The following is a 115,343-nucleotide window of genomic DNA, read 5'->3' as shown; positions in this document are numbered from 1 at the left end:
TTAGATTCATCATAACTTATTAAATCAAATACTTCCGAAGAATGATTTTTAAATAATGAAGATATCCACTTATAAGACTTTTGTTCCTCTTTTATTTTATCTATACTATTATTGGAATTACTTATTAATAAAATATCCTGACCATTGATAATATCGCTTTTATTATTTCTCTCAATTATCTTCAATGTATATTTTTCTAACTCTCCATCTATTGTATCTTGTGCTTCTTCTATAGTTTTTCCAGCAACACTTATATTATTTACTTCTGAACCAAAATAGAATCGATCCATAAAATATAGAGATATTGCTCCATACATAAATAAAATTGTAATAAAGGTTATTATCAATCCTTTCAAGCCCTTTTTTCTTTTTATACCCTTCATATCCTTTCCCTCCCCATACAATTATAACACAATTGTAAATTTTTACCATAAAATTCTTATAGTTGATTACTTTTTTTGTCTTTGCTATTATAAGATATGGTAATCAACTACATAGACGAGGTATATTTTTATGAATAAAATAAACAAAAATTTTTTAAAGATGGCTTTAGCATTAGTTATTCCTCTATCTCTTCAAAATCTTATTAATGTAGGAGTAACTTCAGCTGATGTTATTATGTTAGGTAACTTAAATGAAACTGCATTATCAGGTGCTTCTCTAGGCGGTCAAATCAATTTTATTATGACACTTATTTTTTTCGGTATAACATCTGGTGCCTCAGTGTTAACTGCACAATATTGGGGGAAAAAGGATACAAATTCAATAGAACAAATCCTAGGAGTTTCTTTAAGATTAGGGCTTATAGTTTCTATAACTTTTACCATTATCACTTTTTGTATTCCAGAAACACTCATGTCACTATTTTCTTCTGATAATGATGTTATTGTAGAAGGTAGTAAATATTTAAGAATTGTTTGTTTTTCATATATCTTTTCAAGTATATCATTAGTATACTTGAATATTATGCGTAGTGTTGAAAAGGTAAAAATATCCACAGCTATATATTCTATTTCATTACTTATCAACATTATATTTAATTATATGTTTATATATGGAAAGTTATTTTTCCCTGCACTTGGAGTACAAGGTGCAGCAATTTCAACTGTAATGGCTAGAGTATTTGAAGTGATAGCTATTATATTCTATTCGCATTTTAGAAATAAGCATATAAAAGTAAGATTTAAATACTTATTTAAGGTAAATCATCTTTTATTCAAAGACTTTATTAAGTATTCAATTCCAGTCACAATAAATGAATTATTATGGGGATTAGGTACTTCGGTAAATGCAGCAATAATTGGACAACTAGGTAGTGCTGCTGCTGCCGCTAATTCAGTTGCACAAGTTACAAGACAATTAGCAACTGTCGTTTCTTTTGGATTTGCCAGTGCTGCTGCCATAATGATAGGTAAAGCTATTGGAGCAAATGATCTAAAAAAAGCTAACGAATATGGTCATTCTTTTGGAATAATAAGTATAATTACAGGTATCGCTGCCTCTATTATTGTTCTTATTGTTAGACCTATTGCTTTACATGGTATGAATCTGTCAGACTTATCAAAGGGATACTTAAGTATTATGATGTTTGTAATGTCTTACTTTGTATTGTGTCAATCATTTAATACAACAATGGTTGTAGGAATTTTTAGAGCTGGTGGAGATACCAAGTTTGGATTGTTTATAGATGCTACATTTATGTGGTGTTTTTCTATTCTGTTAGGAGCTATAGCTGCCTTTTGTTTAAAATGGAGTGTTCCTATAGTATACATAATATTACTTTCTGATGAAGTTGTTAAAATTCCAATAGTGCTTTATAGATTTAAATCTTATAAATGGCTCAATGATGTTACTAGAATTAGTAATTAAAATAGTGAGACAAATTAAAATATAATAGCATTAGTTTCAGTAACCTGATTGTTCCATATTATTTATACTAATCTTTAATTTATCATGGTTATATTATTCTATATCTACCTATAATTCTAACCCTAACAATAATGGTTACTTCCACTAAGCTTATTATATTTTAATTATTCAAACGTTATGGTGATTTCTACTATATCCATATTGTCAGCAAGTATCTTATGGCTTCAGAATTTCTATCAAATGAATTTATCTATTTTTATTTTGAAGAGCTTTCTTTATTTCTTCTTCTGATAAACCAGTAGCTTTTATAACCGTCTCAATAGGCACTCCTAATTCAAACAAATTAATTGCTGATTCTATTTTTCCTTCTCTCACCCCTTTTTTTATTCCTTCTTTTAATCCTTCTTTTAATCCTTCTTTTATCCCTTCTTTTATTCCTTCCGCTCTTCCCTCTGCTTTACCTTCTATTCTACCTTCTTTTATTCCTTCCTCTCTACCTTCTATTTTGCCTTCTGCTTTAGATTTTTCTCTCATATCTTTTAGTATAAAAGCATTATTTGCTACCATAAGTTCCACATCCTCCCTATCAGCTTCCAATATATCTATTGCTACTTCTGCTAATCTATTCTCTACTGTATTTCTTATCCAATGTTTTAATGCCTTGGTTTCAACTTCACTTAATTCACTAAAAAACAGTGCTATAGCCTGGATTCTATTTAGAAATTCTATTGCATCAATCTTCTGATCTAACAGAAATATAGCAGAAGATACATTATTACTATTTATTAATTCTTCTTTATCTAAGTCATTATTTACATCTATAATATCATAAGTAAAATTAATTAATCCATCACCAAATAATTTTTCTTTATATATTATCTTTCTAAACTCTTTTGGAACATCCCATACCTTTTCTCCATTATATAATACTATTGGTATTACAGCTGGTATTTTCATTGTTCTATCATGTTTCTTATGGTTAGCATTCTTGGAATATTCTCTAAGTATCTCTGTCATATAAAATAATAACCTCAGTGGCATAGTATAATCTACTCTTGATTGAAATTCTAAAAGTATATAGAATATCATCTCAGTTCCTTCTATCTCTGCTGTATATACTATATCACATTCTGTTTCCTCATAATCTGATGTTACATAGGACTTATTCACTAGAGTTAATTTATCTGCATCTATATGCTGCGCCCATTCGGTCTTTATTATGTTCTTAAATAAGTCTGCTGCTATTTCTTTCTTAGAATATAAATCCTTGTAGCTCTTGTCATGTAAATGATATATGTCTCTATTATATTCTTTTGTCATGTCTTCCTGCTCCTATAAATTTCTTTTTCATTTGTTTATTATGTCCTTAATTATACAGAATTATTCATTAATATCAATTAAAATAGAATAGCATATTAAAATAGAATGATATTGATTTCACAAAGCAGTTTTATAATTAAAATATAATAGTATTAGTTACAGTAACCGATTATTCCTTATTATTTATACTAATCTGTAATTCTTCATGGTTATATTATTCTATATCTACCTATAATTCTAACCTTAACAATAATGGTTACTTCCACTAATCTTATTATATTTTAATTATTTAAGCATTATGTTGATTTTTACTATATCTATATTGTCATCAAGTATCTTAAGTTATATGTATTTCTAATTAAAAAATTATTGACTTTATTTATTTTTTAATCACTTATCTTTTCAGTTAATTAATATCAAAATTATTAATGATTTAAGTAAATATTGATAATAAAAAATCCAATGTTATTTTTTTAACGTTAATATTATGATTTTCTTAATTAGTATCAATATTATTGCTTTGAATAAATCTTCATAATGAATGTTTATAATTAAAATATAATAGCATTAGTTGCAGTAACCGATTGTTCCATACTAATCTTACTAGCCTTTAATTCTTCATGGTTATATTATTTTATATCTACCTATAATTCTAATCCTAACAATAATGGTTAACTTCCACTAAGCTTATTATATTTTAATTATTTAAGCGTTATGGTTATTTTAGTATATCTGTATTGTCTGAAAGTATCTTAAGGCTTCAGAATTTCTAGCAAAAAAATTATTGAATTAATCTTTTTTTAATCACTTATCTTTTCAGTTAATTAATATCAAAATTATTAATGATTTAAGTAAATATTGATAATAAAAAATCCAATGTTATTTTTTTAACGTTAATATTATGATTTTCTTAATTAGTATCAATATTATTGCTTTGAATAAATCTTCATAATGAATGTTTATAATTAAAATATAATAGCATTAGTTGCAGTAACCGATTGTTCCATACTAATCTTACTAGCCTTTAATTCTTCATGGTTATATTATTTTATATCTACCTATAATTCTAATCCTAACAATAATGGTTAACTTCCACTAAGCTTATTATATTTTAATTATTTAAGCGTTATGGTTATTTTAGTATATCTGTATTGTCTGAAAGTATCTTAAGGCTTCAGAATTTCTAGCAAAAAAATTATTGAATTAATCTTTTTTTGATTACTTATCTTTTCAGTTAATTAATATCAAATTATTGATTTAAGTAAATGTTGATAATGAAAAATCCAATGTTGTTTAATAACGTTAATATTATAATTTTCTTAATTAGTATCAATATTATTGCTTTGAATAAATCTTCATAATGAATTTTAGTATTTCTTATAATAAAAAATAAAGATGCCGTTTAAAATGCTATACTGTCTGAGCTTTAGCGAGTTTATAGCATTTAGGCATCTTTACTTTTTTTATTATCTTAGAAATACTTAATGAAATTATGCCATTTATGAAAACATATAATATTGATACTAATCATTAGAAAACATAATTTTAATTATATCTAAATAACATTGGATTTTATACATATTATCTTATTTACTTAGAACATATAATTTTGATATTAATTATTGTGAAATATAAGTTATCTAACAATTAATATTTCAATAATTTTTTTCAGAAATTCTTAATTATGCTATTTGTGAAAACACATAATATTGATACTAATCATTAAAATAATAAATTATACAATGTTGGACTTAAATTGAATTCTTTTATAATACTCTCTACCTCATCCATACACTTCTTCTTTTTCTCTGCTGATATATTACTCTTAACAGCCCTTATAAGTATATTCTTAGGTGAATGTGCTATATCTATAAATTCTAATAATTGAGTCTTGTACCCTTGAACTTGTAATAAATTAGCTCTTATTGCATCAGTAAATAATGCTGCAACTCTCTCTTGTATAATTCCATATTCATTTACAATAGATAATTCTGAACTTTTAATCTGCTTATTCAATTCATGTTGACAACATGGTATTGAGAATATCATTTTAGCATTCCACTTTATTGCATTATATAATGCATAATCAGTTGCAGTATCACATGCATGTAATGTTATAACCATATCAACTTTATTATTATACTTAAAGCCATTAATGTCTCCTAATTCAAAGGTTAAATTATCATATCCATATCTTTCAGCTATCTTATTACATTTATTAATAACATCTTCTTTTAGATCTAAACCTATCATCTTTACATCTATGTGCTTTATCTCAACAAAATAATAATATAATACAAATGTTAAATATGATTTTCCACATCCGAAATCTAATATTGTTAAGTCTTTATAATTATTTTTCTTTATCTCATCATCAATTATCTCTATGAATCTATTTATTTGTTTATATTTATCATACATCGATTTGACAACTTTACCTTCTTTAGTAAATATCCCTAAGTCTATAAGAGGATCTATTATCATCCCTTCTTTTAAGATATAATTTTTTTCTTTATTATGTGATTTAGATGTATTTATACTATTACTTTCTTTTTTCTTAGATAAATGTGCTTTTCCTTTTTTAGATACCTTTAAATCATAAGTATAGTCATATGACCATGCATTTAATTGTTTATATTTTTCAAAAAAGTTCTCTATAACTCTATCTACAAAAATATCAGCATCTATATTCTCATGAAACACTTGTTTATCTGTATATTTCTCTATCTGATAATATACTCCTTTTGAATTTTCTTTTTGCATAATTATTATTTTGTTGTATTTATTATCTTTTGATATTTTATTACTTATTACTACTTTTTGTATGTTATCAGAACATACCTCATTTATTAGATTATATATTTCATTCATTTTTTATTACACCTTTTTCAAAATATTCTCTTAAAATCTTAAGTACATATACTTCTCTTGTTACCCATGTATTCTCTGTCCCTTTTTTAAGGATATCCTCATTCTTTTCAATAGCATCTTTTAGTTCTATCCATACTGGTCTAAATTCTTGTTCCTCCTCATATGGATCTAGATTTTGCTTTCCTGGTTCATCATATACTTCACAAAAATAATATTCTGATTTCATTTCAAAAATAGTATTGGGGATATATGTATCATCATGTCTTTCTGTAATATGTCCAATTCTCTTTGATGCTCTCTTAACTCTATATCCAGTTTCTTCCGAAACCTCTCTTCTTAAAGCATGAAGTAAATCTTCATTCTTATGAACACCTCCACCTGGAAGCTTATAATCTCCCCTATTATTATTTACCATAAGAATTTTATTATCTTTATATATAATTGCCCTCACAGCTGTTCTATTATTTCTATTTTGATTTTTATCTACATTTTCAATTCCTATAACCTTGTTAAATAACATATTGTTTCTCATTATTCCCTATATCCCCTTCTCAATAAATTAATTTATTTCTTTTCTGCTGATATATTATCTAATATATATGATAATGCCTTTACTTCTACCTGTCCTGGAGCTGATGATTGTTCCCCTGCACCAAAAGTAATACATGAACCAAATGTCTCTCCTGCTATTCTACTTATAACTCCTAAAGCTGACATTGACATAGTTATAATAGGTCTATCTGCATATTCTCTATTCATTTCATCAGTTGCAGTTAACAATGTTAAAACATCAGTAGTATCTCTAGGCATAACAGCTATTTTAGGTATATCGGCCCCTAAGCTCTGCATAGTTCTGAGTCTATCTATAATTTCTGCCTTAGATGGAGTCTTCTGAAAATCATGATTAGACATAATAACATATACATTTTTTTCATGTGCATATTCAACTAATGTTTGAGCTACCTCTTCTCCGAGAAACATTTCTACATCTATGAAATCTATGCTTTGAGTGTCTATTATAACCTTATATAATTCTATGTAGCTATTATTATCAATAGCTTTCTCTCCTCCTTCAGCCTTTGTTCTAAATGTACACAAAAGAATAGTGTCATCTATCTCTTTTCTTATCTTCTCTAATATACTCTTTACCTTGTCATTATCAAATACCTCATCATAATAATCCATTCTCCATTCAATCATATCATAAGGCTTTCCTTTAATTCTTCTTATCTGACTAATTATATCATCATCACAGCTTCCTACTATAGGTACACATATTTTCGGAATTCCACTACCTATATTCACATTATTAACCTTTATTATTTTTTTCATTGCTATCATTTACTCCTATTATTAATCTATAATTTAATACTGCTTCCTCTAAGCCATGCATGCAAAATTGTTTATCTTCTGCTACATATCTATAAAATCCTAATGATTCTACAATACGTATACTAGCTTTGTTTAACGAAACAATATCTGCAAATATAAAGTTAACTCTAGAATCTATCTTGATTCTATCTATAATATTCTTAACTGCTAATTTGCCTAATCCTTTTCCCCAATATTTCTCCTTTATCATATAATATAATCCATATCCCAAGTTCTCTACATCATCTAATATACAACCTATTACCCCTATAACTAAATTATTATATATAATAACATAATTATATCCATCATATGCTAATATATTTTTTATCTTCCTCTCTATGTCCAAATAATTATCTAATTTGTCAGAATTGGTATATTTTATAACATTGTCATTATTAAATAAATCTATAAGATCCTTAGCATATTTTTCTTCTAATTCTCGTAATTCTATCCTGTCTTCTTCCATATCATATGTCACCTTACTTAATCTCAATATTAATTATTAACTTGAAGAGGTTCTATTCCTTTTAATTGTTTTATATTTTTATATTCACTTAACTTATCTTTTCTCATATATATATATGCTCTAGAATAATATTTTCTATACTTCCATATTATGGAGCTATCAATAAATTTAACTGGCACATAAATAGGTATATTTTTATCATCACCAAATATCTTATTAAGCTTAACCTCTCCTATAATTACATCAGGATATCCATTTGATGCAATATATTCAAAATACTCTTGTGTCTCTTTATCAGTTAATGTTGTATGAGATATATATAGAGCATCCTTATCTCCATAATTAAAGTTATAGATAATATTTTTTTCAAAATATCCTACAACATCAGCAAAAGAAACTATATTCATATAATCTTCTTCACTATCAGTTTCATAGTCAATAATTGTATTCCAAGAACTTATTATCTTCTTATCTTCAAGATTATTATCTTTAATAAATTTTGCTATTTCTAATGCCCCACCATAATTATCTCTGATATCATTAATAGATGCTACTACAGAAAATGATATACTAACTATCCATGCACATATTATACTTATAATAAGTAATCTATGAAGTTTAACTTTATCCTTAGAATTTATTTTAAATTTATTTATAAAATCTCCATTATATTCTAAAGGTTTATTATTATCAACTCCTACCCAAAATACATATAAAATCAATAGTGTTATTATCCCAATATGATGTAGAGAAAAATATAACTGTGCCCCTATAATAGCCAACATAATGTATGGAACTAAGAATTCTTTTAACACTTTGTATTTTCTCATAAACATTATTAAAATTCCATCTATCATCAAACACAAAGGCAATGCAGCTATTAACGCTCCCCAATATATATCTGATAACTTTAGTATTATACCATTTAATTGCATATCATAACATAATGCTTCTGCAGGTGCAATAAATAACATATATATTATCCTCTGTGCTAAACTATTCATAGGTTCTCTATTAGTAGCATAAGTATTATCATTTGGTATAATTATTACTATAGCTAATAATGCTACTATGGTAATAACTACAAGGGCTAAACATCTCTTGTCTCTAACAAATTCCTTTATAAACTTAAATATATTTCTCTTATTCCATATATCATATAACCATACCAAACATATTCCTGCTGCCAAAACTAATCCATATGCACTACTAAGTAATAATATTATAAGCGAGCCGATAAAACGAAATGGTTTATCATCTCTATCCTTATAGGTTATAGCACATAATATAAATGCTAACATCATAACACAATAGCATCTAGATATAATCCCATATTGATAGAAGAAAAAATAAGTAAATGGAATTGCTACTCTTATTATTCTCTTAAATGGCGATTTAAATAATATAAGAGCAATACATATAGTTGTAAATACGCTAACTAACAATTTTAATGTTAATTCCATTGGTAATCCAGCTTTGGCAAAAGGCATTATAATTAAATGCCATAATGGTGGATGCCCTTCATCATGCGGTATCTTGGTAAGAATATCCATTAATGATGCACTTTTTGCTATAAGCCATGCTTGATTCTCATCGAACCATGGTTCATGAAATGATATAATTATTATTTTTAAAACAATATAAGCTATTAACACTCCTATCTCTATTTTCTTCCCCTTAGAATTGTTAAACCTTATATATAACTCCTTGATTTTATTCATATTTCCCCCTATAATACAAATTCTATACTAGATTAATTTTACAATATATTTGAACAAAAAAAAAGAGTTGATGCATATCTCTATGCACAACTCTTTTTATAAGAACATATTAATTATTTTAATTTCCAAATATCTTCATTGTATTGAGCGATTGTTCTATCTGATGAGAAGAATCCTGCTTTACTGATGTTGATTAATACTTTCTTGTTCCAAGCATCTCTATCTTCATAATCTTTTAATACAACGTCTCTAGTCTTGATGTAATCTTCAAGATCTAATAATGTCATGAACCAGTCTTTGTTGATTAATTCTTGTTGAAGTCTTGTTAAGTTTTCTTTATCTCCAACCTTAAGCATTTCATCACTTACTAAGAAGTCAACTAACTTCTTGATTTCTGGTTTTTCATAGAACTTCTTAGATACATAATCAGCATTCTTGTAATGTTCTATAACTGTTTCACTTGATTCACCGAAGATGTAGATATTGTCATCTCCAACTAATTGATGTATTTCAACGTTAGCACCATCTTCAGTTCCTAATGTTAATGCACCATTTAACATGAACTTCATGTTACCAGTTCCTGAAGCTTCCTTTGATGCAAGTGATATTTGTTCAGAGATATCACAAGCTGGGATTAACTTAGATGCTTTAGTTACATTGTAGTTTTCTACCATAACAACATTTAAGTACTTGTTAACTTCTGGATCATTGTTAATAATTTCTTGTAAGCATAATATTGCATGAATTATATCTTGAGCAATTATATATGCAGGTGCAGCCTTAGCTCCGAATATTACTGTGATTGGAGTTGTAGGAACCTTTCCTGATTTAATTTCAAGATATTTATTAATGATGTATAATACATTCATTTGTTGTCTCTTATATTCGTGAAGTCTCTTGATTTGGATATCGAATATAGAGTTTTCGTTTATATCTATATTTTGAGTTTCTTTTAAGTATTTCTTTAATGCAATCTTATTATTCTTCTTAATTGCTTCTAATTTGTCTAATACTTTCTTATCATCAACAAACTTACCTAATTCTTCTAACTTACTAGCATCAACCTTGTATTCATCTCCGATTAATTCTGTAATGTAGTTAGCTAATTCATTGTTACAGTGTAATAACCATCTTCTGAAAGTTATACCATTTGTCTTATTGTTGAATTTTTCTGGATATATGTCATAGAATGGCTTTAATTCTTCTTTTTCTAATATTTCTGTATGAAGAGCAGCAACTCCGTTAACACTGAATCCATAGTGGATATCCATATGAGCCATGTGAACTCTGTTTTCTCCATCAATGATAGCTACCTTAGGATCACTATATTTCTTCTTAGCTCTTATATCTAATTCTCTTATTATTGGCATTAATTGAGGTACTGCCTTTTCTAAGTAATCGATTGGCCATTTTTCTAATGCTTCTGCTAAGATTGTATGGTTAGTGTAAGCACAAGTCTTAGTAACTATTTCAATAGCTTCATCCATTCCTATTCCTTTTTCTCCTAATAAACGGATTAATTCAGGAATAACCATTGATGGATGTGTATCGTTGATTTGAACAACAACATGTTCATTTAATTTGTGTAGGTCATATCCATTTTGTTCAGCTTCTAAAAGAATTAATTGAGCTGCATTACTTACCATGAAATATTGTTGATATACTCTTAATAAACGACCAGCTTCATCACTATCATCTGGATATAAGAATAATGTTAAGTTCTTCTTAATATCTTCTTTATCGAAATTAATTCCGTTATCTCCAACTAATGATTCATCAACTGTATCTATATCAAATAAGTGTAATTTATTACATGGTTTATTGTATCCTGTTACATCTATATCATATAATGTAGAAGTTACTTTAAATCCTCCGAATAATACGTCGAATTTTACATCTGTTTTATCTAACCAGCTTTCCTTAGTTAACCAAGGATTCTTAACTGCTTTTTGCTTATGTTCTTCGAATTTTTGTTGGAATAAACCAAAGTGGTAGTTAAGACCAACACCATCACCATTTAATCCTAAAGTTGCTATAGAATCTATGAAACATGCAGCAAGTCTTCCTAGACCACCGTTTCCTAATGAAGGTTCTAATTCTATTTCTTCTATTTCAGTTAAATCTTTACCATTATCAGCTAATACTTTCTTAACTTCATCATATAATCCTAAGTTGATTAAGTTGTTTGATAATAATTTACCAATTAAGAATTCAGCTGAAATATAATATAATTTCTTATCGCCTTTGTTTGTTCCTTTTACCTTCTCAGTTGCTTTAGTAAGTTCTAATAAAGCATAGTATACTTCTTCGTTAGTAGCATCAGCTATTGATTTATTGAACTTTGATTTAAGAATGTCTTTTAATTTGTCTTGTACCATAATTACTTTATCCCACCTTAAATTTTATTTTTTAATCATATTCATTTGATTTTTCTTGTACGTCTTTACAAAATATATCATATCAATTTTCAAGATTAACTTTTGTATATTTACTTTCTAATTTGTATATTTTTTATACTAATTTTAAAAAAACAATATTTTTTTATCTTTTTTCTCTATTTTACCTGACAAAATGTAAATATTTTCAGTTTTTATGTATACTTTTTCATTGTACTTTTTTGATACTTTTTTTTACATTTAGGGTAAAAAATTAAGTTAGCATAAAAATGTTGTGTTGTTTAAAACATTTCGCTAACTTAATTTTTTATATTATTTATTTTCTACTGTCTTTTTCTTTCTTCTATAAAATGATGCTATTGTTATTCCTGTAACTATAAGTACTGCTCCTGCTATTGTTGATATAAATAATGGTTTATTAGTATAGAAACGTACAAATAAATTGGTTGTTACATAGAAATTCTTAACTTCTTGAACTACTTTATTACCTGCTTCATCTGTTGCTTCTACTTTTATGCTTTGGCTTGAATTTTTTGCTGAAACATCAAATGAATAATTATCACCATTAACATTACATTTTACTAATTTATTATTTAGATATACTTTTACATCATTTAAAACCAAATTATCGCTTACAGATAATGTTGCTTCCTTATGATCAACAGGATATGTCTTACCACTTTCTATTCCTATAGGAACTACTACTGGTGCAGTTTTATCAACCCCAAACCATATTTCAGCTCCTTTAGTTTCATCAATATTTTCATTAGTATTTCCTGCATTATCTACCGAAATAAATGTTAATATATATTTTCCATCTTCCTCAAACGCTGAAGACTTAACTGTATAATCAAGTTTACTCCACTGACCATTACCACCAGACTTTTCTACTGTAAAATCTTTTCCTCTAGTTAAATCATTAGTAATTCCATTTTTACTCAACTTAACTTTTACCTTAGATAAATCTATATCATCAGCATTCATTTCAGTTAATTTTATATCTTCATTTGAGTTCATATACTTACCAATCATAGTTTGAAGTCCTGCATCAAACAAATACACAGATCCAAATCTATTTACAGTAAACATTATATTATCATCTGATTCATTTCCTGCCTTATCTATTACTTTTGCATTTAATGTGTAGATATCATCTATTTCTTGTAACTTATCAAAGTCTGCAAATATAAAACTTTGTCCATTTGGTATGTCTGAATATGCACCTTTTACCTCAACATTTCCTTTTAAAGAACCTGTTAATGTTATAGATACATTATTAGCATCAAAATTATTATCTGTATATGTTATTCTTGGCATTACTACATCATTATTAGATGAACCATTTTCTATCCCTGATATTTTTAATTCTGGTTTAGTTTTGTCTATATAAAAACTATCTTGTGGTATATCTTGTGCTGCATTTCCAGCTTTATCCTTATAATCAACATCTAATGTATATAAACCATCTTGTGAATAAGTTATTGTTGCTGTATGTGTATCACCTGATGTAGACCAATTACTTATTGATGGATAAGCTACATTAGCTCCTTGCTCCACTCCATTTCCATTAATAACCACACTATTTGGATTAAAATTATGCTCATTTATTGTTATTGTTGCTACTCTATCTTGGTTATAATAATTACCATTAGCTCCATTATTGTTATTATATGAAACTTGAACTGTTGGATTAGTCTTATCAATAGTAAATCTATCCGCAGCATAATCATTTGATACATTTCCAGCCATATCCTTACATCCTATATCAAATGTATAATCTCCATCCTCAGAATAAGCTAATGTTGCCACATATCTATTATTATCCGGATTTGAATTATCCGCTATAAGATTCCATTGTCCTATACTAGGTACTGAACCATGAGTATTCTCTATTATAGCTTCAACATTTTTACTATCAAAATTTCTCTCTTTTACTGTTATGGTTGCTATTCTGTTTGCATTATAGTAGTTAGTTCCATCTTCTGAATTATAGTTATTATTGTCATAGCTAACTTCTATTGTTGGATTAACTTTATCTATGCTAAAGTTAATCTCTTTAGTTGTTGTATTACCTGCATTATCTATTAATTGTACTTTTACTTTTATATTGTTGCTATTATTAGAAACTCTTATTGTCTTTTGAATTTCATTAACTATATTTTTGTCTGTTTTTTTCTTAACGCAACTTGAAGATTTATCAGATATCACTCCGTTATTAACATTTATTACATCACTTTTATTATTGTTAGCATCATAAGGAGATTCTACTGACCATCTTATTTCTTTTATTCCAGAATAATTATCTTCCACAGAAAAAGTAACATTTATGTCTTTATTGTATAATTCTCTTCCATCTATATCTCTCTTAGATGTACCTTCCTTATTAAAACTTATTTTAGAAGTTTTTTGGTGTCTTGAATTACTTTCTAATATTATTCCTTTTGATTCTCTATATACTTCTGTTTCATTTCCTAAATTATCTGTTGCTACTACACATACTTTCCCTTTAAAATCTGTTGGTATATTAAATGTTGCTTGTTTATTAACTAATTGTATTGTTTTTCTTATTGAAGTAACACCTGCTTGCATATTAGTATAATCAACCAAGTAATAAGTAATAGATTTTAATCCACATGAAAAGTCTCCATCATCTGCATAAACTTTTATTGTTCTATTATTATTTGCATAGAAACCATATTCAAATCCTGAATTATTAAGATAATTATCATTTGATGGTTCAACTTTTATATCCACAATATTAGGTGCAAATACATCTCTATAAAATTTCATTTCTTTTGTAGTTATATTGCCTGCATTATCCTCTAATGTCAATGTAACATTGTATATATTATCTTTTGGATCTTCATATTCCTCTAATGCAAGTTCTATTGCATCCTTCATTATTTTAGTACTTGATTCTTTTACATAATCGTAAGTTTTTTCTTTATCATTTACCTTAATAGTAAGCTTGTTAATTCCTGATTCATCATCTTGTATTTCTATATTATATTTTTCTGTACCCTTAACCCAACTTCTTGAATGACTATCTATACATTCTTCTTGCTTTGCTATAACTTCTATAGTAGGTTCAGTATCCTCTATCATGTAATTATTGCCTAATTTGCCTTTTACATTAGTATCTTTTTCGTAAATATATACCTCTTCACTTTGATTATCTGCATTATCTACTGCATATGCTTTTAGATTATTATAAGTTCCTTTGTCTAATGTAAATGTTGCAGTTGTTACATATGCCTCTATAATACTATTTCTATTTATAACACCTTCATCACCAACCAGATAAACTTCATTAATTCCTGAAGATATATCTCCATCTTCAACTGAAACAACTACATCCATAGAATTCTTAGAAAATGTTCCAAAATTCAAGAATCTAATATAGTTCTTCTCTAAATTTCTATCTGTTGGAATAACTCTAATATCAGATATAACTGGTTTATCTACATCAGTCTTAACTGTTGTCTCTGAATATTTTGATTTATTACCTGCATTATCTATAACCCATATATAATATTGTCCATCAAAGGATTGTACTCTACCATCTTTTTCTGGAACAACCACTTCATATATGCCATCTTGTACTTTCGTTATATTATTATCGAAAGAATATGTTTCTCCTGCAATATCATCAGTACATATTATATCTTTTACTCCTGAATTAACTCCATCTCTACTAGAATTATCAGAAACTTTTATCTTTATTGTTCTAGCATAATTAACCCAATCTCTAGTTGGTATTACCTCTACACTATCTACTGTAGGCAATGTTTCATCATGTTTTATTTCTATTTCACTACATTCTGACTTATTACCTGCATTGTCATAACTCCATACATATATAGTTTTAATATAATCTCTTGTATCGTCAATAATTATATTATATTGATATATATTATCATCTTTAATACAAGTTGCCTTGTTAGCTTCTTCTGAATCATTGTAATAGTCATCTTTATCTTCACTATATTCTACTTTGCTTAACTTTGATCCACCTTGTTCATCTATAAATACACTTAATTCAACTTGTTTATTACTCCATTCACCTACATATCCTTTATCTATATTATTAATTATAGGTTTAGTATTATCTATATCTATAGGAACTATACAAGCTTCTGACTTATTACCTGCATTATCATATGCCCATATATAATACATCTTAGTTTCTGACTTATCACTCTCTACTGATATATTATATACACCATTCTCATCCTCTTTTATTGTGTTTCTATCACTTGAATAATTATCGTTATTATAATCTTCCTCATTATAACCATATCTCAAGAAACTTACACCTGTTTGATTATCAGATTTATTTGTTCCATCAACATCTGAGGCTTTTACAGAGATAACATCTCCTTTTTTATAATACCTTGTTGTGTCTATTGAATTTTTATCAACTTTTGGATTAGTTTTATCTATTATTATTTTTTCAGTAAATTCTTTTGTATTACCACATCTATCTGTTACCTTAATGTAGATATCTAACTTGCCTTCATAAGTCATATTATATTCATATAACAATTCTTCTTCAGATCCTGAATAATTATTACTACCTACATACAACGCTTTATTATCTTTTGCACTAATTACTCTGTATTCTATCTTATTTATTCCTGCAAAAGAATTAGAAAACTTAAATTGCATATTAACATTACTATTATAAACTGCTCTATTATCTAAAATTATTTTTCTACTATCTCCTGATAACGATATTGTACCTATTGTATTGCTCTCAGCACTATGTTCTACAATAATACCACCATAACAATATTCATCACTTATATTTCCTAGTTTATCTATTACTTTTACGTATATACTACCTTTAAAGTCATTTTTAAATTCATCTGTTATTGTAAATGAATTATTGTTATCAGCTTCACTAATTCCTTTAAATACTTCTTTTCCTGTTGAATCTTTTAAGCAATATTCAAACTTCTCTACACCACATCCATTATCATCTGTAGCTATAAATTTAATTGATATATCAGAATTGTATGAATACTTATCTGTATAAGCAACTTCCTTAGTTGCTTCTATTTTATCTCTTGAAGATCCATTAATTATACTAGCTTCAACCATATGTGGTGCATAATCATCATATCTATAAGAATATGTTTTATTCTCTATAGTATTAGTAGCATAGTCTTCTACTTTTGAGAATGTAACATCTACATTGTCATATCCCTTATTGCTTCTATATTTATTTAATTCATCATTTAATAAATTAAAACTTGTTTCTATATCTTGTAATGGTTTATCATTAGTTTTTTCTTCTTCATATAATTTATTTGTATTAAACCACACAGAATATTTCATGCTCTTTATTCCTGATTGTAGTGTTGAATCTATATTGTTATCAGTTGCACTAATATTTATTTTATTAGTTTTGAAATAAATATTATTGTTAATTACTACTGATTTTTCTAATCCAATATTTATATTAGGCTTAGATTTTTCTAGCATATATTTAATAGTATTTTTGTCTTTAGAGTAATCTACAGAATCATAGAACCTTCTTCCAGACTTATCAACAACATCAATCCATAAACTTCCTTGACTTGGAATTGCTGAATTTAACATTAGTATATAACCTCTTGCTGTCTTATCAGCCTTCAATGGAACATTTACATCATTCATATACACATTAACTTCTTCTATTCCTGAAGATATGTTTTCATCAACTACTTGCATAATTAGCTGCGGCATTATATTACTAAATATATAATCATTTTCGTATCTTCCATTGCCTTCAATATTAACTGATTCCAATTTAGGATTAGTTTTATCTATTTGTACTTGTAATGTTTCTCTTGATACATTACCTGCATTATCATATACAAAGAAATAATACACTCCATCTATTCCAAAGAAATCATTATCAACTAATTCAGATGTATTAATTGAATATAAATCATCAATTTTATTTGTTATTTCTTTTTGATCCTTGCCATCTTTATCGGCACTCCAAGTAACTTTTTTTACTCCTGATGCATCATCTGATACATTTAATAATATATCATAATCTGTTTGTTTCCATACCTTGTTATATTTATCTTTATCTTTTATATTGATTTCTGGAGATTTATTATCAATCTTAATTATTTTAGTATATTGTTCTGATTTATTACCAGCTTCATCAACTGCATAAATCTTATATTCATTATTTAATACTTTACCTTCTTCTTTATTAACAGTAAATGTATAATGATTATTCTTTTTATTTATAATATTAGCACTTTGTGTTATTGGATCTATATAATATACACTTAAATCCTCCAGATCTTTTCCAGTAATATCTTTGTTCTCAATATCTAACACAACTTCTACAGAATCATTACTCCAATTATCATTTATAATGTTACCATCTAAATATATATTAGCCGACTTAATTTTAGGTGCTGTATTATCTATTTCTATTGTTTTAGATATTTGTTCACTTTTGTTTCCTAAATTATCATATGCCCAAACATAATAATTAATATCTTGCTCATTCTTATCTAATATACTTATAAAGTATTTATCTGAATCGCTAGATTGTATTGCCTTATATACATTTTCTTGATTAGATGCTAAGGTATCTTTCTTATAAGCTTCAGAATCAAAACTATATCTTACTTCTTTAACTCCTGATTGACATTCAGTTATATATTCACCATCTTTTTTTATTGCATCTCTTACTTTGAATTCAACGTTGCTATTAGTCTTGTAACGCGATTTATTATTTGATTCTATACTAGGTGCTACTTTATCTATTTTTAGTTTTATTGGATATTTATATAAGTATCCACCTTGATAACTTATATATACGTTTATTGTAACCTCACCACATGAGAAATCACTTCCACAATAATCTTTATTTTGTATATTAAACTTTAATTCATTAGTACCACTTGACGCATTCCCAGTATTACCATTTCCTAATTTATTATCTCCCATTAAACATTCCCAGCTTGCATTTATTATAGAAGAAGAACCTTTCTCATTAGTAACAGTAACATCTAGTGGTAATGATCCATTTATTATTGTATCATTATTAATTTCACTACCATCATATTTTATTTTAAACTTTGTAAATGCTTTTTCTTCTCTAATACATTTTACATGTATTGTCTTTTCAGATATATATCCAACATTATCTTCTGCTTTAATGTATATATCTTCTTCTGCATCATCTTCAAAATCTAATTCTATTAATGAATCAGTATAAGTTTTTGTTTCTCCATTTCTTGTTACTTCTACAGATTTTACTCCTGATACGTCATCTGATACATCAATCTGTAATTTAGTATCTTTTCCGATTAATACATATTTATTATCTTCATCCTCTACAAGCATGTTTTCTATAGAAGATTTAATATCTATACTAGGTCCTTCTGAATCCCAAGCCCATTTATAAACCCTAGATGATTTATTTAACGCTTTATCTACTGCCTGTATATTAGCTTCCATAGTTTGTGAATCTTTATAATCTTTTGATTTAAAAACTATCTTACCAGTACTAGCAATATCAGTTGAATTTTCTTCATCATTTATTGTACATGTTGCTGTATATATTCCAGATTGAACATCCGAAACTGTTAACACCACATCTTGATCTTCTTTTAAATATTTTATTGACGAACTATCATTAACATCTATGTTATTATCTATTTGTGGTGGATTAGAATCTTCTTCTAAACTATAAGAAATTACATTACTTACATTACCCACAGTATCATATGCTTGTAATGAATTATTTTTATTATTTTTTAATTGTGCATAATTTAAATCTACCATACAAATGTATTCTGAATTTTTTGTATCCCAATTCATTTCTATACTTTCTTCAGAACTTTGGTCCCATTTATATCTCAATTCCACTTTAGTAGTTTCTAATGCATTCTTCTTAACATGTACTTTTAATTGTACATTTTCTGTTTTATACCAAAATTTATTGCTATTAACTATATCATATGGAATAAATAAACTACTATTTCTATCTACTAATTCAATATTGGTTATAACAGGAGCTATTGGATCAACTTGTATAGGTACTTCTTCCACAATTGTATTATTGGCATTATCTGTAACCCATATATATACTGTTGTATTTAATCCATTTGCTGAACCATCTATTTGGTCTGTTTCTATATTATATTGTTCATTTAAATCAGCTGTTATAACATTAGCATTTGCAATATCATTTGTAGTATTCCATTTTACAGATTGTACTCCTGAAGCTAAAGAATCCTCCGATGTTGGATCATTAACTTTAAATGTAATAACTGGATATTCATTAGTCCAGCCCTTATTTATTATATCTCCAATATTACTATCTGTTATTTTAGGAGATTCAATATCCTTCTTTAAACTTATAGTTCTAATATCTGTATTACCTAATTTATCTTTAACTTCTATATAATATGTCTTCTGTAATTTTTTTAATGATGCATGTCTAAAAGGAACCCAATATAAAGAGTCATATTTCTTGTAATCTTCACCATCTAAGTCAGAATAACCTTGCCCTTTAGCTAATGAATATGCTATCTCTTCTACTTCTTCATCAAACTCCATACCGATTGCCATGTTACTATTGAGCATTGTACTATTAAGCCACATAGTCCAACTGTCATTATCCTCATATACATTAGTTGCATCCTTCCAATTGCCTTGAGGTTTATTATTAAAAGCACTAGTTTTTAATGATTTTATCTTAGGTGCTTCTGTGTCTATATTAACAGTAACCTTCTTGTAATTACTACTCTTCTGACCTAACTTATTATAAGCCCATATATAATAAGTTCCTTCTCCTAATTCAAATGAGAATTCCTCATCATTAACTAATATAATATCACTTGCTTCTTTATCATAGGTAGAATTATTATAATCATCTACAGATGTACTATATCTAATATAATCTAGTCCTACTACATCTGTGAACTTAAGATTATCATTATTTACACTAGCATGTTCTTTTACTGTTACTTCATCTAACAATTGTGTGTTAGTTGCATCTACAGTAAAATCTCCTATAGGTTGTATAGACACCTTACATACTCTAAGCTTACCATGAGAATCTTCAAAATATATCTTATCTATAGATTGACCACCTGATAATATATATTGACTATCTAATTCATACTTAGAATCTGTTTCAGAATATACTCCAATTCTCTTAACATCATTAAGTGGTGTAATAAGAACTCTACCTTCTGGAGCATACCATATAGAATTATCTTCATTGTTAACTACTGCAGTATCATCCATTCCAGTTACTTGAATGTATTGATCCATATCACTTGCTGACACTTCTTCTATCTTCTTACAAGATATAATAACATCTGTGTCTTCTATATTATCTACAGTGCATACATAAGACACATCAGTATCTGATATGTTTATATCTGATGCTTCAGTTTCCTCTTCATCAGTTAAATGTACCGAAGATATAGTATAATCCTTATCCTTAGGTTTAATAATCAACTGATATGTCTTATCTTCAGTTGGTACATTAACCTCTTCTATCGGATTACCTTCTGTATCTACAACCTCACAGTTATCATCGCATTCAATCTTATGTGTATAAGATTCTGTTTCACTTGCCTTAACTCTAAAGTCACCTGGTAATAAATTCAATACTATCACTAATACAATAAGTAATGATAGTATTTTCTTCCCCCTATTATTCATATTATCCCCCATTCTTTTTTAAATATACTCATTAGTATTTATTGAAATTATATTTTTTATAATCTTAAAATCTGAAATGCTATCTTCTTGTAGCAAAGTAGTTTCCTCACTAGAAGAATTTAAAAGAGTAGTTTCTTCACTTGTATCTGAATCATTACTAACAAGCACTACCGTTCCCTCTGATAATACTTCTGTACCTTCTTCTAATTCATCTGTTAACAATTCTGTTCTTTCCTCTAGTTCATCTGTCAATACTTCCGTACCTTCTTCTACTTCTTCTTGTAGTAAATCAGTTTCTTCTATTTCATTACTTGTATCTACATCTAAACTATTATCTATATCAGATAATTCTGATTTTTCTCCTGTAATTGGCTTATCTATAATCTCATCAGTTTTCTCTATATCTTCAGTAATTTCTTCACTTGATCCATTTCGATCTAGGTTATATCTAACCCTACTAGTTCTACTGTAATTTTCTCTTATCTTCTCTATCTGCTTTTGTGCTTTCTTGCCTCGTAAATCATTAATTATTCCTATCACATCAAACTTAATAAATAATATTATTCCAATTATCAAAAGTACTCCAGATATTGAGAAACATATAATTGATATCATGTTTAATATATTCACATCATTCATAGCTTCTACTCCTTTTTATACGCACTATCAATTGCTTCTAGTGTTTCTTCTAATCTACTCTCTATATATTCTTGCATATCTATAGTTTTTTCTGTAGTCATCTTAGAACTTTCCACTTTTTCTTTTACTTGATTATACATATCTCTAACATCCTTCTCTGGAACACCATTTGCCTTGAACTTTCTTGAATAATTCTCTAAAGAAGTAATTATTAATTTATATAATTCCATATGAACAATCTCATTTTCATCTTCCTTATCATATATCATATCTAATAGTTTCTGAAGATTTTCAAAATATTTTTCATAAATCTCTTTTGCAGTACCTTCTTGTTCTTTTAGATACACATCCTTATAATAATTTCCTATGTCACAATAAACCTTGGCCATATCATAATATTCAAAGGATTTCCCACCATATTTAATTACATCTTGAAACCATTCCGTAGAACTCTTCATTCTAGTTATCTGATTATCACTGCTATTGTCTTTTCCATAATCATAGTAATACCAATACAACTTACCTATCTCAAATGCCAATTCTACATATCCTGCTTCTTCTCTTAATTTAGTCAAGTTAGGACTAATAACATTCATAAATTCATTTTGTTCTTCGAGACTAAAACTTGCGTCTTCTTTATATGCTTGTATAAGCCCTATATAAGCATCTATATCTAAAGGTTTTAAATTTATTGCTTCAGCATACAACTTTTCCGCCTCATTATCTGAAGTTGCTTTTTCAGCTTGAGATATTATCTGATCAAAATTAGAATTGTTCTTATGAACTTTAATTCCTTGTAATACCCCTCCTATTATTGCAAATATAAGGCATGATGCAATAATTGTTAAACATACTTTAAGTTTATTTTTTTGTTTTTTCTTATAGGAATCATCTATTTCTTCATAATGATCTAGGTCATATAACAATTCTGCACATGACTGATATCTATCATCTGGATTCAATTGTGTACACTTAAGAATTATATTTTCAAGACCACCTGATAATTGTGGATTCCAATGTCTTATAGGATATAATTCATAAGGTGGTTCACATGGATTCTTGCCAGTAACTAGGTGATATAATGTTACACCCAAACAATATACATCAGTTCTTTCATCTGTCTGGCCTTTTCCTCCAAATTGTTCAGGTGCTGCATATCCTTTAGTTCCCAAACTTACTGTATCTTCGCTCTGCCCTTCCTTATATTCTCTTGCTATTCCAAAATCTATAAGTTTAACACTTCCATCTGGTTTTAACATTACATTTGCAGGTTTCATATCTCTGTATATAATAGGTGGTTTTCTAGTATGCAAATAATCTAAAGCTTCTCCTAATTGCTTTGCCCACTCTATAACTAATTCTTGTGGTTGTGCTCCATGTTTATCTATCTCTGAGCTTAAACTCTCACCTTCTATATAATCCATAATTACATATATTGTATTCTCATTTTCTATAATATCTACAATTCTAGGTAACGCTGGATGATCTAGTTTTTTCATAAGATTAGCTTCAGCTATTAAACTCTGAACTATAATCTCATTATTTCTAGACCTTGAACTCTTAATGATTTCCTTTACAGCCCATTGTTTATTTAGCCTCTTATCCATAGCCAAATATACTCTAGACATTCCACCTTTTCCTATTAACTTTAATAATTCATACTTTCCATCAATTACAGTTCCTACTGTTGCCAACAAATTCACCCCTTAATATGTTTTAACAACAACTACAGTAATATTATCTTTTTCTCTTCTGTCCTTATTAATTTCTACTAACTTCTTTGCATTTCTTTCTATAGTTGCTTCATCCTTTAACTTAATTGGATTAAAGGATAGAAATATTTCATCTTCTGTTATCTCATGTCTAAATCCATCAGAGCACAATATATATGTTGTATCCTTATTTAATTTTTGTATTTTAAATTCTGGATTAACTACTTTAGATGCTCCAACGCATTGCAGCAATACATTTTTTCTAGGATCTACTTTTGCTTGTTCTGCAGTAATTTTCCCACTATTTACATCTCTCTGTACAACAGTTTGATCTTCTGTAATTTGTTCAACATCATTATATATACTATATAATCTAGAATCTCCAACATGTCCCACTATCAATTTATCTTGATACATTAAAGCTGCTGTTACAGTTGTTCCTAACATTGAACCACACCTAGCTCCATAATTTCCTATATTCATATTTAAATCTTTAATCATATTATTCCAACGTTCAGTAACATCTTCTGCTCTAAATTCATTCTGTATAAGATTTGGTAATTCTACTTCAAACCATTGTGAAAAAGCCCTAATAACAGTCGCGCTAGCTAATTCTCCCTTAGCTAATCCACCCATTCCGTCACATACTACTGTTAATAGAACTTTTCCAATTGCTGTTTCCGCTTCTTTTATACAAAAACTATCTTCATTTACTTTTTTTCTTATTCCTACATCTGAACATGCTGAAACCAAGAATTCCATCTCTCCACCCCTTTTTTATGTTCTGACGTCATAATCATCTGTTGAATTTACACATTATATACAAGTATTTTACATAATATTCATAATTATATTATATTTGAGCTTATTCGTCAATATTTGTAAATAGTTGAAGATTTAAATTATTAAGGTATCTTCCTATAGTGTCTCTTAGATTATATAAATAGTAAAAAACTCTAACTATAGAGACATAACTTTATTATAGATACATCTCATAGTTAGAGTTTATTTGTTGATATATTATATTATTTTATTCTATACATAATTGATTCATAAGGTCTTAATTGTAAACTATCTATTGATAAACTAGAATCGTTATAATTACTTAATAGAATCTCTGCATCATTAAAAGTATCATTATACTTAAATTCTGCTTCTTTATCATAGAAATTACATACTACTAATATTTTATCTCCATTTAATTCTCTTAAATATGCAAAAATATTTTTATCATTTTCACATAATAATTTATAATCACCATAAATTATTGTTTCATTTGATTTTCTTATCTCTATAAGCTTCTTATAATGATAGAATACTGAATTTTTATCTGCTAACGCTTTTGCTGCATTTATCTCTTTATAATTAGCATTAACAGTTAGCCATGGCTTTCCTGTAGTGAATCCAGCATTTTCTGAATCATCCCATTGCATAGGAGTTCTACCATTATCTCTGCCCTTTTTGTATATAGAATTCATTATTTCTTCATGACTATAACCTTTACTTATTCTGTCTTTATACATATTAATAGATTCTATATCATTGTAATCTTCAATATTTTCTAATCTTATATTAGTCATTCCTAATTCTTCACCTTGGTATATATATGGTGTTCCCTTCATACCATGAAGAAGAGTTGCTAACATCTTTGCACTTTCTACTCTATATTCTGTGTCATTTCCCCATCTAGATACTATTCTAGGAAGATCATGATTATTCCAGAATAAACTATTCCAACCTTCTTCTCCTAGAGCTGTTTGCCATTTTGATAATACTTTCTTAAGTTCAACTAAATCTAATGGTTTCACATCCCATTTTTCTTTTCCTTCTACTTGATCTAAACCAATATGCTCAAATTGGAATACCATACTTAATTCATTTCTAGCTGGGTTAGAATATAACTTTGCAATCTCTGGAGTTGCTCCCCATGTTTCTCCAACTGTTAATAAATCATTACCTGCTAAAGCTGCTCTATTCATTTCTTGTAGATATTCATGAAGTTTAGGACCATTACCTGTTATCATCTTATCTGGGACTTTTCCTATTAAGTCAATAACGTCCATTCTGAAACCACCTATTCCTTTATCAACCCAATAGTTCATCATATCATAAACAGCTCTTCTGACTTTCTCATTCTCCCAATTTAAATCTGGTTGTTTTTTACTAAATAAATGTAAATAATATTGTTTAGTATTCTCATCATATTCCCATGCACTTCCGCTAAAACATGATTCTAATCCATTTGGTTCTGCACCATCAACTGGATCTCTCCATATATAATAATCTCTATACTCATTATCCTTGGATTTCTTTGCTTCTATAAACCATTTATGTTCATCAGATGTATGGTTAACAACCAAATCCATTACTATCTTGATTCCTCTATCCTTTGCCTCTTTAAGTAAATTGTCCATATCTTCCATAGTTCCAAATTCATCCATTATGTCATAATAATCGCTTATGTCATAACCATTATCATCATTTGGAGATTTATATACAGGACTAAGCCATATTACATCTATTCCAAGCTCTTTTAGATAATCTAATTTTTCTATTATTCCTTTTAAATCCCCTATTCCATCTCCATTACTATCGTTAAAACTCCTTGGGTATATCTGATATACTACTGAACTATGCCACCATCTCTTCTCCATAGCTACCTCCTACACTCTCATTATTAATTCTTTTAATTTAATTATACATGAATATATATATAATTCTTGTTCTATAAAGTCATTTTTTTATATAATTCTGTCTTTTTATGTTTTGAAATCCTACTTAACTATCACTTCTAACTTCTACGTGAACTTCTTTTACACAAGATTAACCTTATCAAACCATCTATTCACATAGCTTGCAATCGCTACTTCAACCGTTGTCATTGTATAATTATATATTTCATATAATTCTTCTATTGCACCTAAACTATAATTAATTTCATTACATAAATGATATATCTCTTCATATTATAGCTTTTATTCTTCTAAAAACATCTGCAAATACAAATGAACAAATTATAGATAATATACTTCCAATCAAAAATTTAATATATAAATTAATGTTTATATAATGAAACATAACTTGAAAAATAATAACAAATAAAACATGTATCAAATATACTGAATATGCATCCTTGGATAAAACGGTAATGAAATTATTGGTATGATTCAAATATTTTTTAAATAAATATATCAATCCTATACATAAACTAATACATAGTATAGATTCATAAACCGAATAATACTTATTTATTATTATTCCCACTTTATCAGGGAAATATGCTTTAGTACAAAATAATATTATTAAAACAACACTAAATGTTACTGATCCCTTTCCTATCTTCTCATTTATATTAGTAAACCAACTATTTCTATATGCTATTATTCCCACAATAAATAAAATCAAGTATTGAAATTCATGTGCTGGTTCTATGCCTACAAATAGTAAAGTAATCCATGTATCCATTGGATAATAAATTCTTATAATAAATGAAGAAAGTGCTAATGCTAATGTAATAAGCAAAATCTTTTTAATATTTAATTTGCCTATTTTAACCATTAAACTATCTTTAAATATTTTTGTATACATCAAATATGCAATTGAAAACATAAATAAATTTACAATAAACCATCCAGGTCCATATGTTAATTTACCTTCCCCTAAATATGTATTTAAATAAAAACTTAAAAAATCATTTTTTTCATTATTAACGAAATAACTTACTAAATAAATAGCTATTGGCATTTCTACTAATAATAATAGGAATGTTGGCAATATAAGTCTTTTTATTTTTTTCAAAATAAATTCCTTAGTTGAACTATTTTTTATAGATATTGAAATAAAATATCCTGATATCAAAAAGAATAAACCCATAAAAAAAGATTTGTCAATTAATATAAAATTATATAAAGAGTCACTATAACTTCCATCTTTATATGTCCAATCAATATACCCTACATAGCCATGAGCAAAATGATATATAACAACTAATACAGTTAAAAATAATTTTAAATTATCTAAATATATAGATCTAATTTTTTTCTCCATGTTTTTTCCCACCATATGTAATACTTTTTCTTTTCAAATTTACCGAATTCTTTTTTCTGGCTTTTCTTTAAATCCAAACCAAAATTGTTTTTTATCTCTACTCGCTTATTATAAAATAATTTACAAAACAAAACAATTATAATACCTTGCTCTTATTTTACCATAATCATCTATTAAAATAGTACTTCCTTATTCATCTACATTATGAAGAACTTATCCTTTAGGAGAATCTTCCAAAACTATATTTTAGTACTGCTGTAAACTGTAGCCTGTAATCTTCTGTTTCCCTGCTTGGTTGCCAAATCTTTATCTTTACCATTTGATGACATACTAAATGGTGCTATACCATCAAATCTTGCAAGCTTTGATGCATTAGAAAATCTATTAACCATAACTCGTCTTATGAGTTTACAAACAAATAAAATCTTAAAATATAGCTATGGATTTCATAGGCTATCTTGCCGTTATTAAAGATGCTCATAATACATGATATATAAACATATATAAATGGATTTTTCTCTAACTTAGATCTATTTCGATTACTTTATAGACTATGTTAAAATTTTTAGATGGTTGATATCCTTAAATAGAGACTTAATTAAATATTATTCTCTGTTCCATACATAGTCTATAAAACCATCAAAATCTTCTGCAATGATTTTTACTTCCTCATCATCCATTCCAATAAAAGGAACTTTGATATATTTACCGCTTATATCTATGCCATATGCCATATCTCCACCATCAGAACCAATGAGTATTATGTTATTCAAAAATTCTTGCGTTTCATAATCATCATTCAATTCTTCAATCTCATTTTTTTCCCAAAGCAACAGATAGTTGTTTTCTCCAACCATTCCTTCTCCACATACTGTATACTTCACATAACTGGTCTCATTACCATGATTATTCTCCTTTGGTCCGCCATCTTTACATATCCTTTTAGCATACCCACTAGGATCACAATACTCTACTGGATTATAATACCTTATTATAATGGTTACATATATCATTAGCTTCTACTATAGTTAAAATACATGAAATCTTTGACGCTCACAATTGCTTAACAGTTAACTCATTTATAATAAACGTATGTCACTAAAGCTGCTAAAATTTAATGGACAAACTTACTTAATTTCAGCTGATTCATTTTATCTTCTCTCTACATTATTTTTATCCTCTTACTAAAAATATTCTTGAAAATATGGATTTTCAAATAATACACTCTTAAACTTCGGATTATTGATATCAATTATTTCATCTGCAAATCCAATTACATTCTCTCTTCGAGAAGTAGGTAAAATTATTATGCATCCTTCCTCTTTTAATTTTGTAAAAAAACGAAATACCCCTGAACTCAAAATAATGTCATGAAACTCTGCTGTATTCATCCATGGAAAACAATATATTATTCTATTACTTGCATACCCAATTGCTAAAGATGCTCGTAATCTTTCTCCACTGTAATTTGAAATCTTATAATCTAATCTATCTAGTGAAAGATAAAATTCTTCAATTATATCTTTTAAATTTTTATAACGTTTGTATTTCTTCATAGCAAGTTTGAATGCTTTCTTAACAGTAATTTGTTTTTTCACTATAGTGCCTAAATACTCTCTTTTTCCTACATACCATCCCATACACTTCAATTTATAATTATTAAGTTCTATATCATCACAATATATTTCTTCATCCTTTATTGGAATTCTGCCAGAAAGTAATTAGGTAGTACTGATTTGTTACTCTATCATAATTGTTATCCTGTGTATGCTATGTTATTCCAAATCTTGCATTTGGCTAAATAACTTCTACTCCTCTGCTAAGCAGAGTGAGTTTCCTATATAATAAATATTATGAATATCCTCTTGTGAATCTTGATACTACATTGTCTTGATTTTATTTTATCATAAAAAGCCTAATTATTTAGTCGCTAACTATTTTACAATTGTAAGTGAGTTTGCACTATTTAAGTATTTTAAACAACTCTTTAAAATCCTCTGCAATTAAATGCATATTTTTATATGAAAGTATTGTTTCCTCGTCATCAAATTCTTTATGCCAATAATATACCTTACCATAATCTTCTTTTCCAATTGAAATAACAATTGGTGATTTAATTGGATCCAAGCCTATTATTATTAGATGTTGTAAAATGTATTGCTTTAAATTATTTTTATTATATTCATCAATTATTGTTTCCTCATTTTCCCCCAATAATGGTAATAAATTAATTAAATATGATTCTACAAATTTATCTTTTGTAATAAATTCTTGATTCTTAGGAACTCCTCCATTAGTTTTTAACAAAAATTCTCTGTATTCTAATGGTAATTTTCCCCCTATAATATTTTCAAAATTACAAATATCTTCATTAGTCACTTTTTCTTTATTTATCTTTTCCATCACTTTTCATTCCTTCTAACTTATTCAATATAACTTCTTTTTTATCTCTAATTGCTGCTTCTTCTTTTAATGATAAAGATTTATCATATTCTATTAATGCGTCATTATATTTTCCTAATTCTTCATATATCTCACCTTTAATAAAATAATATATATAATCTCTTTGAGATACATTACACTGCTCTAATTGATTTAATGCCTTTTTATAATCTTTTAACCTAAAATAACATATACCTATATCAAAACATATACTATAAGTATTATCAACTTTATCAATTATTCTATTATAATATTGGATTGCCTCTTCATATTTTTCTAATTCTTGATAAATATCTGCAATTGCTTCTATCGACGATACATCCTCTTTATTCATTTCTATAACTTTTTTATAAAATCTAATTGAATTTTCACTATCATCTATCAAGTAATATGTTTCAGCAATTAATTTACATACTACATAATCTTTATTATCTATCTTATATGCTCTTAAATAATCTTCTAAAGCTTCTTCATCTTCTTCAAATACATCTCTTAATAAATTTCCTCGGTGTATATATAATTTCTTATTATCACGACTTAAATCTATTGCTTTAGAATAATAATCATATGCCTCATCATATTTTTCTTCTTTTTTCCAAAAACCATCCACACACACTCTTGCATCTTTTTCACAAATTATCCCCATGTTTAAATATATTTCAGCATTATCACCATCAATATTTAAAGCTAATTCATAATCCTTAACACATTTATTATAATCTTGTACTTGTTCATACAATCTAGCCCTTTCTAATATAAGTTCTACATTTGCTGAATCCTTATTGATTTCTTTAGTAATGCTTCTTATTTTATTATCTATTTCTTTATTCATTTCACACCTCTTTCTTTCGCTAACATTTCCCATTTTCTCTTTTTTTCTTATCTTTTTTTGCCTTAGAATGTCCTCCTGTGTGTGCGGTACTTCCATGTACAGTCTCGTCAACCAAATATATAGTCTTCATATCATATGAATGCTCTAACTCAAATCCACTTGGTAAATCTTGATTATATAGTTCTTTATATTTTTTCTTTACTTTTCTTTTATCTGTTGATCTATTTCCTGAAAACCCCTCCTCCAATACAACCTTACTACGTTTACCTCCATTATCATATAAATATTCCGGATGTCTTTCAAACAAACAATTATCTTCTGCATCAAATGTAATTTTAAACGTTCCTTTTTTATTGTATTTTTCTCTATATAAAAGGGTATATGTTCTTGTTCCATCTTTATTTATCTTAATACCAACAACATTATTTTTAGGAGTACGTTTTTTTCTTGCATACCCACTAGGATCACAATACTCTACCGGATTATTATTACAATATGCATATAGATTTAATCCATCTCCTCTATATACATCTTCTTGTGTAAATCTACCTATTACTGGATTATAATACCTTGCTCTTAGGTAGTACTGATTTGTTACTCTATCATATTGCTGTCCTGTATATGCTATGTTATTCCAAATCTTGCATTTGGCTAAATAACTTGTACTCCTCTGCTTAACAGAGTGAGTTTCCTATATAACAAATATTATGAACTTTCTCATGACTATAAAGAACATTACCACAGGCATTAATTGACACTCCAAATTTTTATTTTTCGTAGAAAACACACTCCTTTGCAATATTTTATTACTAAAAGAATGTGTTACGTCTACATATTTAATTTTATACTATATAATTAAGAGCCATACATCAAAATATAACATAGCAATATTTAAATCTACTATCTTCTAATAATCAGGATCCCATATTAGAACAAAATAAAAATTAACATAGAATGATATGGTTCATCATAAAAAAATTCTAAACAAATTCTAAATATATTTGACTTGAAATTCCTTCTATATTTTCTTTTTTCGTTGTTGGTATTATTACTATACAACCTGATTTAAGCAAAACATCTACTGTCTGTTTTATTTGATCATGCAATAATTCTATATCTTTTGAATTTAACCATGGATAACAAAATATTTTCTTTCTATTTGCATATCCTATAGCAGCCGATGCTTTCCATCTTTCACCACTTACATACCTAATATTTCTGTCAACTCTTTCATCAGAGATTTTAAATAACCTTTTAATTTCTTCATATTCTAGGTTGCACTTTGAATCATTTATTCCTTTTAGTATTTGAGCTTTTATTGTATCTTTATTTATCTTAGTTTTTCTTTTTAATAATTTAGTTTTATTTATATTTGTTCTATCGTTTCCTATATACCAACTGTTTTTATTTAAATGTTGTATACTTACTTCTTTATTATCAATAAAAATTTTACCGCCATAAAAATTTGTATTTCCTGTAATTCCACAGCTAAGAGCTGCACCACCATTTCCAAACTCACCGATAATACCATATAAACAGCCTTGATAAAACTCAAAACTTCTATTACTTAAACAATCTCTTACTAACCCATGATGAAATAAATTACATTCACCACCTACATAAATATCTTCAAGAACTACTTTTTCCAAAATCGCCACCACCTTTTTTTACCAGCTTTAAATCCAACTTTCTTTACATTTGATATAGAAATAGGACTAGGTCTATCACTCATTCTAGCAATTTTCCAAAGCGTATCATCATCCATTGTTGTATCTAATGTTGAAAAACTAGCACTAGTTTTAAACTCTATTACTGTTTCAAGTGATCTTGCTCCTGAATTTTGTGCTTGTTTATATGTTGGTTGCTCTGTACATACAAAAATTTGTTGAAATTCTTTTCCCTTTAATTGCGAATTATCTGAATTTATTAATTCATTAGCAACTTCTTCTGATGTAACTTGATAATATGTTTTCGATGAATCTTTGTCATTACCGTGATTATTCTCCTTTGGTCCGCCATCTTTACAAATCTTTTTAGCATACCCACTAGAATCACAATACTCTATCGGATTATTATTACAATATGCATATAGATTTAATCCATCTCCTCTATATACATCTTCTTGTGTAAATCTACCTATTACTGGATTATAATACCTTTCTCTTAGGTAGTACTGATTTGTTACTCTATCATATTGTTGTCCTGTGTATGTTATCCTATTATGAATATTCTCTTTTGAACTTACTCAGCAAGTAGAAAATTCTGCTTACAGAAAACGCACTATTTTACAATTTGATTCTTCTTTATCCAAAAGAAATTTAATATTTTTTTAATGTGATAGCTATATGTTCAAATTTATAATCAAAAAGTTTTCTATATGCATCATACCAATTAATATTTTTGCTAATAATGCACTCTCCATTAGAAACTTGTGATTTCATTTCTGCAATTGATAGTGAAGATGAAAAAATTTTTTTTAAAGTCATTAATTCTTTAAGACCTTGTGAATCACAACTTTCTACAATAACATCACACCTATCTTCCTCACTATTATCATACTCATCTGATAAATATTCTATAAATTCATACAGTTCCCTAAAACAAGCCTCCTCAATATCATTCCCACATTCATGATCCCATATAGAAAAAACCATGTCGTTTTTTTTCATTCCTTTTTTGCAGAGCCAAAATGAGAAAAAATTATCTTGTCCAAAACAAAACCATTCTCCATCTTCAAAAGGAGCCCTTTTAGACATTTCTATTGCTTTTTCAATGGAATATATTCGACCAAATGGAAATTGCATTTCACCATAATTCTTATAAAATTCCTCTAATTGTATCGGAATTGAGCTAAAAACATCGGAAGTGTATGTGCTTTTTGTATAAACAATTCCATTACGATAATATGATTCAATCTTTCTAATATGTTCATTAATGTTCATAATTTGCTTTCCCCTTTCATCAGCCAATGCTTATTAAAATTCTTCTGAAAATTCAGGATTATTTGGTACCCCACTTGTATCATTTTGATAATTTCCGCCATGCCATCGTTCAAAATGTTCAGTATTTGTTGCTGGATAAATATTATTGGGGTCATCTGCAATCTGCGGATAATCAATCGCATTATATTTATGATGCCCCTCTATAGGTTCACCATTATATAATGGAGTCTTTTTGTTTATAATATCTTGTCTTTGTTGCTTGTTCCATTTTCTTGTTCCTTTACCATTGTTTATTATATCATTTCTTTCTTTAGCCCAAAATCTATTAACACCACGTTTACGGCGATTGCCAAATCTTCTGTCCCATTCTAAATGATTATATTCATCTTTTGTTATTGTTCTGTTTTCAAGTTTTTTGCGTAAATCTCTTTTCTGTTTTGGTGATAATTGTGAATAGGGTGAACCATATTTCGTAGGTTCATTTCTAGAGTTTAAACTACTCTCACTGCCATGATTATTCTCCTTTGGTCCGCCATCTTTACAAATCTTTTTAGCATACCCACTAGGATCACAATACTCTACCGGATTATTATTACAATATGCATATAGATTCAATCCATCTCCTCTATATACATCTTCTTGTGTAAATCTACCTATTACTGGATTATAATACCTTGCTCTTAGGTAGTACTGATTTGTTACTCTATCATATTGCTGTCCTGTATATGTTATCCTATTATGAATATTCTCTTTTGAACTTAATATATTACCAAAGGCATCATACCAATATTCATTATTTATTTTACCATATTTATCCGTTATTAAACTAGTACTTCCTTGTTCATCTACATTATAGTAATGCTTCTTATTTTCTACATCAGCTGATACTATATCATATCCTCTTGTGAATCTTGATACTACATTGTCTTCTTTATCTGTTTCTACTAGTATATCTCCATTCTTATTGAAAATGAATCTACTCAAATTTTCATTTTCTTCTATCTCATACCTTAATCCTTCACTATCATATCTATTTACTAAAGTATTTCCTTCTTTAGTTGTAGCCTTTATTTGTTGATTTAAACAGTTATATTCAAATAGATTTCCACCATTTGAAGTTTCTTCTTTTATTGTATTACCTTGTTTATCATAAGTGAAGCTCCACATTTTACAAGGTATGTTATTAGAATTTCCTTCTTCCTTATATACTTCTTTAAGTTGATTCTTTATATTATAACAATACTTTTCTGTAACTTCATTAGTTGTCTTAGTTAACCTATTTCCTACCTTATCATAAGTATATTCTTCTTTTCTTCCATCATAGTTTCCTTCAACTACTCTATTCATACTATCATATCCATAGTATGTCTTATGTTTATTCCCTATCTTCTCTATTCTATTTCCATTTAAGTCATATGCATATTTATAATCTATAAGCACTTCTCCTGATGGTGTTACTGTTATTAAGCTTGTTACATTATCTTCTCCATCATAAGTATATTTTGTTTCTATGCCATTTCCTAATACTACTTTTTTTACTTTATCATTATTATAATATTCATATTCTGCTGATACTTTTTCTTCATTATCCTTTATACATATAACTCTATCTTCTTCATCATATTCATATATACTTCTCTTGCCACTTATATCTCTTATTGATTTTATCTTATTATTCTTATTATATCTATACTCTAATAAGGTCTTCCCACTACATGACTTACTCTCTAATAATCCTAGTTCATTATACTTATACTGATACTCCATATTATTGAAATAAGTATTTTTTAGTGTTCCATCTTTATTATATTTATACCTCTGCTCTATTAATTCTAACTTATCAGCATCACCTATTTCTTCATGCAGCTTATAGCTTCCTCTTCCTTCCATGGCTTTCTTAGCTTCTAGCTGTCTCTTTACCATCATATAATATGAGGAATGTTTCTTCTCTTCTTCTTTTGCCTTCTCTTTCTGTTTCTCTTGCTTCTTCTTATCTACCTTATATGCTTTTACACTTACTACATTCTTATCTATATTATAGCTTCTATCTACAACATTCTCATTTCTATCTATATGTTTTATTAAGTTTCCTTCTCCATCATAGTAGAAATATTCGCTGTTTCCTTCTTGATCTATTATCTCCGATACTAGATTCAAGCTATTATATATATATTGAATTCTACCACCATTCGCATCTGTTGAACTTGTTATATTTCCTGCATAGTCATATTCGTACTTCTCTACTCCACCCTCTGGGGTAATTATTTCTATTATTCTTCCCCAATCATCTAAGGTATAAGAGGTTTTATTCCCTAGTCCATCTTCTATTCCTATTATATTGCCTCTACCATCATATCTATAGCTCTGTGATACTGTTTCCTTGTTCTGTGCATTAGGAGTTTTTATTTCTTTTATTTTACCTAATAGATTATAAGTGTATTCTATTTTATTATTTTCACCATCTATTAATTCTTTTAATTGGCCTCTCTTATCATATTCTATATGTTGTATAGTTTTTCCATGAGAATTTCTTATATCTGTTACTTGACCTCGTATATTATATGAATATGTTCTTCCAAGACCATCATCTAGTTCTTCATTATATTGTTCAGGCTTTACTTCTTTGATTATTCTATTATTTTTATCATAAAACAACCTAGTTACATTGCCTAATTCATTAATATAATGAGTTAATCTATCACTTGTATCATATCTATACTTCTTTACCCTTGGAACATCTAAGGATGAATCCTCTATTGCTAGAATATTTTCATTTTTATCATAGGTATACTTAAATCGTCTCAATATTCTATTTTTCTTATCTTCTTGTACTTCCTCTATAAGCTTATCTGATTCATCATATTTTCTTCTTATTTCATATCCATTAGGTGTTATTATCTTAGTTACATTACTATTACCATCATATTCATATTCTGTAATGGACCATATAGAATTTATCTTCTTATCTGGTGATATGAATTCTCCTCTTATCTCTTCCTTCTTTTCTTTTAGGTTGCCCACACTATCATAATTATATCTTATTACCTTTGTAGTTTTATCATTTATTCTATTGCTCTCATATATTTTTTGATTCAAGCAATCATACTTATACACTACCTTAGAACCATATTTATCTTCTACAGTCTCTAATCTATTTTCTTCATCATAGCTGAATCTTATCTCATTATAATGGTTACATATATCATTAGCTTCCACTAGTGATATTCCTTGGCGTTCACATATCTTATTATTATTTGTATCATACACATAAGAAGTAACACTATATCTTATTCCTTCATCACAATCTACAGGAACTCTTTTCTCTATTATATTACCAACTAGATCATAACTATATATCGTTACATTACCTGATATATCAGTTTCTTTTATTATATTTCCATGTAGATCATAAGTGAACTTACGCTCTACCTCACCTTTTTCATTAGCTATACTTATTAAGTTATTCATAGAATCATAAGTATAAGAATATCCTAAACCATCATCTGTTTCTTCATTATAATATTCAGGACTTATATGCTTAATAACATTTCCATTATTATCGTAGAAAAATCTCTCTATTCCTCCAGATGTATATATGACCTTTATTTTTCTATTATTTTTATCATATACGTAGCTTGTACCTATTCCATTATCTGTTTCATAGTCATAAAAATTAGGATTAACCTCCTTGATTATATTACCTTGACTATCTCTTATTATTCTCTTAACCTCGTTTAATGGATTCTTTATCTTTATCAATCTATCCATATAGTCATAGCTATAGCTATAACCATTATTGCCTGAGTTAGGTGGATAGAAATTAATAAGATTACCCATCTTATCATAAGTCTTTATTGTTTTATTATTCTGAGCATCCACTATAGAAGTAATATAATCTAAGTTATTATATCCAAAAGTCACCTTGCCATAATCAGTTATTATAGCTGTATTTCTTCCTACTCTATCGTATTCGTACTTATATACATTTCCTCCATTAGTTGTAACAATAGTAGGTTCTTTCATTATTATATCATTATCTGAAGTATATGAATATTTAGTTATATTATTATTCTCATTCTTCTTAACTATACGTCCATATGAATCATATTCATACCTAGTAACTCTATATTTCCCTAATGATATCTTTTCCTTTCTCTCTATTATGTTATTATTCTTATCATAACTATAATATAATTCACTTCCACCATTATCTATCTGCTTCTCAAGGTTAAGATAATCATCATAATAATATTCTTTAATTAATCCGTTTGGAAAGATCTCTTTTATAATATTTCCATAATCATCATATTCTCTTTTGGTTTCATTTCCATTTCTATCTCTAGTGTATATCTTATTTTCATGCTCATCATATCTATATTCTTCATAAGAACCATCTTCATAATAACAATGTGTAACTAGTCCTAAAGAATTATATCTATATCTCTCTTGTATATTACTCTGCTCATAATAGAATGTGGTTTCTCTATCAGCATCATTATAATTAATTATACATGCATCGCCATTAGGATAATCTTCTCTTATAACTCTTCCTCTGTTATCAAAAACATTCCTTGTATACGTATGTCCATTCTGATCTGTAATACTAGTTATATATCCTTTATCATCATAAGAGTATCTAGTAATACCTCTATCTACATGTACTACTTCTGTAAGATAACCATTATTATATATATACTGAACTACTCTACCCAAGTCATCCTTTATCTGAATTATCTTATTATCCTTATAATCAAAATATAATCTGCAATTAGAAAATGTAGTTATATAATCTATATAATTACCATTATATGATACATTCATTACGTTATTATGCTTATTAATTATTGAATGCAATCTTCCTGTTCTGTCATATATATATTTCTTTCTCTGAGCACTATCTATAAGATTATATTCATCATTGTCCTCAACTAATATATAATTTTTAGCATTAGACTTCTCATTCTTCCATTCATTATTTTCTCTTATAAAACATTCTTTATGTCCATCTTCACATAGAACCTCAGCTCTATTACCTTTTCTATATACAAAGGTTTCATAATTCATCTTCCACCCTTGTCCGAATACCCCAACTCTATTTTCTGTAGAATCATACATTCTCTTAATTATGAATTCCTCATCTATATCTGGCAAAACAACATCTGTTGAAGGTACATATAGAGAACCTGTAGCTACATCTACTGGGTCTGCACTAAATAATTTATTGGTAACATAGCTTGTAGCAATACTTTTAAGTGGATTAATATCACCAGTATAAGCAAGATCCCCTAACATATCAAAACCTGCATCTGAAATCATTCTTGCCCTATTCATATATTTACACAAATCAACATCACTAGCAATCTTTCCTGCCTTTTGAAGACCTTTTGCATATTTACCAAATTGATTCATAATTCCTGTACTAGAACTACATAATCCTCCTGACATAGACATAGATTGCATATAGCTCTTCCACCCATTATTAATGGAACCATCATCTATATAATCTGCTATCAAGTTAAATCCAAGATCCATAGCCATGTCAGAGCCTATTTTCATAAAAGTTTCTAGAGAAGCTCCTCCTGTAACTACTACTGTTGCTACTCCAGCTGCTAATACTACACCATACTTAAAGATATCATAAGCATCTTGATTTCCTTGAAATACAGTATCCCTTATGAAGTTAAATGACTGTGAATAATCTCCCTTTTGAGCCTTGCCATAATCTTGAGTTGCTTCACTCATCTCTGCAACTCCTACTGCAACTGATGCTGCTCCTATTGCTGCTACTGCTACTAATGCAGCACCCCCTGTACATACTATAGCTGCTCCTATTGCAATACCACCTATTACTGCTGCCATAGCACCAAATCCGAACTTAGACTTAGCTTCTTCTATCTTTGCTATCTGAGTTTTTTTAGCTTGCTTGTTTATATCATCTATTTCTTCCTGACAATTGCTATTATATTCTGCTATTTCTTTTGGCAATTCAACCGCATCATGTTTTGAAGCAAAGTATTTTATAACTTGAGCATTTAGATTACAGTTATTATCTATAGTAATATTCGAACTATCATCTCTAACTATTTTAACTAATTGTCCTGCAGTTATATTTATACTCTTAGGAACTATATCTCCTCCTGCCCCAATTAATATATCTTCTTTTGCAGTTATACTTATATCATTTCCAGTTACAGTTATATCTCCACCTTGATTAAGATTAAGTGCTATAGATTTAGAATCATCTGCAGCAAAATTCATATCACTTGGTGATAATTGCATCTCTGATCCTGTAGTATTCGAAAAAGACTTAATATCTGGATTCTGAGTTTTAGATGCATATTTTGAATTACTACCAGTATTTCTTATTGCATGTATGGCTATTGCATCACTTTCATAATTAGTAGGAAAATATATATGAACTTCACTACCAGCTTCAGGCATACAATACCACGCACTACTCTCTATAGAATAAGTGAAGAATTTTTCATTACTACTACTTATCGGTTCTTCTTCTATGTCAAAATCCACTGATAAATTATTACCTGAAACTTCCTTAACAACTCCCTTTAAGCTCATTCCAAATATAGCTCGGTTAGTTTCATACTTTGTTTCTATTCCTTCTTCTCTCTTAAGTACATATATTCTTCTGATTTCACTCTTATATACATCAATATGAATTTCTGAAACAATAGTATCTATATATCCATCTATTTTTACCTTTTCCCCTAATTTAAGTATAGAATCACTTTCTACTTCCCATTCAGTATAATCTCGTGAGATAATATCTTCAGACTTATATGGTGATTCCTTATCATAAGCTTCTAGATCCTTCCATACCTCATAATCACTTAACATTATCTCTTCCTTATTATCTATAGTTGGAAGTCCAAAATAAAATCTAGGATAATTACCAGTGCAATCTGGAACTAAAACTGCTCCAAAATGTGACGCCAATCTCTTCAAAAATTCAAAATCAGTTTCTTCATATTGTAGTAAAAAGTCTGGTATTACACTATCTTGTGTTACCTCATCCTTATATTGTACATTATCATATGACTTTAATACTCTATCAATAACATCTGTATACTTCATATCCAAGTCACAAAATGTTCTCTTTCTCTTCTTAATATCTAATTCCTTTGTATAGGAAACACATTCTACTTCCATCAATTGAAGGTTTCCTTCGTATATTATGTTAACTTTTGATATTTTTCCTACAAATGCATTTTTACCACTTTGTTTTAATATTATTTTTTCATTTGCTATATTTTTATTGATATTATCTATTATCTTGTCTTCTTTTATTAATAATTTAATCTTCATGTAACTATGATCATTCAATCCTATAACTATGTCTAAGTCTTCAACTTGAATTACATCATAAGGTACTGTTAGATTATATCCTTTATATGTTAACTCCATAATTCCCCCTATTTTTACTACACACTAGCTTATCATCATAAAAATATTTCTTATTAATTTCTATTCATATTGCCCACTAGTATATAATTTTATCTCTCCACCATAAACACACATTAACTTGCATCTTCCCATTAATGCAGGACTACCATCTACAAGTACCTCTTCATTTCCATCTATCCAATCTGTAAATATCATAGGAGTACATGGACCTACACATTGAGATATCAATGTTTCTTTATCTTCATCTGTAATAGCTACATTATCTGAATCCCCTGTGAATATACTCATTACCTTCTCAGAAAAAGATTTTTCCCTAGAATTAACTTCTTCTAGTATCTTATTTGCAGCTGCTTGTACTGCTGGATTACTAGAACTATTACAAACACCAAATGTTCTAATATTAATATTAGGCTTACTATCCTTTATGTTTAGTTGCGGAATTCCTTGAATAAACTCTCCATGGCTTATAGGAATTACAACAAAACTTGCATGATTAGATTTACTACAAGTTATCATTGCAGTATGTAATATATAACTTTTTTGTAGCATCTTTAATCTCTCTTTTTCTGCCTTCTCAGCTGCCTCCTTTTCTGCCTTTTCCTTCTCTTGCTTTTCTTTTTCCTCTGCTTCTCTCTTTTTTTTCTCTTCTGGTGTTTCTGTAATCTTATCATATAAGTTTCCTACATCTTCCTTGATGAAGCCACCTACTTCTTTTGTCTTTTTAGCAATTCCATTTACTGTACTACTTACACTATTAACAATATTCTCAAACAATTACTTCACACCTACCTCTATAAATTTTATACCCATATAACATCTCTTAAGCATAGCTTCTACAACTTCTAAGGAAGCCACTAAATAAACATCTAGTCCAGCCTTAACTTGAAATATGTTATAGTCTAAAACTTTATTTTTATCTAATACCATATTCTCTAACCACCCTAACTTATTATATGTAGTATCTTCACTTAATGCATCTATTATATCTGGCAGAACTAATCTATACACCTTCTGAACCTTTCTATCTATATCAGTTAAAACAGCTATCTTATATATTATAGTTGGTTCATACATCTTAAATATTTTGTGTAATTCATCACTTATTAATAAAACAGGTGCTTGAATCAAATCAGGATATACAGTATTTTCATCTGTTATTGTTTCTACATTAGATATATCATTATATATCTTTTCATCACTTTTTAGTAAAATCATTTTTTTATCATTATTAAATCCCTTAAGTCTAACTGCATTTTCTAATAAAGTATCTTGCTTTAATATAAAATATCTCACCTTGACACCTCCTTAGATTCTCTTATTCTAATTGTTTGTAACTGTGCTGCGGATAAATGAATATAAGGAATTACATCTAAATCAAATATGCAATTTTCTACATTTGCTCCTTCGAAATTTACATCTTCAAATTCTGTATCTATAAATAATGATTGCCTTAAGTCAGCATTCTTAAAGCTTACACCTTTAAATTTACATTTAGTAAAATCCATATTAGTTGCAAATGTTTCTTCAAAACTTGTCTCACTAATAACAGCATTTTCAAATACAGAAGCTACAAGATTACACTTATTAAAATTGCATTCTATTAATTCTGTATCCTTATAATTACCTCTTGCTATTGCACAATTAGTAAAATTAACATTCTGAAGCTTGCTTCCCTTAAAATTAATTAATACCATAGGATTATCACTTAAATCCATATTAGTAAATTCGCTATTCTTCCACACAGAATAAACAAGAGGTGCCTCTCCCTTAGCATATTTCATATACTCTTCAATATCCCTATTATTCTTAATTCTATTATCCATAGCAAATACTGTTTCACTCCCTGACTCATATTCACTTATCTTAATTAAATAGAACTCTGACTTAAGATTATTCATAACATAATCTTCTTCATCTACATCCCAGAACCATGTTCTAAGTGCTTCACTTAATTCTTTAAATGCCTCTATTACGCTATTAAAAATAATATTTTGAACATCATACGAATTAACTTTACCTAGATATATCTTCTTCTCTCTTAATAATTTTTCTTTTAACTCTATATATGGTTCAAATATAAACTTTAAATCTATCTCAATACATAATGGCTTATCATCTAAATACCAATTTTTATTATATCCATGTAAATATATAATATAGCTTTCATTTAATATATTGCTTCTTAGCATCTCATATTGAAATATAGTTATATCTTCTCCTCTATCACACTCATCATTACACTTCTGTATTAAATCTCTGAAGGCACCTACTAATCTATTCTCTAGCTCTACTTCATTATCATTACATAATTGTTCAAACTTATTTCTAGCTTCTTCTACCAAGCTTTTTACAATATTTTCATTGTATTCTACTAGAGCTTCCTCTCTATTCATACTCATCACATACCTTTATTAATTATTCTTAACTTCACAACCAATCTCTTTTATCTGTCCTTCTTCATCAAATTGAAGTCCTGCACCTATATCATTTCCAAAATATATACTTTCTGACGCTTTAACTTTAACCTTCTTTTCCGAAATAAGTTCAACATTATTTTGTGCCATTATAGATACATTGTTCTTACTTACTATAGATACGCTTCCATCAGTATTAAACTTCACATCTGCTTGACCACTATCACAAGATAATGAAACTCCATCTGGTGTCAACTTTACTAGCTTATCATTTGCAGTCTTTAGATATTTATTATCTGGATTACCCATCATATCTTCACTAGATGGATCTTCACATACATAGTCGCTAACTGCACTTACTGCAAAGGATTCAGATTCTAGCTTGGACGGAAAATACACTCTTACACTATCACCAACCTCTGGCATACAATACCATCCACTACCGTCATTACTTGCTGACATAGTAGAGAATTTAAACCAATATGCTTTACTTTTATCTTGAACTTTATCTATATCTAAATGAATCTGAACCTTTTCTCCTGAAACACCTATTATTTTCCCATCTATTGAACTACCACATACTTTTGAATTATATATATTCTTAACTCTAACTCCATTTTTAACACGAAGATTATAATGATTTACTAATATACCTTGACTTATCTCATATCTAGCCTTGTATACATAGAATCTGTGGTTTAAAAAATCTATATTATCACCTATACTTAATAATTCTAAAGTCTTTATATTATATGAAATATAATCAGTCTCTTTTGCATCAGCTATATAATTTTCCTTCATATATTCATATTCTTCTAAGTTCTTCTCTATCTTAAAATCACTAATTTGATTTCTTAAATTCTTCTTATTATCAGGAGTTCCTATATATATTGAACCTCTTTCTCTAAAACAATCTGTAAATATTGCTGCATTGAACTTAGATATTATTCTTCTCAAGAATTCATAATCTGTTTCTTCATATTGAATAAGTAATTCACCTATCTGAAGATCTGGAATAGAGATATTATAGCTTATATCATATTTATCTAATATCATTTTTATTATTTTGTGATATGTTAAAGATGTATCTTGAAATGATCTAGATACTTTCTCTATATCTAATGTATAAGAGAAGCTTTTTCCTCTTATATCTATTGTATATACTTCATCTCTAACATTAAGTTCTATCTCAGTTACCACTCCATTAAATATATCTTTAGGACTATCATTATCTACATATACCTTTATTCTTCTTGAAGCTCCTGTTATATCTATATATTTATCTGCATACTTTTCATCTATAATTCCTGTTATATATATTTCTGCATGATTGTTTATTTCATTTTTTATCACTAATTCCTTTATACTCTTTATATTGAAGCCCTTAACTCTTATTTTCTCATAATCAATTCCATTCATAATTACACCATCTCTAATTAAATTTCATCAAAAATATACTTGCTTTTATTATATTCTCAAACAACTTAATATCCTTATAATAACAATTATAATTTCCAATTAACATAGACTTTTCAGTAGTCTTGTAAAATATTATGTTAAACAATTCACCTTTTGAAGTAGAAGTTTTGTATATTCCATAAGGTATCTTCTCTTCACCATTATTAAGATTTCCTTCATCTAACCATGTCATATCTAACTCGTTATTCTTAAATTGCTTAATCATTGATTCTTTAAATTCATTAAATTCCTGTACTTTTGTATCAAAAACACTATAATTAGCTACAAAACTAAGTCCATAAAATTCATTAGTTAAAGTAACATTATTCTCTTCGTTTAATTTCTCTTCCATATACCCTATAGGTATATTAATTATTATTCTATTATCAAGATAAGATTTCTCTGAGAATTTTATCTTCTTATTGTCTATACATACTTCTCCTTCTTGCATTTCTTTCATCACATCTAGAATAGTTTTTTCTTCTGTTTCTTCTCTAGTATCTTCTTCAATATCTTCTATCCTCTTTTTAAGCCTTATTCTAGCAATCTTTTCATCAACACCAGCCATATTATTTATCTCCTTTTCTACTAACCATTATTAAGTATTCTCTCTCCACGTGCTACAATATTATCACTCTTATTTATAGCAAGCTTACTTCCTGATTCACAATTAATATCTATTGTATCTTTGGCCTTTATATTTACTTCTTTCTCTGCTCTAATTGCTAACGTATTAGCACAAGATATCTTAACCTCTGTCTTTCCAATTATAGTTACCGTTCCATCATTATTAAGATTCATATTCGAAGCACCATCTGTAGATGCTATAGATACTCCACTTGGAGTAAACTTAACTTCTTGCCCAGCATCTGTCTGCAAAGACTTATTCTCTGGAGTTGACATTCTGTCAGCTTGCATAGAATTACCATCTGATGCTTGATGACTATCTATTGAATTTATTACAAATGCTTTTTTCTCATCCTTAGATGGAATATTAAGTCTGACTCTCTCTCCTACTTCAGGCATACAATACCACCCACCACCATCTGGAGATGCTGCAACTGATGCATAAGGAAACCAATATAATTTACTCTTATCTTGTACTTCTTCTATTTCAAGATTAACCTTAACCCTATCTCTCTTAACCTCTGCAATAGTTCCAAATAGAGATATTCCAATTACCTTATCATTATATATTCTATTATGCCTTAAACCGTCTTTCGCCCTTATATAATACTCATTAACAATAACTCCATCTTCTAACTTATGAATAGCTTCTGCAATATAGAATCTATTCCCCTTAAAATTGAAGCTCTCCCCTAGGTCTAACCATGTTCTTAGCTTTATCTTATAAGTAATATAATCTATCATAGATACCTTACTATTATCATTTTTCACTGCATAATTATATTCATTTATCTTCTTAGTTACAGAATAATTATTAATCTCTTCTGTCATATTAACCTTACTATCTGGCACTCCAAAATATATACAATACTTATCCCCACTAGGAAGTATATACATCATCTCATTATATCTAGATAAAAATCTCTTCAAAAACTCATAATCAGTTTCTTCATATTGTAATATGAATTCACCTATAGGTTCATTAGGTATGTTAATCTTATAATTCAAGAAACTATATTTATTCATAACTTCCCTTATAAGCTCATGAGAAGTCATACCTACATCTTGAAATGTTTTCTTCACCTTATATATATCCATATAATAACTATTGCTCTTAGCTTCTAATTCTAAAGTATATATATTATCAAAGGATTTTACTTTAGCCTTTGTAATAACACCACTAAAGATAACTTCTGCATCCTTCTCTCCCTTTTCATAATATGCCATTATACTAGTTTGTTCCTGTGTAAAATGAAAATACATATCTTTTACTTTATCATCTAGTATAGCTTTTACCTTCATTATAGAATGTTTATTTACAATATTTTCAATCTGAATTTCCTCTATATGCTTAATTCCTAATACTGATAATCTTAAATTCTCATAAATAATAGTATCCTTTTTCATATATTACTTTCCCTTCTAACAATAAGTATTCTTCATTATATAATTTGCTAAAGAACAAAAAAATGCCTACTTATATTGCATTGTAGGCACCTTTATCTTTAGTAATACTATTTAATTATTTAATCTAATAATATTTTTCTATGTCTCCCTCTAGAATTTCCTCTGCTATCTCCCCCATTTTTGGCTGTGTTCAATATCTGTAACAAATAATTATATATCTCCATATTGCTAAAGTATCTATCTGCAATATCTATCTTACTTCTTATATACTTCATAATTATTTCTCTTGAAATAGGCTCTGCACTTTGCATACACATCATTGCAAAGTTTATATCTAATGGATTTTCTAAATTAGTATCAAATAATTCACGTCCAAAATATCTTGTTATCATAGGAGATAGTGTACTTTCTCCCCTTCCTGAATATATAGAATGAATTATATTAACAGTATCAAATTCTGTAGATAGATCAGTAAAATCTATATGCTCATTTCTAAGCCTTGCCCCTTCTCTTAGTTTAAACCTACATATCTCCATTTCATTTATAGCTAAATTAAGATTTTCATCTAATACTAGTTCTGATGAATATATACAAAAGCCTTCTTCTTCTATAGCCTCTTTAAATCTAACTTTCAACATAATATAGATATTGTTACTAACATATGAAAACTTCTCTATTCCTTTAAGCATATATATTCTATTATTATATTTAATTATCCCATCACTTACATAAATGTTATTATCGTCTATAGTTATAGTACAACCTTTAATTATTCCATCCGTATAATCTTTATATAATATATCTAGATAATCTCTTGTATAATCTCTCAGCTCTTCTAGCATCTCTATCTTAAGTATCTTTCCCGCTTCAAAAACTGGCTTATTATTCTTAAACATCTAATTATCTCCCTATAAACTATTTTAATCCATCGAAGAAATTTCTCTCCCATTGATCATTTTCAAAATAGAAGAATTGTTCTTTACCAATATATAATTCCTCATCTCTTCTAAGTACTGCAAGCACATAGAAGCCCCAGAATTCTTCCTTGGTCCATACAAAGAATTTTATCTCATTATTCTCTATATTATCTGTTTCATCTTGTAATATGTTAGGATATCTCTCTTCTATTGTTTCTGCATCAATTTTCTCTAATTCTTCATTGTCAAAATTATAATCATATTCATATTTCACATTATTGCTATTATCTATAAGATACAGCTTAAGTACTATCCTATCCATAAATCTAGATATTGTACCTTGAGGAATTTCTCTTCCTTGTATTAATACCTTCTGCTCTCCAGTATGAGTATATGCAGTAATCCTATATGGAAATGTTGGTTTCTCACTTACTATATTAATATCAGCATATCCAAAATTTCTGTCATATAAATATTTTAATGCTCCTTTTAAGCATGTTAATTTAAGATCATATTCATCATCACCATTTTTATTAACAGGTTTTAATTGAATAATCTTTCCTGGAATGAACTCCTTTATCGCATCCTTAAATATCTCTGCTCTACATGATTGTCCTGTTAACTTTATCAATGAATAATCATACAATTCATCATCTAAGTATAAATCATTTAAGAACTTATTAACTAAGTTATACACATCACCTTTTATTAATGTTTGAATTTCATAAATGTTAAGTGGTATATCAGGAATATAATTTACCGATTGAAGCTTACCATTTACATTTGCAGATATCTTCCACTTATCATATCTTATAACTCTATCTTCTGATACAGTATCATTTATGCTTAAAATTATTCTTAATAATTCAGGATTACTGAAAAATGTTTTCTTAACTTCTTCTGCCAAATTAAACAAGCAATAATAATTACTCTTTACTTTACAATATTCTTCCTTACTCTTAGTTTCATAATTTTTGAACTTGGTAGGAATTATCTCCTCAGCTAATTCATATTGTTCATCTATACTCTCAAATAATTCTTTTACTCCATACTTATCTACAAATCTAAATATATCCATATCAAATTCACTTAGTATGGCTTCTCTTATATTAGTGCTATCATGCCTTATACCATTTGCCATTAATATCTTAATGAATTGTAATATCCTAAAGGTTAAATTATTACCTCCAAAATCTGTATCACCATTTTCATAAGAAGTCTGAATATCTAAGGCATAAGATACTCTATTATTAGATATACTAAAACTACAGCCAGTAAGATCTGTAGTACCACCTCCACAATCTATAATAAGTGCTTTATATACCTCTCCATCTACATAACGCTTTCTTTCTATAAGATCAGATATAGTATTATATAATACTGCAGCACTCTCTTCTAATATATCATCACTATCTACAGTATATTCACTTAATATCTCTTTAAACAATGTATGGAACTTATATCTTTGTTTTGATGGACATGATATACATATCTTTTTAAATCTACATTTGAATCTTTGTGTAGCAAGTGATATTACATATTCTAAATATGCTTTTATTATATCCTTCCTCTTGATGAGCACAGTTCTCTCATGTACATCTATTGCCTTCTCTTTCTTCTCATAATCACTTATCCATCTCTTGATGTCATAGAATAATGTTAATCCATCATCTGTGTACCTTCTATCTGATTCCATAACAGCATCATATCCAAATACATATTCTATATTATGATTCTCCCCTACATTTTTTACTCCAACTATGCTAGGAATAAGAGGAGTTATCTTAGGTTCCTTCTGATTATAATCTATTATTTTGACTAATTTTATCTTATCAGTATCTTTGTTACCTATATATGTTCCATTTTCATCGAAATCATCATATAAACCATGAAAGTTTTCTTTATTTACATATATACCTGCAGTAGTATTAGATGTACCAAAATCTATAGCAAGTGGTATAGAGGTTTCTTCTAATTGTCTTACATCAAACTGAAGAACATCTAGTGAATAACATGATAGAGGAACTCCTGATAACATCTCTTCTCCATCATATACGTTATATAATAATTCCGAATACTTACCAGAGAATATAAGTAGTTTATAATGATTAGTTGCTCCTTTTTTTATTGGAACATTTTTATCCTTTATAAGATAATGATTTTCTACTCCATCTATCTTCACTCTCTTGATATTGAATATAGTACATACATTGAATTCACTATCTACTAATATAACATTACCTTCTTCTAACAAATCATTACTTCTTAACTTATAATCATCTAAAATATCTACTGATATTCCTTGGTATAATGTTATTTTTGCAGGATATTCTATATCTATTCTTTCTACAATATCCTTAGAGCTCTTCTTCAATAAATCTTCTATTCTCTCTAAACCATTTTCTCTATAACAATCTATAAGTAAAGTGTCACTCTCTCCTCTATACTTCATTATCAGTCTTATTAATTCTTCTTGATCTAAAGGGTTAACTATACTCTTTACTAACTTTTCCTTTGCACATATATCTCTAAGTTGATATGTTGTCATTAACCTTAGATCTTTTTCTTTATATCTACTGCTTTTACTTATTCTATTTTCTACTTTTCTATTATCCTTATGAAGCTTGTAAGAATACGCGCACATAAAATACCTCCTTATATAAGTGCTATACTTCCTTGTTTCATAGTTGATTCTACACCCATTATTCCAAAATGCTTATCCCAAAATATAAATGTCTTCATATTAATAGGTAAAAATGTGTTTATTATCATATATATCTTCCTCTCTTCATCTTCTGAATATGGTGTATCTAGATATATGTATATATCTTTTACTTTATGTATACTCTTATATACTATATTATTCTTATATATAGCTCTAAGCACATACTCAAAATTCTGAATAGAAGTACCACAGTTATATTGATTAATTATTCCATCTAAAAAATATTCTAATTCGTTATTATCTAACAGATCTATACTGTCTCGAATATCTATCCCTAATTCGCCATTTTTTATATCTTTATATATAAGTTCTCTACAGAAATACTTTTTATTCAAGCCTTTTTGAAGGTCTAAATCACCTAAATAATGCATCACTATATCGAAGAATACTTCTCTAAGTTCCATATTATCTATATCATCAACTGGAAACAAATCCTTAAATATATCATGAAACCTATACCAATAGTTTACCTCTATCTCTTTACCTTCTGATAATAGAGGGCTATTAAGGTTCTCTAGTGCTACTTCCATATATGGACTATATATTTGAGCAGGCTTAAAAACTATACTACTTTCATCTATCTTCTTATTATTAGCTTCTAATAGAACTCTCCACAAATAACTCATATTAGTCTTCCCTCACACTTATATTCTGGATATATATATTGTATTTCTGACATAATAAAGCTAAGTATATCTCTATTTAATATATTAGCTTCATCTACTGGACTGAAGTCAAATATCATATATCTATTTGTCACTTCTTCCCTTAATTCATCTATAATAAAGAAATTAGCATCATAAGTTTCCTTATTCTCTAAGCCTTCTTCATTTAAAGTAACATTAACTAACTTAAGTTTCTTGCTATCTACAAAGGAATTAACTATTCTATTAAGCTCTGTTCTTGTTTTGATTCTATAAGAACTCTTCCATGCGACTTTATTTACATAACTATCATCAACCGCATTACTAGCTATAGGATATTTATATTTTTTTACCTCTTCTTCGTTATATTCAATAATCTTTAAAACATTCCATCTTGTCATATCAGAATCTGAAGTTATTATACCTATCTTATTATTATAAAAAGATATAGCATTTCTAGAATTATCATTAAGTTTAATTATATAAGCGTCTCTATCAGAATCCTCTAATAATATGTTATATTCCCAGTTTACTTTATCCTTACATGGAACCGGAAAACCATTCACTTGAAGAATCTCTTCTTTAATATTCCATAGAGGTACCATATTATATCTTACATATTCATCATATTCTCCAAAATCAACATCTATCTCTTCTATTACTTCATCATGATTCACTTCATCTATGCATCTTACTAATGATACATTCATCATTTTATAAGCATATGGAATATTCTGAGTTTTCCATCTTATGTTGTTCATTATTGTATATTTATATAATTCCTCTATTTTATCCTTATACTGATTATTAATACCAAGGTTAAAATAAGCTTCATGAATTCTTTTATTAGTTCTTATTGTTCCTCTTAATAGTTCACCATTCTCTATTATTTCTTGACATTTTAGATAATCACAATCTAAAAATACTTTAAATAAAAATAACTCTTCATTGTTTTCTAATGCATTTATTATATCTTTTATCTCATATTCAGGTTTTTCTAAATCTTCAGATACCATAGGATAGAAAAAATCACTTATAGGATCTACTTCTTCTAATGGACATATACAAGAATATACATCATATTTGTCTTTTTCAATCTGAAGCTCATTGAATACTCTCTTCTCTATATTGTCATAGCTCTCCTTAGTATATTCCTCTAATGAAGCAAATACACTTGTCATTATCTTCTTTAATACAGCTCTATCCTCTAGATCACTTATTTTATTTAGTTTTTCGTATATTGAAGAATCCATCTAATCACCTATCTTGTTATATTTGTTCTATTTCCTTTTCTACTGCATTATATTCATCCATAAGTTCTAAGTTTTTGTAAATCTCCTGAGCCTTTCTATACTTTTCCTTTGCTTCATCTATTTTGTTATCATTCACTAAATTTCTAGCATCTGTAACATAACTTTCTGCTTCTCTCTTTTGAGACTCTATTAATTGATCTATATTTTTAAGCTTGTCTTCCATCTGCTTAACTAAAGTTTCATTTTCAGCTGTTTTGAATTGTTCCATTGCTAAATTATATTGTTGAGCAGCAGATATATAATTACTAGCTATATACTGTTGATCTCCATTTTGCATGTATTCTATACCTTTATCATATGAATCTTGAGCCTTCTCTGCCTTCTCTTCTTCTGCCTTCTTCTTCGCATCATCTTCTGCATCTAATAATCCTATAACTTCTTTTAGTTTATCTTGAGCCGTATTTCTCTGATCACTTAAATTGCATTTACTAGCTAAATCTTTTGCAGCATTATAATTAGCCTTAGCAGATGCATAATTTTTATTTTCAAGTTCTGTGTCTCCTAGTTCAAGTAATTCATCAACACTCTTACAATTATTAGCGAATTCACTTTGACTAACTATATAGTCCTTACACATATAATCATATTTTGCACTCTTCTTAAGTGCTATCTCATATTGATCCATAGCTTCTTGATATTTACCTTCATCTAATTTCTTATCTCCTAAGTTAATAGATTCTGTATATTTTATCTTGCCATCTAATTCTTTTTTTACATCCTTTAAATTGTACTTTTCTACAACCTTATCTGCCGCTTGATATTCCTCTAGGGCTCTTACTGGATTACTGTCTTTTAGATAATCATCTCCACTATCTATATTCTCATTCATTTCTTCTATAGCTACATTTTTTGCATGTACCTTAGCACCTATTACTGAGAAGGCTGCTATAAGCGCTACTACTATTGGTATAGCTATAGTTAATACTTTCTTTATTGTTTTTTTCTTATTTGGATTTATGAAAACTTTATCAAAAAAAGTAATTGCTAAAGTATAATTTTCTAATCTATCTGGTTGTTTTGATAATATCAATTCTTCAATATCATCTGCAACATCAGCAGGGTCTGTTGCCCCTTCTAGTGCATCTTCAATCTCTCTTTCATCACAATTTTCCCATATTCCTCTTGTTAATAAAACAAAGACATCACCATCACTTAGTTTTATCTTCTTCGAAACATAAGGTGATTCTAGTTTATTTTCTCCTAAATATGATAAAAGATTATTTCTCTCTATATGTTCTGATACCTTATCTAAAGCTACCATTCCTCTTTCAGCCATCTCTTCTGTTAATGACTCATCTTTGCTTTTTATTCTTAGATTACCATCTTTAAAATATAAAAATCTTGTATTTCCTACCATTGCATATCTTATCTTAACATAATCTGATATAACAACAGTCATAGATGCCTTCAATCTAACATTATTACTACTTCTTAGTAATTCATTATTTGCATTTTTTATATATTTTCTTATTACTGATTTTCTCATAGAAGGTTTGTCAGTAAAATCTTTTATAAAACTTGTTACTACAATTTGTGCACTTTCCAATTGCGTATCATCATCTATTCCATCAGCTATTACATAGCATGCATAATGATCCAATTCAACAAATGCAAAATAGTCTTTGTTCTGTAAATATGTTCCTTCTTCTGATATGAAGTTAGTCCTCACTTTTGAGTTTAATTTCCTCATTCAAATCCACCCTACTTATTTATTTTTAACTGTATATTTCATTAATATAATACTACCATTACTCTGAGTATCTACATTGTGTACTATCTCATCACATAATTCTTGTACTTTTTTCTTCTTTTGTCCTAATATATCTTCTAGCTTTATCCATTTTATGCCTTGATATATACCTTTACTCATAAGAACTATTATGTCTCCCTTGTAAAGTTTTATAGGTTCTGTATTAAGTTCAATATCTCCATATGATGAATGTCCTAAATAATATAATAATTTCTTATCTTGTAGCACTACCATTGCTTTATCTTTTTGAATTTTTCCTTCATGATATTGCTCTTTTGCCACAACATCTATAGAATGACCTTTACTTATTCTAAATAATTCATTATTTCTATATATGCATAACATAGCATCTCCTATTAATGCATAATGCAAATATCCATCAACAATAATTGTAGATAAAACGCTTGCCCCACCTTTATCTCTTTCAACTCGTCTTATTATCTCATGATTAGCTTTATTATATGCTTTCTTGAAGAAATAATTTTGCATTTCTCTACTTCCTTCATGAATAAACATATAACTTATCTCTTGTACTGCATATTCACTAGATATTTTTCCTGCCTCTTTCTTGCCTAGACCATCAGCTAAGACTGATAATAATCCATTATCACTATCAGTAATTCCTACTGAATCTTCTTGAACTTCCCCACTTCCTAGCATAAGTCTAGATGCTACAATTACATCTTTAAGTAATATCTTTTTTGCTAGAAAATATCTAATTAAAACCAATATACCTATAAAAGTTGCTAGAGATAACATCAATATTAGCTTAAACATAATCTCATCAGTAATCATCACAAAACTCCCTATTCATTTTCTTCCCATTCAAAATGTTCTCCACAAAATGGTACGAATAAGAATTTAGACTTACCTAAATCTATTACATCATATGGTGCTAATTCTGATGGCATGTATACAGGTTCTCCATTTAAATATGCTATTCCTTGTGAATCACCTGGTAGTAGCACATTATTTTTCTTCTTAGCATCATACACTATTATGGCATGATTTCTATTAGCTATAGAATTATCACCTATTATCTGAATATCCATATCATCTGCTCTACCTATAAAGTTTTTACCACTTTTTATCTTATAGTCTTTTCCTACTATTGTACCTTCTATGCACACTATCCATCCACATACAGGTTCTACTTCTTGATATAACAAGTCCTTCTCTACTTCTTGCTTTTCAAAAGTTTGTTGTGCTGCAGGTGAATTGTCATTAGTTGCTCTTACACCTGATGTTTCTACATGACAATAAGGACACACTGTTCCGTACCTTCTTTCACTAAACATATGTCCATTAGGGCATCTAATAAGTGCCATATTCAATCACTCCTTAATAATTATTTTATGCTAATTGTAATTTAACTTTTGATATATATATTACATCTCCCTTTTTCAATGTACACGGAGATCCTTTTACTATATTATATCTTTCATTATCTTCTGCTTTTTTTATTGCTACACCTTTATCAAGAGATATATCTTCAACATACCAATTACCACTTGCATAGTTAAGCACTGCATGATTATCATCTATAAGTGGTGAATATATTGAATCATTTAAATCTATATATACTTCTTCATCTTTGGTGCTTTTACCTATAACTACTGATACTTCGCCTAATAAATTCCACTCTTTTATAGGCTTATTATCTTCATTCATTAACATTATCTTGCTTATTCCAGCTTCTTCTATAATCTCTTTTCTTCTCTCTTCTTTTAATACATATATCAGATATCCTGTAACGCCTACTATAATAACCCACGCTATCAATCCATATCTAACATATAAATTATCTATAAATGTAAGAAGAGTGAAACATATAAGTGATATAGCAGCTCCTATAAGCATGTCTATAATTCGTACTCCAACTTTTAACTTAGTTTTATTATTATTTTTCACTAGTTAACTCACTCCACTATTTATTTTTTACCGAAGAAACTCTCAAACATAGCTGATGTATCTATAGGATTTTTGCTCTTATTACCCATCTTATTTTTATCAATTTTACTGCTATTAGGTTTAAATCCAAAGAAACCTTCAAAACAATCTTGTAGATTCTCATAAGGGCTCTTAGAACTTGAAGATTTCGCCTTTGTCTTAGTCTTCTCTTCTGTATTATTACCTCTGAATCCAGCCCCTTCTTGAGACTTTCTAGCATTAAATCCATCTAGCTTCTTATCATATTCTGCTCTAGATTCTTCATTTCCTATTACTTCATATGCTTCACTTGCATCTTGAAACTTTTTTATTGCATCATCATCATCCTTGTTTTTATCTGGATGATATTTCTTTGCCATAACTCTAAATGCTTTTTTTATTTCATCTTTTGTTGCATCTCTTGAAACACCAAGTACTTCATAATAATTTTTCATAAAAATAACCTCAAAAGTATTAATCTGTATTTTTCCTATATATTAAATTAAGAATTTAGATAAATCTAAATTCTCAATTTAATAATTATTTATATACTATGCTCCGTATCCGCCTTCTACTTCTACATCAGCAATTTTATCTTTCTTTTGTCTTACAACTAATAAGAAAGTTCCTATACCTTCAGTATCGCCATAATGTTCTGTATAATCTATTACGAAAGCTTTTGGAAAAGTAATTTTTCTTACTACTCCACCAGCTGATACTACTTCTACACTTACATTTCTATAAGCATCTGCTTGTTCTGCTGGTACTAATGACCATTTTCCCATTTTCTTTGGTCCATCTATAACAGCACCATCTAAACCTGCTAATATTTTACCTTCTATATACAATGTAGCTCCAACATCTTTAGATCTAGCATTTGTATCTTTTGGTGTATTAGTTACATACTTAACATTTGTAACATCTTCTATTCCTAATTCTATTTGTTCAGCACCTTGTATTGAAACTTTAAATCCCATATTCTTTTTTCCTCCTTATATTCTCTCTACTTATGCACCAAATCCGCCTTCGAATTTAACATCTGCTGTCTTATCTTTCTTTTGCTTAACTAATAATGAGAAAGTTCCTACTCCTTCTTCATCACCATAATCTTCTTCATAGTCTACTACAAAGGCATTAGGTAAAGTTATTTGTCTTACCATTTGGGAAGCTGCAACTACATCTACAGTTACATTTCTATAACAATCAGCTTTTTCTGCTGGTACTAATGACCATTTTAATAAGTTCATTGTTGAATCAGCATCTGCTCCTCCTATTGCTGGTATTATTTTACCTTTTATTAATAATGTAGTTCCTAAATCTGTTGATCTAGCATTTGAATCATCAGGTGTATCAGTCATAAATTCAACTGATGTTATACTTTCTAATCCTAATTCTATAGTTTCTCCACCTGTAACACTTAATCTGAATCCCATACTTTTCTTCTTCCTCTCATTTTTATTTAATTAATATATTTAAATTTTATTAATTAGCAGCATCTGTTCTTGTAATTTCAACTTCAAGATTCTTAACATTACCATTAAATGCTATGTCTATGTTACAAATTCCACTTTCATTATCTATAGTGTAGCTTATATCATCTCCATCTTGAATTATTGCATTTACAAAGTCTTTATGTGATATCCAATTACTCTTAACACTTGAAGGATTATTGCTGAAGAATTTAATAATATTATCTTCTTTAAAATCATTTGAATAGAATCTTAATAATCTTTCAACATAAGTACTTACTAAAGTCTTATAGATAGATTCAAAATCTGTTTCATTGCTTTGTAAACTTCTAGCCTTATATACTGTTATTTGTTTAATTTCTCTACCATCTACTTGTGCATTTTCTGATGAGAATACAAATCCGAAGTTTCTTCTATTTATTGCACTCTTAATTTCATTAGTAAATCCTGATATTTCTTTTGCAAGAGTTGTTGTGACTCTTAATGCGTTATCTCCAGCCTCTATATCAAATCTTACACCTGGATATTCTGAATATACCTTTTTGAAGTTTTCTCTTAAATATTCAGGACATTGATATGCTGAAACTATACCAGCAGCTATATAAGATGCACCAATATATACTCCCTCTATCCATAGTTTTAATATATCTTCTTTTTCTTTTGATAATTCAGCAACTCCATCTTCTGTCATAATCATTTTGTTATCTAATATAACTCCTGACTTTTCTCTTGGAATAACTGTGAAGTTAGGTATACAAGGAATAGCAAACTCGCTATATGATTTACGCATTAACACTTCACATTTATCCATAAATTTATCAACACCTGTTGTAGCAACAGAATTAAATGTTGTCTCTTCTCTAGGTTCAAAGCTAAAGAATACTTGAGTTCTATATCTTCTGCATACATCTAATAATAATGATAAATCTTCCATTGTATTAGAATCTGTCTTTTCCACTTTCTTATTAGATTTAAATCTTTCTCTCTTAACTGTATTCTTTGCAGATGCTTCTAGTTCTATTGATGGAACTATTGCAAACCATATTGTATTCTTGAAATCATTCTTATCATTAACTGTACTCATGAAAGTTTCTAATCTAGGGATGTTAGTTGAATTAACTAATCTACTTAGTTTAGTATTACATACTAACAATGTAGGTTTCATTCCCTTACCCTTTGTTTGATATTGATCAAAGTACATCTTAACACCTAGAATCTTTTCTATAAGTGGCTTAACAGTCTTTATAAAATCATCTTTTGCAGTTTTATAAAAATCTAGGTATGTGTTATAGTTTTGTATTTCTGTTTCTATATCTACTTCACTTTGCATTGTAGATGTTAATGGACAGAATGTTCTAACTACTAAGCTCTTAACATAATCAGATTTTGAGTTTTCATCACTTATTGCATCATAATCATCTTCAAAAGCTTCTATTAAGCCCATATTAGCATTATCATCAACAGCTACAAGTGCAGTACTTTCTTGTTTTGGAGCTTCTAAAACTTTTAATTCTCCGTTTTCTCCCATACTTAACAATCCTAATGAGAATTGTTCACCATTGCTGTTACCATCTTCTCCACCTATTAATAATCTAGTCTTAATATCTTCTATTGCTAAAGGTAACATAGCCATTATATTGTTATAGTTTTCACTAGCTTCATCAAACATATGATTTAGCTTGTCCCCTAAATCAAGCTTTGTTGGATCTTCATCATCTAATTCTTCATACTTTGAATATGTATATTGAATTTCTTTTCTTGATTGCTTAATGTCATCCATTACCTTCTTAGGTGATATCATATCTAATAAATTTTCAAATTTAAAATCTACATTTTCTATTCCTTGTGCCCTCTTAGTGTCTATAAGAGTAAACAACATTTTAAGAAAATCATTAGATTTATTTATTGGAATCTCTGTAATTAATTCTTCTGGAAAGTTTTCAGGCTTTTCTAGAGTGTACATTACTTTCTGATTGCTAGCATTGAAGAATGAATAAACTACTGGTGAGAATTTATCCAAAAATTCATCAAAGCTACTTACTAATAAATGTTCATTGATTTCCTTTATCTTATCATCATTTAAACTATTTAATCCTTTTACATCTCCTACTAATGTTAATAAATCAAGTTTCTCTGGATTTATTTCTTCAAATAAAATAGTTCTATTGGTTTGTTGTATAATATCCACTTGCCTCTCTCCTCTTCATGGTTTTTACAAATTGTTTAATTATTATTAATTTTACATTAACATGTAAAACTTTTCAACACCATTTTTTGTATTTTCTGATTTATTTTTCTCTATAATCCTCCATATATTTATTTAACCTCTTATTTCTATTTATTTTACTTTTTTACATAAACTTTTGTAGACAAATGGGGGAGGTAGCTTAAATCTTATATACTTTTTATGGGTAAAATTAAATATTATAGTTTAAAATTTATTAGGATTGGTATTTAGTCCGTAATCAACTTAAAGTATTTGCTGATATACTTGATAAAAAATGCATAATAAAAGACCTTATAGTAAGAATAAATCAAAACTATAAAGTCCATATATATTGTTTTCCTAATGAATATTATTATCACTTAATTAAAAAATTGAAATTCTTCATTTCCTAATTTTATTATATCGCTATCTTCAATCTTAATTTCTGTCTTGGCTGGGATAACCTTATTATTTATATAAGTATGATTAGTTGAATCTAAATCCATTATATAGTATTCTCCATTTTTAGTTACAATATCTGCATGTTGTCTACTTACTGCTTTATTATCAGTTACTATATAATCAGCACTTCTTTTATCTTTTCCAATTCTAAATATTCCTTTATTTATTTCTATTTTTTCATCATTATTTAATCGTATTAGATATGGATAATTAGGTACAACACTAAGTACTGTTGTACCTTCATCATCATAATCATCTTCTTCAGGTTGTAATAATGTAGTTGCACCTTCATCAAATTCTTCTTCTACAACTGGTTTTCTTATATTTATTTTATTTTCCTTCTTTACTTCTTCTGGTTCTTCATCTAAATACTTCTCTATTATTCCAGTAAATAAATTTATATCAAATGTATTATTTTCGTCAAAGAATCTAAGTAATTCTTTTACATATCTGCAGTTTTCGTTATAATCAAACTCAGTGTTTAATAATATTTCTTTTATAAGACCATCAAGACTTTTATCTTGATTTCTATTAGAAATAGGTAAACATATCATCTTCACCATCAAGTTATTTTCATCTATAAACATTTGGCTAGTTTTCAAAAATAAATTATTTAACTTAAGTCCTTTCATCTGTAAACCTAACACAGCATTTATTATATTTAATAATATTGTTAGTATCTCTTCTCTTCTTATTACCTTTCCATTAGTATATTCTTGTAAAGTTTTTAATCCATGTATGTCATATTTGAAGCATGTCTTTCCCATTACATTTCCACATGTATAGTGAACAAGTTCTCCTATTTCTTTATCAACGGTATTATTTAATAAATTTTCATCTACTTCCTCATTGTCAGAAACAACATATGCAAGTTTCTTAGTATTGCTATCATCAACCTTTTTCTCTAGTTTACATCCACACATAACGCAAAATACTGCATTATCTCTATTCTCATGATTACAATTCTGGCACTTCATCTCTGTATTCATCCTTTCTGTTTAATAACTTTGTTTTATATTTCTATATTATTTAGATAGAAAATAATAAGCAAAGCCACATATACCTACAACTATCAATATTATTAATATAACTATTGCAGCAATTAATGGAACATCTTTTTTCTTTTTTTTCTTTTCATCTACAACTACTTGTCCCATATTATTAGCATATTTTCTACTATTATCCTTATTATCAAATTCTAACTTATCATTTACTTTATTATTATGTATCTTTTCTTCATTATTTGATACTTTAGATATTTTCTCTTTTTTTACTGGTTCTTTATTCACTCTATCTTCTACTACTATATCTTGAGCCTTGTCATCTCCTGACTCACTTAATATCTCAAATCCTTCATATTTTAGATGTTCAACTGCTTCATCATATTTCTTATCATATTGTTTTTTTATGAACTTATTACCACAATATGCGCAAAAAAGAGCCCCATCTTCATTTTCTTTTCCACATGCTCCACAAAACATAAAATAATCCTCCGCCCTATACAATTTTCTTACAATAATCTTTTGTCTACACATAATTATATAGTTATAGTTTTCCCTATTCAACATTTTTTAATCAAATTGTATATTTATATCAAAAATTAATTTATATAGAAACACTGCATATAATACATATGACTAATATTTTATGGAAGTGCTGTATGAGATTTGTAGATTCATTTATAGATTATCTAGAATCTTTAGATATAGAAATAGCTAAACTCGAACAATTTGGTGCAATACTACTTATTGTTGGATATTCTCTATTTTATTCAGGCGCCCAATATGATATATATGAAGCCCTAGATATTAACGAACAAAATATATCACCTGATTATGTTACACTTATAGGAGAATATTATGTTCTTGCTGGATATATAGTATTATATGTAGTGTCACTAAAGCGAATAGAAGAAAAGTATAATAGTGATCTATATGGTGAAGATTCTTTTATAATCTCTCCTTATGTCCTTCTTTCTTATTCATATCTTCTAAGCGTTATAGCTAATAGCTTACGAGTAGAGGCTTTTAATGAAATTTTGTATAACATAAAAAACTATACTGAAATAATTAGAGATGATAAAGATGATTGATAATTAAAATAGAATAGCATTAGTTGCAGTAACCAATTAAAATAGGATGACTTTGATTTTACAAAGCGTTTGCTCAATTTTATTCATACGTTATGATGAATTTTAGTATTTCTTATTATAAAAAAATTAAGGTAGTGTTTAAAATGTTGTACTGTTTGAACTTTAGTGAGTTTACAACATTTAACTACCTTAATTTTTTATATTTAGAAATACTTAATGAAATTATGCTATTTATGAAAACATATAATATTTGATACTAATAATAAATATAATATTACTTAAGCCAAATAAGCATTAGATTTCTATTTTATGAATCTAGGCCATCTATTACTGCAGCTGATGCTTCTTCAAATTCTTTAACCTTTTCAGTTACTTTTGCTACTGCTTCTGCTCTTTCCTTAGCAGTTTCTTTTGAACTCTCAACTACCTTACCTACATCACTTATTGCTTTAACCATTTCATTTACAACATCTGTTATTTGAGTTGCTGATTCTGAACTTGCTTTAGCTAATTTACCCATTTCACCTGCAACAATAGAGAAACCTTTTCCCATATCTCCAGCTCTTGCAGCTTCTATTGATGCATTTAATGCTAACATATTTGAACGAGTAGCATTACCTTTTATAAATTCTACAACAGTATTTATCTTATCTAGGTTATCTTCTACAACCTTAACAATTTCTTGAATACTTGCTATTGAAGCTTCTAGTTCTGATGAGCTTTTAGTAATGTCATTTATTGAATCTTTTGCCTCTAATAAATTATCTTTAATTGTCTTTAATTCTTGATTTAAGCTTTCTTCTCTCATGAAAAACCCCACCTTTTTCTTAATTTTATTCTATTGCAAATACAATATATACATATTCCATCTCATAAAATATTTTCGTTATCTTTATTAATACCTTTACAGAAAAAATAATATATTATAAAATGTTAAACATTTGTACACATTTTATTTCTTAACTTCCTTTACATTTAAGAATTTTGTTTGTAATATTTTACGTAAGAGGAGGAAGAATTTATGAAAATATCTGTAATAGTACCTGTATATAATGCAGAAAAATATCTACATAGATGTATAGATTCAATTTTATCTCAAACCCTAGATGAGATAGAATTAATATTGATTAATGACTGTTCTACTGATAACAGTATTAATATAATTAATTCATATAAAAGCTATGATAATATAAAAATAATAGATTTAGAAGAAAACATTGGTCCAGGTGGAGCAAGAAATAATGGATTATCATGTGCCCAAGGAGATTTTATATGTTTTGTAGATAGTGATGATTATATAGATAAAACAATGTTAGAAACTCTATATAAAATTGCTACAAGAGGCAAACATGATATAGTTGATTGTAAATTTTATCATGAAGGTTTAGATAAAGAAATGAAAACAACTTCTAATAATGCATTAGGAAAATTAGATTTAACAAAAAAAAGAGAACTTATTCTGCATTCTGGATTTGTATGGGGAAAAATAATACGAACTTCTATTATAAAATCTAATAATATATTATTTCGTGAAAAAGTTTCATATGAGGACATAGATTTTATTCGAGAAGTCATAGTTAATTGTAAAAAAGTATATTCTACTGATAAATTATTATACTTTCATACTGCAAACCCTACTTCATTAACTAACACAGATAACATCTCTATAAAGATATATGATAAGATGGCAAGTATGGAAGCTCTGTATAATTATTTTATTATCAACAACTTATACAATGATTATAGAGAAGAATTAACATATATAATATATAAAACCTATGCTGTTATATTAGACTATGTTATGAAACTAGATACTTCTATAGTAACTGTATCTCTATTTAAAGAATTGCAAGACTTCTTCTATAAATTAGTTAAATATGATTACTCTAATAATATATATATAAATTCTCTACCAAAGGAAGATAGAATCTTTGCTGAAACTAATAATAGAGATTATACCAAACTTATTAACTACATATAATGTTTTACATAAATAGCTTATTCTATTGAAAACTTATTCTATTAAGCATATAATAAGTTAAAGCTTAGATATCTTTGTATATAAGGAGTGAATTTTATGCATAATGAATTAACTGAAGAAAATATAAAAAAATTAAGAGAAGAATTAGATTATAGATTAACTGTTAAAAGAGCTGAAATAGCTAAAGAAAAACTTATAGCTGCTGCTCATGGAGATCGTTCTGAAAATGCTGAATATAAAGAAGCTTGTGCTAACTATAGAGAAAACGACAATAGAATTCAATATCTACTATCTATGATATCCACTGCAAAAGTTATAGACGATTCTGAAATAGATAAATCTACCTTAGGTATTAATAGTAGAGCAAGAGTAAAATTCGTTGAAGATGATGATGAAGAAATAATATCACTTGTAACTACACTAGATCTAGATCCAGAGAATATGGCCATCAGCATAGAATCTGATTTGGGTAAAGCTCTAAAAGGTAAAAAAGTAGGAGATGTAGTTACAGTTAATGCACCTGGTGAAAACTATACTGTTGAAGTACTTGAAATCTTATAAAAAAAACGACGACTTTATTAAGCCGTCGTTTTTTTAGTCATTACTTTTCTATAAATCTAACAATAACTTTTTTCATTTAAGAAATACTCTAATACAGTTGTATCGTTAGTTAATTCCGGATGAAATGATGTTACTAAAATATTATTTTCTCTTGCAGCTACTATATTTCCATCTACTTCACTTAATACTTTAACATCATCACCTGCACTTACAATAAATGGTGCTCTTATAAATACCATTTCAATTTCTTTATCTGAAATATCTTCTATAACCTTCTTTGTTGTAAAGCTGTCTATCTGAGTTCCAAATGCATTTCTTCTAACTGATATATCCATAAGCTCTAAATGCTTCCTGCTATCATTCTCTATGTCTTTTGCAAGTAATATCATTCCTGCACAAGTTCCCCATGTTGGCAATCCTTCTCTTATTTTATCCTTCAATGGTTCTAATAATCCTGTTACCCTTAATAATCTTCCCATAGTTGTACTCTCGCCACCTGGTAATATTATTGCATCTATATTATTTAGATCTTCTTGTTTTTTTACCAATATAGCTTTGTGACCTAATTTCTCTATTGCATTAACATGTTCTTCAACTCCACCTTGTAATGCTAGAACTCCTACATTCATAATTACCAGCCTCTTTTTGCGTATTGTGTTTTTACTTCTGAAGCATTAATTCCAGACATAGCACCACCCAAATCCTCTGAAACTTCTGCTAATTTTGCTGGATCATTATAATATGTAGTTGCAAGAACTATAGCCTTTGCTCTCTTTTCTGGATTATCTGACTTGAATATACCAGAACCAACAAATACTCCATCACAACCTAATTGCATCATTAATGCTGCATCTGCTGGTGTTGCTATACCACCTGCTGCAAAATTAACAACTGGTAGCTTACCATTTTCCCATACATATTTAACAAGATCATATGGTGCTCCATAATTTTTCGCAATAGTCATTAATTCTTCTTTATCAGCTTTTTGAATTTCTTTTATTTGGCTAGTCATTGTTCTCATGTGTGTTACTGCATTTACAACATCTCCTGTTCCTGCTTCACCTTTTGTTCTTATCATTGATGCACCTTCACCTATTCTTCTAAGTGCTTCTCCTATATTTGTTGCACCACATACAAATGGAACTTCGAATTCTTCTTTATTTATATGATATTTATCATCTGCAGGTGTTAATACTTCACTTTCATCAATAAAGTCTATATTTAGAGCTTCTAATATTTGAGCTTCTACAAAATGTCCTATTCTTACTTTTGCCATAACAGGAATAGATACTGCTTCTTGAATCTCTTTAATCATTTTAGGATCTGACATTCTAGCAACTCCACCTTCTTTTCTTATATCTGAAGGTACTCTCTCTAAAGCCATAACTGCACATGCACCTGCTTTTTCTGCTATTATTGCCTCTTCCTTGTTAGTAACATCCATTATTACTCCGCCCTTTAACATCTGAGCTAAATTTTTATTTACTTTCTTTCTCTCTACTGTATTATTCATTTTTTTAATTTCCCCCTGTCATTCATTTGTAATAAAATACTGACAAAGTTAGCTAACTGTTATCTGATGTTTATTATAATAAATTCTAAATATGTTTTTTTCAAATGTACGGGTACATTTATTTTGTATGCATACATTTGACATTATTCATTATAGCGAACACTTGTTCTTTTTGCTATTTTATTATATACTATTATCATAAATTAACTTAAAGCAGGTGTAGTTATATGGATTTAAATAAAAAATTAGAAATATTAGCAGGTGCTGCAAAATACGATGTATCTTGTTCTTCTTCTGGTTCAACAAGAAAATCCTCCCAAAATAACTTAGGCTCTGTATCTAAAAGTGGTATATGTCATAGTTTTACTCCTGATGGAAGATGTATATCTCTTCTTAAGATACTATTAACTAATTGTTGTATATATGATTGTTCTTATTGTATAAATCGACGTTCTAATGATGTTTTAAGAGCAACTTTCACTCCTGATGAAATTATAAACCTAACAATCAATTTTTATCGCCGTAATTATATAGAAGGCTTATTCTTAAGTTCTGCTATCATTAAAGATGCTAATCATACTATGGAACTTTTATTGCAAGTAGTAAAAAAATTACGTATAGAATACAACTTTGGTGGGTATATTCATCTTAAAGCTATTCCAGGTGCTGATGAAGCCCTTATAAGAGAAGCTGGTCTATATGCTGACAGAATGAGTGTAAACATAGAATTGCCCTCATCTTCGTCACTTAAATTATTAGCCCCTGAGAAGAATAAAGATGATATTCTTAAGCCTATGGCACTTATTAGAAATAATATTATTGCTAATAAATATGAAAAATCACACTACAGACATTCTAATAATTTTGTACCTGCAGGCCAAAGTACTCAACTCATAGTTGGAGCAACTAAGGATAATGATCTAAACATACTTACATTATCTGAAAATTTATATAATAGATTTAATTTAAAGAGAGTATATTATTCAGCCTATACTCCTGTGAATACAGGTGGTAATCTTCCTAACATTAAAAATCCACCAACATTACGTGAACATAGATTATATCAAGGTGACTGGCTACTTAGAGTATATGGCTTTAAATCTTCTGAGTTATTAAATGCGGACAATCCTAACTTTGATATTAATTTTGACCCAAAGACAACTTATGCATTAAATAACTTCGATCTCTTTCCGGTTGAGATTAATAAAGCTCCCTATGATATGCTTATACGTATTCCTGGTATAGGAATAAAAGGAGCACAAAAGATAATTAGTTCTAGAAGACTATGCAACCTAAACTTCTCTGATTTAAAGAAATTAGGAATAGTTCTTAAAAGAGCTCAATATTTCATTACCTGTAATGGTAAATATCATGGTGCTGTTGAATTTGATGATTGCAAGATAAAAAGAGCTCTTACACCAAAATTTGATCTTAATCTTGTAGATGAAGATATAGAACAACTTAGTTTTTTTGATAACACCCCAATAAATCTTATGAATAATAACCTTATGAAATTCAATAAAAGGTATTTATTATCTGATAACTCATCATCAATAACTGGTGAAATATAAAAAAATATCGTCAAGACAAATATAGAATTATATATAATTTCCTATAGAGGAAGAAAGGATTATAAATTTATGAAAGATTATATATATGATGGATCATTTGAAGGATTACTTACAGCTATATTCTATGCTTATCCTGCAAAAGAACATATAAACATAGTAAAGGAAATAAATTTTATTCCTTCACTATTAAATACAACTAAAACAATAGATACCGAAATAGACAAATTCACAAGAGTATATACTAGTATTAATGAAAAACTAAACTTATCCGTTCTTGAAAATATTTATTTAGTTTATTTGAGCGACATAAAAGGTGCAGAAAATGTTATCTTAGATTATTTAAGACTGTGTTATAAATACGGAATAAAGATTAATCTCGCAAAAAATAATGATACTATAATATTAATTGATAGATATTCTAAAAAAGTTACTAATGAAGCTCATTTATTAACTGGATTTATTAGATTTAAAGAAATCAGTCCTGCAAGATATTATAGTTCTATAGAACCAGAATATAATATACTTCCTCTTATTGAAAAACATTTTACAAAAAGGTTCTCAGATCAGTACTTTATAATACATGACATAAAACGAAGTTTAGCTATTGTATATAATGGAAATTCTTCTATAATAACTCATTTCGACTATGATAATTATAAACAAATTAACAACAATTATGATATAGAATATAGTAAACTGTGGAAAACTTTCTATAATTCTGTGAATATTGAAGAACGCCGTAATATTCGTTGTATGAAACAACATATGCCCCGCAAATATTGGGGGCATATGAATTAGTATCTATTGTAAAACTTCTATCGAGTTTATTACATCTTTTGCTTCATTATAGAGTTTCATATATTCTTCAAAATCTGTTGCATTTTCATCATAACCTAATCCCGTAGGTGTTCCTACCACATATGGCTTGTCCTTTGCTATAAAATAGCTTAATGCACCATCAACTGGATTAATTAGATTTTCATCACCAGGATTTTGTTCTACTATCCTAAAGATTTGTCCATAGCCATTTACACCTTTATATAAAACTATTACTTCTCTTATTGCTTCTTCATTATTAGTTAAATAGCTCTGAATATGTTCTGTCTCCGCACGTAACTCATATTTGCCACTCCAATTATCAGGAAATATCATAGAAAAACCTAGTTCTTCATTGACATACTTATCTACAGGCTTTTCATTTATAACCAAAACTTGCTGCACACTTCTCCCATAAGCTTCAACCGTACCTTCATATGTGTAAGTTCCTAATATACTTGTATTAACATAATTATTTTGCCATTTTACTTCCTTTTCTACTGTTTCTCCATTTACATCAAAAGAAACACTAGTAGGCAATGAGAATTGATTTCCAACATATATTGAATTGTTTAATGTTATTACTGGAAACTTCGATTTTATTTCATCAAGTATTTTATTCATGTTTTCTACATCAACATTATTAGCTATAGCCATGCTTATTATATAATATGCATCATCATATCGTCCTTTATCCATATATATTTTTTCTATTTCCTTATATATCTCAGCATTAAAAATATTTTGTGCTATAATCTTTTCATATTCTTCCTTTGCTTTATCATACTTTCCCTCATTGAGATAATTAGTTGCAAGCTCTATACTTTTCTTTGTTTCTCTTTCTTGCTCTTGAGATTCAGCACTAACATCATCAGAAACAACACTTTTACTATCTTTAGGCTTACATCCTACCAATGCAATTATAAAGATTATTGCTATTCCAACTAATATTCCTTTATTTTTCACTCAAACTTCCTCCTAACCTAACCTATTTTTTATTTTCTATATTTTCATTACAATTTAATATAACAAGGAAACTTAATTACAGTTCGTACAACTTCGCCATTTATAATAAATATATCACCATCATTTTCTTTCACTATTTCACTACATATATATAGGCCAAGTCCTCTACTTGATTTTTCTTTAGATTCATCACTTTTTACAAAAGGATCAAATATTTTATCATATATATCCTGTCTTATTGGTCCTCCCCTATTAGCTACTTCAATAATATATTCATCATTATGTATATCACAATTAACTGATATATCTTCATCAGGTATAGAATATTTTATTGCATTATCAATTACATTTATTATGACTTGCTTTATTTTATTAGCTTGTCCATAAACTTCACCTTCACTTACATTGTGATTAATTGATATCGAATATTTATTAGCTTTTATACTCATATCCATGCACACACCTGTTATAAGTTCAGACATATTTATAGCCTGCTTCTCTTCTTTAACAAATGATAATCCCTTAGATACTTCTATTAAATCTAATACCATCTCATGCATTCTATTACTTTCATTATAAATGCTTTTTAATGCTCTTTTCTTAAATTCTTCATCTTCCACCATTCCTTCTATTAACATCTCAGAATATCCTGTTATAGATGTTAATGGTGTTTTTAATTCATGAGTAACTCTATTAAAAAATTCAACTCTACTATTTTCTAGTTTCTCAACTTTCTGCTTCTCAGTACTTAGTTTTTTCTCCATATTATTGAATTCTCTTGCTAGTATTCCAACCTCATCTTTTGTCTTTACATTAAGTGCTACACTATAATCTCCTTCGCCTACTTTTATTACTGCTTCTGTTAATTGCATAATTGGCTTAGTTATTTTTCTTGTAATTAAATATGATATTATAAATATAAGTACAAATATAGTCACTTCTGTTATTGTTACATTCTTCATAGTTTTCTTATAAAAGCTATAAATTTCATTATAACTTTTGCTTATATTTAATACTCCTATGTATTTACTATTTATATATATTGGATATGATAAAATACCATTTACTGTATTTTCACTATATTTTAAATTAATTATTGCTTTTCCTTTTAATGCAGATTTTGTTGACTCTTCAAAAACATCATTATATTTCTCATTACCTTTTGTAGCAATTACATTACCCTTCATATCAGTAAGTTGTACATTGCAATTATAATTAATAGCTACATAATTAACTATTTCATCTGCAGCTTTTACCCAACCTTCTTCAGAAATATTATAATTATTCATAAACAACTCATATTTAACATATTCTCTTATACTAGTAGATGTTTCTATCATATATTCTTTTACATTAGATTCCATATTAATTACTATAGATTTATTAAGAATAACACTTAATACTACTCCAGATGTTATTAATACTATTGAAAGCCATATAATAAATTTATATTTTATCTTCATTAATTCACCTCAACACATATCCTGTTCCAAAGACAGTTTCTATTATAGAATCATTTTTACCATCATCTAATTTACTTCTTAATCTTCTTACATGAACATCCACAGTTCTAAGCTCTCCATAGTAATCATATCCCCATACTTTATTTAATAATTCTTCTCTTGAATATACCTTATTCCTATTGTGTGCCAAAAATTGTAACAACTCATATTCCTTAGGTTTAAGCTTTACTTCTTCCTCTCCCTTATAAACAATTCTTCCTTCGAAATCTATTCTTATATTATTTTTTAAATTTATAGTCCTATCCTCTACAATATCCTCCTTATATTGAGATACTCTTCTCAATGCTACCTTTACCCTTGTCATAACTTCCTTTATATGAAATGGTTTAGTTATATAATCATCAGCACCTAATTCTAACCCAAGAACCTTATCTACTATATCTGTTCTAGCTGTTAACATAATTATAGGTATCTTGTATTTTGTATTAATAAATCTACATAAATCAAATCCACTTTCATCTGGTAAATTAACATCTAACAAGACTAAATCAACATCTCCCCCTTGTAAAATATTTCTAGCCTCTTCCCCTAAAAAAGCACTACATACATTATATCCTTCTGATTTTAATGCAGATGATAATATATCATTTATTGGAGCTTCATCTTCAACAACAGCAATTTTATATTTCATAATTATTAATTCCCCCTTGTATTTTTTTCTCAATATAACATTCACTTCCAAATGCACTTTTTATAATATCATATTCTTTACTCTTCATATATATATATATTAGCAAATTCTTTTTTCTAACTTTCATATTTATATTGCCAACTTGTTAACATTTATATATTGAAATTATTTACTTATTGCAAGAAAATGTCATAATAAAACTATGGAGGTAAATTCATAAAAGTAATAATTGAAATCAACGATTTATATTGGGTAAAAAAATAAATAAAGCTAATATATGAGGAGCAGATAAATGGAAGAAATAAAAAAATTAATGAAAACTAGAAAAAACATAATATATATGACTACATCTGTATTTAGCATAGCCATAATTATATTGAATTTTGTTTTTGTAATTAAAAATAATAAAGCATTATTTGGAGATACTTTAAATTTTATTATATACATATTAGTAAATGCAATAATATTAGCCATTATATGTATATACTATTTTTCTAATAGAAATGAAGACAAAGAATTTATAAATATGATTGAATCTTTAAATGAAAATGATAAAAAAATTATACAAGACTCCTATAATAATCCAATTATTAAATCAAAGACATTAAATGTGTCAAAGCTTGGATTGATTGGTATTAATAGAAATGCATGTGTATTAATCAATTATAAGGATATAAAAAAGATTGTATTAACTGGAACAAGATATTCTTATAGCATAAGAATTCATACTGAAAATGGTTGTTATTGCTATGATGTAGAATCTCTTGAGGATTTAAAGATATTAAAAAATAAAATTAAAGCCAAAAGTGGTTGTGAAATACAAAAAACTTTTAATTTAGGTATGTAATTAAAAAGGGGGATAGTATCAGTATGTTCGGTTCTTTCTGAACTTTGGGTATAAAAAGGCATCGCACTATTTTTTAGTGCGACAGCCCCTTCTTCTTTTATAACTAAAAAAATATTTTATTCTTCACTATAATTACACTCTATAGCTTCTTGCATAAAAACATCTTGACTAGAAATAAGTGGTTTATCATTCTCTATTTTCTTATAATTACAATCAGATTGTAATTCTCTTGCCTTTAAATTATCTGATAAAATAACATCTATTATGTGATTAATTCTCTTCTTTAATTCCTCATCATTTATAGGGCAAGCTATCTCAACTCTTTTTTCTGTATTTCTTGTCATAAAATCAGCTGAAGATATATATATCTTCTGGTCCTCTCCTGTACCAAAGCTATATATTCTAGAATGTTCTAAGAATCTACCAACTATACTTGTTACAGTTATATTTTCAGTATATTTCTCCACTCCTGGTATTATACAACATATACCACGTATTATAAGGTGTATCTTAACACCTGCAGCTGATGCCTTTGCAAGTTCATGTATTATATCTATATCTGTAATTGAGTTCATTTTTATAATTATTGAACCATTTTCTTTCTTTCTAGCTTCATTCTTTATAAGTGCTATAACTCTATTCTTAAGTTCATATGGAGAAACTAATAATTGTTTATATGTACCATTCAAATTAGATATAGCCATATTCTTAAAGAAGTTTACTGCATCCATACCTATTTCTCTATTAGCAGTAATAAGTGCTAAATCTGTATATAATTCAGCAGTTTTTTCGTTGAAATTTCCAGTTCCTATATATGTTATATAAGATATATCTTGTTGTTCCTTTCTAGTTATAAGACATATTTTAGAATGTACTTTGAATCCTTCGAATCCATACATTATTTTACATCCTGCTTCTTCTAACCTTTCTGACCAGTCTATATTATTTTGTTCATCAAATCTAGCTCTAAGCTCTATAAGTACTGTAACATCTTTTCCATTCTCTGCTGCCATACATAAATATTCTATAAGTCTAGAATTCTTAGATAATCTATATATACACATCTTTATTGATACAACATCTGGATCATTAGCAGCTTCTTTTAATAAATTTAAGAAAGGCTTCATGCTCTCAAATGGATATGATAATAATAAATCTTTTTTATTTATCTGCTCTACAATACTCTCATTATTATCAATTACACTAGGTAATTGAGGTTTAAACTTAGGATAAGTAAGATTCATCTTAAGTTCTAATGACAATTTATTCTTTATATCTCCTATGTAATGAATTTTCATTGGTGATTTTACATAAAATATCTGCTTTTTATTTATAGAAAATTTATCACATAAAAATTCTTCGAATTTTTTACTCATAGGATATGCTGCTTCAAGTCGTACTACTGCCATTTTCTTTCTCTTAGATAATAATCTCTGCATTAAATATCTAAAATCATTATCTATATCAAATGCTTCATCATCAGCACTTATATCTGCATTTCTAGTAACACATATATAATTTTTTTCTGTTACATTATACATATCGAATACTTCTTGAACATATTCTAATATTATTTTTTCAGTATGAATATATCTAATTCCATCTCCAGGCAAAAATACAACTTCCGGTAATGTAGTTGGAATAGGAACAATTCCCAAAACTGAATTATTTTTATTTTTTAACATTGCTACAATATGAATAAGTTTATTGTTGAAATATGGGAAAGGATGTAACTTATCAACTATTTGAGGAGATAATATAGGTAATATTTGATTGTAGAAATAATCCTTTATATACTCTTTCTCTACTAAAGTAAGTTCTTCTATTGATAAGGAACATATGCCAAAAAATCTCATTTTATTTTCTAACTGAAAATGTATGTTATCCTTTTTAGTATAAAATGGTTTTACTGCTTCATATATCTTATCTAATTGTTCCTTTGGTGTCATACCAGTTTTAGTATCTATGACATATTTTTCAGCAAGTGATAAATCGAATAAGCTTCCTACTCTTATCATAAAAAATTCATCTAAATTACTTATAAATATCGAACTAAAAGATAATCGTTCTAGAAGAGGAACTTCCTTATCATCAGCTTCTTCTAACACTCTTTCATTAAATTTAAGCCATGATAATTCCCTATTCTGTGTATATGTGCATTTCTTTTTTTCTTTAGCCATACTATTTTACTTCCTTTCTTACTCATTTATCTCTTTATCCGAATCTATTTCTTGTTGAATATTATTTTTTTCTTCTGTAATCTCCTCTAATTCTTCTAGAGCTTCTTCTCTACATTCTTCTATTACTTCTTCTAATTTGGTTTCTTTCTCTGAATCCAACCTAGAATTAATTATATTTCCTATAACAAATCCTTCTCGTATACCATAATCACTTAAAATTATCTTATCACTTTTATAATACTTCATAATAGTTTTAAGAATTATCATTCCTGGAATTAACGTATGAACTCTATCTGGTACAACGTCTATTATCTCTGATATAAATGCTTTTGAATCCTCTAAATAGCTTTTAAGCATCTTCTTAAGACTCTTAAGCATTATTTCTTTTTCTTCTCCCCTCATATTATATATATCCCTATGAAGTTTCATGGTTCCTCGTATAGTTCCACCTATTCCATATGCTACTTTATATTCTTTTTTCTCTAACTTGATCTTATCTAACTGCTTAATTATTATTTTTTTTATTTTCTTTAATTCTTCTGCAGACGGAAATATATCTGATATATACTTGGTATAAGTATTAAGTGATCCTATAGGTATTGATACTGCTTTTTCAATATCACCATCATGTACAAATATAAGTTCAGTACTTCCCCCTCCTATGTCCACTATTATTCCTTCATCAATATCTTTATTATATGTTGCTGCCACATAATCATAAAAAGCTTCCTGTTCCCCAGATAGAACTGTCACATCTATATCTGTTTCTTGTTTAATTCTTCCTAATACCTCTCTAGAATTATTGATGTTTCTAAAAGGTGCAGTTGCAAATACTGTTAATGTAGCATTATTCTTATCTGCAATCCTCTTTAATTCTATTAATGTATCTACTGCTCTATCTATCCCCTTTTCTGACATAAGTTCATTATCTATATATCTTGCAAGCCCTACAACTTTCTTTTTATTTAAAATTTCATTAATCTCACCCTGTTTACTGATATTATATATAGCAAGTCTTATAGTATTGGCTCCTATATCTATAACTCCATACATTCAATTTTTCTCCTTTATATTCAGTATATTTTTGTCCAATATTGTTTATTTATGTCTTAATTCAATGATATATGTTGCAAGTTAAAACAATATTAAGAGAGTGTTAAACAAAATTAAGTTATTGTTAAATGAGAATTTGAATATAAAACAACTTATTGTTACAATTATGCTATAAATTATATTTTTTATTCGAGGTTGCATATTATGAAAATTAAGATTCCACATTATTATAAAGATTTTAGATGTATCTCTTCTAAATGTAGTGATACTTGTTGTGCTGGTTGGCAAATAATTATAGATGATGAAACTTATAATAAATATAAGAATATATCAAGTGATTTTGGTAATAGATTAAACTCATCTATTGTTGAAAATGAAAATAACGAGCATAGTTTTGTTTTGGAAAATAATAATTGTCCATTTTTAGATAATAATCTACTATGTGATATATATACTAATATAGGAGAAGATAACTTATGCTATACTTGTAAGACATTTCCTAGAATAATAAATGAATATGCTAGCTTAAGAGAGATCTCTCTATCAATGTCATGTCCTGAAGCCTGTAGATTATTATTACTTGATAATAAATTCACTATATCAATAGAGACTACTGATGAACAAGTTACTTCTTACAATTCAATAACTCCAGACTTATATATTCAACTAGTTAAGGCACAAAAAATAGCCTTAAATATAATACAAAATTCTTCTATAACACTAAATAACAGAATATGTATACTATTAAGCTTCGCAGAGGACATACAAGAATGTATAGATAACTGTGAATTATCCATGATAACCTCTATACGTAGTAACTATTCTTCTGATGAATATCTCAAAATAAAATTATCAGAATGCAATTATAAGTTTAATTATTCTAATATAAAAGAATACTTCAACATCTTCAATAACCTAGAACAAATAAATGATGTATGGCCTAATATAATAAATAGAGCTAAATTAAATCTACTAAGCAAAAATGAAAAACAATACAGTGCTAGTGCCATAGAATTCAAATCATATTATAAAAATAGAGAATACGAATATGAAAACATATTAAGTTACTTCATATTCAGATACTTCTTACAATCATTATATGATGCAGATATACTATCTAAAATCAAACTAGCTATATTCAGCTATATAATTATTTATAACCTAGACATAGATAGTTTTCTACAAAACAATAATAAGCTGACTCTAGAGGATCAAATATATATATCACATATGTATTCTAAAGAAATAGAACACTCTGACTCAAATATAGAAAAACTTCATGATCTATTCAATAATAAAAAGTTATTCTGTTCAAATAATCTAGTAGACTCTATAATATAAAAAATTAATAGAGATAGGAAAAAAGCTTCCTATCTCTATTATTACCTCTTCTTATTATTCTATACATATTTTAATTTTTTATCTTATAAATTCAAAACATATTCTAATAATAATAGCAGTTCTCGCTACAATTGTTGTTGAAAATATTATTTTTTATAGTCTCTCTAAATTCCGTCTTATCCTGTATCCCTTTTGTAACTACTAAAGCTCTCTTAAGTACAGCTATACTACTTACCATATCTGCTATAGATGCACCTCTACCTACTACCTTCAAGTGAGTAATCCCTGCATTCTTAAGAGATATTAAAGAACATAAACCACATCCTGATATTCCAATTACATCACTTTTTTCTTTTGGTTGTATTTCCGTTTCTCTAATATCTCCACCTCCGATATAACTTAATTTATAAGGAACTTTACATAGATGCTCTAACTCATCACAATGAAGAGAATTACAAAAAGCCCCTGAATAATGACACTTCTCATTCATTATAAATGCCTCATACTCATACTTATTACCATTTTGTTCTATGCATTTACACATATCATTTATGGTATTCTTCCTATGAAATATATACCTACTTATATTAAAATTATTAAATAAACTCATAGATAAATGATTAAGCTCCGCTGTCTCTCCACTAAGATGTATAGAACAATCTAAGTTATGCTCTCTAAGATATAGAAGTAAACCTATATCTGCTATTATATAATCTCTAAATCCTAGTTGTTTAAGTTCTTCTATTATGTGTTTTATAAGTTCATATTGCTCCTCTAGATAATACAAATAATTGAAAGTTATACTAACTGGCACCTTATAGACCTTCACCATCTCTGATAATATCTTCATATCCTCTAACGAACTAATTTGAACGTTATAATATAATACCTCTCTTCTATTGAGAGGAAATAAATTACCATACTTTCTGTTCCACTCATAAGGTACATATCCACAGAAAACTTCATCTGCTCCTGCCTCTACTAATGCTATATAATCATCTATAGCTCCCATACCTGCTACAATCTTCATACTATCACTCCATTCTACAAAAAGTTAAGTACTATTCTATCTATTCCTTGATGTATATATTCTTGTATAATTTCTTTATTGCTTAGTATAGTTTCATCATAGGCAAATATAGAATTATATCTTCCTAACATCTTCAAATGTTTAGGATAAGAAAAATAAAACTTTTTGCACAACCTTCCACAGTTATCCACAGATACTTGCTGCCCCCTGTTATTATATGTTACTTTTGCATATAGTGGACATAACTGAGAAGTATTAGTCTGATAAAAAGGCATATGTAAACTATTATGACCTTCAGCAATATCCATGATATATCCACATACTTGGTATTCATGCTTATATATATTATTACGCTCTAAAAATTCTATATATATGTCATTATTTAAAGTATTCTGTGATATTAATTCAGGATTCTGAATTATATCTCTCTTATACTTATACCTAGGATCTCTCTTACGTTTATTCAACAAATTACCTAATGCTATGTTTATATAATCATTCTTATCCGATAACAGCTCAATCATTCCATAATCATTAATAACAATATCTATTCCATAATTATTACATATACACCAATTATATATTCTATCTATTACATCAATATAATAAGAAACTTGATGCTCCATCATGTAAGTAGTACATATAGTTATACCTATATTCTGTCTATAACACTTATCTAATATGTTCATAAGAAGATCTACATCAGGAAATAGATTATGACAGAATTCATTTCCAATATATATTCTAGTTAATTCCTTATGTTTCAACACCTTATTACTTATACAATTCTTACTAAAATAGTAATTCTTAAAATCTTCTATATCCATATGTAAAAAATCATAATATCTATCATAATTATCAATCTGTATTGCTAGTTCTATTCCATCTAAATCTACTCCATCCCATGCATCTTCATCTAATTCTAACATCCACTCTTCTAATTCCCTATTATAATTCTCATAATAATCATAATCTAACTCTGCAGGATATCCTACCATATCATAAGAAAACTCTCCTTCACATCCAAATACCCTCAAGTTAATGTAGTTCAAGTAATCCTTAAATATCCTCTTAACATTATCTCCATATCCTTTATTATGCACAATAAATTCATATATTATACAAAATCTTTCTCTATTTATGGATTTAACCTCATATTCTTCTAACTCTAGTTCTATATAATTATTATCTTTAAATATATAAAAAGCTACCTTAAGCTTATGAATCTCTACCTCTTTAGATATTCTAATAACTAAAGATTCTGGCGATAATTTAATTATTCTCACTTCTTGTTCATTAATAAATCCTGCAATTAATGATGATGGTATATATTCTACTTCTCCCTGCATAATATCCTCCACCTATACTATAAATTTCCCTTAATTATATATTAAAGAACCTTATACAAGCAAGGTTCCTTAATAACTTCAATGAATAAATACCGTAGTTTCATCTGGTATATTATCATATATCCATTCTGCATTATACGTTTCAAGTCTTATACAACCATGACTTAGTGCCTCCCCTAAAGTACTATTTATAACCTTAGTTCCTTCTGCATTGTACAATATCGAATGATAATAATATGGACCTCTTATTCTAGTAGCATATTTCACTCTATATTTATCTGTTCCAAAGTAAGGTTTTCTACCACTTATATAAAATATACCTTTTATAGTAGGTGTAGATGGTTTTCCTACTGTACACAACCACTTATATAACTTCACCCACTTACCTTCTTCTTTTATAAATACATAAGTTTCTCTATTCTGAATATCTGTAACTAAAAGATATTCACTAGAACTTAAAAATCCATTTTCATTAACGAATCTAACCATATTAGTATAATAGTATTCATAATCAAGGTCATCTTTATTCCCATCATCAGATAAATAGAAACTATAGATATATCCTTCTCTTCCGTTATATATTACCTTGTTCCAATTTCCAACATTCTCTACAGATTCAACTCGTGATTTCTTTGGAACAGTCAAAATCAACTTACCTGAAAAAGAAGGCTCCTCCCTTAGCTGTACATTTTTCCATGTATATAGAGTTTTAGAAATATATTTATTATATACATAACCTTCATCTTCTCCATATTTTACTTTGAGCCAATCTTCTTCTCCATCTATAAGAATCATTTTGGCCCCCTTAGGTATAACAGTAATTATACTAGAAGTATCTGACTTTTCACTTCTTAGATTTACATTTCTTAATGCATACTTATATATAACATTTCTATACATCTTCTTATCTCCTAATTATTATACTGTATATATTATGAATAAGTTTTCTAAAGAATTATTCTTGCGAATAAATTTATTGAACATTATACTATTATAAGAAACATATTTGTTAATTATCTCATGAAGTGAGGGATTTTTTTATGATTAAGAAAAAAGATATATTAGAAATAAAGAAAAGATTTAAAAAAGATGATTGTACATTCACTAAATTATGTGGTTGTTATGTTAATTCTGAGAAAAAAATAATCTTAGATATAGAAGAAACCTTCTTGAACCTAGACGAAGATGTCTTCTTTAAATACTTAGAAATAGCTAAAAAAACTCTATCTGGAACTATTGGTAATAATCTATTAGAATTAAATTTTCCTGATAATGAAGAATATATGGGAGAAAAGCAAAAATTCTTTTTAGAACTAAAAAGAAGTGGCCTTAAAAATCCCAAATTACTAAACACTCTATATCAATCAATTATAGACAACTATGAATATGAAGGAAACTTCTTGATACTTCTATTTCATGATGCTTATGATGTTATGCGAAAAACCTCAGATAATGCAAAATTAGATGAATCTGAAGAAGTATATGAATATATAATATGTGCAATATGTCCTGTATCATTGTCAAAAGCAGGTTTAGGATATCTTCAAGATGAAAATAAAATAGGTGCACGTATAAGAGATTGGGTAGTTGAAATGCCTAGCAACGGATTTGTTTATCCTGCATTTATAGATCGTAGTTCTGATATAGATTCTATTATATACTATACCAAGAATCCTAAAGATCCTCATCCTGAGCTTATGGAAGAATGCCTTGGCTGTACATCAAAGCAAACAGCTACTGAACAAAAAGAAACTTTTAATTCTATAATTCGAAGTGCAATACCTGATGAAAAAAAATCTGAAGAAGTTATTATTGAATTACAAGAAAATATAAATAGTTTAATAGAAGAACATGAAGCAATCTATGATGATAATGATGATCCTGTTGTTGTTAATGATACAATAATTCACGATATATTAAATGATAGTGGAGTTTCTGAAGAAATAAGCGAAAAAATAGGTAAATCATACATGGACAAGTTTCAAGATGCACCTCCTATAGCTGAACATCTAGTAGATTCTAAAGCTCTTGCTGCTAATGCAGAAAAGAAAAAGCAAGAAAATCTAGTTAAACAAGTAGAAGTATTAAAGCAAAAATTAGAAGAAACAAAAGAAGAATTAGAAACTGTAAAATCTGATGATATAGAAGTATCAACTGATGATACTTCAGAAGATTCAACTGAATATGATGTTGTTCTACATGTTAAACCTGAAAAAGTTTCACAAATTACTTCACAACTTATTGATGGTAAAAAGTGTATTATAATACCTATTGAAGAAAATGAACATACTAAGGTTAACGGAATTAACATAGAGTAACAAAAATACTTTATCATCAAATATATTAAGACTTCTGTATTGCTATATAAAAAAGTTAAGGTAGCGTTTAAAATGTTGTACTGTTTGAACTTTAGTGAGTTTACAACATTTAGCTACCTTAATTTTTTTATATTTAGAAATACTTAATGAAATTATGCTATTTATGAAAACATATAATATTGATACTAATTATAAACATAATATTAATTAAACCAAATAACATTGGATTTTATACATATTATATTATTTACTTAGAACATATAATTTTGATATTAATTATTGTGAAACATAAGTTATTTAACAATAATACCTTAATTTTTTTGTTAAAAAATTACAATACTTCTCCATTACTTGCAATTACTTTTTTATACCATTCAAAGCTCTTTTTCTTCTTTCTCTCTAATGTTCCCTTTCCTTCATTATCTCTGTCAACATAAATAAATCCATATCTTTTTTTCATTTCGCCAGTAGATGCTGAAACTATATCTATACAGCCCCATGGTGTATAACCTATTAATTCCACTCCATCTAATATAGCCTCCTTCATAGCAGCTATATGAGCACTTAAATAGTTTATTCTATAGTCATCATCTATACTACCATCTTCATTCACTATATCATTTGCTCCTAATCCATTTTCAACTATGAATAATGGTTTTTGATATCTATCATATAAACTATTGCAAGTTATCCTTAGTCCATCTGGATCTATCTGCCATCCCCATTCTGATACTTCTAAATATGGGTTTCTTACTGATTTAAATGCATTCCCAGATGTTTTTCCTTTTAAAACTTCCGGATCTACTGAAGCACATCTACTTGAATAATAACTAAAACCAATATAATCAACAGTATTTTCTCGTAATATTGCTTCATCTCCTTCTTTCATTTCAATTTCTATATTATTTTCCCTAAAGAATCTCTTCGCATATCCAGGATACTCACCTCTTGATTGAACATCTATAAATAAAAGATTCTCTCTATCCTTTCTCTTCGCTTCCATTACATCCTTAGGGTTACATGAATACGGATAAAATTCACCTGCTGCTAACATACAGCCAACCATGCAATTAGGCATTATTTCATGTACCATCTTGGTTGCAAGTGCACTTGCAACCAGTTCATGATGTGCAGATTGATATTTAACTTGAAGTTCATTATCACCATCTTCAAATCTAACTCCAGCTCCCATAAATGGTAAATGTAATATCATGTTTATTTCATTAAATGTCATCCAATATCTAACCTTATTTTTATATCTATTAAATATTGCTTCACAATATCTTAAATAAAAATCTATAAACTTTCTATTCTTCCATCCTCCAAACTTCTCTATTATTCCTATTGGAGTATCAAAGTGACATATAGTAACTACTGGTTCTATTCCGTATTTTTTCATTGTATCAAACATATCATCATAGAATTTTAATCCCTCTTCATTAGGAATTTCTTCATCTCCATTTGGAAATATTCTAGACCATGCTATAGATATTCTAAGGCATTTAAATCCCATTTCTGCAAATAATGCTATATCACTTTTATATCTATGATAAAAATCGATAGCCTCATGTGATGGATAAAATTCTCCTTTTTGTACCTTTAATTCTTTAATTCTTCCCTTCATTACATCTATTCGATTTTTACCTGATGGACAGAGATCAACATTTGCTAATCCTCTGCCACCTTCTCTATATGCTCCCTCACATTGATTAGCTGCTAATGCTCCTCCCCACAAAAAATTTTCTGGAAAACCTAATTTCATATTATATCCCTCCAAACAATCTCATAAATTATTTAATAAGATTTATTATGTCTTGTCCTTTACTTATATTTGATTCAGCTTGTACTGCCTTAGTAACTTGTGAATATTCTGAACTATTAGTTATTATAATAGGTGTTACAACATCATATCCTGCTTCTTTAATAGCATTTATATCAAATTCTATCAATAAATCACCTTTCTTTATTACATCTCCTTGTTTAACTTTTGCATCAAAATATTTTCCTTGTAAATTAACAGTATCTAAACCTATGTGAATTAATATTTCTGAACCATCTACTGATTTAATTCCAATAGCGTGTTTTGTATCAAATATTGCTGATACTTCTCCATCTACTGGTGCAACAACTTGTCCTTCTGACGGAATTATTGCAACTCCATCTCCCATCATTCCACTAGAGAACATTGGATCATTTACATCTTTTAGTTCAACACATTTTCCGTTCATTGGTGAACAAACTACAGTATCTTTTATATTTTCTTCATCAACTTTTGATTCTTTAACTTCTTCTTTAGCTTTTGGTGCTTCTTCTGGAATATCTTCAAATCCAACGAAATAAGTTATAACAAATGAAACTACAAATGCGATTGCTGCTCCTATACAAGCAAATATAATATTTCTAAATCCGTCAGTACCAATATAACCTGGAAGTGCTAAAAGTCCTGGAGAACCTGAAGTATATCTTCCGACTTTAAATATTCCAAGGAATAATCCTGATACTCCTCCACCTATCATAACTCCAATTAATGGTCTCTTTAATTTTAAAGTAACACCATACATTGCTGGTTCAGTAATACCACATACTCCTGTAATACCTGCTGATGTTGCTAATTGTTTTAATTGTGAATTCTTTGTTTTACATGCTACAGCAAGTGATGCAGCACCTTGTGCTATGTTAGAACCTAACATACCAGGTCCAACTACTGTGTCAAAACCTGCTGTTGCTATATTATTTATACCTATTGGAATTAATCCATAATGCATACCTGTCATTACTAATAATGGTGATAAAGTACCAACTATAAGTGGAACTAACCAACTAGCATATTCATCTAAGAATTTAATTCCTGCTGAAATTCCATTACCACAAATATTACCTAGTGGTCCTAATACAATTAAAGTTATCGCTCCTGTTACAACTAATGTAATTAATGGTTTAGTAAAAAACTTTATTGCCTTTGGTGAAACTTTATCTGCTAATGGTTCTACATACGACATCAACCATACTCCTAATATAATAGGAATAACTGATGATGAATAAGTTGCTAATGTAACTGGTAATCCAATAAATTTAATTCCTGTACCAGCTTCCTTTGCAGTATTTACCATAGTGGTAAAATTAGGGTGAAGTAAAACTGCTGCAAGTGTAAGTGCCATATATTGATTACACTTAAATTTCTTTGCTGCAGAATTTGCAATTAAAAATGGTAAGAAATAAAATGCTGCATCAGCCATAAAATTTAATATTTGATATGTTTGGCTAGCTGTATCTATAAGTTTAAATGTTACTAATAATGCCATAACAGCCTTTAACATACCAGCTCCAGTTATAGCTGGAATAATTGGTGTAAATATACCTGCAATTGTATCTAAAACCTTTACTACGGCGTTTCTATTATCTTCCTTTTCTTCATTAGACCCATCATTAAATTTTGCAATATCATTTATCTCTTTACATACGTTAGCTACATCGCTACCTATTACTATTTGGTATTGACCTCCTTTATTAACTACTCCCATAATCCCTTGTGTATTTTTCAATACTTCTGTATTAGCCTTGCTATCATCTTTAAGATTAAATCTTAATCGAGTAGCACAATTAGTTAGAGATAAAACGTTTTCTTTTCCTCCTACGTTATCTATAATTTTTAGTGCTAATTCTCTGTAACTCATGTTCCATCCCTCCGTAACCTTTATTTTTTATTAATGATATTGTTTACATTTTTATTATAGTATTATATTATATATACATCAATACTATATTAAATATGATATTCATAGTTTATATCTATGAATGATAGGAGGAATTTTTTTGTTAGAACTTAGACTATTAAATTATTTTCTTGTATTATCTGAAGAACTTCATTATACAAAAGCAGCAGAACGTCTACATATATCTCAACCAACATTGAGCAATCAAATTAAAATACTAGAAAGCATTGTAGGAGCTCCATTATTTAAATATGCTTCAAAAAAAACAACTCTTACAGAAGAAGGGAAAATACTTCAACAACATGCTTATAAGATATTTTTTGACATAGAACAAACCAAAGCAGATATAAAAAACTTTTCAGGAAAACAAAGGACTCAAATAACTATAGGAGCTTCTGGTTGTCATCTTATATTGCACCCTTGCTCTCAATTTAATAAAAGTCATCCAGATATATTACTTACAATGGAAGAACATAGCAGTAATACTATTATAAATAATGTCAAGAACGGGAAACTTGATATTGGAGTAATATATTCTTCTGTAGATTCTCCATCTATATATTCAGAAGTATTAAATTTAGACCCATATCTAGTAGTTACATCAAAGTCTTCTGAACTAGCACAATATGAGTCAATAGAATTAAAAACTCTAATAGATAAACCTATTGTTTCATTAGCACAAACTTCATCCTCAAGAAAGATTGTAAATAAATCTTTTAGTTATATAAATCATACACTTACTCCTATTATACAAGTTGCTAATTTAACTTCTTGTATTACACTTATTGAAAATACAAATAACATAAGCATACTTCCAAAATCATTCTTAAAAACATTAAATAACCCAAATATTAAATCAATACCTATTTCAGATTACCCACCAATACAAACAATTAATCTAATATATAGGAAGGATTTATTTATCGATTCAATATTAACTGATTTGTTAAACATAATTAGAACATTTCACAGTAATAAAATTACCCTATAATAATAGAAATAGAATGATTTTGATTTTGCAAAGTATTTACTCAATTTTATTCATGCTAATGTTTAATTTATAATAGCATTTTATACATTGTTAACTTTTCCCTAGTTCTAAAGCTTTGTCTTATCAAATCAGTTCTATTTTAATTACACATGCATCATGTTTATTTGTAAGTGCAGCTATTTATTATTTTTATAATTAATAGACTTCTATATTTTAATTGTTGGAAGTTACTTGTAATTTATCTATATACTCAAATCTCTTTATAGAATCTCCATCTAAATCTTCTTTATGCATATCTACAGCACATATTCCTACATTATTATATGTATTATAATAGTATATTCCTTTCTCCAAACACATACATGAAGTATATAACGTAATATCATCTAAATTATCATTAATAACTGCTCCTCTAGGCATAGCAACGTTATTTAGCATATGAAAAAACTGACTTATTCCTGTCATAAGATTATCTACTTCTGAACATCTTGACTTAAGATATGCTATTCTAACGAACCTATCTACACCTGATAATCCACCTGGAAGTCCCTTTGTTCCGAGACCTACTCCAAGAGGTTTAAGTTCCTTATCTCCCCACTTAATAGGTTCAGGTTGTAGCGGTGTTGTCTTCATATACTCATTCAAATTAGTTAAATGCCAATCAAAAGTAGGGGAATTAGTAAGTACACCTAATGGATTATCATGTACTTTAAGTGCTTCTTGAGTTTTCTCTATAACTATAGATCTACCATTCTTATCTGCTACAATCCAGTGAAGTGTTGGAAGTGGTGTTTTGTCATTAATAGGTACTGCTACTAATTCTACATTCTTAAGTTCTTCTATAACTTCATCAACAGTTTGAAAATTCGATAATATCCACATTATCAAATCATATGGTGCTAAATTATTCTTACCTTCTACTATATTCTCTTCAAAATATGCATATCCAGGAAAATTAAGTCCAGCACATCCTAATCCCTTCTCATTAAATCCATCTGCAAATGCAGGATAATCATCTATAATACTAGCCATTCCTAATACCCCATATCTAGTTCTCTTATAGTTGTTAGTAACTCTATCTCTATATTCATAGTTTCTAGGAACTAATGTTACTGCCTGATTAAAAGAATATGCAAGATCCATATTCCTACCAAATAAATTATAGCCATCTATTGTTCTTAAAGTTAATGCTGTACACATCCTGATCACGCCCTTATTAATTAATATTTTTAAATATATATTTACCCTAATTAAATAATTTTATACATAATAATATTTTCATATTTCTAAGTAATACTATTCCTATTAACGACATAAATTTTTGTAAAAACATACTGTAATAAAAAGCCTATTTTTTGTTAATTTTTTCAATTATTTATCTTATCCATCCTCATTCATTCCTAAATTATATTAAGAAAAAATTAAATAATAAAAAAATAACAAATTGAAAACGAAATCAAAGTTGACTATTAGTCAAAAAAGTATTATTCTTTTACTACGCTAAAAAATGACTTATCGTCAAAATATTGAAAGGAGGAATTTTAATGGATTTTTTCAAAGTAGTTAAAGGTGACTTAAGAGCAATGGCAAAAAGCCATTTGTTCAGAATCTCTTTAGTTGGTATCATAATTGTTCCAGTTTTGTATTCACTACTTTACTTAAAAGCCTTCTGGGACCCATATGGTAGTTTGGATAATCTTCCAATAGCAGTTGTTAATCTTGATGAAGGCTCTACTGTAGATGGTGAAAAAGTAAACTATGGTGATGATGTAATTGATTCATTAAAAGATAATGATAGCGTTAAATGGAGTTTTGTCTCAAAAGATGAAGCTTACGATGGTCTAAAAGGAGATAAGTATTATGCTATATTCCAAATAGACAAAGATTTTTCAGAGCAGATGCTTAGTGCCAAAAGTGGTACAGGTAAAAAAGCTACTATGGAGTATATCTGTAATGAAAAGAAGAATTACTTAGCAGCTCAAATAAGCTCAAAAATCGAATCTAGTTTAAAAGAACAAGTTCAAAGCTCTATTACTAAAAGTTATGTAGAAGGAGCATTTGATAATCTTTATGAAGTTAAAGATGGTATGGTCGATGCTGCTGATGGTAGTAGTCAACTTACTGATGGTTTACAAACTGTTAATGATAGTGTTCCTGAATTAGCAGATGGTGTAAATAAACTTGGAAGTGGTTCAAATGAACTTTATGCTGGACAAAATTCTTTAAATCAAGGAATTTTTGCTCTTAACTCAGGTTTAAAAGAAGCTAGTTCAAAAGCTTCAGCTTTAAGTGGAGTTTCTGAATTATCTGCTGGTGCTTCACAAATAAATAGTGGATTAAATACAGCTTATTCTTCAAGTAATGTACTTGCAAATGGAATAAACTCACTTTATTCTAACTATACTAACAAAATATATCCAGCAATTAATCAATTAGCTAGTGGAAGTTCTCAATTAGATAACGCATTAAAATCTAATGCAGCTTCTTTAACACAACTTTCTCAAGGAGCAACAGCAATAAAAAATAGTAGCCAAGCAGTTAATACTGGTGTAGATACTATATCTGCTGGTTATTCACAAGTAAAAGCAGGTACAGAAAAATTGATATCTTCTGCAGGTCAAACTTCTGATGTAATGAATAAATTAGCTGCTACTCTATCATCTAGTAATTTATCTGATTCAGATAAAATAAATAGTGCTCTTGCAATATTATCTCAATATTCGCAAGCAACTAGTGGTTCTGCAGAACAACTACAAGAATTACAACAAGGTCTTGATAGCTTAAACACTGGATTAAATACTTATTCAACTAGTGTAAAACAATACACTGCTGGTGCTAGTGCAGTAGCTGATGGAGCTAATCAATTAGTAACTAGCGTTGGTGATGCAAGTAATGCAGTAGATCAAATAAATACTGGATTAAATTCACTTAATACTGCATTAACAACTAAAGATGCTAACAATAAAAACTATGGAGATTACTTTAAAGATGTAAATAATGGACAAGGAGCTCTTACTGGTGGTTTATCTACATTGTATAATGGTTCAACAGCTCTTCAAAATGGAATAGATACAGCTAATGCAAAGATTCCAACATTATTATCTGGTTTAAACCAATTATATGATGGCTCATCTTCAGCACTAACTGGTTCTAATAAATTACTTGCAGGTCAAAAAGAATTAAATGATGGTATACAAACATTAAGTTCAAAAGTACCAACTTTAACAGATGGAGTTAAGAAACTATATGATGGTTCAACAGAATTAACTAATGCACTTACTGATGGTAGCGCAGAACTTCAAGATGGTTTAGTAAATTCATCTAAAGATATGGCTGATTTTGTATCAGATGCTGTAGATCTACAAGTTAATCCAATTAATGAAGTAGGTGGATACGGAGCAGGTTTTGCACCATATTTCATGAACTTATCATTATGGGTTGGTGCAATAATGATGTACTTTGTTATTTCTCTTGGAAATAATGATGAAGATAAGAATGTCTCTAAATTCAGCAAGGTATTTGGTAAGTTTGTTACTTCAAGTATAGTAGGAGTTGCACAAGCAATACTTGTTGGTTTAGCTATAATGGCTATAGGCTTAAGACCTCAACATTTATTAGCATATTTTGGTTCACTTATATTCTTATCATTTGTTTATATTTCAATAGTTCAATTGTGTATTACTTTATTCGGAGATGCTGGAAGATTACTTGCAATAGTATTATTAGTACTTCAATTAGCATCATGTGGTGGTACATTCCCTATAGAATTAGTACCAAAGATATTCCAAACATTAAATCCATTTATGCCATTCACTTATGGAGTCTCTATAATAAGGGAAGTTATAGCGGCAGTTAATATAAGTGGTAGCTTAATGGCAAAAGACTTTGCAATTCTAACAGCTGTATTAGTTGTAGCAATAGCAGTTACTACATTACTAAAAGGTTTCGGTGAAAGATTCAATAATGCATTTGAGTCAGGAAAAGACGATTATTTAGATATTGCAAAAACAGACAACGATGAAGTAGCATAATTTCATTAAATGTTTCTAAGATAATAAAAAAAGTAAAGATCCCTAAATGCTTATAAACTCACTAAAGTTCAGAGAATGTAGCATTTTTAACGGGATCTTTACTTTTTTATTATAACTAGAAAACATACTATTTATTCTAATAAAAAGACATTAGATTTTCATTTATTACTATTTGAACCAACTCTTCATAGTATTTAGGACCTTAACTAATTCCTCTTCTTGTATTATATATGGAACCATAGCATACATATACCTTATAAATGGTCTTGCAAATACCCCATTATTATATGCATATTCTTTAAATCCATCTAGAGATTTACTATCATATACTTCTATACATACACATCCCCCCATAATTCTTATTTCTTTTATACGTGGATCAGAAAAATTCTTCATTTCTCTTCTAGTTATTTCTTCTATTCTTTTAATCTTGTCCATATAATTTTCTTCTTCAAACAGCTCTATTGATTTTAAAGCTATACTACAAGCAAGAGCATTTCCCATAAATGTTGGTCCGTGCATAAGAGCATGAGTAGCATCATCACTATAAAAGCCTTCAAATACCCTATGATTAGCAACAGTTACTGCATGTCCTATATAACCTCCTGTAAGAGCTTTTCCCAAAACAAGTATATCTGGCAAAACTAAATCAGCAACAAATCTATTACCTGTTCTACCAAATCCTGTTGCCACCTCATCAAATATAAGTAAAACATCATATTCATCACATAGTTCTCTTGCTCGTTCTAGAAAAGATATGTCATACATTCTCATTCCACCTGCACCTTGAAGTAATGGCTCAACTATGAAGCATGTTAATTTTTCTCCATACTCTTTAAATGCTTTCTCTAAATCTGCAATTTCTGTTTTAATATGAATTACACCTTTTTTCTTCTCGTTATTATCTCCAAATGCAAAATGATAATCTTCATCATCACCTACTTCCATAGCTTTAAATGTATCACCATGATATGCATGTTCTAATGCAAGAATAATGCTTCTATCGCTTCCTCTATTAGTATTAAATTGTAACGCCATCTTAAGAGCTACTTCTACTGCAACACTTCCTGAATCAGAGAAAAAGCAATAATCTAAATCTCCTGGTAACCATTCTTCTAATTTTTTTGATAACTTCTCTACTGGCTCATGAGTTAAACCGCCTAACATAACATGAGAGAAGTGATTTAATTGATCTGTTATTGCCTTATTTAATACAGGATTACTATATCCATGTATAACGCTCCACCATGATGATACTGAATCTATTAACTTCTTATCATCTTCTGTATATAGATATACACCTTCTGCATCTTTTATCTTAATAGGTGCTTTCATTGTTTTCATCTGTTCATATGGGTACCATATCATATTTTTTCATCTCCCTATTCATATAATGACGCTAATACATCTGCATCAATATTTATATCTGTATCTGATTCTTTTACACAACCTATTACTTTTACCCCAGTCATATATTCACACATCTTAAGGTTATCTTCTTCCATAATGTTACCTTCATGATAATTATTGAATATTATTCCCTTTACAGTTATTCCTCTATTCTTCATATATTCTACTGTAAGTACAACATTGTTTATAGTTCCTAATCCTGCATCTGCAATAATAATGCATGATAAATTCAATTCTTTTATAATATCTTCTAACTGAATCTTTTCTTCATCAAAGCATATAGGACATAAAATTCCACCGCTTCCCTCCATTGTTACATAATCATGTTCTTTAGAAACCTTAATAAATCTATCTTTTACTACATCTAGCCTCACTGGATTTCCTTCTAATCTAGAAGCCAAATGTGGTGAAACTGCATTTTCATAAACATAAGGGCACATATCTTCTAATTTCTGATCTATACCAGAAACTCTCTTTACTGATAATGCATCCCCTGGTATTAATTTACCATCCTCATCTCTAATATTTCCACTCATAGCAGCTTTATAATAAGCTACATCCCTACCACTTTCATATAATTTCTTAATAATTAATCCTGTTATATAAGTTTTTCCCACATCTGTTCCTGTACCAGTTACAAATAAATTTCTACTCAATCTTATCCCCTCCTATTCATGAATCCTAGCACTTAGCTGTTATTGTATTTCTTTTAATGATAGGAACTACTCTCTTAGATAATACTGCTGCAACCACACATAACACTATATCTCCTGGTACTGCCAATATGAAGCAATACAAAAATAAAGTCCATATTCCTATTCCTGAGCCTACATAGAAAGTCATAATAATCCAATAATATATCATTCCAAATGCATATACTATCAATAATCCTACAAAATTAGCTATTAAAAGTCTCTTCATGCTTGGATTATCCGATGAATTTGCTATTGTTCCAGTAACATATGAACCTAAACAAAATCCTAACAAATATCCGAAAGTAGGTTGGAAAATATAAAATATTCCACCACCTGATGCAAATATAGGTATACCTATTAAACCTATTATTATATAGCATAAAACACTTATAGCACCTTTCTTTCCTCCTAATATTATTCCTGCTAACGTTGTAAATAATAATTGTAATGTAAAAGGACATACAGGAATAGGAACCTTTATAAATGCTCCTGCTGCAATTAATGCTGTAAATATAGCAATATATGTTATATCTCTAATCTTAGTTTTCACAATAAAAACCCCCTTCGATTTATTACATTAAGAGTTATATCATAAATCTCCTTTTATTGTCAACCTTAATCGTTATTTATGGTTGACAATAAAAATGTAATAATATTCTTTAAACGTTATAATTATTTTCAGTGTATCTATAATAGAATTAAGTACTTCTCATAATAAAAATAATAAAGATCCCGTTAAAAATGCTACACTGTCTGAACTCTAGTGAGTTTATAGCCTTTAGGGATCTTTACTTATTTTTCTTTTACTCTACAACTTCCATCCTACTGCAAGTTCTCTAGAATTTATAAATCTCTTATATATACCCTCTTCTTCAATAAGTGTCTTATGTGTTCCTTGTTGAACTATCTTACCTTGATCTATAACTATTATTTTATCTGCATTCCTTACAGTCTTTAATCTATGCGCAATCATTATTATAGTTTTATTTTTTGTTAATGATTCAATTGCTTTTTGAAGATGTTCTTCATTCTCAAGGTCAACATTAGCTGTAGCTTCATCTAGAATAATAATTGGGGAATCCTTCATTATAGCTCTTGCTATAGATATACGTTGCTTTTCACCTCCTGATAGACTTGCTCCACCTTCTCCTATAACAGTGTCATATCCATCTGGTAATTTCATTATAAAATCATGACAACAAGCTTTCTTTGCTGCATCTATTACTTGTTCCATAGAAGCATCTTCTTGCCCAAATCTTATGTTATTAGCAATAGTATCTTGGAATAAATATACGTTTTGAAATACAAAACTAAAGTTTTTCATAAGACTATCCATACTATAATCTCTTACATCATTTCCTCCTAAAAGAACTTTACCTTTGTCAACATCCCAGAACCTTGATATTAAATGACATAATGTAGTTTTTCCTCCACCACTTGGTCCAACTATTGCTGTAGTTGTTTTTTCTGGAATATGAAGAGATAAATCACTGATTATCTTTCTCTTCTCATAAGAAAAATCAATATTTTTAATATCAATATCATAATTTTCAGGAACTATATCCTTTCCTTCAATGTCCATAACATCAAGATTTAGAATTTCTTGTGCTCTATCTACACTCACATCAACTGAACGCAATAATGAAGAATAATTTCCAGCTTGTTCCAAGCTTCCATAAACCATAAATGAACATATAATCATTGTTATACATACCATAAGGTCCATACTACCTTGTATATATAGATATATAGACGCTAACGTCATTATTACTCCTATAAGCTTTATAATAGCATTTTGTAATGTCATAAATGGTATAAATGTCATTTCTAAATCTATATTACATTTTGTATTTTCATCTATTGATTTATTTAATTTTTTTGACGCACTACCTGTTAAATTATACGCTTTTACTTCTGCTATTCCTTGTACATATTCAATTACCTTCTCAACTAAATCACTATCTACCTTAGCCTTCTTAGGCGATATCTTTTGAGAACTCTTTTGCATTCCACTATTAACAATAAAGAATATTAATAATCCAATTAACACTATTATTCCAATTCTCCAATCATAAAACAATAACATTATTGCAATTATAGCTGTTGTAATAACCCCTTGAGTTGTAAGCATGACAACTCTTGTAGCTACATCTGCAAGGTTCTCCATAGTATTAGTAGTTACTGAAGTTATATATCCCAAACTATTTTTATTAAAATAACCCATTGGAAGATATCTTAGATGCTCAGCTATCTCGATTCTCTTATTAGCTACAGTTCCATATCCAGCCTCACATTGTAACATGGTTGAACGATATTTCACAACTGTTCCCCCTATTACACTAAGCACCAATATACCAAAACACTCCCATATAACTGTACTTGTAATATTTCCTTTTAATGTAGCTTCAACTATTAACATCATAGCTGGTATCTTAAGTGCTTCCATAAATGCTTGCACTACACCATATGCAATGGATTTGTGAAACTTCTTCTTATTCATTTCTCCACAGAATCCAAAAAATTTCTGAAATATCTTAAGCATTTAATTCACCATCCTTTACAGTATCTCTTGCTGAAATATGCGTTTCCCACATATCTTTATATAATCCACCCATCTCTAGTAATTCATTATGAGTTCCTTGTTCAAATACATTTCCATCTTTTATAACAAATATATTATCAGCATCGACAATTGTTGAAAGTCTATGAGCTATAACAATTAGTGTTTTTCCTTGTACTAACTTCGCAACTGATGATTGAATTACAGCTTCATTCTCAGGGTCTGTATAGGCAGTAGCTTCATCTAAAATAACTATAGGAGCATCTTTAAGCATTGCTCTTGCTATTGATATTCTCTGTCTCTCACCACCTGATAAATGTCCACCTGCGCCACCTACAACTGTATCATATCCATTTTCTAGATTTCTTATGAATTCATCACATCCACTTCTTCTAGCTACTTCTTCAACCTCTGTATCTGTAGCATCTAATCTTCCCATACGTATATTTTCACGTATAGTATCATCAAATAAATAATTATCTTGTGCTACATAAGCAATTTTACGATTATATTCTTCTAATGAAAGCTTCTTAATGTCTACTCCTCCTATTTCAATAGTACCACTATCTGCATCCCATAATGATGCTATAAGCTTTGCTATAGTAGATTTACCACTACCAGAAGGTCCTACAAATGCATTTACAGTTCCTTCTGGAATACTAAGGTTAATTCCATGTAATACCTCATCTTCTTTATAACTAAATCTAACATCTTTCATTGTAATTGAGTAATCTCTAGCCTTCTCTATATCCTTTTCAGGTCTATCTAATTCTTTTTGAACTAATACACCTGTTATTTCACCCATTATTGTCTTTAATTTAGATAAATCATCAGTATAAGACATAACTGTAATAAGTGGTGCAATAAGACCAAATGAAAGTATAACACACATAATAAATGTTGATACATCAAGTGAGCCATTCTTTACAAATATTCCTCCAATAGGAAGAACTGATATTGCTGTACATGGTGTTAATACCATTGCTAAACTAAAGAATACATTACATCTACGCATCCATTCTATATAACAATCTGCCCCTTCTCTTGCAGCCACTTTAAACTTTTCATAAGAATTACGTGCTTTTCCAAATGCCTTTATAACTTCAATTCCATTTATATACTCAACAGCTGTATCGTTTAAAGTCTTTGTCTTTACTACAGTATTCTTATAGCTATCTTCATACCCTATCATCATACCCATATAAGCTATTAAACCTAATGGTAAACTAATTAATGATACTAATGCCATTCTCCAATCAAGCACTAATAAATATATAAAAACACATATTGGAGCTAATAAATTAGAAGTAAATTCTGGTAATATATGTGCCAAAGTTGTTTCAATACTATCAATTCTCTCAACAATAATATTTTTTAATGTCCCTGAAGGTGTTTCTTTAACATAACCTAATGGTAACTTAGATAATTTATCACAAACTCTTTTTCTCATATTACCTAATACATGAAAAGTAGCCTTATGAGAACAAGTAGTAGATATTGCATGACCAATAACCCTCATTATCCAGAATATTGCCATCCATATAACTTGACTAACATAAAATGACATATTATTATTTCCTTTTATTAGTTCAGAAACTATTTTACCCATAATTACATATGGAATAATTCCACTTAATACACCAATAACTGCTGATATTACGCTAACAATGTATAAATATTTATATCTACTAGCAAATTCAGCAAGCCATTGTACAATTGACTTTTTTTCTTTCATTTTTATCCCCCTTAACATCTATTTTTAAATTCTATACCTAGAATTCTAGACCATCCTGCAGAATAGAACTCCATTAGTTGTTTTAAGTATATAATTGCCTCTTCCTTTGGCATATTATGAATAACAGTCTCAAATACACCTGTAAAAAGTCCACTAGCAATTATGTGACAAAAATCCTTACTTATGTACGGAATTTCATATTGCTCCTTTTTCAATAATTCTACATAATTAAGTGTAGAAACAACTTCTTTTTCAACTAACTTATGAACAAAGTTTGCATAACTTGTTCCTTCTGAACACTTTATAAGTAACTTAAAATTATCTAGGTTATCATATATATAATTTAATATATGTAACATACACTCTTCAGATATATCCTTCATCTGATTATTCTTTTTAAATGTTGTTAACTCCTCAAAATCACTTAAAGTATTACTAAACATGTTTAATACATATTCAGCTTGTTCACGAACTAGTTCATTAAACAATGCTTCTTTAGTAGCATAATATCTATAAAATGCTCCCGTTGTTACACCAGCTTCTTTTACAATATTTCTAAGGGATGCGTTTAAGAATCCTTTATCTAAAAATTCTCTTTTAGCAGCATTTAAGATATTTTCTTTTGTATTTCCTTCTTCACATTTCATAAATAAATTTTCCTCAGCTTTTCTACATTAATTTAATCAATACTAATAACAATCTTCATAAAACACCTATAAAAGGTATAAGATAACAGTGTTAGCTAACGCTGTTATCTTATACCTTGATGATATTTATTGTCAATTGATTTCAATAATTATTGCTTTTTTATTTTTCTCAAAAAGAAAAAGTTGAAATTAAGATATATTACAAACTTTAACTTTAGATAAACTCCGCAATAAATATCTAATTTCAACTTCTTAATTATAATTTTATTCTTATTTTAATATGCTCTTAATATCTTGAAGAATTTGTTTAGATGTAATTCCATTTGCTTCTAATACTTCATTAACATCATATCTATCTATAAATTCCTTCTTAAGTCCATAATTCTTAACCTTTATATCTGATGGTCCATAGTATCTTGTAATTTTTTCTCCAAATCCCCCATCTAGTACTCCATCTTCTAATGTTATAACTAATTGATGGTTATCCTTTAATTTCTCTAATACACAAGTATCAATACCTGTAATATATCTAGGATTTATCAATGTTGGAACAAATCCTAATTGCTCCTCTATTACATTAGATACTTCTTCACCTAACTGATAAAAATCTCCTAATGCAATTATTGCAACTTTATTTCCTTCTACTTCCACCTTGTATCTATTAAGTTCACTATAATCTATAGAAACTTCTCTATCATCTGATATAACTCCGTTACAAGGTACACGAATAGCTACTGGATGTTCATTTTGTTCTATACTCCAATCTAACATAGCAAAATATTCTGCCTTTGATGTAGGTGCTAAATATACCATATTAGGGATATTAGATATTAATGGTATATCAAATATTCCAAGATGAGTTATATCATTCATTCCATATACTGACGCAGTATTAACTATTATAGTAGCTGCATTGTTATTGATACATAAATCTTGAGATAATTGATCATAAGTCCTTTGCATAAAGCTTGAATGAGTAGCAAATATAGGCTTACCACCATTCTTTGCAATTCCTGATGCCATAGCAATTGCATGTTCTTCTGCTATTCCTACATCAATAAATTGCTTTCCTGCTTCTATACGTTTATCTTCAGTAAATCCAATGTTAGTAGGTACTGCTGCAACAATAGCAACAACCTTAGGATCTTTTTTCATTTTATTCATTAAATAATCACAAGTTAATGTTCCATAATCTTCTCCTTGTGGTACAAATAATGACTTACCAGTTTCAGCATCAAAAGGCATATTCCAATGCCATTCTTCTTTATGTTCCTCTGCTAGTTTATATCCTTTTCCTTTTAATGTATTTATGTGAACAACTATAGGATGATCTATATCTTTTACCTTTTTAAATGTTTCTATTAATTTTTCTATATCATTTCCTTCATTTAAATATATATAATCTAATCCCATTGCTTTAAATAGATTACATTCACATTGTCCATTACTTTCTCGTAATTCTCTTAAGTTCTTATATAATCCTCCATGATTTTCTGCAATAGACATGTCATTATCATTTACTAATATAATAAAGTTACTATCAAGTTCACTTGCATAATCTAGTCCTTCAAGTGCTTCTCCACCGCTTAGTGAACCATCTCCTATTATAGCTATAATATTTTCTTTATTTCCATTTAAATCTCTTCCTTTTGCTAACCCTGTTGCTAAACTTATGGATGTAGAAGTATGACCTACATTAAAGAAATCATGTTCACTCTCTTCTGGATTTGTATATCCAGAAATATCCTTAAAATGTTTATCATCTATATATGCATCTTTTCTGCCAGTTATCATCTTATGACAATAGCTCTGATGAGAAACATCAAATACAAACTTATCTTCTGGTGAATTAAATACATAATGTAAAGCTATAGTAGCTTCTACCATACCAAAATTAGGTCCAAAATGTCCACCACACTTACTTAGTCTATTCATAAGTGCACCACGCATGTCACTAGCTAATACTTTAAGTTCCTCTAGGTTCATTTTTTTTAGATCTTTTGGTGAATTAATTTTCTCTAACATTCTCTTCTTCCTTTCTTGTACATAAATAATTATAAAATCTATGAATTTTACATCATAAAATTATTTTACACCTTAGAGTTAACTCTAAGTCAACATCTTTTACATCTTTTTTCCCGAAATTCATTTATATTTCCCAGGAAATTCACCGTCATTTTTAGATAATATTTGACAAAAATATTACCTCAGCGTATAATTTCTCTTTGATAATTGAACTTTTCTATAGAGTAAAGTAATTGTTTTGAGGTGATTATTTTTATGACATTTTATAATGAATTACAATTAAATCAAGCTGGATCAAAAGACCTTATTCGCAATTCTAAATGTACTTCTGAAAAAATTCGCCACATTGCCATATATTTATTTAAAATCTTTATAACCATGGCATTTTGTGTTGCTTTTGTAATGGGGTCTGGTAAACTTCTAGGATATGATAACAGCATTGTAGGTGTTGTTGTTTTATTATTTGTACTAGTATTTCGTAATGCTGATCTTGGAATGCATACTAAGCATGCCATTCCATCTCTTATTACTATATTTCTTATATTAGCTATAGGACCTAGATTAAGTAATATGAGTAGCATACCAATTGCATTCTTAATACACACTATAAGTATATTCTTATTAATGATTTTAGGTTGTCATAATATTATGATGTTTAATCAATCTACATTAGTTCTAGGATATCTATTATTATACGGTTATGATGTATCTGGTCCTTCTTATATCAAGAGAGTATTAGGACTTCTTTTAGGTGGAATTATAACTTCTATAATATACTATCATAATCATCATAAAAAAAATTATGAAACTAAAATATCAAATGTAATCGAAGAATTTAATATTAATTCTGATAGAACTAAATGGCAACTTTCATTAACATTTGCTGTTTCTTCTATATTACTTTTAGGTAATTTATTTCATCTTCCTAGACCTATGTGGGCAGGTATTGCTGTAATGTCAATAATAGTACCATTTCCTAATGAGCAGAAAAAAAGAGCTTATTCTAGAATCTGGGGCAATATAGTAGGTGCTCTTCTAGTATTTATTATATATAATTATTGCCCAGATATTATATATAATAACATAGGTATAGTTGGTGGAATCTGTGTTGGATTATCTGCAACATATGGTTTCCAATCAGTATTTAACACCTTTGGTGCTATATCTATAGCAGCAACTATTTTAGGATTTCCTGCTGCTATCTTCTATAGAATATTTAATAATATACTTGGTGCTGTATATGGACTTGTTTTTAATAAGCTTTTTCATAAATGCATTAGAACAAATTAAATTTCAAGCAAATTATTTGTAATAGTATTTATTACAATAAAAAAATGCTCGGCTTAATCTCACATATACCGAGCATTTTATAAATCATAATATAATCATGATTATTTAAGTTTAAACATACTTACAATTCCATTTAATTCTTTAACAATTTTTTGTTCTTCATCAACTTCTCCAGATACCTTATCTACAGAATCTGATAAATTATTTACATTATCAATAATTAATTGACTATTCTTTGCAGTTGCTTGTGCTGATTCTGCAATTTCTACAATTGCATTAGATACTCCATCCATTACTTCTTTTATGTCCTTTGACATATTTGCTATATTATTGAATATCTCTTCAAACTTGATAGTATCACTTTCATATTCTTTTGCAATATTAATAAATTTGTTATAATCAGGCGTAACTGTCTCTTTTATAAAGTTTATTATATCACTTGAATCAGAAGTTAAATCTTCTATTACTCCTTGAACTTGTCCTATTGTATTTTTTATATCATTAACTGATGTTGCAGTTTCACTTGCAAGATTGCCTATTTCTTCTGCAACAACTGCAAATCCTCTTCCATTCTCACCAGCTCTTGCTGCTTCTATAGATGCATTTAATGATAATAATGATATTTGTTCAGCTATACCCGATATAGTTTCTGCCATTCCATTAATAGCACTTATTATCTTAGCATTCTCTATACTTCCAGATAAATTATCTTCATATTTCTTAGATAATTCTATTGCATTATCATATGATTCTTTGCTAGATTTTTGTATTCCATTTGCTTTTACCTTTATTTTAGATACAAGTTCTGAACTCTTATCTGTTTCTTGTGATAATAATGTTGTCGCACTATCAACCTCTTCTGCTGATGCATTAACTTCCTCTGTTGTAGCACTACTATTTATCATATCCTCATTTATATCACTAATTAATTTTTCTATAGTTTTATAATTTTCCTTTAATTCAATAGCTGCCTCTTTTAATGTATCAGTTGAACTATCTATACTACTAGAATGATCTGCTATATTTTGAATAATCTCTTTGTTATTAACTAACATATCATTTAGCGAATTACACATCTTTCCTATTTCATCATTTGTATCATTCTCCATTTTATCAATAGAAAAATCACCTTTTGATAGTTTTAATGTAAAATCTTCAATTTCTATTATTTCTTTTACTATTTTCTTAATGAAGTAAATTATAATCATTGTAAGTAAAATAATTATTGTAACTGAAAAAATTACAAAAAACCATATTAATGTATTGATATCCTTATTAATTTCAGAATTAGGCATTTTAATTATTATAGTCCAATCAATACCTTCGAATTTTTGATAATAATAAGTATATTTATCATTCTCCACATTTCCAGACTTAGTAGCAGTAATTATTTTATTTGCTATCTTTCCATACCCCTCTGACTTATCTGTTATACTTTTCTTTAACCTCTTTTCACTATCTTCATTAGTTAAATATAAGCCTTCATCACTTACCACGCATACCTTCCCAGAATTACCAACTTTTATACTGTTAGCATATTCATTTACTGCATCAAGATCAATATCTACTATTACCACACCAATTGCTTTATTATTACTATAAATAGGTACAGAACACTTTGCAGTATATGCATTAAGGTCTTCTTCATAATTTAATTTATTAAATAAATAGCTTCCTTTATTCATTGCTATCGCCTTTTTATACCAGTCATATTGGAAATAATTATATTCTTCAGTACTATATTTTTCTATAGCCTTAAATCCACTTCCATTCTTATATACATATGGTGCAAAATACTTAACTTTTGAATTATATATATTCGATTCAAAAAATACACCACCACCACGTATAAAATCACTTTGAGAAATTTCTTCAGCAAGTAATTTAGTAAATTGCTCTGCAGGTGTAACCTGATATGTTTTTGATACAAATTCTGATATTGTTTCTGCTATAACTACAATATTAGTTATATTATATTTAAGTTCTGAATTTATATTGTCCATCTTATAATCAATCTTTTGGTCTATTTCTTTATGCAATATATTACTACAGAATCGTCCACATAAAATTTCTCCAGCAGTTAAAATAATTAATAAAAACGGGATAATAAATCTCAATATTCGATTTATTAATTTTTTGTTTTTCATATATAATTACCTCCAAAAAAAAATTACGTTAATTTATCGACTATTTTCGATTTATCTTATCCCTTAATTTGTACAATTTATATTTTTTTTACGCTTTATACATAACAATCCTTTTTGCAAACGTTTATTAGTTATTATTGTACTTTTTTTATTAACATTTATTCTTCTTCTGTACATTGCTATATATAATCCAAGCGACTATTGATACTATAATTTCTGTAATCCAAAATGCATTCCACATACCTGTCGCTCCATATACTCTACTTAATATATAAGCAACTGGAATTATAATAACTACATAACGTAAAATGGATATTACAAGTGATTCTATTCCCTTTCCTAATGCTTCTAGAGCACCACATGATGTAACGGATATAGAGGATACTATAAATCCCATACATATAATCCTAAGTGCTACTTTTCCAGCCTTTAAAGTTTCCACATTATCTGTAAACATACTCACTAATACATTAGGCATTATCAAGCATAATGCCATACCTATTGTCATCATTATAGCTATTAACGTTAATGCTATTTTATATATTTTCCTTACTCTCTTATACTCTTTTGCTCCATAATTATAACTAAGAATAGGTCTCATACCTTGAACTATTCCATTTGCAGGCATATATATAAATGTCTGAAGCTTATAATATATGCCTAGCACAACTACATAGATAGGTGAAAATACAACTAATATTCCGTTAAGGGCTGATATAAGTAGTGATGGTAATGCCATATTAAGTGTTGCAGGAACTCCTATTGTATATAATTTTATACATATCTTTTCTTTTATATACTTAAAAGATATCTTAACATTTATGGAATTACGAAAATACATAACAATATAAATAAGCATTGTAACAGCTTGCCCTATACCTGTAGCATATGCTGCTCCTTCAATTCCCATGGCAGGTATTGGTCCTAATCCAAATATCATAATAGGATCTAATATAATATTTACTACACATCCAACTATCATACTAATCATTGATATTACCATCTTACCTACAGCTTGAAATATTTTTTCAAATGTTATTCCTATCATAATTATAATAGAAAAACATAAAACTATATTAGAATATTTAACTCCTAAATTAATAACAGCTTCATTCTTGGTAAATAGTTTCAAGAAATGAGGCATAATAACAATTCCACATAGGTTAATAATAATCCCATGAATTATACTAAACATCATCCCTTGACTTGCAGCAACATCTGCTTCCTTCTTTTTATTTGCTCCAAGATACATGCCTATCATTGCATTTATTCCAACTCCAAATCCTACTGCTACTGATGTTATAAAGTTCTGCATAGGATACACTAGGGATATAGCTGTCATAGCTTCTTCTCCCATCTTCGCAACAAATATGCTATCAATTATATTATATAATGAACTAACTAGCATTGATAACATCATAGGTAATGAAAATGATAATAATAAAGGTAAAACAGGTTTCTCCTTCATATAAGTTTGATTCATAATTAATTTTTCCTTTCTATACTTTTCTATTTTTTCTTTGGGTAGTATATTCTAGCATTACTTAAACAATATATCTAAGATACTTATCCACACCTAAAAACAAAATATAATTTCTTAAAGAATAAAAAAGACTATAAATCCACTGTTGTTATTCAGAAACAGTAAAATTTATAGTCTTCTTTCAGACAAACAATATTTTTATTATGTTATCATATATTATTTATTGAGTCAAATACGTTATATACTATGCTGTAATAACAGAATCATTATCAACATTACTATCATTGTTAACTATTAAATTAACAAATTTAGTTCCATATGGCAAACAGAATTGTATAAATGGTCCTGTACTTAGCATAGCTATTACAGTTCCTAAACCAACAGTTCCACCTAAAATAAAACCAAGTATAAGAAATGTTCCATCAAAAATAATTCTAACCCATCTATATTCTACATTAACCCTATCTGTAATGATAAATGGTACAATATCATTAGGTGCTACTCCAACATCACTTGCTGACATTATAGAAAACCCAATTGCAATAATAAAACAACCAAGTAAAACCAATAATGCTCTAACTACATAATTATATGATTCAACTGGAAAATAAGAAATAACCTTAACACCTAAATCTATAATAGGTCCAACACCTACAACACATATAAGTGTACCTATCTTAATTCTCTTCTTCTCTGTTAAAAGAATAATTATAAATAATACTATAAGTATAATCATGTTAGCAACCCCTTGAGTCACCTCTGCCTTACCAGCTATTAACTGTACAATAGAAAAATTCTTCAATCCTGTCTTGTTTAAAATATTAGCTAATCCTTGAGTAAAAACTGTAAAAGGATCTGAGCCAATATTAGTCTTAAGATATAATGCTACTCCAAACTGAATGATACTCATTCCCACAAAAAATAATACTAATCTCTTGGTTAAATTAATTACTTTATTCAACTTACCCACCCTTTATTTTATTATTTGTCATTTTGTATATTATTTTGTCGCTACTTTATAACGTTTTCTATTTTTATTAAATCACGCATTATATTTTAATATAATTTTTCGACTTTGTCAAAATTTTATATAACTTTATACAATTAATCTTCCTTTATGATCAGCAATACTTATTTCCACTATACTTCCAGCATTAAATTCAAGATAATCATTTTCTATTCCATCACTAAATATAACTCCATTTTCAGGCATCAGCGATTGTATGCTTAAAGTAGCATTTTTATTTACTTTTCCAAAAACCATATCTGCCTTAGTCCACTTACTAGGATATGGTTCTCGAACTGTGTAATATAAGAAATCTGAATTCCACTTAAATTCATTAATTTTATCCAATATTATATTTTTATTCTCACATTTTCCCACTATCTCTGATGCACCTTTTAATATACTCTTAAACCATCCTGTTGAACCTAATCCTGTAGATACAATTATTCCACTTGATGATTGTCTCTCCTTAGCATTATTTTGTTCTAATATATACTGAGCAGAGGTATGAGTTCTCTGTCCTATAAAAATATCATTAACCCCTAATATACTTTGACCATCATTTAATGAAGCTTTTGCTAATGTTACTTCCTTAAAATTTCTTTCATTATTAATTACATCAATAACTACTTTAGATGCATCTTTTGCATCAAACGGTAGCAGAATTCCATCATATCTAGCAGGATCAGGGTTAATACCGATAACAGGTTGATTATCTATATACTTAAGGACATTAGCTATTAATCCATCTTGTCCAACAATAACTATAATGTCCTCTTGTCCAAAAATGAAGTTAGATATATATTCTCTATCTAAAATTTGAACTATACCTATTTGTTCTAATTCTATAGTTAAGGATGAAACAACTTTCTTATATAAATTATGCTCATCTACATAATCATTAAAATCTGCTCCAGAATGCTCTATTATAAATTTGGCTTGTTCAATTGTATTATATTTACGTATTAAATTCTCTAATCTGCTTTTTCTAGTGATTAATATAATTTTTCTTTCTGTAGTTCTCATAATTACTTACTTCCTTTTGTCAAACTTTCTAAAAGATCTGGAGTTATATTAAGCTGTCCTATCTTTTCTGCCTTATTTGCAAGCTCCTTAAAGGCAGCAGCAATAACTTTGTCTGGCTTCATTTCCATATTAGCTAAAGCTTCGATAATTTCTGAATCAATTTCATTAAATACTTTCATCATTGCTGCAAAGCTATATGCTTTTGAATCAGCTTCTGCTTTTTCATTTTCAACTTGTATATTTATAAATTCTTTTTTCTTTTCTTCAAGTTTAGTTTTAAGTACAAGCTCTTCATCTTTTATGCTATTTTCCTTTATCATCTTCATTCTTTTACTTTCTAATTGAGATTCTTGAATTTGTTTCTTTTTTTCTTCAATAGCTATCTCTGTATTAAGTTCATTCTCTTTAACTATTCTCTCTTGTTCAATAGATGCATTTCTTCTTTCATATATAGCTTCATCAGCTTTTCTCAATATTTCTTCTCTTGCTTGTGCTTCTAGAGCTCTTGCTGTTTCTTTGTTTGGACTTATTTGTAGGACTTGAAATCCTATAACATCTATTCCTAGGTTGTTAATCTCTTCGCTTTCTTTTAACTCCCTATTAATAGTCTTTGCTAATGTTTCACTACATCTTATAGCTTCTTTCAATGGCATAGTGCTTATACTCTTCTTTGCCAAGACTTTAGTAATATTTATAAGTCTCTGTGGTATCTTGCGATAGTCTTCAGTTAAATAAGTCTTATTTTTCAAGTTGTAAGTATAATTAATACTTTCAGCTATCTTCTTATAATCAGTTATCTTATAAGTAATTTGTCCTTGAACACTTACAGTTTGATAATCTTCAGTTATTTCATCAAATACATATGGAACATCTGAACTAGATGTAGGAATAACAACAACTGATGTATTAGGCTCATAATATATAAATGATAACCCTGGTCCTTCTTGAACAATCTTTCCATTCTTATATCTTAATACATACTCACTTGGCATAAATTTAATAAATTTAAACATACAAACATCCCCTTTTATTCTTTTAGTTTCATTTTGTTACTAAGTAACCATGAAAAATTTTTATTTTTTTCTGATGAAGATTTCCCCATCAGCAATTATTAACTATTTCATTTAATTTATAATACCTAGAAGGTCTATGCCCCTTCTCATTACTTACCTTATCTGTTTCTACAACCATGTCTTTTATCTTTCTCCATAGCTCTACTCTAGTCATAGGTTTATCTAATAATATCTCGTAGATACTCTGAATCTCTGATCTAGTAAAATATTCCCCAATTAAATTAAAAGCAATAGGTGTATATTCAACCTTGTTCTTAAGTCTAGATATAGCATCAATTAAAATATTTTTATGATCAAATGCAAGATTATCTTGAGTTATAGCTTCATCATCAACTACTATATCAATGTCAAAAACTTTACCTCTCCTAATTTGCTTCTCTTCATAACAATAAGTTATAGTTGTTTTATTATCTTCACCTTTAAGATGAATTGCCTTCTTTTCTTCATTTATCTTTTCCTTACTTATAGAAAACCATTGTACATCAGAAACGTCTCTTCCCATCTTAGGTATTAATTTTTCAGAAGGAACAAGTGCCATATAAGCAACAGATAGTACTCTCATTCTAGGATCTCTTTTAACTTCTCCATAAGTATACAATTGTTCAAAATAAATATTATCCATATTAACTTCTTCTCTAACCATTCTATTAACAGCTTCATCTAAAGATTCATCAATATTAACAAATCCTCCTGGAAAAGCCCAACTACCTTTATAAGGATAATTCTTTCTCTTAATAAGTAAAACCTTAAGTTCCTTCTTATCTAGCTTACGAATATCTTCACTAGGTTTATCTGTCACAGTAAATATAAGTGTATCAACAGTTACTGAAGGTCTATCATAATCTTCTGGATTATATGATGCAAGAAATTCTTCTTCACTTCTTGACTTATCTTTTATTTCTTTTTGCAAATCTTCACCACCTTTTTCTTAGTTTCAATATGTTACTAAGTTTCTATATTCTTATATTATATCTATTCTCAATAAATGTCAATAGTTTTTTTATAAAATATAATGACTTTGATATGAATTTTAGTATTTCTCATAATAAAAAAAATTAAGTTAGCGTTTAAGTTGTAGTACTGCTTGAACATAAGCAATTTTACAACATTTAGCTAACTTAATTTTTTTATATTTACAAATATATAATAACTTTATCTTGATAAATATCCAGTATAATCACTTGTATGAAGAAGTTTATTTGCATTTTCTATTCTCTCTTTAGTAGGAGGATTAACATCCTTAAGAGGATAATCAATGCCTAATTCTTCCCATTTGAAAGAGCCAAGTGTATGATATGGTAACACTTCTACACGATCAACATTATTTAAAGTCTTAATAAATTTATCAAGCTTTATTAATTGCTCATCATTATCGCTACCACCTGGTACAAGTACATGACGTATCCATGTTGGTTTATTTATCTCTGATAAATATTTTGCCATATCTAGGATATTTTCATTACTCCATCCTGTTAATATCTTATGCTCTTCATCATTAATTTGCTTTATATCTAGCATTACAAGATCTGTTACTTTCATAAGTTCATTGAACTTACTGAAGAATGGTTCTTCTCTCGTAAATGGATTTCCTGAAGTGTCTAGTGTTGTATGAACACCTTCTGCTTTTGCCTTGGTAAAGAAGTCTATTAAGAAATCTAACTGAAGAAGAGGCTCACCACCGCTTACAGTGATGCCGCCTCCCTTTTTCCAGTAAGATTGATATCTTAGAGCTTGAGATAAAAGCTCATCTGCAGTTTTTATCTCAGCCCCTTCCATGCTCCAAGTATCCGGATTATGGCAGAACTGACATCTCATACGACAGCCCTTTACAAATACCACAAAACGAATTCCTGGTCCATCAACAGAGCCAAAGCTCTCTATTGAATGTATTTTACCTACGATTTTATCCTTATTACATTCTGTCATGGAATGTTCTTGAGATAACATCTAATTGTTGTTCTCTTGTTAAATCGATGAACTTAACAGCATAACCAGATACTCTGATTGTGAAGTTAGCATATTCTTCTTTTTCAGGATGTTCCATAGCATCTTTTAATTTTTCAATACCAAATACATTAACATTTAAGTGGTGTGGTCCTTGATCGAAGTAACCATCTAATACTTGTACAAGTTTATCAACTTGTTCATCTTCATTATGTCCTAATGCAGTTGGGTTAATTGTTTGAGTATTTGAAATACCATCTAGTGCCCATTCGTATGGTAACTTAGCTACTGAGTTTAATGAAGCTAATAAACCGCTCTTTTCAGCACCATATGATGGGTTAGCTCCTGGTGAAAGTGGAGTCCAAGCTTCACGTCCATCTGGCATGTTACCTGTATACTTACCATATACTACGTTTGAAGTAATAGTAAGGATTGATGTAGTTGGTTCTGAATTTCTGTATGTGTGTCTCTTCTTGATCTTGTCAAGGAATGATTGTAATACATATACAGCTATATCATCAGCTCTATCATCGTCGTTACCGTATCTTGGGAAGTCTCCTTCGATTTCGTAATCAACAACTAAGCCTTGTTCGTTACGAACTGTCTTAACTTTTGCATATTTAATTGCAGAAAGTGAGTCTACTACGTGAGAGAAACCAGCTATACCAGTTGCAAATGTACGTCTTACATCTGTATCGATAAGAGCCATTTCTGCTGCTTCATAATAGTATTTATCATGCATGTATTGGATTAAGTTTAATACATTTACGTATAAATCTGCTAACCAATCACTCATTTGTTCATATTTTTGGATTACTTCATCATAGTTTAGATATTCTGAAGTGATTCCTTTGTATTCTGGTCCTACTTGATCTCCAGATTTTTCATCTACACCACCGTTGATTGCATATAATAAACATTTAGCAAGGTTAGCTCTAGCTCCGAAGAATTGCATTTCCTTACCTGTTTGAGTTGCAGATACACAGCAGCAGATTGAGTAATCATCGCCCCATATTGGCTTCATTACATCATCATTTTCATATTGGATAGAACTTGTTTCTACTGAAATTCTAGCTGCATACTTCTTGAAGTTTTCTGGAAGTGCTGAAGAATAGAATACAGTTAAGTTTGGTTCTGGAGCAGGTCCCATGTTTTCTAGTGTGTGTAAGAAACGATAGTCGTTCTTTGTTACCATGTGACGTCCGTCAACACCAATACCACCTAATCCAATTGTTACCCATGAAGGGTCTCCTGAGAATAATTCGTTGTATGAAGTAATTCTTGCATACTTAACCATTCTACATTTCATTGTTAAATGGTCGATTAATTCTTGAGCTTCTTTTTCTGTGATAACTCCGTTATCAAGGTCTCTTTGCATATATATATCAAGGAAAGTAGATACACGTCCTATTGACATAGCTGCACCATTTTGAGTTTTGATTGCTGCAAGGTATCCAAAGTATAACCATTGAACAGCTTCTTTAGCGTTTGCTGCTGGCTTAGATATATCATATCCATAGCTTGCTGCCATTTTCTTCATATTTTCAAGTGCTCTACGTTGTTCAGTTATTTCTTCTCTTAAACGAATAACGTCATCTGTCATAGTTCCGTCACCGCAGTTGTTGAAATCTTTAGTTTTAGATTCTATTAAATAATCTATACCATAAAGAGCAACTCTTCTGTAGTCACCTACTATACGTCCACGTCCATAAGTATCAGGAAGTCCTGTTATGATATGGCTGTGACGAGCTTTCTTCATTTCTGGAGTATAAGCATCGAATACAGCTTGGTTGTGTGTCTTATGATATTCTGTGAAAATCTTGTGTAATTCTGGATTTGGTGTATATCCATAGTTTTGGCAAGATTGTTCAGCCATTTTAATACCACCGTATGGCATAAATGCTCTCTTAAGAGGCTTGTCTGTTTGTAGACCAACTATTTGTTCAAGGTCTTTTAATGATTCATCAATATATCCAGGGCCGTAAGCAGTAAGTCCAGAAACAACTTCTGTTTCCATATCTAAAACTCCACCCTTAGCTCTTTCTTCTTTTTGTAGTTCTTGTAATCTACCCCAAAGTTTGTTTGTAGCATCTGTTGGATCAGCTAGGAAACTTTCATCTCCATCATATGGCTTATAGTTGTTTTGGATGAAGTCTCTTACATTAATTTCTTCCTTCCAAAGTCTTCCTTTGAAGCCTGCCCATTGTTCGTTTTTTAACATGTTCATTCCTCCTTGTACACTATGATACATATATTTTATTATTGTATAATTAATTGTGTATCAGCTATTTAAAACATTACATAAAAAAATATAATATTAAAGAAATATTGAATTCTACCCATTCAATTGGAATTTTATATCATTCCATTATTATTGTCAATATTACATCAAAGTATATATTTTTTTATTATTTGTAATTGGTGGGATAAATTTTACATTGTTAAAATTATAACATTTTTAACTGAAAACTTTACCCTTCATAAAGAATTATAACTTATTTCTAACTTATTTTCCACTATATTTTATCATTTTATTGCGAATATTATTTATTTTTTATTATTGCAATCAAACACTAATGTAGACTTGATACTTTTATCCTAATAAAATCCCTTCAATTCATCTCTTTAACATATATTAATCCTCTGTAAAATCCTTTCTTTTTCCAGAAGCTATTTCTTCATAAATGTTGATCTTATGATCCAACCTATCAATTGTAGCTGTTATATTCTTTTGTTTCTCTATTAGCTTCTCTCTCTGTTCTTCTAATAGCTTTCTTCTAGCATCTACTGTTTCTCGTCCTCTTTCAAGTAACGTCATATATTCAATTAATATATCTATCTCTACTCCAGCACTTCTCATACATTTTACAAATTCTATTCTCTTACATGTTTCTTCATTATAATTTCTTATTCCATTTTTGGTTCTAGGTACATTAGATATAAGTCCTATTTTCTCATAATATCTAAGTGTATCTGGCGTAAGATCATATATCTCACTTACTTCTTTTATTGTCATAAGATTCACATCCTTAACTTATATTATATGCTGAATTTACATTATAATTGATATATATCTAATTCACATAGATTACTATATTCAATTGAATTATTCATATTATAAACAACATTAGTTATAACATATCTACCATTATTAACGAATATTTCTATTATTCCTTTATCCACATATATATCCAAATCATATCTTCTATCTAATTTAGGCGTACTAAAATTAATATTTTTTAAATTTCTTTCTACAAATACATTGCTTCTATCTGTAACTATTCTATCATTAGACACATATATCTTATAGCCACCAATATCTACTGTTCCACTTGCTAATAAATTAGCCTTAATTCTACAAGGCTTATCAATATCAAATTCAGAAACTTCAATATGTTTATTAAACTTTCTCTCTATATATTTAGGTACTGTAAAATAAACCGTATTATCTATAACATGTATAACCCTAGGTAAAGTCATCATGCCAATCCAATCTTCACCTTGAAATTTCTCGGGCATACGTACCCATCCAATTACAATTCTATTGCCCTCTTTATCCAAAGTAGTCTGTGGAGCATAAACATCTAAACCTTGATCTAAATAACAATATTTATTTACTATTTTCATATCACATGTTTTTTCATCATAATTAACAATAGTATAAATAGAGTTATTCTCATAATTAACTCCATCATTTGTTATATGTTCAGGAGACATTATCAATATATACTTACCATCAACCTGTAATAAATCTGGACATTCCCACATATCCCCTATTGTTTCATCATAACATCTATTCTTATACTGCCACTCTTCTCCATCCTTGCTTGTATAAAATAATGCCTCTCCTATATAACTTGATTCTCCTTCTCTCTTGAATTTACTTCCTAGAATCATAGAATACTCATCACCATGTTTCCACACCTTGGGATCTCTTGTATGTGTTTTATGTCCTAATTTATCATCTCTAATTGGTTCTATTATTATTTTTTTATCATTATAATTATCAAACTTATATCCATCTAAACTACTTATCTTAACCTGGCAAGCTTCATATGAATTATTATCATAAGGTTTATGAATATTCTCATCTTCACTTCTAAGATATTTAATTCCAGTATAATAGAAATGAAGCTTATTATCTTTTATTAAAGCTGTTCCCGAAAAACATCCATTTCTATCATATTGTTTAGTAGGATATATAGCTATAGGATGATTCTCAAAATTAATCAAATCTCTACTAGTTGCATGTCCCCAATGCATAGTTCCCCATTCAGTATCATAAGGAAAATATTGATAAAACAAATGATACTCTCCATTGTAATATACAAATCCATTAGGATCATTCATCCACCCTCTAGTTGGTGTTAAATGTATCTTAGGTCTATTCATAATCATTCCTCTCTTCTCATTTATATAATATCCAAAAGTGATTAATCCACATTACTTAATTATGTTGATACTTTTTTAAGACATAATTATGTTTATCATACTTACTTTTTTCATTCTTTTCCCCTTCTCCCATAAATATTCTACGTTCTGTTAAGTTATATGAACATTGCTCTTCTCAACACTAGGAAATATAATAGGTTTGACTAGAACTAATTATCCCCCTAGAAAAGGAGAGAAGAACAATGAACAAAACTAAAATAAAATGTCCTCGCTGTCACTCTGACCAACTATATAAGTTTGGTTTGGATAAGCAGGCTAATCAAAAATATCAATGTA

The 115,343-nt window shown here is 28.3% G+C and carries 89 protein-coding genes and 2 pseudogenes (1 of these 91 running past the window's edge); 13 read left to right on the top strand and 78 right to left on the bottom strand.

The window, feature by feature from the left end:
• Positions 1–383: the beginning of a L,D-transpeptidase family protein gene (locus KQI77_RS07650; protein WP_216389861.1), read on the bottom strand. 988 nt of this gene lie to the left of the window's left edge; 383 of the gene's 1,371 nt are visible here — the first part of the coding sequence; its start codon is at positions 381–383; the stop codon falls past the left edge of the window.
• A 130-nt stretch (positions 384–513) separates the two neighbouring features.
• Between KQI77_RS07650 and KQI77_RS07645 the strand changes: the two genes are divergently transcribed.
• Positions 514–1,869, top strand: a complete 1,356-nt coding sequence (locus KQI77_RS07645) for an MATE family efflux transporter (protein WP_216389860.1) — start codon at positions 514–516, stop codon at positions 1,867–1,869.
• A 246-nt stretch (positions 1,870–2,115) separates the two neighbouring features.
• Here the strand turns inward: KQI77_RS07645 and KQI77_RS07640 are convergent, their stop codons facing one another.
• From KQI77_RS07640 to KQI77_RS07425, 45 genes and pseudogenes are all read right to left on the bottom strand, one after another.
• Positions 2,116–3,189 (bottom strand): Rpn family recombination-promoting nuclease/putative transposase, encoded by a 1,074-nt coding sequence (locus tag KQI77_RS07640; protein WP_216389859.1) that lies wholly within the window; start codon positions 3,187–3,189, stop codon positions 2,116–2,118.
• Between the two features lie 1,722 nt (positions 3,190–4,911).
• Positions 4,912–6,060 carry an SAM-dependent methyltransferase gene (locus KQI77_RS07635; protein WP_216389858.1) on the bottom strand — a complete coding sequence of 383 codons (1,149 nt, stop codon included), beginning with the start codon at positions 6,058–6,060 and terminating at the stop codon, positions 4,912–4,914.
• On the bottom strand, positions 6,053–6,592 hold the full coding sequence (locus tag KQI77_RS07630; protein WP_253289387.1) for an NUDIX hydrolase: 540 nt from the start codon (positions 6,590–6,592) through the stop codon (positions 6,053–6,055). Before KQI77_RS07630 ends, KQI77_RS07635 begins: the two co-directional genes overlap by 8 nt.
• A 32-nt stretch (positions 6,593–6,624) precedes the next feature.
• Positions 6,625–7,392, bottom strand: a complete 768-nt coding sequence (gene aroD / locus KQI77_RS07625; protein ID WP_216389857.1) for a type I 3-dehydroquinate dehydratase — start codon at positions 7,390–7,392, stop codon at positions 6,625–6,627.
• On the bottom strand, positions 7,370–7,900 hold the full coding sequence (locus KQI77_RS07620; RefSeq protein ID WP_216389856.1) for a GNAT family N-acetyltransferase: 531 nt from the start codon (positions 7,898–7,900) through the stop codon (positions 7,370–7,372). Before KQI77_RS07620 ends, aroD begins: the two co-directional genes overlap by 23 nt.
• 29 nt (positions 7,901–7,929) lie before the next feature.
• Positions 7,930–9,621 (bottom strand): hypothetical protein, encoded by a 1,692-nt coding sequence (locus KQI77_RS07615; protein ID WP_216389855.1) that lies wholly within the window; start codon positions 9,619–9,621, stop codon positions 7,930–7,932.
• 113 nt (positions 9,622–9,734) lie between these two features.
• The gene (locus KQI77_RS07610) at positions 9,735–11,999 is read right to left on the bottom strand and encodes a glycogen/starch/alpha-glucan phosphorylase (RefSeq protein ID WP_216389854.1); all 2,265 of its coding nucleotides are present in this window, start codon (positions 11,997–11,999) and stop codon (positions 9,735–9,737) included.
• 330 nt (positions 12,000–12,329) lie between these two features.
• The gene (locus tag KQI77_RS07605) at positions 12,330–21,710 is read right to left on the bottom strand and encodes a hypothetical protein (protein ID WP_216389853.1); all 9,381 of its coding nucleotides are present in this window, start codon (positions 21,708–21,710) and stop codon (positions 12,330–12,332) included.
• Between the two features lie 18 nt (positions 21,711–21,728).
• Positions 21,729–22,349, bottom strand: a complete 621-nt coding sequence (locus KQI77_RS07600; RefSeq protein ID WP_216389852.1) for a hypothetical protein — start codon at positions 22,347–22,349, stop codon at positions 21,729–21,731.
• 5 nt (positions 22,350–22,354) lie between these two features.
• Positions 22,355–24,043 (bottom strand): serine/threonine-protein kinase, encoded by a 1,689-nt coding sequence (locus KQI77_RS07595; RefSeq protein ID WP_216389851.1) that lies wholly within the window; start codon positions 24,041–24,043, stop codon positions 22,355–22,357.
• Positions 24,044–24,055: 12 nt separating this feature from the next.
• Complete coding sequence (locus KQI77_RS07590) at positions 24,056–24,823, bottom strand: PP2C family serine/threonine-protein phosphatase (protein ID WP_216389850.1); 768 nt, start codon at positions 24,821–24,823, stop codon at positions 24,056–24,058.
• 263 nt (positions 24,824–25,086) lie between these two features.
• A complete protein-coding gene (locus KQI77_RS07585; RefSeq protein WP_216389849.1) occupies positions 25,087–26,715 on the bottom strand; it encodes an alpha-glucosidase in 1,629 nt (542 codons plus the stop codon).
• A 307-nt stretch (positions 26,716–27,022) separates the two neighbouring features.
• Entirely contained in the window at positions 27,023–28,108 is a 1,086-nt protein-coding gene (locus KQI77_RS07580; RefSeq protein WP_216389848.1) for an acyltransferase, read from the bottom strand.
• Between the two features lie 239 nt (positions 28,109–28,347).
• Entirely contained in the window at positions 28,348–28,500 is a 153-nt protein-coding gene (locus KQI77_RS07575; protein WP_216389846.1) for a transposase, read from the bottom strand.
• A 213-nt stretch (positions 28,501–28,713) separates the two neighbouring features.
• Positions 28,714–29,121 carry an SMI1/KNR4 family protein gene (locus KQI77_RS07570; protein ID WP_216389844.1) on the bottom strand — a complete coding sequence of 136 codons (408 nt, stop codon included), beginning with the start codon at positions 29,119–29,121 and terminating at the stop codon, positions 28,714–28,716.
• Positions 29,122–29,292: 171 nt separating this feature from the next.
• Positions 29,293–29,748, bottom strand: coding sequence for a hypothetical protein (locus KQI77_RS07565; RefSeq protein ID WP_216389843.1), 456 nt, complete (start codon positions 29,746–29,748; stop codon positions 29,293–29,295).
• A gap of 322 nt (positions 29,749–30,070) precedes the next feature.
• Positions 30,071–30,511, bottom strand: coding sequence for an SMI1/KNR4 family protein (locus KQI77_RS07560; RefSeq protein WP_216389841.1), 441 nt, complete (start codon positions 30,509–30,511; stop codon positions 30,071–30,073).
• Positions 30,495–31,382 carry a lipopolysaccharide assembly protein LapB gene (locus KQI77_RS07555; protein ID WP_216389839.1) on the bottom strand — a complete coding sequence of 296 codons (888 nt, stop codon included), beginning with the start codon at positions 31,380–31,382 and terminating at the stop codon, positions 30,495–30,497. Before KQI77_RS07555 ends, KQI77_RS07560 begins: the two co-directional genes overlap by 17 nt.
• A gap of 19 nt (positions 31,383–31,401) precedes the next feature.
• Positions 31,402–31,689: an HNH endonuclease gene (locus KQI77_RS07550; RefSeq protein ID WP_216389837.1), complete on the bottom strand. Its 288-nt coding sequence runs from the start codon at positions 31,687–31,689 to the stop codon at positions 31,402–31,404.
• A gap of 159 nt (positions 31,690–31,848) precedes the next feature.
• Positions 31,849–32,010, bottom strand: a pseudogene (locus tag KQI77_RS13195) (RHS repeat-associated core domain-containing protein); the annotation flags it as partial.
• A gap of 352 nt (positions 32,011–32,362) precedes the next feature.
• A complete protein-coding gene (locus KQI77_RS07540; RefSeq protein WP_216389832.1) occupies positions 32,363–33,031 on the bottom strand; it encodes an ATP-binding cassette domain-containing protein in 669 nt (222 codons plus the stop codon).
• On the bottom strand, positions 33,019–33,147 hold the full coding sequence (locus KQI77_RS13190) for a hypothetical protein (protein ID WP_301281679.1): 129 nt from the start codon (positions 33,145–33,147) through the stop codon (positions 33,019–33,021). The genes KQI77_RS07540 and KQI77_RS13190 overlap by 13 nt, the downstream gene beginning before the upstream one ends.
• Before the next feature lie 288 nt (positions 33,148–33,435).
• A pseudogene (locus KQI77_RS13185) lies at positions 33,436–33,609 on the bottom strand (RHS repeat-associated core domain-containing protein); the annotation flags it as partial.
• 91 nt (positions 33,610–33,700) lie between these two features.
• A complete protein-coding gene (locus KQI77_RS07530) occupies positions 33,701–34,324 on the bottom strand; it encodes a hypothetical protein (RefSeq protein ID WP_216389831.1) in 624 nt (207 codons plus the stop codon).
• A 33-nt stretch (positions 34,325–34,357) separates the two neighbouring features.
• Entirely contained in the window at positions 34,358–41,746 is a 7,389-nt protein-coding gene (locus KQI77_RS07525) for an RHS repeat-associated core domain-containing protein (RefSeq protein WP_216389830.1), read from the bottom strand.
• Between the two features lie 60 nt (positions 41,747–41,806).
• On the bottom strand, positions 41,807–42,520 hold the full coding sequence (locus KQI77_RS07520; protein WP_216389826.1) for a DUF4280 domain-containing protein: 714 nt from the start codon (positions 42,518–42,520) through the stop codon (positions 41,807–41,809).
• A complete protein-coding gene (locus tag KQI77_RS07515) occupies positions 42,521–43,039 on the bottom strand; it encodes a hypothetical protein (RefSeq protein WP_216389824.1) in 519 nt (172 codons plus the stop codon).
• Positions 43,036–44,139: a pentapeptide repeat-containing protein gene (locus tag KQI77_RS07510; protein WP_216389822.1), complete on the bottom strand. Its 1,104-nt coding sequence runs from the start codon at positions 44,137–44,139 to the stop codon at positions 43,036–43,038. The genes KQI77_RS07515 and KQI77_RS07510 overlap by 4 nt, the downstream gene beginning before the upstream one ends.
• Positions 44,140–44,157: 18 nt before the next feature.
• Positions 44,158–45,579 carry a phage baseplate assembly protein V gene (locus tag KQI77_RS07505; protein WP_216389821.1) on the bottom strand — a complete coding sequence of 474 codons (1,422 nt, stop codon included), beginning with the start codon at positions 45,577–45,579 and terminating at the stop codon, positions 44,158–44,160.
• A 13-nt stretch (positions 45,580–45,592) separates the two neighbouring features.
• On the bottom strand, positions 45,593–46,186 hold the full coding sequence (locus KQI77_RS07500) for a hypothetical protein (protein ID WP_216389819.1): 594 nt from the start codon (positions 46,184–46,186) through the stop codon (positions 45,593–45,595).
• A 20-nt stretch (positions 46,187–46,206) separates the two neighbouring features.
• Positions 46,207–47,652 (bottom strand): phage baseplate assembly protein V, encoded by a 1,446-nt coding sequence (locus KQI77_RS07495; protein ID WP_216389817.1) that lies wholly within the window; start codon positions 47,650–47,652, stop codon positions 46,207–46,209.
• Positions 47,653–47,771: 119 nt separating this feature from the next.
• Complete coding sequence (locus KQI77_RS07490; RefSeq protein WP_216389814.1) at positions 47,772–48,548, bottom strand: hypothetical protein; 777 nt, start codon at positions 48,546–48,548, stop codon at positions 47,772–47,774.
• 19 nt (positions 48,549–48,567) lie between these two features.
• On the bottom strand, positions 48,568–51,213 hold the full coding sequence (locus KQI77_RS07485) for a molecular chaperone (RefSeq protein ID WP_216389812.1): 2,646 nt from the start codon (positions 51,211–51,213) through the stop codon (positions 48,568–48,570).
• A gap of 11 nt (positions 51,214–51,224) precedes the next feature.
• Entirely contained in the window at positions 51,225–51,920 is a 696-nt protein-coding gene (locus tag KQI77_RS07480) for a hypothetical protein (protein WP_216389811.1), read from the bottom strand.
• Positions 51,917–53,191, bottom strand: a complete 1,275-nt coding sequence (locus KQI77_RS07475) for a normocyte-binding protein (RefSeq protein ID WP_216389810.1) — start codon at positions 53,189–53,191, stop codon at positions 51,917–51,919. Before KQI77_RS07475 ends, KQI77_RS07480 begins: the two co-directional genes overlap by 4 nt.
• Positions 53,192–53,207: 16 nt before the next feature.
• Positions 53,208–54,941: a PP2C family serine/threonine-protein phosphatase gene (locus KQI77_RS07470; protein WP_216389809.1), complete on the bottom strand. Its 1,734-nt coding sequence runs from the start codon at positions 54,939–54,941 to the stop codon at positions 53,208–53,210.
• A 15-nt stretch (positions 54,942–54,956) separates the two neighbouring features.
• Positions 54,957–55,796, bottom strand: a complete 840-nt coding sequence (locus KQI77_RS07465) for a PP2C family serine/threonine-protein phosphatase (RefSeq protein ID WP_216389808.1) — start codon at positions 55,794–55,796, stop codon at positions 54,957–54,959.
• 11 nt (positions 55,797–55,807) lie between these two features.
• The gene (locus KQI77_RS07460) at positions 55,808–56,329 is read right to left on the bottom strand and encodes an FHA domain-containing protein (RefSeq protein WP_216389806.1); all 522 of its coding nucleotides are present in this window, start codon (positions 56,327–56,329) and stop codon (positions 55,808–55,810) included.
• Positions 56,330–56,354: 25 nt separating this feature from the next.
• A complete protein-coding gene (locus KQI77_RS13275) occupies positions 56,355–56,912 on the bottom strand; it encodes an FHA domain-containing protein (protein ID WP_216389805.1) in 558 nt (185 codons plus the stop codon).
• Positions 56,913–56,932: 20 nt separating this feature from the next.
• On the bottom strand, positions 56,933–57,385 hold the full coding sequence (locus KQI77_RS07450) for a J domain-containing protein (RefSeq protein ID WP_216389804.1): 453 nt from the start codon (positions 57,383–57,385) through the stop codon (positions 56,933–56,935).
• A 96-nt stretch (positions 57,386–57,481) separates the two neighbouring features.
• The gene (locus KQI77_RS07445) at positions 57,482–57,907 is read right to left on the bottom strand and encodes a membrane-associated protease 1 (RefSeq protein ID WP_216389803.1); all 426 of its coding nucleotides are present in this window, start codon (positions 57,905–57,907) and stop codon (positions 57,482–57,484) included.
• Positions 57,908–57,937: 30 nt separating this feature from the next.
• Positions 57,938–58,363, bottom strand: a complete 426-nt coding sequence (locus KQI77_RS07440; protein ID WP_216389801.1) for a membrane-associated protease 1 — start codon at positions 58,361–58,363, stop codon at positions 57,938–57,940.
• 49 nt (positions 58,364–58,412) lie between these two features.
• On the bottom strand, positions 58,413–60,587 hold the full coding sequence (locus KQI77_RS07435) for a transcriptional regulator (RefSeq protein WP_216389799.1): 2,175 nt from the start codon (positions 60,585–60,587) through the stop codon (positions 58,413–58,415).
• Positions 60,588–60,985: 398 nt separating this feature from the next.
• On the bottom strand, positions 60,986–62,044 hold the full coding sequence (locus KQI77_RS07430) for an FHA domain-containing protein (protein WP_216389797.1): 1,059 nt from the start codon (positions 62,042–62,044) through the stop codon (positions 60,986–60,988).
• Positions 62,045–62,092: 48 nt separating this feature from the next.
• Complete coding sequence (locus tag KQI77_RS07425; protein WP_216389796.1) at positions 62,093–62,548, bottom strand: zinc-ribbon domain-containing protein; 456 nt, start codon at positions 62,546–62,548, stop codon at positions 62,093–62,095.
• 179 nt (positions 62,549–62,727) lie between these two features.
• Between KQI77_RS07425 and KQI77_RS07420 the strand changes: the two genes are divergently transcribed.
• A complete protein-coding gene (locus KQI77_RS07420; RefSeq protein WP_216389795.1) occupies positions 62,728–63,159 on the top strand; it encodes a hypothetical protein in 432 nt (143 codons plus the stop codon).
• Positions 63,160–63,466: 307 nt separating this feature from the next.
• On the opposite strand, the gene KQI77_RS07415 is transcribed toward KQI77_RS07420, so the two are convergent.
• Entirely contained in the window at positions 63,467–63,967 is a 501-nt protein-coding gene (locus KQI77_RS07415; RefSeq protein WP_216389794.1) for a methyl-accepting chemotaxis protein, read from the bottom strand.
• 213 nt (positions 63,968–64,180) lie between these two features.
• Between KQI77_RS07415 and KQI77_RS07410 the strand changes: the two genes are divergently transcribed.
• Together KQI77_RS07410 and greA are read left to right on the top strand one after the other, a co-directional pair.
• On the top strand, positions 64,181–65,140 hold the full coding sequence (locus KQI77_RS07410) for a glycosyltransferase (RefSeq protein WP_216389793.1): 960 nt from the start codon (positions 64,181–64,183) through the stop codon (positions 65,138–65,140).
• 96 nt (positions 65,141–65,236) lie between these two features.
• Positions 65,237–65,701 carry a transcription elongation factor GreA gene (greA, locus tag KQI77_RS07405; RefSeq protein ID WP_216389792.1) on the top strand — a complete coding sequence of 155 codons (465 nt, stop codon included), beginning with the start codon at positions 65,237–65,239 and terminating at the stop codon, positions 65,699–65,701.
• 56 nt (positions 65,702–65,757) lie between these two features.
• On the opposite strand, the gene pdxT is transcribed toward greA, so the two are convergent.
• Together pdxT and pdxS are read right to left on the bottom strand one after the other, a co-directional pair.
• Complete coding sequence (gene pdxT, locus KQI77_RS07400; RefSeq protein ID WP_216389790.1) at positions 65,758–66,330, bottom strand: pyridoxal 5'-phosphate synthase glutaminase subunit PdxT; 573 nt, start codon at positions 66,328–66,330, stop codon at positions 65,758–65,760.
• 2 nt (positions 66,331–66,332) lie between these two features.
• The gene (pdxS, locus tag KQI77_RS07395) at positions 66,333–67,214 is read right to left on the bottom strand and encodes a pyridoxal 5'-phosphate synthase lyase subunit PdxS (protein ID WP_216389788.1); all 882 of its coding nucleotides are present in this window, start codon (positions 67,212–67,214) and stop codon (positions 66,333–66,335) included.
• 227 nt (positions 67,215–67,441) lie between these two features.
• Between pdxS and KQI77_RS07390 the strand changes: the two genes are divergently transcribed.
• Positions 67,442–68,785: a putative DNA modification/repair radical SAM protein gene (locus tag KQI77_RS07390; RefSeq protein ID WP_216389786.1), complete on the top strand. Its 1,344-nt coding sequence runs from the start codon at positions 67,442–67,444 to the stop codon at positions 68,783–68,785.
• Between the two features lie 69 nt (positions 68,786–68,854).
• Entirely contained in the window at positions 68,855–69,583 is a 729-nt protein-coding gene (locus KQI77_RS07385) for a TIGR03915 family putative DNA repair protein (protein ID WP_216389784.1), read from the top strand.
• A 3-nt stretch (positions 69,584–69,586) separates the two neighbouring features.
• Here the strand turns inward: KQI77_RS07385 and KQI77_RS07380 are convergent, their stop codons facing one another.
• The 4 genes from KQI77_RS07380 to KQI77_RS07365 are packed head-to-tail and all read right to left on the bottom strand — an operon-like array spanning position 69,587 to position 72,848.
• Positions 69,587–70,567: an Ig-like domain-containing protein gene (locus tag KQI77_RS07380; RefSeq protein ID WP_216389783.1), complete on the bottom strand. Its 981-nt coding sequence runs from the start codon at positions 70,565–70,567 to the stop codon at positions 69,587–69,589.
• Between the two features lie 47 nt (positions 70,568–70,614).
• Complete coding sequence (locus tag KQI77_RS07375) at positions 70,615–72,030, bottom strand: HAMP domain-containing sensor histidine kinase (protein ID WP_216389782.1); 1,416 nt, start codon at positions 72,028–72,030, stop codon at positions 70,615–70,617.
• Positions 72,031–72,034: 4 nt separating this feature from the next.
• Positions 72,035–72,721 (bottom strand): response regulator transcription factor, encoded by a 687-nt coding sequence (locus KQI77_RS07370; RefSeq protein WP_216389781.1) that lies wholly within the window; start codon positions 72,719–72,721, stop codon positions 72,035–72,037.
• Positions 72,711–72,848, bottom strand: coding sequence for a hypothetical protein (locus KQI77_RS07365; protein ID WP_216389779.1), 138 nt, complete (start codon positions 72,846–72,848; stop codon positions 72,711–72,713). The genes KQI77_RS07370 and KQI77_RS07365 overlap by 11 nt, the downstream gene beginning before the upstream one ends.
• A gap of 165 nt (positions 72,849–73,013) precedes the next feature.
• On the opposite strand from KQI77_RS07365, the gene KQI77_RS07360 reads away from it, so the two are divergent.
• A complete protein-coding gene (locus KQI77_RS07360) occupies positions 73,014–73,568 on the top strand; it encodes a hypothetical protein (RefSeq protein ID WP_216389778.1) in 555 nt (184 codons plus the stop codon).
• Between the two features lie 116 nt (positions 73,569–73,684).
• Here KQI77_RS07360 and ppk1 read toward each other — a convergent pair whose 3' ends face one another.
• Together ppk1 and KQI77_RS07350 are read right to left on the bottom strand one after the other, a co-directional pair.
• The gene (gene ppk1 / locus KQI77_RS07355; protein ID WP_216389776.1) at positions 73,685–75,748 is read right to left on the bottom strand and encodes a polyphosphate kinase 1; all 2,064 of its coding nucleotides are present in this window, start codon (positions 75,746–75,748) and stop codon (positions 73,685–73,687) included.
• 18 nt (positions 75,749–75,766) lie between these two features.
• Positions 75,767–76,801 (bottom strand): phosphatase, encoded by a 1,035-nt coding sequence (locus tag KQI77_RS07350; protein WP_216389775.1) that lies wholly within the window; start codon positions 76,799–76,801, stop codon positions 75,767–75,769.
• A gap of 204 nt (positions 76,802–77,005) precedes the next feature.
• On the opposite strand from KQI77_RS07350, the gene fliB reads away from it, so the two are divergent.
• Positions 77,006–78,142, top strand: coding sequence for a flagellin lysine-N-methylase (gene fliB / locus KQI77_RS07345; protein ID WP_216389773.1), 1,137 nt, complete (start codon positions 77,006–77,008; stop codon positions 78,140–78,142).
• A 103-nt stretch (positions 78,143–78,245) separates the two neighbouring features.
• Here fliB and KQI77_RS07340 read toward each other — a convergent pair whose 3' ends face one another.
• The 3 genes from KQI77_RS07340 to KQI77_RS07330 form a co-directional block, all read right to left on the bottom strand.
• Positions 78,246–79,172: a U32 family peptidase gene (locus tag KQI77_RS07340; protein WP_216389772.1), complete on the bottom strand. Its 927-nt coding sequence runs from the start codon at positions 79,170–79,172 to the stop codon at positions 78,246–78,248.
• 14 nt (positions 79,173–79,186) lie between these two features.
• Positions 79,187–80,521 (bottom strand): hypothetical protein, encoded by a 1,335-nt coding sequence (locus KQI77_RS07335; RefSeq protein ID WP_216389770.1) that lies wholly within the window; start codon positions 80,519–80,521, stop codon positions 79,187–79,189.
• Between the two features lie 78 nt (positions 80,522–80,599).
• Positions 80,600–81,421, bottom strand: a complete 822-nt coding sequence (locus tag KQI77_RS07330; RefSeq protein ID WP_216389769.1) for an SH3 domain-containing protein — start codon at positions 81,419–81,421, stop codon at positions 80,600–80,602.
• A gap of 143 nt (positions 81,422–81,564) precedes the next feature.
• Between KQI77_RS07330 and KQI77_RS07325 the strand changes: the two genes are divergently transcribed.
• Positions 81,565–82,839 (top strand): DUF4317 domain-containing protein, encoded by a 1,275-nt coding sequence (locus tag KQI77_RS07325; RefSeq protein ID WP_216389902.1) that lies wholly within the window; start codon positions 81,565–81,567, stop codon positions 82,837–82,839.
• A gap of 331 nt (positions 82,840–83,170) precedes the next feature.
• On the opposite strand, the gene KQI77_RS07320 is transcribed toward KQI77_RS07325, so the two are convergent.
• Together KQI77_RS07320 and KQI77_RS07315 are read right to left on the bottom strand one after the other, a co-directional pair.
• On the bottom strand, positions 83,171–84,601 hold the full coding sequence (locus KQI77_RS07320; RefSeq protein WP_216389768.1) for a 6-phospho-beta-glucosidase: 1,431 nt from the start codon (positions 84,599–84,601) through the stop codon (positions 83,171–83,173).
• 28 nt (positions 84,602–84,629) lie between these two features.
• A complete protein-coding gene (locus KQI77_RS07315) occupies positions 84,630–86,513 on the bottom strand; it encodes a beta-glucoside-specific PTS transporter subunit IIABC (RefSeq protein ID WP_216389767.1) in 1,884 nt (627 codons plus the stop codon).
• A gap of 139 nt (positions 86,514–86,652) precedes the next feature.
• Here KQI77_RS07315 and KQI77_RS07310 point away from each other — a divergent pair, with 139 nt between their 5' ends.
• A complete protein-coding gene (locus KQI77_RS07310; protein ID WP_216389766.1) occupies positions 86,653–87,543 on the top strand; it encodes a LysR family transcriptional regulator in 891 nt (296 codons plus the stop codon).
• Between the two features lie 213 nt (positions 87,544–87,756).
• Here KQI77_RS07310 and bsh read toward each other — a convergent pair whose 3' ends face one another.
• Complete coding sequence (bsh, locus tag KQI77_RS07305; RefSeq protein WP_216389764.1) at positions 87,757–88,743, bottom strand: choloylglycine hydrolase; 987 nt, start codon at positions 88,741–88,743, stop codon at positions 87,757–87,759.
• 344 nt (positions 88,744–89,087) lie between these two features.
• Here bsh and KQI77_RS07300 point away from each other — a divergent pair, with 344 nt between their 5' ends.
• A complete protein-coding gene (locus KQI77_RS07300; RefSeq protein ID WP_216389763.1) occupies positions 89,088–91,574 on the top strand; it encodes a YhgE/Pip domain-containing protein in 2,487 nt (828 codons plus the stop codon).
• Between the two features lie 168 nt (positions 91,575–91,742).
• On the opposite strand, the gene bioA is transcribed toward KQI77_RS07300, so the two are convergent.
• The 7 genes from bioA to KQI77_RS07265 all read right to left on the bottom strand — a co-directional run bounded on the left by bioA (position 91,743) and on the right by KQI77_RS07265 (position 100,646).
• Positions 91,743–92,942: an adenosylmethionine--8-amino-7-oxononanoate transaminase gene (gene bioA, locus KQI77_RS07295; RefSeq protein WP_216389762.1), complete on the bottom strand. Its 1,200-nt coding sequence runs from the start codon at positions 92,940–92,942 to the stop codon at positions 91,743–91,745.
• A 14-nt stretch (positions 92,943–92,956) separates the two neighbouring features.
• A complete protein-coding gene (gene bioD / locus KQI77_RS07290; RefSeq protein ID WP_216389761.1) occupies positions 92,957–93,640 on the bottom strand; it encodes a dethiobiotin synthase in 684 nt (227 codons plus the stop codon).
• Between the two features lie 25 nt (positions 93,641–93,665).
• Entirely contained in the window at positions 93,666–94,232 is a 567-nt protein-coding gene (locus KQI77_RS07285; RefSeq protein ID WP_216389901.1) for a biotin transporter BioY, read from the bottom strand.
• Positions 94,233–94,487: 255 nt separating this feature from the next.
• Positions 94,488–96,221, bottom strand: coding sequence for an ABC transporter ATP-binding protein (locus tag KQI77_RS07280; RefSeq protein WP_216389759.1), 1,734 nt, complete (start codon positions 96,219–96,221; stop codon positions 94,488–94,490).
• Positions 96,214–97,974, bottom strand: a complete 1,761-nt coding sequence (locus tag KQI77_RS07275) for an ABC transporter ATP-binding protein (protein WP_216389757.1) — start codon at positions 97,972–97,974, stop codon at positions 96,214–96,216. Before KQI77_RS07275 ends, KQI77_RS07280 begins: the two co-directional genes overlap by 8 nt.
• Before the next feature lie 11 nt (positions 97,975–97,985).
• The gene (locus tag KQI77_RS07270; RefSeq protein WP_216389755.1) at positions 97,986–98,621 is read right to left on the bottom strand and encodes a TetR/AcrR family transcriptional regulator; all 636 of its coding nucleotides are present in this window, start codon (positions 98,619–98,621) and stop codon (positions 97,986–97,988) included.
• Between the two features lie 270 nt (positions 98,622–98,891).
• Positions 98,892–100,646, bottom strand: coding sequence for a 1-deoxy-D-xylulose-5-phosphate synthase (locus tag KQI77_RS07265; protein WP_216389754.1), 1,755 nt, complete (start codon positions 100,644–100,646; stop codon positions 98,892–98,894).
• Between the two features lie 255 nt (positions 100,647–100,901).
• Here KQI77_RS07265 and KQI77_RS07260 point away from each other — a divergent pair, with 255 nt between their 5' ends.
• Positions 100,902–101,936: an FUSC family protein gene (locus tag KQI77_RS07260; protein WP_216389753.1), complete on the top strand. Its 1,035-nt coding sequence runs from the start codon at positions 100,902–100,904 to the stop codon at positions 101,934–101,936.
• 101 nt (positions 101,937–102,037) lie between these two features.
• Here KQI77_RS07260 and KQI77_RS07255 read toward each other — a convergent pair whose 3' ends face one another.
• The 10 genes from KQI77_RS07255 to KQI77_RS07210 all read right to left on the bottom strand — a co-directional run bounded on the left by KQI77_RS07255 (position 102,038) and on the right by KQI77_RS07210 (position 115,007).
• Complete coding sequence (locus tag KQI77_RS07255) at positions 102,038–104,083, bottom strand: methyl-accepting chemotaxis protein (protein ID WP_216389752.1); 2,046 nt, start codon at positions 104,081–104,083, stop codon at positions 102,038–102,040.
• A 151-nt stretch (positions 104,084–104,234) separates the two neighbouring features.
• The gene (locus KQI77_RS07250; protein ID WP_216389750.1) at positions 104,235–105,566 is read right to left on the bottom strand and encodes an MATE family efflux transporter; all 1,332 of its coding nucleotides are present in this window, start codon (positions 105,564–105,566) and stop codon (positions 104,235–104,237) included.
• 244 nt (positions 105,567–105,810) lie between these two features.
• The gene (locus KQI77_RS07245) at positions 105,811–106,527 is read right to left on the bottom strand and encodes a YitT family protein (RefSeq protein WP_216389749.1); all 717 of its coding nucleotides are present in this window, start codon (positions 106,525–106,527) and stop codon (positions 105,811–105,813) included.
• Between the two features lie 135 nt (positions 106,528–106,662).
• On the bottom strand, positions 106,663–107,598 hold the full coding sequence (locus tag KQI77_RS07240; protein WP_253289385.1) for a sugar kinase: 936 nt from the start codon (positions 107,596–107,598) through the stop codon (positions 106,663–106,665).
• A gap of 2 nt (positions 107,599–107,600) precedes the next feature.
• Positions 107,601–108,611: an SPFH domain-containing protein gene (locus tag KQI77_RS07235; RefSeq protein ID WP_216389748.1), complete on the bottom strand. Its 1,011-nt coding sequence runs from the start codon at positions 108,609–108,611 to the stop codon at positions 107,601–107,603.
• Positions 108,612–108,699: 88 nt separating this feature from the next.
• Positions 108,700–109,581 carry an NUDIX domain-containing protein gene (locus tag KQI77_RS07230; RefSeq protein ID WP_216389746.1) on the bottom strand — a complete coding sequence of 294 codons (882 nt, stop codon included), beginning with the start codon at positions 109,579–109,581 and terminating at the stop codon, positions 108,700–108,702.
• Positions 109,582–109,823: 242 nt separating this feature from the next.
• Positions 109,824–110,618: a pyruvate formate-lyase-activating protein gene (gene pflA, locus KQI77_RS07225; RefSeq protein WP_216389745.1), complete on the bottom strand. Its 795-nt coding sequence runs from the start codon at positions 110,616–110,618 to the stop codon at positions 109,824–109,826.
• A complete protein-coding gene (gene pflB, locus KQI77_RS07220) occupies positions 110,584–112,836 on the bottom strand; it encodes a formate C-acetyltransferase (RefSeq protein ID WP_216389744.1) in 2,253 nt (750 codons plus the stop codon). The genes pflA and pflB overlap by 35 nt, the downstream gene beginning before the upstream one ends.
• Positions 112,837–113,250: 414 nt before the next feature.
• Positions 113,251–113,631: a MerR family transcriptional regulator gene (locus tag KQI77_RS07215; protein WP_216389743.1), complete on the bottom strand. Its 381-nt coding sequence runs from the start codon at positions 113,629–113,631 to the stop codon at positions 113,251–113,253.
• Between the two features lie 41 nt (positions 113,632–113,672).
• Positions 113,673–115,007: a glycoside hydrolase family 32 protein gene (locus KQI77_RS07210; protein WP_216389741.1), complete on the bottom strand. Its 1,335-nt coding sequence runs from the start codon at positions 115,005–115,007 to the stop codon at positions 113,673–113,675.
• 242 nt (positions 115,008–115,249) lie between these two features.
• On the opposite strand from KQI77_RS07210, the gene KQI77_RS13180 reads away from it, so the two are divergent.
• On the top strand, positions 115,250–115,343 hold a 94-nt coding region (locus KQI77_RS13180; RefSeq protein WP_216389011.1), incomplete at its 3' end, for an IS1 family transposase.

The sequence above is a fragment of the Clostridium sp. MSJ-8 genome, assembly GCF_018918325.1.
GTDB lineage: Bacteria > Bacillota > Clostridia > Clostridiales > Clostridiaceae > Clostridium.
This window is presented reverse-complemented; position numbering and strand designations above follow the sequence as displayed.

What these genes read in the sequence shown, in the direction of transcription:
- KQI77_RS07215 (WP_216389743.1), bottom strand. Translation starts at nt 113,631, where the DNA reads ATGACAATAAAAGAAGTAAGTGAGATATATGATCTTACGCCAGATACA.
- KQI77_RS07375 (WP_216389782.1), bottom strand. Translation starts at nt 72,030, where the DNA reads ATGAAGATAAAATATAAATTTATTATATGGCTTTCAATAGTATTAATA.
- KQI77_RS07500 (WP_216389819.1), bottom strand. Translation starts at nt 46,186, where the DNA reads ATGGCTGGTGTTGATGAAAAGATTGCTAGAATAAGGCTTAAAAAGAGG.
- KQI77_RS07480 (WP_216389811.1), bottom strand. Translation starts at nt 51,920, where the DNA reads ATGAGTTATTTGTGGAGAGTTCTATTAGAAGCTAATAATAAGAAGATA.
- KQI77_RS13190 (WP_301281679.1), bottom strand. Translation starts at nt 33,147, where the DNA reads ATGGATGATGATACGCTTTGGAAAATTGCTAGAATGAGTGATAGACCT.
- KQI77_RS07460 (WP_216389806.1), bottom strand. Translation starts at nt 56,329, where the DNA reads ATGGCACTTATTAGATGCCCTAATGGACATATGTTTAGTGAAAGAAGG.
- KQI77_RS07615 (WP_216389855.1), bottom strand. Translation starts at nt 9,621, where the DNA reads ATGAATAAAATCAAGGAGTTATATATAAGGTTTAACAATTCTAAGGGG.
- KQI77_RS07505 (WP_216389821.1), bottom strand. Translation starts at nt 45,579, where the DNA reads ATGAATGGAATTGATTATGAGAAAATAAGAGTTAAGGGCTTCAATATA.
- KQI77_RS07510 (WP_216389822.1), bottom strand. Translation starts at nt 44,139, where the DNA reads ATGAATAGAGAGGAAGCTCTAGTAGAATACAATGAAAATATTGTAAAA.
- KQI77_RS07560 (WP_216389841.1), bottom strand. Translation starts at nt 30,511, where the DNA reads ATGGAAAAGATAAATAAAGAAAAAGTGACTAATGAAGATATTTGTAAT.
- KQI77_RS07270 (WP_216389755.1), bottom strand. Translation starts at nt 98,621, where the DNA reads ATGAAATGTGAAGAAGGAAATACAAAAGAAAATATCTTAAATGCTGCT.
- KQI77_RS07570 (WP_216389844.1), bottom strand. Translation starts at nt 29,121, where the DNA reads ATGATATATGTAACCATTATAATAAGGTATTATAATCCAGTAGAGTAT.
- KQI77_RS07240 (WP_253289385.1), bottom strand. Translation starts at nt 107,598, where the DNA reads ATGAGAACTACAGAAAGAAAAATTATATTAATCACTAGAAAAAGCAGA.
- KQI77_RS07210 (WP_216389741.1), bottom strand. Translation starts at nt 115,007, where the DNA reads ATGAATAGACCTAAGATACATTTAACACCAACTAGAGGGTGGATGAAT.
- KQI77_RS07525 (WP_216389830.1), bottom strand. Translation starts at nt 41,746, where the DNA reads ATGGAGTTAACATATAAAGGATATAATCTAACAGTACCTTATGATGTA.
- fliB (WP_216389773.1), top strand. Translation starts at nt 77,006, where the DNA reads ATGAAAATTAAGATTCCACATTATTATAAAGATTTTAGATGTATCTCT.
- KQI77_RS07420 (WP_216389795.1), top strand. Translation starts at nt 62,728, where the DNA reads ATGAGATTTGTAGATTCATTTATAGATTATCTAGAATCTTTAGATATA.
- pflB (WP_216389744.1), bottom strand. Translation starts at nt 112,836, where the DNA reads ATGTTAAAAAACGAACAATGGGCAGGCTTCAAAGGAAGACTTTGGAAG.
- pflA (WP_216389745.1), bottom strand. Translation starts at nt 110,618, where the DNA reads ATGTTATCTCAAGAACATTCCATGACAGAATGTAATAAGGATAAAATC.
- KQI77_RS07415 (WP_216389794.1), bottom strand. Translation starts at nt 63,967, where the DNA reads ATGAGAGAAGAAAGCTTAAATCAAGAATTAAAGACAATTAAAGATAAT.
- aroD (WP_216389857.1), bottom strand. Translation starts at nt 7,392, where the DNA reads ATGAAAAAAATAATAAAGGTTAATAATGTGAATATAGGTAGTGGAATT.
- KQI77_RS07410 (WP_216389793.1), top strand. Translation starts at nt 64,181, where the DNA reads ATGAAAATATCTGTAATAGTACCTGTATATAATGCAGAAAAATATCTA.
- bioA (WP_216389762.1), bottom strand. Translation starts at nt 92,942, where the DNA reads ATGATATGGTACCCATATGAACAGATGAAAACAATGAAAGCACCTATT.
- KQI77_RS07640 (WP_216389859.1), bottom strand. Translation starts at nt 3,189, where the DNA reads ATGACAAAAGAATATAATAGAGACATATATCATTTACATGACAAGAGC.
- pdxS (WP_216389788.1), bottom strand. Translation starts at nt 67,214, where the DNA reads ATGAATAATACAGTAGAGAGAAAGAAAGTAAATAAAAATTTAGCTCAG.
- KQI77_RS07495 (WP_216389817.1), bottom strand. Translation starts at nt 47,652, where the DNA reads ATGAAAAAGGATACTATTATTTATGAGAATTTAAGATTATCAGTATTA.
- KQI77_RS07610 (WP_216389854.1), bottom strand. Translation starts at nt 11,999, where the DNA reads ATGGTACAAGACAAATTAAAAGACATTCTTAAATCAAAGTTCAATAAA.
- pdxT (WP_216389790.1), bottom strand. Translation starts at nt 66,330, where the DNA reads ATGAATGTAGGAGTTCTAGCATTACAAGGTGGAGTTGAAGAACATGTT.
- KQI77_RS07585 (WP_216389849.1), bottom strand. Translation starts at nt 26,715, where the DNA reads ATGGAGAAGAGATGGTGGCATAGTTCAGTAGTATATCAGATATACCCA.
- KQI77_RS07320 (WP_216389768.1), bottom strand. Translation starts at nt 84,601, where the DNA reads ATGAAATTAGGTTTTCCAGAAAATTTTTTGTGGGGAGGAGCATTAGCA.
- KQI77_RS07450 (WP_216389804.1), bottom strand. Translation starts at nt 57,385, where the DNA reads ATGAAAAATTATTATGAAGTACTTGGTGTTTCAAGAGATGCAACAAAA.
- KQI77_RS07440 (WP_216389801.1), bottom strand. Translation starts at nt 58,363, where the DNA reads ATGGGATTCAGATTAAGTGTTACAGGTGGAGAAACTATAGAATTAGGA.
- KQI77_RS07335 (WP_216389770.1), bottom strand. Translation starts at nt 80,521, where the DNA reads ATGCAGGGAGAAGTAGAATATATACCATCATCATTAATTGCAGGATTT.
- KQI77_RS07620 (WP_216389856.1), bottom strand. Translation starts at nt 7,900, where the DNA reads ATGGAAGAAGACAGGATAGAATTACGAGAATTAGAAGAAAAATATGCT.
- bsh (WP_216389764.1), bottom strand. Translation starts at nt 88,743, where the DNA reads ATGTGTACAGCATTAACTTTAAGAACAATAGATGGCTATAATTTATTT.
- KQI77_RS07330 (WP_216389769.1), bottom strand. Translation starts at nt 81,421, where the DNA reads ATGTATAGAAATGTTATATATAAGTATGCATTAAGAAATGTAAATCTA.
- KQI77_RS07385 (WP_216389784.1), top strand. Translation starts at nt 68,855, where the DNA reads ATGAAAGATTATATATATGATGGATCATTTGAAGGATTACTTACAGCT.
- KQI77_RS07425 (WP_216389796.1), bottom strand. Translation starts at nt 62,548, where the DNA reads ATGTTTTGTGGAGCATGTGGAAAAGAAAATGAAGATGGGGCTCTTTTT.
- KQI77_RS07360 (WP_216389778.1), top strand. Translation starts at nt 73,014, where the DNA reads ATGGAAGAAATAAAAAAATTAATGAAAACTAGAAAAAACATAATATAT.
- KQI77_RS07580 (WP_216389848.1), bottom strand. Translation starts at nt 28,108, where the DNA reads ATGGAGAAAAAAATTAGATCTATATATTTAGATAATTTAAAATTATTT.
- greA (WP_216389792.1), top strand. Translation starts at nt 65,237, where the DNA reads ATGCATAATGAATTAACTGAAGAAAATATAAAAAAATTAAGAGAAGAA.
- KQI77_RS07265 (WP_216389754.1), bottom strand. Translation starts at nt 100,646, where the DNA reads ATGTTAGAGAAAATTAATTCACCAAAAGATCTAAAAAAAATGAACCTA.
- KQI77_RS07280 (WP_216389759.1), bottom strand. Translation starts at nt 96,221, where the DNA reads ATGCTTAAGATATTTCAGAAATTTTTTGGATTCTGTGGAGAAATGAAT.
- KQI77_RS07445 (WP_216389803.1), bottom strand. Translation starts at nt 57,907, where the DNA reads ATGGGATTTAAAGTTTCAATACAAGGTGCTGAACAAATAGAATTAGGA.
- ppk1 (WP_216389776.1), bottom strand. Translation starts at nt 75,748, where the DNA reads ATGGCTAAAGAAAAAAAGAAATGCACATATACACAGAATAGGGAATTA.
- KQI77_RS07430 (WP_216389797.1), bottom strand. Translation starts at nt 62,044, where the DNA reads ATGAAGTGCCAGAATTGTAATCATGAGAATAGAGATAATGCAGTATTT.
- KQI77_RS07365 (WP_216389779.1), bottom strand. Translation starts at nt 72,848, where the DNA reads ATGAAAGTTAGAAAAAAGAATTTGCTAATATATATATATATGAAGAGT.
- KQI77_RS07250 (WP_216389750.1), bottom strand. Translation starts at nt 105,566, where the DNA reads ATGAATCAAACTTATATGAAGGAGAAACCTGTTTTACCTTTATTATTA.
- KQI77_RS07475 (WP_216389810.1), bottom strand. Translation starts at nt 53,191, where the DNA reads ATGGATTCTTCAATATACGAAAAACTAAATAAAATAAGTGATCTAGAG.
- KQI77_RS07530 (WP_216389831.1), bottom strand. Translation starts at nt 34,324, where the DNA reads ATGAACATTAATGAACATATTAGAAAGATTGAATCATATTATCGTAAT.
- KQI77_RS07235 (WP_216389748.1), bottom strand. Translation starts at nt 108,611, where the DNA reads ATGTTTAAATTTATTAAATTTATGCCAAGTGAGTATGTATTAAGATAT.
- KQI77_RS07490 (WP_216389814.1), bottom strand. Translation starts at nt 48,548, where the DNA reads ATGTTTAAGAATAATAAGCCAGTTTTTGAAGCGGGAAAGATACTTAAG.
- KQI77_RS07370 (WP_216389781.1), bottom strand. Translation starts at nt 72,721, where the DNA reads ATGAAATATAAAATTGCTGTTGTTGAAGATGAAGCTCCAATAAATGAT.
- KQI77_RS07630 (WP_253289387.1), bottom strand. Translation starts at nt 6,592, where the DNA reads ATGAGAAACAATATGTTATTTAACAAGGTTATAGGAATTGAAAATGTA.
- KQI77_RS07390 (WP_216389786.1), top strand. Translation starts at nt 67,442, where the DNA reads ATGGATTTAAATAAAAAATTAGAAATATTAGCAGGTGCTGCAAAATAC.
- KQI77_RS07340 (WP_216389772.1), bottom strand. Translation starts at nt 79,172, where the DNA reads ATGAAGATTGTAGCAGGTATGGGAGCTATAGATGATTATATAGCATTA.
- KQI77_RS07275 (WP_216389757.1), bottom strand. Translation starts at nt 97,974, where the DNA reads ATGAAAGAAAAAAAGTCAATTGTACAATGGCTTGCTGAATTTGCTAGT.
- KQI77_RS07605 (WP_216389853.1), bottom strand. Translation starts at nt 21,710, where the DNA reads ATGAATAATAGGGGGAAGAAAATACTATCATTACTTATTGTATTAGTG.
- KQI77_RS07470 (WP_216389809.1), bottom strand. Translation starts at nt 54,941, where the DNA reads ATGAGGAAATTAAACTCAAAAGTGAGGACTAACTTCATATCAGAAGAA.
- KQI77_RS07600 (WP_216389852.1), bottom strand. Translation starts at nt 22,349, where the DNA reads ATGAATGATGTGAATATATTAAACATGATATCAATTATATGTTTCTCA.
- KQI77_RS07635 (WP_216389858.1), bottom strand. Translation starts at nt 6,060, where the DNA reads ATGAATGAAATATATAATCTAATAAATGAGGTATGTTCTGATAACATA.
- KQI77_RS07565 (WP_216389843.1), bottom strand. Translation starts at nt 29,748, where the DNA reads ATGGGATGGTATGTAGGAAAAAGAGAGTATTTAGGCACTATAGTGAAA.
- KQI77_RS07315 (WP_216389767.1), bottom strand. Translation starts at nt 86,513, where the DNA reads ATGAGTTACAGAGAATTAGCACTAAAAATTATAGATAACGTAGGAGGA.
- KQI77_RS07590 (WP_216389850.1), bottom strand. Translation starts at nt 24,823, where the DNA reads ATGGAATTCTTGGTTTCAGCATGTTCAGATGTAGGAATAAGAAAAAAA.
- KQI77_RS07260 (WP_216389753.1), top strand. Translation starts at nt 100,902, where the DNA reads ATGACATTTTATAATGAATTACAATTAAATCAAGCTGGATCAAAAGAC.
- KQI77_RS07555 (WP_216389839.1), bottom strand. Translation starts at nt 31,382, where the DNA reads ATGAATAAAGAAATAGATAATAAAATAAGAAGCATTACTAAAGAAATC.
- KQI77_RS07485 (WP_216389812.1), bottom strand. Translation starts at nt 51,213, where the DNA reads ATGTGCGCGTATTCTTACAAGCTTCATAAGGATAATAGAAAAGTAGAA.
- KQI77_RS07575 (WP_216389846.1), bottom strand. Translation starts at nt 28,500, where the DNA reads ATGGTTAATAGATTTTCTAATGCATCAAAGCTTGCAAGATTTGATGGT.
- KQI77_RS07645 (WP_216389860.1), top strand. Translation starts at nt 514, where the DNA reads ATGAATAAAATAAACAAAAATTTTTTAAAGATGGCTTTAGCATTAGTT.
- KQI77_RS07350 (WP_216389775.1), bottom strand. Translation starts at nt 76,801, where the DNA reads ATGTATGGAGTTATAGATATAGGAGCCAATACTATAAGACTTGCTATA.
- KQI77_RS07255 (WP_216389752.1), bottom strand. Translation starts at nt 104,083, where the DNA reads ATGAAAAACAAAAAATTAATAAATCGAATATTGAGATTTATTATCCCG.
- KQI77_RS07300 (WP_216389763.1), top strand. Translation starts at nt 89,088, where the DNA reads ATGGATTTTTTCAAAGTAGTTAAAGGTGACTTAAGAGCAATGGCAAAA.
- KQI77_RS07465 (WP_216389808.1), bottom strand. Translation starts at nt 55,796, where the DNA reads ATGATTACTGATGAGATTATGTTTAAGCTAATATTGATGTTATCTCTA.